Source organism: Micromonospora sp. NPDC049523 (assembly GCF_040676775.1).
GTDB lineage: Bacteria > Actinomycetota > Actinomycetes > Mycobacteriales > Micromonosporaceae > Micromonospora_G.
Map to the genome: position 1 here is coordinate 1 of NZ_JBFAPP010000012.1, position 112,685 is coordinate 112,685.

Consider the following 112,685-nt stretch of genomic DNA (forward strand, 5'->3'; position numbering starts at 1 on the left):
AAAAGTTCGTTGTAGGTCGTTCGGTGTTGCTGTGACCTGATCGGTTGTTCGCTTAGGGCCGATCAGTGCAGCCACCATAACCTGTTTAGTCAGCGTGAAGCTAGCCGAAAGTACGATGTATATAGTTCTCATATTGCATCCAAGGGTAAAAATCAGACTGAATTTCGGACTCCGACTACGCTCTGAGGCGTGGGATGTGAGCCGACACACGCTCCAGAGCCGGTCGCCGCGCTTGTCCTCGCCGCCGGAGCCGGCCGGCGTTTCGGGCGTCCCAAGGCCCTGATCGAGGTTGACGGCCGGCTGCTGGTCGAGCGTGCGGTGGCGACCGCCCGCGCCGGTGGGTGCACCCCGGTGCTGACCGTGCTCGGCGCCGAGGCCGACACCGTGCGGGCCGAGGCCGACCTCGACGGCGCCGTACCGATCGACAACCCCGACTGGGCGACCGGGCTGGGCTCGTCGCTGCGCGCCGGCCTCACTGCCCTGCACCACACTGCGGCGGTGGCCGCCCTCGTACTCCTGGTGGACATGCCCGGCATCACCCCGGCTGCGGTACGCCGGCTGGTCGCCCTGGCCGGACCGGACACCCTCGCCACCGCCGGGTACGGCGACCAGCGCGGGCACCCCGTGCTACTCGGACGGGCGCACTGGCCAGGGGTGTCCGCCCTCGCGATCGGGGACGCGGGCGCGCGCGGATACCTGCGCGAGCACGAGTCGGACCTGCGGGTGGTGCCCTGCGCCGACGTCGCCGACAACACCGACGTCGACACCCCGGCCGACCTCGACCGGGTGGTGCACGGGTCGATCGTGGCGACGGTCGATGGCTGACCGGCCACACTGGTTCCATGCGTGAGGTACTGGACGACCTGATGCGCTGGTGGCACGCGGACGCGCCGGTCGGGATGGCCACCGTCGTCGCCACCTGGCGCAGCGCGCCCCGGCAACCCGGCGCCACCATGCTGGTCGGGCCGGACGGGAGCGCGGTCGGCAGCGTCTCCGGTGGCTGCGTCGAGGCAGCCGTCTACGACCTGTGCCAGGAGGTGGTGGCCGCCGGGGTGCCGCAGTCGCAGCGCTACGGCGTGCACGACGACGACGCGTACGCGGTGGGGCTGACCTGCGGTGGCAGCATCGAGGTTTTTGTCGAACGGGTGGACCGGGGCAGCTTCCCCGACCTCGCCGACGTGGCCGCGTCGATCGCCGCGCGAACCCCGGTGGCCGTACTCACCTGCGTCGCGGGACCGGCCGAGCGGCTCGGCCGGCGGATGGTGCTGTGGCCGGACCGTCGGCGCGGATCGCTCGGCTCGGACCGGCTCGACGACGCTGCCACCGACGACGGCCGCGGGCTGCTCGCCGCCGGACGTACGGGACTGCTGCACTACGGCACCGACGGGCAACGCCGGGGCACCGGGCTGACCCTGCTGCTCAACGCGTACGCCCCACCGGCCCGGATGATCGTCTTCGGTGCGATCGACTTCGCCGCCGCGGTCGCCCGGGTGGGCACCTTCCTCGGCTACCGGGTGACGGTCTGCGACGCCCGCCCGGTCTTCGCCACCGCCCGCCGGTTCCCGGACGCCGACGAGGTGGTGGTCGACTGGCCGCACCGATACCTGGCCGAGCAGGCAACGGCCGGGCAGCTCGACGAGCGGACCGTGGTCTGCGTATTGACCCACGACCCGAAGTTCGACGTGCCGGTGCTGCGGGTCGCGCTCGACCTGCCGCTGGCGTACGTCGGCGCGATGGGTTCCCGGCGTACCCACCACGACCGGCTGGCCCGGCTGCGCGAGGCAGGAGTGCCCGAGCCGGCGCTGGCCCGGCTCGCCTCCCCGATCGGGCTGGACCTCGGTGCGCGTACGCCGGAGGAGACCGCGGTCAGCATCGCCGCCGAGATCGTGGCCAACCGCTGGGGCGGCGACGGCACCCGGCTGTCCCACACCGACGGCCGGATCCACGCCCGCACCCACCAGCCCCGCCCGCACCGCCCGTCCGGGCAGGCGCGAACCGGGTCAGCGGGGCAGGCGCAGGGCGAGGAAGAAGTCGACCCGGTCCTCGAAGCGGGACAGGTCCCGGCCGGTGAGCTGTTCGATCCGGCCGATCCGGTAGCGCAACGTGTTGACGTGCAGGTGCAGCAGGGTCGCGCACCGGGTCCATGAGCCGCCCGCGGCGAGGAACGAGTCGAGCGTCCGGAGCAGGTTCGCGTTGTGCGTCCGGTCGTACGCGAGCAGCGGGGCGAGCAGCCGGCGCTGGAACGCCCGCCGGGTGTCGGCCGGTACGCCGGCCAACAGGAGCAGGTGCGAGGCGAGTTCGTCGGCGCTGACCAGGGTTGCCTGCTCGTCGCGGGCGACCGCCGTACGCAACGCGTGGCGGGCCTCCTCGACCGCGCCGCCCAGCGCCCCCGGCCCGGCCGCCAACCCGCTCACCCCGACCGCCAACCGCCCGTTGCCGAGCCCCGGCCCGTACGCGGCGACGCCGGCCCGGATCGTCTCCAACGCGGCGGGCGCCTGCTCCGGCGACACGGCCAGCACGGCGAGCACGGTGTCGGGCGACCCCGCGTCGGTCACCGCGACCCGGTCCGCGGCCGGCCCGACCAGTTCGGCGCAGACGGTGACGGCCAGCTCCGACGGCGTACGCAGGCCGGTCAGGCTGGCGTTGAGCACCAGGAACGTCGACTCCGGAGGCAGTCCGCAGGAGAGCAGTCGGCCGCGCAGGTCGCCCTGCTCACCGCCGGTCAGGGTGGCACCGAGCTGGTCGGCGAGGCGCCGCTCGATCCGCAGTGCCTCGTCGACCTGGGCCCGTTCCAGCGCGACCAGGCTGGTCAGCTCCGCGGCGGCGTCGGCCAGCCCGCTCACCTCGGCCGCGTCCGCCGGCCCGCCGGATGGCGCGGTGTGGCCGCCGGACATCGCGGCCCCACCGGCGGTCGCCAGTGGGGCGCGCGGGGCGACCGCGCAGGCGAGCAGCCAGGAGGCCAGCCGGTGTTCGGGGCGGCCGGGCACTCCGAACACCGCGAGCCGGCGACCGTCCACGGTGACCTGTGCCGGCAGCCGGCCGGCGGCGAGGAAGGCACGCGCCACCGTCGCCCGGTCCGCCGGGGCAAGGCCGGTGGTGTCGGCGATCGATCGCCCGGTCGGCGTGAGAACCCAGCAGTCCACGCCGAGTTCGGCGGCGGCCGGCGGCAGCAGGTCGACCAGGCGTGCGCCGGCCGCCATCGCCGCCACCAGACCCCGGTGCCGGCCCAGCACGGTGGCCAGGCCACTGGCCCGCTGCGCCCACAGGGAAGGGTTCACCTCGTCGACGATGTCCCGGAAGGACACCTCGACCGGCACCTCGAACAGCGGCATCCGGTGCCGGCGGCAGGCGTCGACCAGGTCGTCGGGGACCGTACCGAAAACCGCGTCACCGGCGCCGATCGCGGTCACCGACGCCTGCGCGCAGGCGGCGACGAACGCCTCCGAGTCGGCGGCGTCGCGCCACCAGACCAGACCGGTCAGCACGATCTCGCCGCCGGACAGGTAGCGCCGGGGATCGGGCAGGTCGGTCACGTAGACCCGGCTCACCGGTCGTTCGAGCTCGTCGGCGCCGGTCAACAGGGTGAGTCGCAACCGCGGCCGGTGCAGCGCCTCGCGTAGCAGCATGAGCAGTTCCTTCCGGTCGGGCCACGGGGAGTTGACTCGGGTTTGGAGGAAGCTACGGAAACCCTACGGGTCCACTGTTGCGAATTGGGTGTTGCTGCCGGTTCAGCTACCGCTGACGGACTGTTGTACTTCTCGCAACCGCTGGGGAGGTGGAAGGCATCGACGCATCCGGCCACACCCTCGAAAGCTTCAACACCCGACCGGCCGACGAGGTCGAGCGGGACCTGCTCGCCTGCTGTGCCGTACCGGCGTGGGCGCAGAGGATGGTCGCCGGGCGGCCGTACCCGGACCTGGGGGTGCTGGTCGCGACCGCCGACGCCGCGCTGGCGGCACTGACCTGGGCGGAGGTCGCGCAGGCGCTCGCCGCGCACCCGCGCATCGGCGAGCGCCCCACCGGCACCGACCGGGAGTCGTCCTGGTCGCGCCGGGAACAGGCCGGCGTCACCGACGCCGACGCCGACACCAGGGCCGCGTTGGCGCAGGCGAACCAGGAGTACGAACGCCGCTTCGGCCACCTCTTCCTGATCTTCGCCAGTGGCCGGACGCAGGACGAGATGCTCGCCGCGGCACGGCAGCGGCTGCGCCACGACGACGACACCGAACGCCGGGTGGTCCACGGGGAACTGCGACAGATCGCCCGGCTGCGGCTGGAACGGCTGCTCGGCACCGAACCCGCCACCACGACCGAAGCGCCGGGACCGGCGTGATGAGCGAGACCTACGCCCGGATCTCCACCCACGTGCTCGACACCGGGCGCGGGGCACCCGCCGCCGGGGTGCACGTCCGGTTCGAACGGCACGACTCCGGTGGCTGGACGCTGGTGGCGCAGGGGCGTACCGACGCCGACGGGCGGCTGCGCGACTGGGTGCCGTTGCACGACTGCCAGGCCGGTGGCTACCGGCTGGTGTTCTACGTCGAGACGTACTTCGACGGCGACACCTTCTTCCCGGAGATCACCGTCGCCTTCCAGCTCCGCGATCCGGACCAGGCGTACCACGTGCCGCTGCTGCTCGGCCGGTACGGCTACACCACCTACCGAGGGAGCTGAGCGATGTCGATCGTGCTCGGGGCCAACCAGTACGGCAAGGCCGAGGTGCGCCTGGTCCGGGTGGTCCGTGCCGGTGGGCGGCACGACCTGCGCGACCTCAACGTGAGCGTGACGCTCGCCGGTGACCTGGCCGCCACCCACCTGACCGGCGACAACACCGTGGTCCTGCCGACCGACTCGCAGAAGAACACCGTGTACGCCTTCGCCCGCGCCCACGGCGTCGACGGGATCGAGGAGTTCGGGCTGCGGCTGGCCCGGCACTTCGTCGCCTCCCAGCCGGCGATCGACACCGCCACCGTTCACATCGAGGAGTACGGCTGGCAGCGGCTCGGCCCGCACTCGTTCCAGCGGGCCGGCGGCGAGGTGCGTACCGCCACCGTGACCTGCACCGACGGGCGCACGGAGGTCGAGGCCGGGCTGACCGGGCTGGTGCTGCTCAACTCCACCGACTCGGAGTTCCACGGCTACGTCAAGGACCCGTACACGACGTTGCCGGAGACGAACGACCGGATCCTCGCCACCGCCGTCGACGCGCGCTGGCACTACCGGGGCGACAACCTCGACTGGGAAGACTCCTACGGCGCAGCCCGTGCCGGACTGGTCGACGCGTTCGTCGGGACCTACAGCCTCTCCCTGCAACAGACCCTGTACGCGATGGGCCACCGGGTGCTGACCGACCGGCCCGAGATCACCGAGGTACGGCTGTCGCTGCCGAACAAACACCACCTGCTGGTGGACCTGACCCCGTTCGGGCTGGACAACCCGAACGAGGTGTTCGTCGCGACCGACCGCCCGTACGGGCTGATCGAGGGCACCGTCCGCCGGGCCGACGACGGGACCGTCGACCCGGCGGACGGCGGGCGGCACTGATGGAGTTCCTGGCACCGGCGAGCTTCACCGACGCGCTGGCGGCGAAGGCCGCGTACCCGGAGGCGGTGCCGATCTGCGGTGGCACCGACGTGATGGTGGAGTTGAACTTCGACCGCCGCCGGCCGGGTGTGCTGCTCGACCTGAGCCGGGTCGACGCCCTGGCGCAGTGGAGTTGCGACGGTGAACTGATCCGGGTCGGTGCCGGTGTCACGTACCGGCGGATCATCGACGAACTCGGCCGCGCGCTGCCGGGGCTGGCGTTGGCCGCGCGTACCGTCGGCTCGCCGCAGATCCGCAACCGGGGCACGGTCGGCGGCAACCTCGGTTCCGCGTCGCCGGCCGGGGACGCGCACCCGCCGCTGCTCGCCGCCGGTGCCCTGGTCGAGCTGGCCTCGGTCCGCGGTACCCGCCGGGTGCCGGTGGCCGAGTTCTTCACCGGACCAAAGCGCAGCGTACGGGCGCCCGACGAGCTGATCGCGGCGTTCCTGGTGCCGCCGGCCCGGGGACCGCAGCAGTTCGCGAAGGTCGGCACCCGCAACGCGATGGTGATCGCGGTCTGCTCGTTCGGGCTGGCCCTGGACCCGGTGACGCGCCGGGTCGGCACCGGCATCGGTTCGGCCGGGCCGACGCCGCTGCGAGCCGGGGCGGCCGAGGACCTGCTCGCCGCCGACCTGCCCTGGGACGACGTCGGGGCGTTGCCGGAATCGCTGGCCCGCCGCTTCGGGGACCTCGTCGCGGCGGCGGCCAGCCCGATCGACGACGTACGCGGCACCGCCGCCTACCGCCGGCACGCGCTCGCCGTACTGGCCCGCCGGACCCTGCACTGGGCCTGGCGTGACCTTCGGGAGGGGGATCGGGGATGAGGGTCAACTGCGTGGTGAACGGGGAGCCGCGTACCGCCGACGACGTCTGGCCGGGGGAGAGCCTGCTCTACCTGCTCCGCGAACGACTCGGCCTGCCCGGCGCCAAGAACGCCTGTGAACAGGGAGAATGTGGTTCGTGCACGGTCTACCTGGACGGTACGCCGGTCTGCGCCTGCCTGGTGGCGGCCGGACAGGCGCAGGACCGCGAGGTGCGTACGGTCGAGGGGCTGTCCGGCCCGGACGGCACGCTCGACCGGGTGCAACGCGCGTTCGTCAGCGCCGGTGCGGTGCAGTGCGGGTTCTGCACACCGGGGCTGATGGTGGCGGTGCACGACCTGCTGGCCCGCGACCCGTCCCCGGCCGACCAGGACATCCGCGAGGCGCTGGCCGGGAACCTGTGCCGGTGCACCGGTTACGAGCACATCATGGCGGCCGTACGGCTGGCCGCCGCCACCCCAGCGTCCCCGGACGGTCACGATGATCATCATTGAGAACTGCGCGGTGGCGACCGTCGACGCCGACGGCACCGAGTACCTCGACGGCCACGTGGTGGTCGACGAGGGCCGGATCGTCGCCGTCGGCCCCGGTCACGCCGGCCGCTACCACCGCTCCGTACGCCGGGTCGACGGCACCGGCTGCCTGGTCACCCCCGGCCTGGTCAACACCCACCACCACCTCTACCAGTGGGCGACCCGGGGCATGGCCCAGCAGCAGAACCTCTTCGGCTGGCTCGGCGAGCTCTACCCGGTCTGGGCCGGGCTGGACGCCGAGGTGGTCGCCGCCACCACCTCCGCCGGCCTCGGCTGGCTGGCCCTGTCCGGCTGCACCACCAGCACCGACCACCACTACGTCTACCCGCGTGACGGCGGCGACCTGATGGCCGCGCAGGTCGAGGCGGCGACCGAGATCGGGCTGCGGTTCCACCCCGCCCGAGGCTCGATGGACCTCGGCCGGGCCAACGGTGGGCTGCCGCCGGACGACATCGTGGAGGACACCGACACCGCGCTCGCCGCCACCGAGGAGGCGATCGACCGGTTCCACGACCCGGACGACGACGCCATGGTCCGGGTCGCCGTCGCGCCCTGCTCGCCGTTCTCGGTCACCCCGAAACTCATGACCGAGGCCGCCGCGCTGGCCCGCCGCCGGGGCGTACGGCTGCACACCCATCTCGCCGAGACCATCGAGGAGGAGGGTTACTGCCGCGAGACGCACGGCTGCACCCCGGTCGAATACGCCGAACGCCTCGGCTGGCTCGGCCCGGACGTCTGGCTGGCCCACGGGGTCCACCTCGACGACCACGCCGTCGGCCGGCTCGCCGCCACCGGCACCTCGGTCGCACACTGCCCCAGTTCCAACGCCCGCCTCGGCGCCGGCATCGCCCGCACCCGGGACCTGCTCGATGCCGGGGTGCCGGTCGGCCTCGGTGTCGACGGGCCCGCGTCGCAGGAGGCGAACCAGCTCGGCGCCGAGCTGCGCCAGGCGCTGTACGCCGCCCGGCTGCGCGGCGGCCCGACGGCGCTCACCGCCCGGCAGGCCCTCGCGCTCGGCACCACCGGCGGCGCCCGCTGCCTCGGCCGTGAGGACCAGATCGGCTCGATCGAGCCCGGCAAGCTCGCCGACCTGACCGTGTGGCGGATCGACGGGCTCGGCCACGTCGGCATCGACGACCCGGTTGCCGCGCTGGTGTTCGGCCCGCCCGCCCCGGTCGAACTGCTGCTCGTCGGGGGTCGACCGGTGGTCGAACGCGGCGAACTGCGTACGGCCGACGAGCGGGACCTGATGCGGCGGATCCGCCGGGCGCACCGAACCCTGATCCGGAGGTCCCGCGCATGAGCACACCGGTCAGCACGACGGCCCCCGCCACCACCGTGGAGGGTGGTGTCGGGCAGAGCGCGCGGCGGCCGGACGGGCGGCTGAAGGTCACCGGGGAGTTCGCCTTCTCCTCCGACCTGTGGGCCGACGACATGCTCTGGGGCGCGACGCTGCGCAGCCCGTACCCCCGGGCCCGGCTGCTGCGCATCGACCTGACCGCGGCGCTCGCCCTGCCGGGGGTGTACGCGGTCCTCACCGCCGACGACGTGCCCGGCACGAAGTGCTACGGCCTGGAGACCGCCGACCAGCCGGTGCTGGCCTGGCCGGAGGTGCATTACCAGGGTGAGGCGATCGCGATCGTCGCCGCCGACCACCCGGAAACCGCCCGCCGCGCGGTGGCCCGGATCGAAGTCGACTACGAGGTGCTCGACCCGGTCACCGACGCCGAGGCGGCACTGGCCGGCGGACACCTGGTCCGGCACGTCCCGGTCCGGTACGGCGACCCTGCGGCGACCGCCGACGTGGTGGTCACCGGTGAGTACCGGGTCGGCATGCAGGACCAGGCGTTCCTCGGCCCGGAGTCCGGCCTCGCCGTGCCGGCCGAGGACGGCGGCGTCGATCTGTTCATCGCTACCCAGTGGCTGCATGTCGACCAGGCGCAGGTGGCCGCCTGCCTCGGCCTGCCGCCGGAACTGGTCCGGCTCAGCCTGGCCGGGGTCGGCGGCGCGTTCGGTGCCCGCGAGGACCTCTCCATGCAGGTGCACGCCAGCCTGCTGGCACTGCACACTCGGCGCCCGGTGAAGATGGTCTACTCCCGCGAGGAGTCGTTCTTCGGGCACGTACACCGGCACCCGGCCACGTTGCGCTACGAACACGGTGCCACCCGCGACGGAAAACTCGTCTACGTCAAGGCCCGGATCCTGCTCGACGGCGGTGCCTACACCTCCAGCACCCCGGCGGTGGTGGCCAACGCCGCCACCCTCGGCATCGGCCCGTACCAGGTGCCGAACGTGACCATGGACGCGTACGGGGTGCGGACCAACAACCCGCCGTGCGGGGCGATGCGCGGCTTCGGCGCGGTCCAGGCGTGCTTCGCGTACGAGTCGCAGATGGACAAGCTCGCCGACGCGCTCGGACTGGATCCGGTCGACCTGCGCACTCGTAACGCGTCGGTCGAGGGTGCGGTGATGCCGACCGGGCAGGTGGTCGACGGGCCCGCCCCGGTGGCCGAACTGCTGGCCCTGGTCCGGAACCGACCGGCGGCACCACCGGCCGCCGACGACCCACGGGAACGCCCCGGCGGGGTGGCCAACACCACCCGAGGCGAGGGCGTCGTGCGCGGGGTCGGCTACGCCATCGGGATCAAGAACGTCTGCTTCTCCGAGGGCTTCGACGACTACTCCACCGCCCGGGTCCGGCTGGAGCTGATCAACGGTGAGCCGGCGGTGCTGGTGCACACCGCCGCCGCCGAGGTCGGCCAGGGCCTGGTCACCGTGCAGGCGCAGATCGCCCGTACCGAACTCGGGGTCGCCCGGGTCACCGTGGCGACCGCCGACACCGCGGTCGGCAGCGCCGGGTCGTCGTCGGCGTCGCGGCAGACGTACATGACCGGGGGCGCGGTCCGCGCGGCCTGCCAGGCGGTACGGACGAAGCTGCTGGCCCGCCTCGGCGCCGCCGACCCGGCAGCGCGGCTGGTCGACGGGCGGGTGGTCGACGGGACCGGTGCGACCGTCGCCGACCTGGTCGAACTGCTCGGCGACGAGCCGCTGGAGGAGACCGTCCAGTGGCGGCACCGGCCGACCGAGTCGCTGCACCCGCTCACCGGCCAGGGCAACGCCCACGTCCAGTACGCCTTCGCCGCCCACCGCGCCACCGTCGACGTGGACACCGAACTCGGCCTGGTCCGGGTGGTCGAGATCGCCACCGCCCAGGACGTCGGCAAGGCGGTCAACCCGCAGGCGGTGCTGGGGCAGATCCACGGTGGCACCATCCAGGGCCTCGGGCTGGCGGTGATGGAGGAGATCCGGGTCGTCGACGGGCTGATCCGTAACCCGTCCTTCACCGACTACCTGATCCCGACCATCCTCGACTCGCCGCCGATGCTGGTGGACGTGCTGGAGATGGCCGACCCGCACGCCCCGTACGGGCTGCGCGGGGTGGGAGAGCCGCCGACCATCTCGTCCACCCCGGCGGTGGTCGCCGCGATCCGTGCCGCCACCGGCCGGGCCCTCACCACCGTCCCCGTACGCCCCGAACACCTCGTCGACTAGCGGCGTGGGCGGCTGCTGTCGGGCGGGTCGGCGCGGTTAGGGTGGGGAAAATCCGCCCGGCAGAACTTTTTTCGAGGATTTCCGGTCGAGGATGTCGAGACGGCGGCGCCTGCTTCTACCTGACTGTGAGAGCGCCGCAGACGGGCGCGCAGGCTTGAGGAGCAAGACGTGAAGTACATGTTGCTGATGCAGTTCAGCTTGGCGAACGCCGACTTCCCCTCGATCGACACCTGGACCCCCGAGGAGATCCAGGCGCACATCGGGTTCATGCGCGACGCGAACGGCAAGCTGACCGCCGCCGGGGAACTGGTCGACGCCCAGGGCCTGGCCGGGGCGGACCAGGCGAAGATCGTACGGGGTGGTGGCGGCGGTTCGGCCGTGGTGACCGAGGGGCCGTTCGCCGAGACGAAGGAGTTCCTGGCCGGCTACTGGATCGTCGACACCGAGACCCCCGAGCGGGCCGTCGAGATCGCCGCCGGCCTGTCGGCCGCACCCGGTCCCGGCGGTCGCCCGCTGAACATGCCGATCGAGGTACGCCCGGTCATGTCCGCGCCGCCGCAGGAGATCTGAAGCTGAACGGCAACCGACACGTCGATGACCTGCTGCGCGAGCTGGCGCCGCAGGTCGTCGGCGTGCTCACCCGGCGGTTCGGTGACTTCACCATTGCCGAGGACGCGGTGCAGGAGGCGCTGCTGGCCGCCGCGACCCAGTGGCCGCAGGAGGGGCTGCCGGACAACCCGCGCGGCTGGCTGATCCAGGTCGGCTACCGCAGGATGATCGAACTGGTACGCAGCGAGCAGGCCCGGCGCAACCGGGAGGACCTCGCGGCCCGGCGTGAGCCGTACGACCTGCTCGCCGCACCGGCCGCCGACCTGGAGGCGACCGCGGACCGGGACGACACACTGGTTGTGCTCTTCATGTGCTGCCACCCGGCGCTGTCGGCGGCCTCGGCGATCTCGCTGACCCTGCGCGCCGTCGGCGGCCTGTCCACGGCCGAGATCGCCCGAGCCTTCATGGTGCCCGAGGCGACCATGGCACAGCGGATCAGCCGGGCCAAGCAGCGCATCAAGGCCTCCGGTGTCCCGTTCTCGATGCCGGACCGCGAGGACCGGGCCCGCCGGCTGGAGGCGGTGCTGCACGTGCTCTACCTGATCTTCAACGAGGGCCACACCAGCAGCGCCGGCCCGGACCTGCGGCGCGTGGAGCTGTCGGGCGAGGCGATCCGGCTGGCCCGAGCCGTGCACGCCCTGCTGCCCTCGGACAGCGAGGTTGCCGGGCTGCTGGCGTTGATGCTGCTCACCGAGGCCCGCAGCGCCGCTCGCACCGGGCCCGACGGTGCGCTGATCTCCCTGGCGGACCAGGACCGCAGCCGCTGGGATTCGGCCGCCATCGCCGAGGGCGTCGCGCTGGTCACCGCCGCGCTGCCCCGGGGCCCGGTCGGCCCCTACCAACTCCAGGCGGCCATCGCCGCACTGCACGACGAGGCACCGAGCGCGGAGAAGACCGACTGGCCGCAGATCCTCGCCCTGTACCAGGTGCTGGAACGGCACTCGGCGAACCCGGTGGTGTCACTCAACCGGGCCGTGGCGACCGCGATGGTGCACGGCCCGGCCGTCGGCCTCGACGCCCTCGCGACCCTGGACACCGACCCGAGGATGTCCGGGCACCACCGCCTCTACGCGGCCAGGGCACACCTGTACGAGATGCTCGGTGACCGGGCGGCCGCGATCGAGAATTACCGCTCGGCGGCCGGCCGGACGACCAGCCTGCCCGAACAGCACTATCTGACGCTGCGGGCGGCCCGCCTCGCGAAGCAGTCCTAGCGCGGGCCCTCGCGAAGCAGTCCTAGCGCGGGCCCTCGCGGAGCAGTCCTAGCGCGGGCCCTCGCGGCGACGGGCGGGGCCGGTGCTCGGGCGCCGGGCGCCGACACGCGGCGTACGGACCGTGGCGGTTTTCTTGGGCGCCCGGTCGAAGTCCCGTGCCGCGGCGGCCACCGTCTCGTCCGGGTCGTCCTCGAGGGCACGCCGGATGTGCGCCGGGACGAGGGGCGACGTCGCCATCGACAGCCGCACCTGCACCGCGCGGTCGTCGACCAGGCGGTGCAGATCCTCCTCGTCGAGTTCGAGCGAACGTACGAGCGTGGCCCGGACGTCGACCACCGAATCGCGGGCCAGCGCGCGGCGCTGCTCGGCGGAGGTCCGGGTGTTGCGGGCCAGCCCCTTGCGTACGCGCGCGGTCCGGTCGGCCAGCAGCGCGGTGATCACGTCGGGGTCCTGGGTGTGGATGGCGAGTCGTTCCCGTACCTCGGGTGAGACGTCTTCGATCAGGATCGCGGCCAGTTCGGGTTCGAGTTCCTTCGTCTCGGCGAGCAGACCACGCAGTTCCTTGTCCTGCGCCTGGGCCATCGCCCGGCGTACCGACTCGTCGCAGCCCGGGTTGCCGGCGACCGCCCAGCGGACCCACCGGTCGGCGTCTCGGACGAGCCGCAGCAGGTTTCCGGCCGAGGTCGAAGGGTTGCGCGCCACCGCCTCGCGTACGTCCCGGTCGTGGTCGCGGGTCAGCGGTCGCAGGGCCTGCGCCGGTGCGTCCGTACGGGTCGCCACCGCCCTGCGGACCACGGGCGACGCGTCGGAGGCCAGCTCGTAGAGCGTCGTCTGCGACGTGGCGGGGTTCTGTGCGAGGGCAAGCCGGGCGTCGACGCTCCCGCCGAGGTCGCGGTGCGCGGTGTCCGACCCGCTGTGCCGGTCGGAACCGTCGACGTCCTGCTGATTTGCCATGGGTGAATCCTCTCACGGGTCGACTCGGGCACCGTGGGCCCCGACCGGCGTACGCCAGGCCACCCGGGTTTGCCGTTCGCGGCGCTCAGGTGGCAGCGTGCTTCGACATGGGTGATCAACACGAGGCGGTCCTGTCGCAGGCGGTACGGCTGCGGGAGGAGGGGACCGCGCAGGCGCGCGAGCGCCTGGTGGGTCTCGTGGACCGGCATCCGTGGGACGCGGCGATCGCGTACCAGGCAGCGTGGGCACATGACGCCGCCGGACTGGAGGCGGAGGCGGTCCCGTTCTACGAGCGGGCGCTACGGGGCACGGGTCTGTCCCCGCAGGATCGGCACGGGGCGTACCTGGGACTCGGCAGCACGTACCGGGTGCTGGGCCGTTACGAGGAGTCGCTGGCGACGCTGCGGCGGGCACTGGAGGAGTTCCCGGACGACCCGGCCCTGCGTACCTTCCTGGCGATGGCGCTCTACAACGTCGGCGAGGCCCGGGAGGCGGTACGGAGCCTGCTCAAGGTGATCGTGGCCACCAGCGGGGACGCGCGGGTGCAGGGATACCGCCGGGCGATCGGGTACTACGCCGACAACCTGGACGAGACGCAGTAGCGGCGAGACGCAGTAGCGGCGGACCGCTCAGGCCGGCGGTGGCGCGGTGCTGTCCCGGACGACCAGTTCGGTGGGGAGCAGGACGTGTTCGGCCGTGACCGTACGCCCGGCGCGGGTGTCCTCGATCGCCCGGGTGAGCGCGGCGGCGGCGACCCGACCCTTGGCCTCGACGTCCTGGCGGACGGTGGTCAGCGCCGGCCGGAGCTGCGTGGCCAGCGGGCTGTCGTCGAAGCCGACGACCGACAGTTCCGCCGGCACCCGGATCCCGAGTTCCTCGGCGGCCTGGAGAGCACCGTAGGCGACCGCGTCGGAGAAGCAGAGGATCGCCGTCGGGCGGTCGGGGCGGTCCAGCAGCAGCCGGGCACCCACCTTCGCCTGCCCCGGCACGGATCCGTCCTGACGCGCCACCAACGGGGTGATCCCGGCGGCGTCGAGCGCGTCGCGCCAGCCGAGCAGCCGTTGCCGGGAGGCGTGCCCGTCGACCGCGACGTCGTCGAGCTCGATCAGTCCGTGCGTGCCGTGCAGGCCGGACATCAGCAGTCCGATCCTCCGGTGTCCCAGCTCGACGAGATGCGCGGCGGCGGCCCGGGCGCCGGACCGGTCGTCCACGTTGGCGGCGGGGATGCCGTCGACCGGGTCCTGGTCGACGTAGACCAGGGGAAGCCGGCGACGGGTCAGGTACTGGACCGCGGTCGACGTCGGATCGCAGGAGTAGACCAGCGCGCCGTCCATCGCGACGTCCCGCGCCGGGATCACCTCGCCGTCGTCCGACGACGTCAGCAGGGTCAGTGCCAGACCGGTCGGGCCGAGCTGTTCGGCGATCGCACCGAGGAAGCTGGTGGCGACCAGGTCGGTGAAGGCGAAGCGCAGGGAGGAGGTCAGCACGATGCCGACGGCTCCGGTGGTGCCCTTGGCCAGGGCCCGTCCCGCCGGGTCGGGCCCGGCGTAGCCGACCTCGCGGGCGGCGTCGAGGATCCGTTCGCGTAGCGCGGCGGAGAGCTGGTCGGGTTTGGAGAACGCGTTCGACACGGTCATCCGGCTCACGCCGACGCGGTCGGCGATCGTCTGCAACGTCACCCGTGGCGCCACGTCACCGCCAGTTGCTGATCTGCGTCCGTCGCCGAGGGCCGGGGGAGTGGCCGCCGAGGCGGATGGTCCGTTCGGCGCCGACGGTTGGGCGACGGGCACCGGTGTGCGCATCGAGGTTAGCAGGCAGCCGGTCGGGTCGGCTCGATCGCGCGGGCGGCGCGGACGAGTCCTTCGGCGATCTTCGTACGGACCAGCCGCGCGCGTTGCGGCCGTTCGACGTACGCGACGACCGGGGCGTCGGGGCGGGCGCTGTTGAACTCGAACTCGACGTCGTTGAGGGCGATGACAAAGGCGGCGGGCAGTTCCATGACGACCTCCGGGGTGGGCGCGATTTCTTCTGTACCGATACAGTAAGCCCGGTGACTGTACCGGTCAAGAGATTTCCTTGACCGGTACAGAAAGCGTTCCGGATCGAGGAGCGGGGCGGTGTCGAAAACCGGTCGCCCGGTCCGGGCCGCGAGCGCTACCGTTCGATCGCCGCGTTCCCTACCGAGGAGGCGATCACGATGAGCCGTGACTACGACGCCGAGCCGTCCTTTTGAGTCGACCAGCAAGCGCCGCAGGGGGTTCCCTCTAGCGAGTCGCAGGTGAAACGGGGGCACCGGGTCGTCGGTGTCGACACCGAACTGGTCGAGAAGCTCGGCGGCAAGGACCCCTGTCCATGTGGTTCCGGGCGGCGGTTTCCGCCGCTGCTGCCGTACCGGTGGGCGGTTTGACGACACCAACGCCCACTACTACCGGCGAGACTGATGTTCCCGAGGGGTGCCGGGTGACCCGGCACCCCTCGCTTGTCGTCGCTCCAGGGCTCCTCGGGTGTTCCAGGGAAGCCCAGGTCAGGGCCAGGACGGCGGTCTAGAGTCGGATGTGAGCCGGCTCGACCGGTATGCGACCTGCGCCGAGTGCCCGCCTGCCTTGCGGACGTAGAGGAAGGGCGACGATGAGCACCATCACCACCAAAGACGGCACCGAGCTGTACTACAAGGACTGGGGCGAGGGTCCGGTCGTCACGTTCTCGCACGGGTGGCCGTTGAGCGCAGACGCCTGGGACGGGCAGATGCTCTTCCTCGTACAGAACGGGTTCCGGGTGGTCGCGCACGACCGTCGCGGCCACGGCCGGTCGAGCCAGACCTCCGCCGGCAACAACATGGACGGGTACGCGGACGACCTCGCCGCCGTCATCGAGGCGCTCGACCTCACCGGTGCCAGCCTCGTCGGCCACTCCACCGGTGGTGGGGAGGTGGCGCGCTACATCGGTCGGCACGGCACCGGGCGGGTCGCCAAGGCGGTGCTCATCTCGGCGGTGCCGCCGCTGATGTTGCAGACCAAGGCCAACCCCGAAGGGCTGCCGAAGAGCGTCTTCGACGAGCTGCGTGCCGGGCTCTTCAAGGACCGGTCGCAGTTCTACAAGGATCTCGCCCTGATGTTCTACGGCGCGAACCGGTCGGGGGCGAAGGTCTCGCAGGGCATCCTGGACCAGTTCTGGCTCTGGAGCATGCAGTCGGGGCTGAAGAACGCGTACGACAGCATCGAGGCCTTCTCCGAGACGGACTTCACCGAGGACCTGAAGAAGTTCGACATCCCGACCCTGGTCATGCACGGCGAAGACGACCAGATCGTCCCGGTCAAGGACTCGGGGCCGAAGTCGGCCCAGCTCATCCCGGGTTCACAGGAGATCTACTACCCCGGTGCGCCGCACGGGATGACCGCGACCCTGCAGGACAAGGTCAACGAGGACCTGCTCGCCTTCCTCAAGAGCTGACGTCGCGGCGCTACCACGGCCGGGCTATGCCGCCACCTCGGCGAAGAACCGACGCAGCGTGTCGGCGACCAGGGTGGGTGCGGTCATGGTCGCGAAGTGCGACTGGCCCGGCCAGATGATCTGCCGTGCGCCGGGAATGGTGGCGGCCAGGTTGTTCATCGTGGTCGGCATCGGCTCCCAGGTGTCGGCACCCTGCATCACCAGGGTCGGTACGGCGATCCGGGCCCACCGGGTCAGGTCGGTGCCGTCCCCGGCGAGCGCTTCGAGATCGTGCAGCCAGCCGATCGCCGAGCGCCGCGCCTCGACCGGGTCCGGCGTCCTGTCCCCGGCCGCGGCCGCGAATGCCGCCACGACCTCGGCCGGCACCCGCGTCACCTCGTTCAGGACCGCGGCCATCGCCCGGGCGTCGTCACGTTCGAAGGCCGAACGGTAGCGGTCGAGCAACGGCCCGATCTCCGGGCCGGCGGCGAAGAGCGGGGCCTCGAAGACGGCCAGGGAACGCAGGCCGCGCGGACCTGTCGACGCGGCGTGCAACGCCAGGGTCGCCCCGTACGAGGCGCCGACGAGATGTACGGGCTTGCCCGAGGACCCGCGCGCCGCCTCGATGACCGCGATCAGGTCGGCGGTCTCGTCCGCGAACGACTTGACGGCCGGCGGGACGTCGCTGGGACCGTACCCGCGCCGGGCCGGCAGCCACAGCTGGTAGCCGTCGGCGAGCTGCTCGGCGACCGTGGCCCAGGAGTGCAGCCCGCCGCCCGAGCCGTGCACGAGGACGACCGGGTCGCCCGCACCCAGGCGCCGGACCACCAGGCGGGTGCCGCCCGCCGAGCGGACGTACTGGTCGTGGGTGTCGTGGATGTTCATCGCTGTTCCTTCGTGCTGGTCGGCCAGTTGCTCAGGGTGGTGTGGACCGCGTCGAGGATGCCGCTCCACGACGCGTCGATCTCGCGGGGATGTCCGAATCCGTCCACGGTTTCGAGGCTCGCGAAACCGTGGAAGGTGCTGCGTACGAAACGCATGGCGTCGGTCAGCGCCGGTTCGTCGAGCCCGTAACCGCGAAGCATCGCGTAGCTCAGCTCGATCAGGCGCAGATGCCCTGCGGACCTGGTGCCGACCTCGGGCGGCAGTGGGAGCTGGGTTGCCGCGTACTGCCCGGGGTGCGCCACCGCGAACGCCCGGTACGCGTCGGCGAACCCGACGAGCGCCTGCTTGCCGGCACGACCGGCCACGGCGAGCGCGAGTTCGTCGCTGAACGTGGCCGCCGCCCGGACCGCGACCTGCTCGATCAACGTGTCGCGACTGCGGACGTGCACGTAGAGGGCGGCGTCTGTCACCCCGAAGTGTCGGGCGACCGCCGCGACGGTCAACCGCGACAACCCGACCTCGTCGGCCAGTTCGGCGGCGGCGGCCGAGACCCGCTCGGTCGTCAAACCCTGCCGTGGCATATCGATCTTCCTTACACTAAGAAATAACTTAGGGACCCTAAGATAGCACCGGGTCGACCGGGCCTCGCTAGGCTGGTCAGGTGCGTCTCGTGATCATGGCGGACACCCACCTGCCGAAGCGGGCCCGTGACCTACCGGCGCAGGTGTGGGCCGCGGTCGACACCGCCGACGTGGTCGTACACGCCGGTGACTGGGTCAACGAGGCGCTGCTCGACGCCCTGAGCGCGCGCAGCGCCCGGCTGGTCGGCGTTTACGGCAACAACGACGGGCCCGAGCTGCGGGCACGGCTGCCGGAGATCGCCCGGGCCGAACTGGACGGGCTCCGGGTCGCGGTCGTCCACGAGACCGGGCCGTCCGGCGGGCGGGAGAACCGCTGCGCGGCCCGGTTCCCGGACACCGACCTGCTGATCTTCGGCCACTCGCACATCCCCTGGGACAGCGAGGCACCCGGCGGGCTGCGACTGCTCAACCCCGGCTCGCCCACCGACCGCCGCCGGCAGCCGTACGCCACCTATCTCACGGCGGAAATCACCGGTGGGCGACTGGACGCCGTCACCCTGCACCCGCTCTGACCGGGCCGTCCGACCCTCGCGCGCTCGCTCGCCATCCGGCGCGGGTGCTGCCACGACCGGCGCGTCCAGCGTGGACCGACGATTCGGGCGACCACCCGACATCTGCCATGATGGTGCCTCGTGACTCTCGTTGATCTCGCCCATCGGGTGAACACCGTCGCCCGCCTGTCCGGCCGGTTCGTGCTCCGTTCCGGCCGTGTCGCCGACGAGTACTTCGACAAGTACCGCTTCGAGGCCGACCCGGTGCTGCTCGACGCCCTGGCCGCCGAGATGGCCGCGCTCGTACCGCCGGACACCGAGGTGCTCGCCGGGCTGGAACTCGGCGGCATCCCGGTGGTGACCGCGCTGGGCCGGCACACCGGGCTGCCGTGCGCGTTCGTCCGCAAGGTCGCGAAGTCGTACGGCACCGCCAGGCTGGCCGAGGGCGCCGACGTCGGTGGTGCCCGCGTCCTGGTCGTCGAGGACGTGGTGACCTCCGGCGGCCAGATCGCCATCTCCACCGGCCAGCTCCGCGAGCTGGGGGCGAAGATCGAGCACGCGCTCTGCGTCATCGACCGCCAGGAGGGCGGCGCCGAGGCGCTGGCCGCCGACGGGATCGCGCTGCGGTCGCTGCTCACCCGCGCCGACCTCGACCGGGCCGCGACCGCCTGACCCGCCGGACCCGCGCGGGCCCTAGAGCGCGGCGTACGGAGTGTGCTCCACCGGGACCGCCTCGCCGGCCGAGACCGGTCCCGGTGGGGTGCCGTCGCCGAACGGGCGGCCACCGAGCGACTCCCGCCCGTGCGGGTCGAGCCAGCCGGAAAGGTCCGGGCCGCTCGGTACGATGCCGGTCGGGTTGATGTCCCGGTGCACCACGTAGTAGTGCCGCTTGATCTGGTCGAAGTCGACCGTGTCCCCGAAGCCCGGCGTCTGGAACAGGTCACGGGCGTACGCCCACAGCACCGGCAGCTCGGTCAGCTTCTGCCGGTTGCACTTGAAGTGCCCGTGGTAGACGGCATCGAAGCGGACCAGCGTGGTGAACAGCCGGACATCGGCCTCGGTGATCGTGTCGCTGACCAGGTAACGCTGTCCCTCAAGTCGGGCGGAGAGCCAGTCGAGCCGGTCGAACAGCCGCTTGTACGCCCGCTCGTACGCCTCCTGGGAGCCGGCGAAGCCGCAGCGGTAGACGCCGTTGTTCACGTCGGCGAAGACCACCCGGTTCACCTGCTCGATCTCCTCCCGCAGCTCCTGCGGGTAGAGCTTCGGGGCGCCCGGCCGGTGGTAGGCGGTCCACTCGGTGGAGAGGTCGAGCGACATCTGCGCGTAGTCGTTGGTGACCACCTGCCCGGTCGGTACGTCGACGATGGCCGGGACGGTGATGCCGCGCTCGTAACCGGGGAAGCGGGCGAAGTACGCCTCCTGGAGGCGTTCGATGCCGAGCACCGGGTCGCGCCCGCCCGGATCGAGGTCGAACGTCCAGCTCCGCTTGTCGTGGGTCGGCCCGGCCAGGCCCAGCGACAGGACATCCTCCAGCCCCAGCAGCCGGCGGACGATCACCATCCGGCTCGCCCACGGGCACGCCCGGCTGGCCACCAGCCGGTACCGGTCGGGTTCCACCGGATAGCCGTCCCGCCCGTCCGCGGTGATCCGGGTGGCGATGTAACGCTGGTCGCGGGTGAATTCGCCGCCGGGATTCACGTAGGTGCCGCCGGCATCGTTCGTCTTCGACATGCCGCTATCGTCGCGCATCCGGCGCGTACCGGACGCCCGTTTACCGCCGCCGACGAGATCGGACGCACCGGCCGCCGCCCGGTGTACGGGCGACGGCCGGCGGGGTTGGGCGTGGATCAGAGGGTGAGCGTCCAGGTGTTGATGTAGCCGGTGTCGATCGAGGCCACGTCCTGCACCCGCAGCCGCCAGGTGCCGTTCGCCGCCTCACTGGACAGGTTCGCCGTGTACGTGGTGTTCACGTTGTCGGCGCTGTCGCTGGAGCTGTTCTTCAGCCGGTACGCGCTGTTGTCCGGCGCGACCAGGTCGATGACCAGGTCACCACGGTAGGTGTGGACGATGTTGACCGCGATCGTCGAGCCGGTCCCGGCGTTGCGGTTGCAGCCGGCGATGGTGATGCTGCTGGTCACCGCCGCACCGTTGTCCGGGATGGCGACGTCGGTGCCGTTGGTGCCGGAGCAACCGCCACCCCCGCCACCGGTCACCGTCAGCGCGTACGACGTCGAGTGCGACACGCTGCCGGTCCCGGTGACCGTCACCGTGTACGTGCCGGCCGGGGTCGACGCCGAGGTGCTCAGCGTCAGGGTGGACGAGCCCCCGGCGGTCACCGACGACGGGCTGAACGCGGCGGTCGTACCCGAGGGCAGGCCGCTGGCGGAGAGCGCGACCGTCTGCGCGGACCCGGCGGTCACCGCGGTGCTGATCGTGGTCGTCGCGGCCGCACCCGGCGCGACGCTGCCGGCGGTCGGCGACGCCGAGATGGAGAAGTCGTTCGACGCCGTGCCACAGGTCGGCTCGCTCGACTGGGCCGGCACGCTGATCGCGTTCCAGGCCGCCTTGACCGTGTTGAACTCGGTGCAGCTACCCGGGTAGAGGTTCTTCGCCGCGTTCAGGGTGGCGACCCGGATGTTGGCGTAACGCCAGCTCGAGGTCTTGGCCAGCAGGGCGTTGTAGTAGATCTCGCCGGCCTTGCGGATGCTGATGCCGGTGACCGTGGAGCTGTTGCAGGTCGGGCTCGCCGGCTTGCCGCTGCCCGGGTTGGAGCCCTCGGCGGTCAGGTAGAACCAGTGGTTCAGCGGACCGGCGGCGGCGTGCACCTCGGTGTTCGGGATCGAGGTGGACCAGCAGTTCGGGTCGCCGGCCAGCGACGGGTTGTACATGTAGCGGATCGGGCCCTCGCCGACCAGGTCCACCTCCTCGCCGACCTGGTAGTCCGGCGGGTCGTTGGCGTTGTTGGCGAACGCCTCGGTCAGCGCGCCGAAGATGTCGCCGGTCGACTCGTTGATGCCGCCGTTCTCGTTGCCGCTGCCCGCGCCGCCCGGGGTGTACTGGAAGACGGCGTGGCCCAGCTCGTGCGCGACCACGTCGATCGGGGTCGCCTGGCGGGTGTTGGCCTGGTTGTGGCCGAAGTTGACGTAACTGCCGTTCCAGTAGGCGTTCACGTCGTTGAGGCCGACCCGGATCGGCGGGCTGCCGCCGCTGCCGGTGATGCCGTTGCGGCCGAACCAGGAGCCGAGCAGGTCCCACTCGCGCTGCGCGGCGTACATGGCGTCGACGCAGGCGGTTTCCAGGTTGGTGCCGGAGCCGTTGCCCCAGGTGTCGTCCGTGCCGGTGTACGCGGTGCCGGTCTGCCCGCCGCAGCGCAGCCCGGACCGGGTCGTGTCGGTCATCGAGTACGACGACCCGGAGCCCGAGGTGTTGATGCTGACCGTGCCGTTGTAGTAGCTGTTACCGGTGCCCGCGCGGACCTCGTCGTACGAGTCCGCGACCGCGCCGCTCACGGCGTCGACGAAGACGTGCAGCTTGCTCGGCGCGTTGCCGATCGAGCCGGTGACGACCGTCTCCCAGGCGAGTCGGGGCGCACCCCAGGCGAGCACCACCAGGCGCGGGGTGGTGGTCTCGGTTGCCTTGGTGAGCTGGGCGGCGGCGGTGGCGGCCGCCCGGTCGGTGCTCACCGCCGGGGCGGTGTCGACCGTGATGGCGGACTCCTGCGCGACGGCGGTGCCGCGTACCGCACCGGTCGAGTCGGTGGTGACGACAACGTCGCCGCCGACCACCGGCAGGCCGCGGTAGCTGCGCTCGTACGTGACGTAGTGCAGCCCGCGGTTGCCGACCTGCACCCCCGTACGGCGCAGTGCGTCACCGGCGGACCGGTGCAGCGCCGGGGCGGCGCTGTCGACGAGCTGGTCGGCTGCGGTGGCGGCCAGCTGCGCGGGGGCGGCGCTCGGTGCGGCCGGTGCGGGTGCGGGTGCCGCGACACCGGGTGTCGCGGTCAGCGTCAGTGCCGTGCCGGTGGCGAGCGCCACCAGGCTGTGGCTGAGAACCTTACGTCTCACCTGGGTACTCCTTCTTCCGCCCGATAGGACGGGTCAGCCCGGGGGTTGGCCGGCCGCACCGGTGGGTGACGGCGGGCCGGTCGACAGTGGAGACAACGAGAACGTGCGATGACACGCTAGGCATCGACGCTGGTCACCGAATCAGGGAAATCCCTTGCCGCCGCGCGGGCCGCCCTCGACGGCGTTGGACGGGTCGGGAGCTCAGCGTTCGTTGAGGCGCGAGCTGAGCTGGGTGCGGGACCGGACGCCGAGCTTGCGGTAGACCCGGGTCAGGGTCGCCTCGACGGTCTTCACGCTGATGAACAACCGGGTGGCGATCTCCCGGTTGCTCGCCCCCTGCCGGACCAGCCCGGCGATGTGCGCCTCGGTCGAGGTGAGCCCCTCGGGGCCGCCGTTCGACTGCCGGTCCCCGTCACCGCTACCCGCCCCGGCCACGAGTCGCGGGTGGTCGGCCGTACGGGCGACACCCTCGGGCGCGTACGGGCCGGTCGAGACGCCCTCGGCCCGGGCCAGCGTCCGGGTGGTCTGCTCCACCCACGGCTTCGCCTCGACCTGCAGGAAGATGGTCAGCGCGGCGCCGACCGCGACCCGGGCGGCCGCGTACCGCCGTCGGCGGCGTTCGGCACCGCCCTGGACCAGCAGCGCGTGCCCGCGTTCGATCGGCTGGTGCAGGGTGGCGAAGCACTCCGCCGCGGCGGCGGACAGGTCCACCGCCGAACCCGGGTCACCGCGTTCGGCGAGCACCAGGGCCGCCGCCCGGTCGAGCTGCGCCAGCACACCGGTGCAGTGGCCGAGCCGCAGCGCCGCCCGTCGCCCCTGCGCGATGGTCTCGGTCGCCTCGTCGTACGCGCCCAGCGCGGCCAGGCCGGCGGCCAGGTCACCGTGCCAGCGCAGCATCGACGGGTCGGCGACGCCCTGGGCGGCCTCCAGGTCACGCAGCCGGCGCAACGCCTCCACCCCGGCCCGGTGCTGCCCCGCGCGCAGTCGCGCCTGGCCGAGCACGTGCAGGTTGCGGCAGAGGAAGATGCTGTCGCGTTCCTGCTCGGAGGCGCGCACCCCGCGTTCGGCGTACGCGAGGGCGCGGGCCACGCTGCCGCCGGCCAGTTCCGCCACCGCCAGGGTGTACCAGCAGGGGCCGGGGCTGAGTCGGGTCTGCTCGCAGACGCGCATCGCCCGCTGCGCGTGCTGCAACGCCTCCCGGCACCGGCCGGCGCGGGCGGATACCTCGGCCAGGCTGCGCAGCACCCCGATCAGCTCCTCACCGCCACCGCGCTCGGCCGTGGCGAGCATGGTGAGCAGTTCGGCGCGGGCGGCGTCGAGCCGGTCGTCGGCGAGGGCGAACCGGGCGGACAGGTAACGCGGGGTCAGGTGCAGCCAGCCGGTCAGCTCCGGCACCGGCAGCGCGAGCGCGCGGGCCAGGGTGTCGACGTAGTCCGGGTGGCCGCGTACCCGCTGCACCTGGGCCCGTACGCCGAGTGCCATCGCCTCGGTGATCCGGTCGCCCGCGGCCCGCGCGGCGGCGATCGCGCCGTCGATCTCGGCGACCGCCCGGTCCGGGGTGCCGGCGACCAGCGCGCGCCAGGCCAGCCGCAGCCGCAGCGGCCCGAGCAGTGCGACCTCGCTCTCGGCGTCGGCGAGCGCCGCCGCGAACGCCTGGTCCATCTCGCCGAGCGCCTGACCGGCGAGGTCGATCAGCGCGATCCGGGCCCGGACCCGGTGTGCGGCCGTCGCGTCACCGGCGAGCACCGCTTCGGCGGCCCGCCCGGCGAGATCGGGTTGCCCGGCCGCGGCCGCCGCCTCCGCCGCGTTGACCAGCCACTCCTGCCGCGGCCAGCCGGGTGGGGTCCGGTCGGCGGCGAGCAGGTACAACTCGGCGACCAGCCCTCGCGCGCCCCGGCGCAGTGCGGCCTCGGCCGCCGCTACCAGTGACCGGGTCACCTCGGCGTCCGGCCCCGCGCCGGCCAGCGCCCGGTGCCGGGCGTCCTCGGCCCGGTCGGTCGCCACCCCGGCCAGCGCGGCGTGGATGGCCGCCCGGCGCGGCGACTCCGCCTCGTCGACCAGCACGGTTGCTACCCCCGCCGGGGTGAAGCGCACCACCGGGCCGTCGAGCCGGACCAGCCCCGCCGAGACCGCGAGCCGGATCTCCCGTTCGGCGTCCGGGCGCCCGGCCAGGCAGAGTTGCGCCACCGTCGGGCGGGTGGCGAGCGCGGCCACCAGCAGCGTCTCGGCCACCCCGGCCGGCAGCGCGTCGATCCGCTGGCGCAGCCGGGACCGTACCGGTTCGGGCAGCGGCACCGGGCGCCAGGCCGGTTCCGGGTCGGGTCCGAAGGCGCCGCCGAGCGCCAGCGCCAGGTACGGATTACCGCCGCTGTCGGCGTGCAGCCGGCTCGCCGCCCGGCACGGCAGCCCGTGCGCCTCCAACAGTGCGGCCAGGTCGTCCGCGGCCAGCGGCGGCACGGTCAGCTCCAGCACCGGCGGCGGGCAGAGCCGGCTGGCCCAGTGGTCCGAGCCGGGCTCGACCAGCCGCCGGGCAGCCACGGTACGGATCGGCTGGTCGCCGATGCGGCGTACGACGTAGCCGAGCATGCCGGCCGAGGCGGCGTCGAGCCACTGGGTGTCGTCGAGCACCAGCAGGACCGGTTGCCGGGCGGCCACCGTTTCCAGCACCCGGCGCAGCGCCCGCCGGCAGGCCAGCTCGAACGCGGGATAACCGTCGTACGATCCGTCGCCCGCGTCGCCGGTGCCGATCGCGCCGGACAGGACCGCGTCGATCGCGGCCCGGTACGGCAACGGCAGCGGGTCCATCGCGCTCGCCGGCAGCTGGGTGAACAGGTCGACCAGACCGGAGTAGAGCAGCGACCGTTCGGGTTCGGCCGGGCTGAGACGCAGCACGAGTTCCCCGCGTCCGACCGCCGTCGCGGCGACCGCGTCCAGCAGTGCGGACTTGCCGATGCCGTCCGGGCCGGCGAGCACCACCCCGCCGCCCGCGGCGAGCCGCTGTTCGATGCCGGCCAGCAGCTCCGTCCGGCCGAGCAGGCCGGGTCGTGATCCGGCAGGGAGGTCTCCGCCCAGCGTCATCCCCCTACGTCGCCGAGCCGGGTGTTTCGACCCGTGGTCGAGTCCCGGCGGCCTTCGTGCAGTCGATGCCGCACGTCAGCCTAGGAGCTGCGCCTTGATACATCAATAGGCGTGCATAGGTGATGGTCTTGAGTGCTGACTGTCGGGGCCGGAGCGGCTACGGTGCTAACAGGATCCACTGCAAAGGGTGACTCCGGGACGGGGGACATCGACCATGGCCGAACATGCTCCACAGTGGAAACAGCTCGACCGGTCCGTCTACGCCGAACTCGACGCCCTGCTCGGCCCGGTCGACGCCGAGCTGGGACGTACCTATCCCGGACCGGTGCAGGGACGGCAACCCGTGCACACCGTCTACCTGCCCGCCGACCGGATGCACCCCGGCGTGGTGTCGGAGTGGGGAGCGGCGGCGCTCGCCGTACTGGCCCGGTTCCCGCCGCCGCCGTACGCCGCGCAACTGCACGAACGGGTGGTCCGCAAACTCGACCGGGAACCCATCGAGGACCTGCGCGTCGACTTCGAGGACGGGTACGGCGTACCCGCCGACGGGGTCGAGGACGCGGCGGCCCGCAGCGCGGCGAAGGCCCTGCGAGCGGCCGGACCGCTGCCGTTCAGCGGGCTGCGGATCAAGAGCCTGGAGGGGCCCAGCCGGCACCGGGCCGTACGCACCCTGGACATCTTCCTGGAGGCGCTGGACGGTCCACCACCGCACGGTTTCGTGGTGACCCTGCCTAAGGTCAGCGCGCCCGCGCAGGTCGAGGCGATGGTGCTGCTCTGCGAACGGCTGGAGGCGGCACACGGGCTGCCCGTACGGGCGCTGCGCTTCGAGGTGCAGGTGGAGACGCCGCCGGCCGTACTCGGCTCGGACGGCACCGCCACCATCGCCCGGATGATCGGCGCGGCGCAGGGCCGGTGCACCGCCCTGCACTACGGCACCTACGACTACAGCGCGGCACTCGGCGTCGCCGCCGCGCACCAGAGCATGGCGCACCCGGTAGCGGACTTCGCCAAGGCGGTGATGCAGGTGGTCGCCGCCGGCACCGGCGTACGCCTCTCCGACGGCTCCACCAACGTGCTCCCGGTCGGCTCCGAAGCCGACGTACGGGCCGCCTGGCAACTGCACGCCGGACTGGTCCGCCGCTCCCTCGAACAGGGGCTCTACCAGGGCTGGGACATGCACCCGGCGCAGTTGCCGACCCGCTTCGCCGCCACGTACGGCTTCTTCCGCGACGGGCGGGTGGCGGCCCAGCGGCGGCTGCGGGCGTACCTGGAGCGGCAGGCGAGCGGGGTGCTCGACGAGCCGGCCACGGCACGGGCACTGGCCGGATTCCTGCTGCGCGGCCTGGACTGCGGTGCGTACGACCCCGACGAGGCCGGGTTCGACCGGGCCGAGCTGGCGGCGCTGTGACCCGCCACCGGAACCCGGCCGGACCGGCGACATCCAGCAAAAGGTGGTGGGCATGAGCGGCGAGGAGAACAACGGCGACTACGACCTGGTACTGCGCTCGCGTCGGGTGGTGACACCGCAGGGGGAGCGCCCGGCGGCGGTCTGCCTGCGCGACGGGCGGATCGCCGCGATCGAGGACTACCACGCGGTGACCGGCGAGGACCTCGGCGAACTGGCGCTGCTGCCCGGCCTGGTGGACACCCACGTGCACGTCAACGAGCCGGGACGGACCGAGTGGGAGGGCTTCCCGACCGCCACCCGCGCGGCCCTGGCCGGCGGGGTCACCACCATCGTGGACATGCCGCTGAACTCGCTGCCGCCGACGGTGACCGCCGACGCGCTGCGGATCAAGCGGCGGGCCGCCGCCGGCCGGTGCCACGTCGACGTCGGGTTCTGGGGCGGGGCGGTGCCGGGAAACCTCGCCGACCTGCCCGCCCTGCACGCCGCCGGGGTGCTCGGCTTCAAGGCGTTCCTGGTCGACTCCGGGGTGCCGGAGTTCCCGCCGCTCGACCCGGCCGAGCTGTGGCGGGCGCTGGAGTCGGTGGACGCGCTGTTCGTCCTGCACGCCGAGGACCCCGCCGAGATCCTGCCCACCCCGGAGAGCGGACGGTACGCGGACTTCGTCGTCACCCGCCCGCCGCTGGCCGAGGCGAAGGCGGTCGCCACCGTGCTCGCCGCGGCACGGGCCACCGGTGCGCGGGTGCACATCCTGCACCTGAGCGCCGCCGAGGCGCTGCCACTGATCTCCGAGGCCCGCCGCGACGGCGTACGGGTGACGGCCGAGACCTGCCCGCACTACCTGGCGCTGACCGCGGAGGAGGTGCCCGACGGTGCCACCGAGTTCAAGTGCTGCCCGCCGATCCGGTCCGCCGCCAACCGGGACGCGCTCTGGGCCGGGCTCGCCGCCGGTCTGATCGACTGCGTCGTCTCCGACCATTCGCCGTGCCCACCGGCGCTGAAGAACTTCGACCGGGGCGACTTCGCCTCCGCCTGGGGCGGCATCGCGTCGTTGCAGCTCGGCCTGCCGGTGATCTGGACCCAGGCCCGCCAGCGCGGACACAGCCTGTCCGACGTGGTCCGCTGGATGGCACGACGACCGGCCCAGATCGCCGGACTGCCGACCAAGGGGCGGATCGAGCCCGGTGCCGACGCCGACCTGGTGGCGTTCGCCCCCGACGGCCGGTTCACGGTCGAGCCGGCCCTGCTGCGCCACCGCCACCCGATCACCCCGTACGCCGGTCGGAAGTTGTTCGGCGAGGTCCGCGCGACCTGGCTGCGCGGTGACCAGGTCCGACCGGACGAGCCGCCGCGCGGTCGGTTCCTGCGTCGGGGGGCCTGATGGCCGACTTCACCGAGCTGCCCGACCTCGCCTCCCGGCTGCTCGGCGGTTCGGTGGTCGACGCCAACGACGAGTTCTTCGCCGCCCGGGACAACCTGGTCAACACCGGCCCGCCGACGTTCAGCCCGCAGACCTTCGGGGCCAAGGGCCAGGTGTACGACGGCTGGGAGACCCGTCGCCGCCGGGAACCCGGCCACGACCACGCGATCGTCCGGCTCGGCGCGGCTGGGATCATCTCCGGCGTGGTGGTCGACACCGCCTTCTTCACCGGCAACTTCCCGCCGTTCGTGTCGGTGCAGGCGTGCGGCCTGGAGGGTTATCCGAGCCCGGCCGAACTGGCCGCCGCCGAGTGGCTGCCGATCGTGCCGCGTTCGGCGGTGCAGGGCGACACGGCGAACGCGTTCCCGGTGACGGATCCGCACCGGTTCACCCACGTGCGGCTGAGCATCTTCCCGGACGGCGGGGTGGCCCGGCTGCGGGTGCACGGCAGCGTCGTACCGGATCCCCGGCTCTTCCCCGACGGTCAGGTCGACCTCGCGGCCCTGGAGTACGGCGGTCGGGTCACCGACTGCAGCAACCGCTTCTACGGTGCACCGGACCAGCTCGTCGCGCCCGGCCTGGCCCGGGTGATGGGGGAGGGCTGGGAGACCGCCCGGCGCCGCGACACCGGCAACGACTGGGTACGCGTCCGGCTCGTCGCCCCCGGCCGGATCCGGTTGGCCGAGCTGGACACCAGCCACTTCAAGGGCAACGCCCCGGCCGCGGCGTCGTTGCGCGGAATCGACACCCGGTACGCCGACCCGGCCGACGAGCGGGCCTGGTTCGACCTGCTGCCGAGGGTGCGGTTGCAACCGGACACCCGGCACCGGTTCCCGCTGCCCGACGCCGCTACGGCGACCGAGGTCCGACTCGACGTGTATCCCGACGGTGGGATGGCGCGACTGCGCCTGCCCGGCCGGATCGCCCCCGAGGACCTGGCGAACCTACGCCAGCGCTGGTGGGACTCCCTGCCCCCCGCCCACCAACACCAGGTAGACCGCTCCGCCGCCCCCACCGCCGACACCCCCTGGCGCCGCTCCTTCCCCCCACCCCCTTCGACACACCGATAGCCCTCTGTAGAGAAAGAGGTGCTATCCGGCGGACGATTGCCCCTCTTTCTCTACAAGAGGGCTGATCTTGAAGGGGGGTCAGGAGAGGGGGGATTCGCCGCCGGGGTAGGCGAAGGAGGAGCGGGGGGAGTAGAAGCCCCAGGTGATCTCCAGGGGGTTTGCGGGGCGTAGTGACCAGGTGGAGTGGTTTGGTTCGAGGAATTCCAGGGACTCGATCTCGAACGGGTCGACCGGCTCGGCGACGAACGGGTAGATACCGCTCAGCCGCCGGCCGCCGACGTCGGTGATGTACCGCAACTGGCCACGGTTGACCGCGTCACCGGTGCGGCCGACCCGGGCGGTGGTCCGGATCACCGGTACGCCGTCCGCCTCGGTGGTGGCGACCAGTCGCCGCCCCCTGATCTCGATCATGGTGCGACCCACGCTCGCCGGTGCGCCACGGGCGGCGGCGTACTCCCGGACCACGGGGCTGGAGTTGAAGTAGTGGGTCCACCAGCGACCCGGGGTCACCCCGTCGGGCGCGTCCAGGCCGGCCAGGTCCGGCCCGATGTAGGTGAGCGAGTAGGCGCCGAAACCGGAGGTCTGGCCCTCGTCGTCGACCACGTACTGGTTCATGAAGACCTGGCGGTTGGCGATCGGTTCGAGCCCCTTCGGGACCAGCGCCGCGACCGCGTCGGGGTCGGCCGGCAGCCAGCCGAAGTAGATCATCCGGCTGTTGACGACGAGTTGTGGCGCGACGAGTGCGGGCGCGACGAGATCGGTCACCGGGAGCCTCCGTACTGTGGACCGGCTCGCGGCGTCGCATTTTGTACGGCCGCGGCAAACCATGGGTAGTCGCGACGCTACGGCTTGTCCACAATGGATGGCAACGACGGATAGGCGACAGTGGGACTACCCGGCCAGTCGCATCGCGTCCTGCAGATGATGCGGTACGTCGGCCCGGTGGAAGGCCCGCTCGCTCGGCTCGATTCGGCTGACGAAGTCCGCGTACACCGCCGCGTTGCGTAGGGCGGCCAGCGGACGCAGCAGCCGTACCGCCGACTCCGGATCGGCGTCCGGCCGGCTCACCCGCCAGCGTCCTGCCCACGAGCGGACCAGGGCGGACGACTCGTCCGGCGTCAGGTTCTCGCCGAGGCGCAGGATGTCGAAGGCGGGATGGCCGACGAACGCGTCACCCCAGTCGATCAGGACCCGCCGGCTGCCGTCGTACCGGACGTTGCCCGGGTGCAGGTCACCGTGGACGAGGGTGTCCGGCAGGCCGCAGGCGGCGATCGCCGCGAGCCGGTCGTCGAGGTCGTCCACCAACCGCCGTACGCCGCTCAGGTCCGCCCCGCTCGCCACCAGCGTGTCGACGACCGTCCGCGCCAGTAGGGCTCCCCGCCTGTCGGGTACGCCCCGGTCGACCAGCGTTTGCGCGTACGGGACCGAGGCGAGCTGGATTCGGTGCTGGTCGGCGGCGATCGTGTCGCGTCCGGCGACGTCCACCCCGTACCAGTCGTCACCGGGCACGTGGTCGAGCAGCATCCGACCGTTGTCGTCGGCGGCCAGCAGCGTCGGGGTGAGGTCGGGCGCCACCTGACCGAGCCAGCGCAACACGGTCGCCTCGTGCCGGAAGAAGGGCGGCACCTGCTTGAACCAGACCGGCGTACGGTCACCGACCGGCTCTTCCGGGTCCAGGCGCCAGATGGTGGAGAGGTTCCAGGCCCGCTGTTGGTGCGTGGTGCAGCCGCCCCGACCGAGCCGGGCAAGTTCGTCGGCCGCCCAGCGGAGGCTCCGGGTGGGACCACCCGGTTCCGCCCAGGCCGCCCGTAACGGCTCCGGTGTCCCGATTGCCCTCAGCACCGCCGGATCGAGGGCGCCCAGCCCGGCCGGTTCGGGTGTGCTCCCGTCGACCTGGGCCAGGTAGCTGACCGCTCCGCCGTGCGGCACCGGCCGTCCGGTATGCAGCAGCCGGAGCACGGTGACGTCGATCCCGTACCCGGACCGGGCGCCGGCCACCACCTCGGCGACCTCCTGCCACCAGGGCGCCGGCACGTCGTACGCCGGCAACACCCCCAGGGGTACGCCGAGGTGGTCGACCAGGACAAGCGTGACCGTACGCGACACGAGCCGGCACGCTACCCGTTCGGATCGGCCGGCACCATCGGGTTACATCCGACCGGACAACGGGGACGTAACCGGGATGGACCGGATTCGCCCTGCACACCTCGACGGTCCCGTCCGGAGAACCGCGAAATTGCTGCCCCGGACCGGTTTCCGTGCCCTCGGATTGGCTAATCGGATGCCAGGTTGGCACGTGCGGCGCGTCGCGGAGGGCCCCCTTCCCGGCGACGGGCGACCAACGCGTTCACCAAGGACGTGGCGAGACCGGTACGTCGGCGTGCCCACACCATCCGTTTCGAGCAGGGACAGGGGAGGACAGCACATGGCCAGCGAGGTTGTCGACAGCACACCGGACCAGCCCGATCAGGCGGTCGAAGGCGAACGGGGCGCCCTGGTCGCGGTGTTGGTGATGGTGGTGCTCGGTGTGGTGGGGATCTTCGCGGTCTCCGCCTGATCGCGAATCGCTGGTGTCCTCCGTCGCGGCGGAGGACACCAGCGGCGTCGTCAGGAGTTCGTGAGGATGACGAGCTGCCGGGTCGCGCGGGTCATCGCGACGTAGCGGTCTACCGCCGCCTCGATTCCGCCGCCGAACGCCTCCGGTTCGACCAGGACGACGAGGTCGAACTCCAGCCCCTTCGACAGCTCCGGGGACAGCGACCGTACGCGGGGCGTCGCCCGGAACGTGGGATCGCCGATCACGCAGGCGATCCCCTCGGTGTGTGCGGCGAGCCAGGTGTCGAGGATCGACCCCAGCTCGCAAACAGCCCCGTGTACGACGGGGAGGTCGCTGCTCCGGATGGAGGTCGGCACGTTGGCGTCCGGGAGTACGGCCCGGATCACCGGCTCCGCTTCCGCCATGACCTCCTTCGGCGTCCGGTAGTTGATGCTCAGCGAGGCCAGGGTGATCCGGTCGAGCCCGACCCGTTCGAGCCGTTCCTGCCACGATTCGGTGAAACCGTGCCTGGCCTGGGCGCGGTCCCCGACGATGGTGAAGCTCCGGGACGGGCAGCGCAGCAGCAACATCTGCCACTGCGCGTCGGTCAGTTCCTGGGCCTCGTCCACCACAACGTGTGCGAACGGGCCGGCGAGCAGGTCCGCCTCGACGCCTGGCTGTGCGGACTCGTGGACCAGGGCGTCCTGCAGGTCCGGTCCGTGCAGCATGATCATCGCGCCTTCGTTGTCGTCCTCGGCCTCCAGCAACTCCTCGACGACCCGGTCCATCTGCTCGCGTTTGGCGGCGAGGGTGGCGTCGTGTCGACGCTGACGTCGTGCCGCCTGTGGGTCACCGAGCCGTTGCCGTGCCGCGTCCAGGAAGGGCAGGTCGGAAACCGTCCAGGCCCGGGCATCCGCGCGTTGCAGCTTCCGGATCTCGTCGGGGGTGAGCCACGGTGCGCACCTGCGCAGGTACGCGGGCACCGACCACAGGTCGCCGACGAGATCGGCCGCGTCGAGCAGCGGCCATGCGCGGTTGAAGGTGGTGAGCAGTTCCCGGTTCTGCCGCAGCGAACGGCGGAGCAGGTCCTCCGGTTCGTCGCCGTCGTACTTGTCGACCAGGATCTCCAGCAGCTTCTCCCAGATCTGGTCCCGCGCCTCGTTGTGCGGGGTGCCCGGATCGGGTGTCTCGAACGCCTCGGCCCAGTCGTCGGCGCGTAGCCGGATGTCGGACCATTCGGTGCTGACCGTCATCGGTACGGTCGGAGGCTCCTCGTAGAACCTCACGGCCGCCTCGACCGCCCGGACCAGTTGCGCGGACGACTTCAGGGCGGCGACCTCCGGATCGGCCTCGACCTGTGCCGCCGCCCCCTCGGCGACCAGGTCCCGCAGCGTGCAGATCTGCACGTCGTCCTCACCGAGGCTGGGCAGGACGTCGGCGACGTACGCCAGGTAGGGCTGGTGCGGGCCGACGAACAGCACGCCGCCGCGGCGGTGCCCGAGCCGGGGATCGGAGTAGAGCAGGTACGCGGTGCGGTGCAGCGCCACGACGGTCTTCCCCGTACCCGGGCCGCCGTCGACGACGAGAGCGCCGCGCGATCCCGCTCGGATGATGGCGTCCTGGTCGGCCTGGATGGTGCCGAGCACGTCTCGCATCCGGGCCGAGCGGTTGCTGCCCAGGCTGGCGATGAACGCGGACTGGTCGTCGAGTGCGGCGTGCCCCTCCCACCCGTCCGGGGTGAACACCTCGTCCCAGTAGTCGGTGATCCTGCCCCGGGTCCAGCGGTACCGGCGGCGGCTGGTCAGGCCCATCGGGTTGGCGTGGGTCGCGCCGAAGAAGGGCTCGGCGGCCGGGGAGCGCCAGTCCAGGAGCAGCCGCCGGCCCGCGCCGTCGGTGAGGGCGAGCCGTCCGACGTACACGGGTTCGGGGTCGTCCGCGTTCACCATGTGTCCGAGGCACAGGTCCGAGCCGTAACGGCGCAGGGTGCGCAGTCGGGCGGTCAGCCGGTGGATCTCCTGGTCCCGGTCCATCGCCGCCTGGCCGACACCACCGGGCGCCTTGCGTTCGGCGTCGAGGCGGTCGGACAGGTCGGTGATCGTCTGCTCGAGGCTCTCGGTGATTGCCGCGAAGTGCTGCTCGTCGCGGGCGATCAGCGTCGCTTCGGCCTTGGCGGCGAGTCGGTCCGGCAGGTCGAAAACGCTCTCGGTCCCCAGGCTCACGGCATCCCCATTTCCGCAGGTACTGACCTCAGCCAGCGATTCTGCGGCACACCCGGGGTCTTGCCGCAAGACCCGGGGTGCGGTATACGTTAGGAGTGGAAGGAGTGGGTATGCCTCTTTCCTTCACTCGCCCCTGACGGGGCTGACTCCCGCCACGGTCAGGTCGAGCAGCCGGCCCGCCTCGGTGGCGGCATCCGGGTGGTGTTCCGTCGCCAGCGCGATGCCGGTGATCAGCGCGAGCAGGTCGGTGATGGTCACGCCCGGCGCCAGCGCACCGTCGTCGGCGGCGCGGCGCACCAGTGGTTCGCCGGCCTCGGTGAGCTGTGCCGTCGCGCAGTGCTCGTGCTCCACCCCCGCTTCGGCCACCCGGTCGCGGGTCAGCGCGATGGCCAGTCCCCGGATCGTTGCCGCGTCTGCGGTGACGGCACCCAGCCACTCCAGCAGCGCGGCCCGAGTGTCGGCCGCTCCGGTCAGGTCGCGGGCCCGGGCGCAGAGGAGTTCGATCCGTTCCCGGAAGACCGCCTCCAGTAGTGCGTGGCGGCTGGGGAAGTGCCGGCGCACGGTGGCCGATCCGACCCCGGCGAGGCGGGCGATCTGCTCCAGGGACGCGTCGGCGCCGTACGCGGCGATCTCCGCCTCGGCCACCGCGAGCAGGCGCGTGTAGTTGCGCCGGGCGTCCGCACGCTGGACGGGCATGGCGTCACCTCAGGTTTGCTAAGTGGCGGGGTCCTCCGTATCGTAGCCAAGCATAAACGGCGGGCCCCGCCGTTTAACGTACGTGCAGTTCAGGAGGAGTCCCAATGGACACCGATCCCGCACCCGTCCTGGTCACCGGCGCCACCGGACAACAGGGTGGCGCCACCACCCGTGCCCTGCTCGCGGCGGGCGTACCCGTCCGGGCGTTGGTCCGTGACCCCGCAACGGATCGAGCGAAGGCCGTCGAAGCTCTCGGCGCCGAACTGGTCACCGGCGACCTCGACGACCGCGACTCCCTGGTCCGGGCCGCACGGGGAGCCCGAGCCGTCTTCTCGGTGCAGATGCCCCGGATGACCGAGGGCGGTCTCGACTTCGACGGCGAGCTGGCCCAGGCCGTCAACCTGATCGAGGCCGCGCTGGCCGCCGGTGTGCCGCAGTTCGTGCACACGTCCGTCTCCGGTGCCGGACAGCACACCGAGACCGCCGGCTGGGACGAAGGCCGCTGGGCGCCGTTGGCGCTCTACTACACCACCAAGGCCGGCATCCAGGATCGCGTACGCGAGGCGGGCTTCGAACACTGGACGCTGGTCAAGCCGGGCTGGTTCATGGAGAACTTCCTGCCGTCGGTCGCGTACCTGTTCCCCCGGGGTGTCGACGGCGGCCTGGCGACCGTCCTGAAGCCACAGACCCGGCTCTCCCTCGTCGCGGTCGACGACATCGGCAGGGCGGTCGCCGCGGCCATCGCCGAACCCGAACGGTTCCACCGTGTGGAGCTGGAACTGGCGAGCGACTACCTGACCATGACGGACATCGCGAAGGTCCTCTCCGGTGCCCTGGGCACCGAGCTGACCGCGCCCGACATGACCGAGGAGGAGGCGCTCGCCGCGGGAATGCCGGTGTGGGCGGGCGTCTCGCACGCACGCATCAACGTGACCGGGCAACCCGCCCGCCCGGAGTACGCACGGGCCCTCGGCATCCCGCTGACCACGTTCGAGGAATGGGCCCACGCCCACCTGCGGCCCACCGCCTGACGCCGCCCGAGCCCGGTGACCGCTCCGGGCGGGTCCCGAAGCGGTCCCGGCAGCAGCCCGGACGCCCCCGTACCGATGCGGTACGGGGGCGTCGCTGTGCCGTGTTACGGGCGCGGGGTGCGGCCGTCGGTGTGCGGGACCCGTGCGGCGGGGATGACTCCCAGCCGGCCGGCCTGGTAGTCCTCGAACGCCTTGGCCAGCTCGTCGCGGGTGTTCATCACGAACGGGCCGTACTGCGCGACCGGCTCCCGGATCGGGAGGCCGCCCATGATGTAGAGGTCGAGCACGGGTGTGTTCGAGTCCTGCTGCTCGTCGGCGGCGAACCGCAGGGCCTCGCCGGGCCCGTGCACCGCGAGCTGACCGGTGTGCACCGGCCGGCGTTCGGTGCCGACCGTGCCCCGCCCGCCGAGAACGTAGACCAGGGCGTTGAAGTCCGAGCGCCAGGGCAGGTCGACCGAGGCGCCGGGCTGCACCGTCACGTGGGTGATGGTGATCGGGGTGAAGGTCGAGCCCGGTCCCTGGTGGCCGTCGATCTCACCGGCGATGACCCGCAGCAGCGCGCCGCCGTCCGGGGTGGTCAGCAGGGCCGACTCCTTGCCCCGGATGTCCTGGTAGCGCGGCGGGTTCATCTTGGCCACCCGGGGCAGGTTGACCCAGAGCTGCAGGCCGTGGAAGAGACCACCGCTCATCACCAGGTGCTCCGGCGGTGCCTCGATGTGCAGCAGTCCGCTACCTGCGGTCATCCACTGGGTGTCCCCGTCGGTGATGGTGCCCCCGCCGCCGTTGGAGTCCTGGTGGTCGAAGATCCCGTCGATGATGTACGTGACCGTCTCGAACCCTCGGTGCGGGTGCCACGGCGTGCCCTTCGGCTCACCCGGCGCGTAGTCGACCTCGCCCATCTGGTCCAGGTGGATGAACGGGTCGAGTTCGGGCATCGGCACCCCGGCGAACGCGCGCCGGACCGGGAAGCCCTCGCCCTCGAAGCCACTCGGTGCGGTGATCACCCGGCGCACCTTCCGGTATTCGGTGGTCTGCTCGTCGAGTCGCGGCAGCCGCGGCAGGACCAGCACGTTTTCCACGGTGATCGCGGGCATCGTCTTCTCCTAGCTGGTGGTGAGGTCGGAGCTGGTGGGGGAGTCGGTGGCGGAGGGACGGGTGGGGGCCAGGCGTTCGCCGAGCCGCTCGAACACCCGGGTCAGGACGGTCAGCTCGTCCTCGCTCAGGTCGTCCATCAGGTGCTGGCGTACCGATGCCGCGTGCTGCGGGGCGGCCTGCTGGAGGGTGAGCAGGCCGGCGGCCGTCAGCACCGCCTCGCTGCCGCGTCGGTCGGCGGGGCACGGCTGCCGGGTGACCAGGCCGCGCTTTTCCATGGTCGAGATCTGGTACGTCAGCCGGCTGGGTGAGAAGACCAGTTGCCCGGCCAGCTCACCCATCCGCAGGCGCTGGCCGGGCGTCTCGGAGAGCAGGACCAGCACCTGGTAGTCGGCGAGGCTCAGCTCGCTCGTCGCGCGCAACTCGTCTTCGAGCTGGTTGAACAACCGCTGGCTCGACTCGATGTACGCGCGCCAGCAGACGAGCTGAGCGCTGTTCAAACTCTGCGTCACGTACGGAACAGTAGCACTCTTTCAAATTAGAAACAAACCTGCTGGCAGGGTGAGGATCAGCGCTCTCAGCTCGGGAGGGCATGTCCTACGGGTTTGAAGAGACCGCCTCGCGCGGCGCGTTCGAGCGGGAAATCGCAGGCACCGCCCGGTCCGGGATGCGAGACTGCACGACCGTGGAACCTGTGCAGATATCCGTACCCGGTCTGTTGCTGCGGCCGTGGGACCTGGCGGACGCGCCCGAGGTCCTGGCGGCCATGCGCGAACCGGCGATCGCCCAGTGGAACGCCGCGCCGAGCGCGGCGGCCGGCCTCGAAGGCGCCCGCGAGTGGGTCCGGCGCCGGGCCGACTGGTCCAGCGGGGACCACGCCTCGTTCGCGGTGGCCGATCCGGCGTCCGGGGCACTGCTCGGCTCGGTCTCGCTGCACCGCATCCACGACGGGGACGGCTCGATCGGCTACTGGACGCTCGCCCCGGCGCGGGGACGGGGCCTGGCGGCGCTGGCCGTCGGCACCGTGACCGGCTTCGCGTTCCAGCAGCTCGGACTGCACCGGATCGAACTGTGCCACGCGGTGGCGAACGCCGCCTCCTGCCGGGTGGCGGAGAAGGCCGGTTACCCGCTGGAGGGGACCCTGCGCGAGTCGTACCGATACGGCGACCAGCAGCGTTACGACGAACACATCCACGGCCGGTTGGCCACGGACGGCTGACCCCGGCGCCGCCACCGGGCTACCGTGGGCCGGGTGGACGAACTTGATCTCAGCGACTGGCGCGAGCGGGTGGCCCGGCTCTACCTCTCCGACCTGGACCTGACCGGCTTCCGGGCCGCTCGCGACGTTCTGTTCGCCCAGCACCCGCAGTCGCCCATTCCGCTCGAAGAGCGGCCGGCGTTCACCGGCGTGCGGTACTTCCCGGAGAATCCGGAAGCCGTGGTCGAGGTCCCGGTGCGGCCCGCGGAGGGCACCCTGCGGATCGACACCGGCGGGCCCGACGGGGTCGTGCAGTACCGCCGGGTCGGCGTCGCGCAGACGCCGTGGGGTCCGCTGACCCTCTGGTGGATCGAGGCGTACGGCGGCGGCCTGTTCCTGCCCTTCCGCGACGGCACCTGCGGCCCGGAGTCGTACGGCGGTGGCCGCTACCTCACCGACACCGTCAAGGGCACCTTCGGCCGTGGTCTCACCGTGCTCGCCGAGGATCGCGTCCGTCTCGACTTCAACTACGCGTACAACCCAAGCTGTGCCTACGACGACCGCTGGGCCTGCCCGCTCGCCCCGACCGAGAACCGGGTGACCGCCCCGATCAGCTCGGGCGAGCTGCGGTACAGGTAGCCGGAAGGGCCCCTCGTCACCGCTCCCGGAAGGTGGCGAGGGGCCCTCGGTCCGACGTATCAGCCGGGAGCGGTTTGCCAGTTCATCCGGCTCAGCACCTGGCGGGCCTGGTCGGCGAGGTCCGCGTCGACGGTGACCGCGTACTCACGGGCGCGCAGGGTGGCCGCCGAGGTGAAATCTCGGCGTCCGCCGGTGCTGGCGTGCGCGATGGCACCGAAGATCGCTCCCCAGGCGGCACCGATCAGCAGACCGGCGACGATCACGGCCCACCAGTTGCCGACGGTGAAGATGCCGAACAACAGGCCGATGAACAGCCCGAACCACGCACCGGTGGCCAGACCGGCCAGGGCGGCCCGAGCGGTGGTCAGCCGCCCCAGCACCGTCTCCACCAGCGCGAGGTTGGTGCCGATGATGGCGGTACGTTCCACCGGGAACCGGTTGTCGGCAAGGAAGTCGACCGCCTGTTGCGCCCCGGAGTAGTCGGGATACGACGCCATGGTCACGCTCGGGCGGAGGTTGTCGGCACCGCCGGCACCGGGCATCCCGACCCCGCCGGCCGGACCGGGTGGCAGGTTGGAGCCACCACCGAGCAGGCCCGGTATCGCTGCCCGCCCACTAGAGGACATGGGTGTGGTCATCAGCTGCCTCCTTCGTCAATGCCACGGTTTCCCGCCCCGGTACGGCGCTAACCCGTACCCGCCGTCCGATGGGGGTGGCCGCGATGGCCGTCGCGTCCCAGGCGTCCCGGGAGTCGGTGATGACACGTAGGAGCCCTGCGCCCGATTTCCGGCGCAGGGCTCCCGTTCCAGCTGGGCGGGGGTCAGCTGGTGCAGGCGGTGCCGTTGAGAGCGAAGGCGGTCGGCGCGGGCAGGGTGCCGGTGTAGGTGCCCTGGAAGCCGACGCTGGCGGTGCCGCCGGCCGGCAGGCTGCCGTTCCAGGCCGCGTTGCGGACGGTGAGCTGGCTGCCCGACTGGCTCCAGGTGCCGTTCCAGCCGTTGCTGAGGCGCACGGTCGAGCCGACGGTGAAGGTGAGCGTCCAGCTGCTGACCGCGCTGCTGCCGTTGGTCAGCCGGACGTCGGCGGTGAAGCCACCGCTCCACACGTTTGGCACGTAGGCCACCCGGCAGCCGCCGGCCGGCGGAGGAGTTGTCGCCGGGGGAGTGGTGGCCGGCGGCGTGGTCGCGGGCGGGGTGGTGGGCGGTGGTGTGGTTGCCGGTGGCGTGGTCGGCGGGGCGGTGGTCACCGGTGGCGTGGTCGGGACCGGCCCGGCCGCGATCGCCAGGTCGTACGCCCGCTGCGGGACGAACTGTCCGGCACCGGCGATGCAGCCGTCCGCCTCACCCGGCAGCTTGATCCACAGTAGGGCGTCGACCGCCGAGTCACCGGTGTTGTTGGTGCTGGGGGTGCCGATCGCCCGTCCCGGTGGGTCGCACCACTCGCCGCCGGCCGGCCCGTTGCCGTTGCGGCTGGTGTCCACCACGATCTTCAGCCGGGAGATTCCGGTGGCCGCGATGACGTTCTTGCCGTACGCGACGGATTCGGCGGTGGTGCGGTAGTTGGACACGTTGATCGAGATGCCGTCGGCGCTGTTGGCGATGTCGGCGCCGACGAGGCGGTTGGCCATCTCGGCGGGGGCGAGCCAGGCCGAGTGGGCCGCGTCGAAGTAGACCTTCGCCTGGGCTGAGGCCGCCTTGAGCTGCTTGCCGGCGTACGCCATGGAGGCCCTGGTCTCGGCCTGCTGGGCGGCGTTCTGGCAGCTGCTCATCTGGGCGAGCACGTCCGGCTCCAGGATGATGCTGGCCGGGCGGCCGGCCAGGCCGAGCGCGACCTGGTCCACCCACTGTCGGTAGGCGGTGTGGTTGGGCGCTCCGCCGCTGCTGGCGCCACTGCAGTCCCGGTTCGGGATGTTGTAGACGACCAGGATCGGTATCTTGCCGGCGGCAGCGGCGGCGCCGACGAACGAGTCCACCTGTCCGCGTACGGCGGTGGGGTTGTAGGTGGCGAACCAGCGACCCTGCGGCACGCTGGCGATCCGGTCGCGGATGACGGCGGCGCGCGAGTCGCCGGGGTTGGCGGCGGTCCAGACGGCGGCGCTGGTGGCCGGGTCGACGTAGAAGACCGAGTCGGCCGCGGCGGCGGTGCCGGGGTGCAGCAGGTCGAGGCCGACCACGGTGGCGACGGCTAGCGTCAGCGCGGCGGTGGTGCTGGCCCCGGCCGCGGTGAGCGCTGATCGTCTGCGCATGCGGGTTCCTTTCCGGTAGCGAATGGAATCGAGAGCCGTGGATGGAAGCGCTCCCACGGATATCGACCACCGTACCGGCGGTGTAACGCCCATGTGAAGACCCTGTGTCCGAACGCAGTGACATACGCGGATGTTCTGCCCGTGCTTCCGGTGCCCGGATCGCCCCCGCTTGTTCGACTTCTGTCGATGGAGCGCCAACTTTTGGTTACAGGGCGGAAACTTCTGGGCTATCGCAGTGAAAGACGCTAATGTCTGCTGCACCGCGGTGTCTCCTCCGGTCGGCGGGAGCGGCACCGAGATCGCCCTTACGTACGTGGAGGTCTCGTGCTACGCATTCCTCGCCGGCCACTGGTCGGCGCCATCGCTCTGTCCACAGTGCTCGGTTTAGGTGGTTGGACGGCTCCGGCCGGCGCCGCGCCGGCCGTGGCACCCGCGCCTCAGGCGGCCGTCCAACCGGCGGTGAACGCCGTCGCGCAGGCGGCACCGGTGGTAGCCGCCGCACCACCGCCGACCACCGGCTTCGAGAAGGTCAAGCTCGACGGTGGGCTGTCCATGGGTGAACCGATCGAGCTGTCCGTGCTCCCCGACGGCAAGGTGCTCTACATCAACCGGGGCACCACCGCCGGCGGCGGCCAGGTGCGCCTCTACAACCCCACCACCCGGGTCACCACGGTGGCGCTGACCGTGCAACTCGACGCCCGGTTCGAGGACGGCCTGATCGGCATCACCCTGCACCCCAGCTTCGCCACCAACCGGTGGGTCTACCTGTTCTACTCGCCGAAGGTGACCCCGTTGGTCAACCGGATCGCCCGGTTCACCTTCAACACCACTACCAACGTGCTCGACCCGGCCAGCGAGGACATGCTGATCGAGTGGCCGACCGAGCGGGAACTCTGCTGCCACTCGGCCGGGTCGATGAGCTGGGACAGCAACGGGAACCTGTACTTCGCCGTCGGTGACAACACCAACTCCGGCGGCGACAGCGCCGGCATGGCACCGATCGACGAACGCACCTCCCGCAACGCCCAGTACGACGCCCAGCGCACCTCCGGCAACGCCAACGACCTGCGCGGGAAGATCAACCGGATCCACCCGGAGAACAACGGCACCTACACCGTGCCGAGCGGGAACCTCTTCCCCGCCGGGACCGCCGGCACCCGCCCCGAGGTGTACATCATGGGCACCCGGAACCCGTACCGGATCTGGGTCGACAAGCGCGCCGGCAACACCCTCTACTGGGGCGAGGTCGGCCCCGACGCCGGTGCCACGCTCGCCAACCGGGGACCGGCCGCGTACGACGAGTTCAACCGGGCCACCGGGCCGGGCAACTACGGCTGGCCGTACTGCGGTGGGCCGAACGTCGCGTACAACGACTGGGACTTCGCCGCCAACGCGCCTCGGGGCTGGTTCCCCTGCGGCGGCACCACCGGACCGGTGAACAACTCGCCGCGCAACACCGGCATCCAGCAGTTGCCGCCGACCAAGCCGGCGCTGGTCTGGGAACAGCACGGCGGCAGCCGGGAGTGGCCCGCGCTGGACAACCCCGGTGGCTGCGGCTCGCCCAACCACACCGAGGTCTACCACTACGACCCGAACCTGGTCTCGGACGTGAAGTGGCCGCAGTACTACGACAACAAGCTGCTCATCTCCGAGTACTGCCGCAACTGGATCAAGGAGGTCCAGTTCAACAACGGCAACCCGTCGACCGGCACCCCGACCCTGATCGAACCCGTACTCGCCGGGATGAACCTGGTGCACCCGATCGACATGGAGTTCGGCCCGGACGGCTCGCTCTACCTGCTCGAATACGGCAGCGGCTACTTCTCTGGCGCCGCCGACGCCGGCCTGTACAAGATCAACTATGTGCAGGGTGGCCGGTCGCCGATCGCCCAGGCCAGCGTGAACCGGGACAACGGCCCGGCGCCGCTGGCGGTCGCCTTCTCCAGCGCCGGCAGCTCCGATCCCGACGGAGACCCGATCACGTACGCGTGGGACTTCGACAACAACGGCACCACGGACTCGACCGCGGCGAACCCGTCGTACACGTACACCACCAACGGGGACAAGCGGGCCCGGCTCACGGTCAGCGACGGCACCGGCCGATCCGCCACCACACTGGTCCCGATCGTCGTCGGCAACAGCCGGCCGAGCGTCACCATCAACGCGATCCCGGCCGGCGGCATGTTCGACTGGGGACAGAACTTCACCGTCACCGCGTCGGCCACCGACCCGCAGGAGGGCGCGATCGACTGCTCCCGGGTCATCATCCGGGTCGCCCTCGGCCACCAGGACCACGCCCACGAGGAGGGCGAGGGGACCGGGTGCAGTGCCACCTTCAACACCGGCCCGGTGCACGCCGGCCCCGACTCGGTGCTCTTCTTCGTGGTCCGGGCCACCTACACCGACCAGGGTGCGACGGGTTCGGTGCCGCTGACCGGCGAACAGACGATCACGCTCTGGCCCAAGCAGTGGCAGGCCGAGCACTTCGTACAGCTCAATGGCCCGCAGATCATCGACCAGGCCGCCGCCGAGGGTGGCAAGCGGCTCGGTGACATCCAGAACGGTGAGTGGGTCAAGCACCACGCGGTCAGCCTCAAGGGCATCAACTCGGTCAAGGCGCGGGTCAGCAACGGCAGCGGCGCGACCGGCACGATCTCCTTCCGGTACGACTCCACCACCGGCCCGGAGGTCGCCCGCGTGACCGTGCCGAACACCGGCGGCTGGGACAACTACACCGAGGTCACCGCCCCGGTGACCCGACCCGACGACGGCACCCACGACCTGTTCCTGGTCTTCACCGGGGGCGGCGGGGCGATCCTGGACATCGACAGCTACACCTTCGTCGGGCCGGGCATCGGCACCGGCGGACCCACCGGTCCCCGTACCGGTGAGATCAAGGCGCTGAACAAGTGCATCGACATCAACGCCAGCGGCACCGCCGACGGGACCCGGGTCCAGACCTGGGACTGCAACGGGGCGACCAACCAGCGCTGGACGGTCGGCACCGACGGCACCATCCGGGGGCTCGGCAAGTGCCTGGACGTACAGGCCAGCGGTCTGGTCAACGGCACGAAGATCCACCTCTGGACGTGCAACAGCAGCGGCGCCCAGCAGTGGACGATCCAGGCCGACGGCAGCCTGCGCAACCCGCAGTCCGGTCGCTGCCTGGACATCCCCGGCTCCAGCCTCACCAACGGGGTCCAGTTGCAGATCTACGACTGCAACGGCACCGGCGCCCAGCGCTGGACACTGCCGTGACCTGCTGAGCCCTGCCACCCGGGAACAGCCGGGCTGGTGTCCGTCACCCACGGACACGGACTCCAGCCCGGCGCCCGCGACCGAGGCCGTCGGCCACCCTCAGGGCAGCAGGATGACCGGCTCGTGGCGTACCGGGAAGTTGACCGAGTTGGCGACGAAACACTGCCGGTTGGCCTCCGAGTGCAGGTCCCGCGCCCGGTCGACCTGGTCCGCCGCGGCCACCGTGACCCGGGGCCGGAGCACCACCTCGGTGAAGTGCCCACCCCCGCCCGAGGTACGGGTCAGCACCCCCTCCGGCCGGTCCACGTAACCGGTGACCACCACCCCCGCCACCGCGCAGACATGCAGGTACGCCAGCAGGTGGCACTGGGACAGCGCGGCGACCAGCAACTGCTCGGGATTCCACCGGCCGGCCTCGCCGCGGAAGGTCGGATCGGCCGAACCGAGCAGCGGCGGTAGACCCGGCGCGGTCACCTCGTGCGCCCGGCTGTACCCGCGGTAGTCGGCGGTGCCGCTGCCCCGGTCCCCGGTCCAGGTGAGTTCCAGCGCGTAGCGGTGCGAGGTTCTGGGCACGATCACTCCTTCGGCCGAAAGACGGCTATCCGATCTCCAGGTGCGGGAGCCGAACGGCCGCGCGTAGGGTGCCAACCGGAGGTGCCGACGACACGGGGGGTGCGCCTTGCGCCGGTGGTACGACAGATGACCATTGTGCCGCGCGCCGTGTCCCGATCCGGTGCCCTGCGCCACGAGGCCCTCTTCTACCGAGGCGACGACGACTACGTCACCGGCGTACGCACGTTCGTCGAGGCGGGGCTGGCCGCCGCCGAACCGGTCCTGGTCGTCGTTCCGGAACCCCGACACGAAGCACTGCGCAAGGCGGTCGAGGCGATCGGGGTGCCGCACGAGGCGGTCGACGGCGACGAGCCCGAGGTGCGGTACGTCGACATGGCCGGCGCCGGCCGCAATCCGGGCTGGATCATCCCCGGCATCCTGCACGCATTCGTCGCCGAACACCCGACCACCCGGGTACGCATCGTCGCCGAGCCGATCTGGCCGGGCCGGGCGGCGGTGGCGTACCCGCGCTGCGTACAGCAGGAGGCGCTGGTCAACCTGGCCCTGGGCGACGAGCCGGTCAGCATCCTGTGCCCGTACGACGCGATCGGGCTGGACGCCGACGTGATCGCGGACGCGGCCAGCACCCATCCGGTGCTGATCCGGGCCGGTGTACGTCAGGGCAGCGCCGGCTACGGCAGCCCCGAGACGGTGGTCGACGCGTTCAACCAGCCGCTGCCCGAGCCGCCGCTGACCCCGTCCACCCTGCTGTTCGACCGGGCCGGAATGGCCGGCATGCGGGCCCTGGTCGCCGCGCTCGCGGGCGAGGCCGGTCTCGCCCCGGACCGGGTCGCCGACCTGCGGCTGGCCACGAACGAGATAGCCACCAACGCGGTCGTGCACGGCGGCGAACCGGCGGTGCTGCGGGTCTGGGCCGAACCGACCGGCATGGTCTGCGAGGTCATCGGCACCAGTGTGCTCACCAATCGGCTCGCCGGCCTGCTGCCCGCGTCACCCACCAGTGAACAGGGCCGGGGCCTGCTGCTGGTCAACCACCTCTGCGACCTGGTCCACGTGCACACCACCGAGGAGTCGACCACCGTACGCCTGCACATGGACTGGTAGCGGCGCCCGTCCCGTGCCGAGCGTGACGACCGGCGAGACCGCTCTAGCCGAGCGTGCCGACCGGCGAGACCGCTCTAGCCGAGCGTGCCGACCGGCGAGTCGGACAGGCCCGCCAGCAGGGCCGCCGGATCGTCGAAGACGGCTGCCGCGCCGGCACCGGCGAGTTCACTGCGGCCGGTCCCGCCGCAGGTCAACGCGATGCACGGGATGTCCAGGTCACCGGCGGCGGCAACGTCCCAGATCGAGTCGCCGACGAACACCACCCGGCTGCGGTCCAGCCCCGCGTGGTCCAGCGCCGCCGCCAGCAGGTCGGGGCCCGCGCCCTGCACGTCCGGGTCGGTCACCGAGGTGACGCCGTCGATCACGTCGTCGGCGAGCAGGGCGGCGCGCAGCGCGGCGAGTTCACGTTCGGCCGCCGAGGTGGCCAGTACCACCCGTAGCCCGCGCGCGGAACAGGCCCGGAGCAGTTCCGCCGCGCCGGGCAGGGGACGCAGCCGATCCCAGAACTCGGCGAAGAGGCTGTCGTGCCCGTACCGGATCCGGTCGTCGGCGTCCCGGTCGCGTTCCGGGCCGAGCAGGTGTTGCAGCAACCGCTCCGAGCCCATACCGAGGGCGCGGTGGATGGCGGCCATCGGGATCTCCTGGTCGGCCTGGCGCAGCGCCTCCCACCAGCTCACCGTGTGCAGATAGGCGGTGTCGACGAGCGTGCCGTCGACGTCGAACAACACCCCAGCGGGCTTGTCGATCTCCATGCCACCTACCTGTGTACGTCGGGGTCACCCTCCGCTATCAGTATCTCGAACCAGACGGTCGAACCACGTACGGTCGGGTCGGTACCCCAGGCATCGCTGAGCTGCTCGATCAGCCCGAGCCCCCGCCCTCGGCTGCTGAGGGTGTCGGTACGGGCCCGGGTCACGGTGCCCCGGGTGCCCTGGTCGGCCACCGACACCAGCAGCCGCTCCGGGCTGAGGTCGATCTCCACCCGCGCCGCCGTGCCGGCGTGCAGCAGGGCGTTGGTGGTCAGTTCGCTGGTGCAGAGCACCGCCGCGCCGATCACCGACTCGGCCACCTGCCAGGTGGTGAGCTGGGTGGTCAGCCACTGCCGTACCCGACCCGGCGCGGTCGGCTCGGCCGGTACCTCCAGCACCGCCGAGCGGCTCGGCGTCAGCGCGTGCTCCACCGCCAGCACCGCTGCGTCGTCCTCGCTCGACCCCGGCACCGCCCCGCTGGCAACCGCGCAGAGCGTACGGGGATCGCTGACGGCGGCCGCCGCGACCGCCGAGGCGAGGGCGGCGAACCCGTCGGTCAGGCTCTGCTGCCGCCGCTCCACCACCCCGTCGCTGAACAGCAGCAGCGTGTCGCCGGGCAGGAACGGCAGGGTGCTGGTCGGGCGGTGACCACCCAGTCCCAGCGGCACCCCCGGGTGCACCTCGAGATACTCCGCGGTGACCGGCCCGCCGGCCGGGGCGCGGCGCAGCAACGGAGCCGGGTGACCGGCACTGGCCAGCGTCATCAGGCCGGTGCCGGGTTCGATCACGCCGTAGATGACGGTGACGAACAGCTCGTCCCGGCGGGGCTCGGTGCCCAGGCTCTCCACCAGCCGGTCCAGGCCGGAGAGCACGGCCGCCGGGTCCGGGTCGCTGAGCGCCAGCGCGCGCAGCGCCGCGCGGACCTGACCCATCAGGGCGGCGGCGTGTACGTCGTGCCCGGCGACGTCGCCGAGGACCACCGCCAACCTGCCCCCGCTGAGCCGGAAGGCGTCGTAGAAGTCGCCACCGGCGGCGTTGCCGTCGACCCCGGCGTCGTAGCGCGCGGCCAGTCGCAGCCTCGGCAGGTCGGGCAGGTTCTCCGGCAGCATGCTGCGTTGCAGTAACTGGGCGGTGCCGTGCTGGTTCTCGAACCGGCGGGCCCGCTCGGCGGCCTGGGCGACCAGCTCCGCCGCGGCGGTGAGCAGCGCCCGCTCCGCCGGTGACCAGGGATGCGGGCTGCGGTAGCCGACGGTCAGCGCCCCGCGCAGCGACACGGTACGCAGCGGCAGCGCGGCCAGTGCCTGGATCTTCTCGTCGTGCCGGTCGGTCGCGGTGGGCAGCAGCGGCTGACCGTTGTTCCAGTAGCGCGGGGTGCCGGCGATCGCGGTGCCGATCAGCGGGGCGGGGGACTCGGGCGGGTAGCTGCGCCACAGCGGGGGGAGGCGTTCGTCGGCCTCGTCGAGCAGTTCGCCGCGGACCCGCCGTACGCCACGCCAGTCGACCCCGTCGTCCACTCCGAAGGCGACCTGGTCGGCGTCGAACGACTCCAGGGCGTAGCGCAGCGCGGCCCGCGCCACGTCGTCCAGGGTGAGGGTGCCGGAGAGTGCGCTGGCCAGCTCGCTCAGGCTCTGTAGCCGCCGGGTGACCTGGGTGGTCTCCACGGCGATCACCAGCATGCCGATGATCCGTCCGTCACCGTCCCGGACCGGCGAGTAGCCCCGGGTGAAAACCGCCTGGTCGACGTGGTCCGGCTCGCCCGGCCGTACCGGTAGCTGGCCTTCCTTCTCCAGGTAGCTGCCGCCGGTGCGGTAGACCCGTTCGATCTCGTCGCCGATGCCGGGCAGGTGCCATATCTCGGGGAAGACCTCGGCGGCGGGACGGCCGAAGGCGTCCGGGTGCCTGCCGCCGAGCAGTTGGGCGTAGCCGTCGTTGTAGATCAACGCGAATTCGTCGCCGTACGCGAGGGTCATCGGCACCGGCGCGGAGAGCACCAGGTCGACCACCGCGCGCAGGCCCGGATCCCACCCCTCGGGCGGACCCAGCGGAGTGTCCGCCCACCGGATCCCCGCGTCGGGCTCCCGGGATGATTCGGGCGTCGGGGACAGACCGGTCCGCCGGGAGGGGGGAGCGGGAATCCGCCCGACCGGGCCTGGCATGACAGCAGCCTAACCGGCCGGCACGAACCCGCCGTCGATCAACGGGCCGGGGGGCGGTTCCGGCGTTTCCACCGGATCGGGGACACCACGGTACGCGAGCTGCCGTATGCCGCCGCCGGGTCCGGAATGAACCAGGGCCAGCCGGGTACGCGGGCAGCGGTGATCCAGTGACGGGAGGGACACCGTGCCCGGAATCCTCGCGGTACGGCAGGTCGAAGTCGCTACCGAGTTGACCGAGATCTGGAATTCGGTGCTGCTGTTCGTGCCCCGCCTGATCGGTTGCGCGGGCATCCTGATGCTCGGTTGGCTGCTGGCCCGGTTCGTCCTGCGGATGGCGATCAGGCTGCTCGACCGGTTCGGCTTCGACCAACTCGTCCAGCGTGGCGGGCTGGGCCGGCTGGTGGCCCGTACCCGTTACCGGCCGGCCACCGTGCTCGCCCGGCTGGCCTACTACCTGTTGCTGCTGTTCACCCTGCGGCTGGCGTTCGCGATCTGGGGCCCGAACCCGGCCCACGACCTGGTCGGGGCCGTGGTCGGCTGGCTGCCGCAGGCCTTCGTCGCGCTCGTGGTGGTGGCGGTCTCCGTGGTCATCGCCAACGCGGTGCACGACCTGATCAGCGACGCGCTGGGCCGGGTCTCCTACGGTCGGCTCCTGGCCGACGTGGTGTCGCTGCTGGTCGTCGCGCTCGGTGTGATCGCCGCGTTCGTACAGACCGGGGTCGCCCGCGCGGTCACCGTGCCGGTGCTCGTCACGCTGCTCGCCACCGTGGCCGGCATCCTGATCGTCGGCGTCGGCGGGGGGCTGGTCGGCCCGATGCGGGTGCGCTGGGAGGAGTGGCTGCGGCGGGTGGCCGACGAGGCCCGGCAGCGGCGGGCGCGCGGCGAGGCGTACCCGCGTGGTGCGGACCCCGGTTCCCCGTACGCCGAGCCGGCGATCACCGCCCGTGCGTCGGTACCGCCGCTGACCGAACCGCTGCCGTCCGATCCGACCCTGACCGAGACCCCACCGGCCGATTCCGCCCTGACCGTAACCACCCTGGCCGACGTACCCACGTCACCGGCTCCGGACGGCCTGGGCAGCGCCTATCCGCCCGCCCCGGACGGCCTGGGCGCGTACGAGCCGGCGTCGTCCGGTGCGTACGAGCCCGCGGCGACCCACGGGCTGGCCGCCTACGAGCCACTGCCGGATGCGCTGTCGGCCGGGTACGAGCCGCGACCGGAGGGGATCTCGACCGCTTACGAGCCGCTGCCGGACGTGCTGTCGGCGGGTTACCAGCCGGCGACCGAGGGGTTGGCGTCGGTGGCACCGACAACGGACGCGCCCGCCTACCAGCCGGCCCCGATCACCGAGGGGCTCGCCGGTTACCCGTCCGACCTGCTGACGCCGGCCCCGGAGCGGCCCACCAGTGGCGGCGACGAACCGCCCCGGTAGGACGTTGCCCGTTCGTCGACCCCGCGTTCCGACAGCGCGTACGGGCCGGGGTGGCGGCGTCGATCGTGCGGGCTATTCGGCCGGTGTGGCTTCCGCCGGCCGGCGGCGCATCGCGTCGTCCGCGAGGATGGTTGTCGCCACCATCAGCGCCACCACGATGCTGAACAGCCAGGAGGCGTCGGGCAGGACCTGGGCGGCGACGGGAGCCTGGAGCGCGGTCAGCAGGAAGCCGACCCAGGCCAGACGGCGTTGACGCGCGGAAAGCAGACCGGAGCGTTCATGCATCTCAAGAATTCTGCCGGGTGTTTTCCCGTTCGCCCGTCGTCCGATCGGCCGATTCTTGGGGAGCTGTCCGGATTAGAGGGCTCCGGGGCCCGCCGTACCGGAAGTGGCAATACTCCGGTTGCTGGATATTCCGGGTAGCGGTACCAGCAGGGGATCCGGAAAGATCGCGAGACGTGTCGAACCGCCCCCGCCCCGCCCTGCTCATCCTGGCCTACCTGGCCTTCGTCAGCCTCGGCCTGCCCGACGGCCTGCTCGGCGTCGGCTGGCCGTCGATCCGCGTCGCCTTCGGGGTGCCGACCGAAGCCGTCGGCCTGCTGCTCACCGCCGGCACGATCGGTTACCTGACGTCGAGCGTCGCGGCCGGTTTCACCCTCGCCCGGGTAGGTGTCGGTTGGCTGCTGGCCGGCAGCACCGCGCTGGCGAGCCTGGCCCTGACCGGCTATGCGCTGGCGCCCGTACTGACCGTGATGATCGTCAGCGCGCTGGTGCTCGGGCTTGGCTCCGGAGCGGTCGACTCCGGTCTCAACGCGTACGCGGCGAGCGCCTTCGGGCCCCGGCACATGAACTGGCTGCACGCGTTCTTCGGGCTCGGCGTGGCACTCGGGCCCCTGATCATGACGAGTGCGATCGGTGCCGGACTCTCCTGGCGATGGGGCTACGGCATCGTCGCCAGCGCCCAGGTCCTGCTCGCCCTCGCGTTCGTGCTCACCGTACGAGCCTGGGACCGGCGCCCGACGGCGACGCCGGACGGGACGGCGGACCAGTACGCCGAGCCGGGCCGGGTACCGATCGCGGCCACCCTCGCCCTGCCCGCGGTCTGGACGGGGGCGCTGGCGTTCGCCGTCTACGTGGGCGTCGAGGTGGGCGCCGGACTCTGGGCCTTCCTGCTGCTCACCGAGGGACGCCAGGTCAGCGCGACGGTCGCCGGCATCTGCGTCTCGATCTACTGGGGCAGCCTGTTCGTGGGCCGGGTGGTGCAGGGGCTGGTCGCCGAACGGTTGGGCAGCGTCGCCGTGCTCCGGGGCAGCCTGATCGGGATGGCCGTCGGCGCGGCCCTGGTCGCCGTACCGGGGCCGGGCGCGCTGGCGGTGACCGGACTCGCCATCATCGGCTTCGCCGCAGCGCCGGTCTTCCCGCTGCTCACCCTGACCACGTCCGACCGGGTAGGTGTCGCGCACGCGGACCGGACCATCGGCCTGCAGATCGGCGCCGCCGGTCTCGGCGGCGCCCTGCTCCCGGCCGGTATCGGGGTGCTGCTCAGCCGGGTCGGCGTCGAGACGCTCGGGCCGTCCCTGCTGGTTCTCTCGCTGGTCCTGCTCGGTCTCTACCTCGCCTCCACCCGCCGCGGACGAGCCGACACCGCTCCCGCCTGACCGCCCTCAGGAGGGGCCGTTACGGCCGGTCGTCGACGGCCGGTAGGCCCGCTGCGGGTCGGTCATCTCCTCCCGGTCGGCCTCGTCCGCCGGCAGTACGTCGTCCGCCTCGGCTCCGTTGCCGAACGTCGACTCCGCGCCCGCGTCGTTGCCGGTCATGTCGTCCACCTGTCCGTCAGGCGTCGACGCGCCCATCGCGCGCTCCAGGTCCCGCAGGGGTAGCCGTTCGTCGTCGCGCCAGACAGAGCTGTCGTTGTCGGTCATGCTCTGGCCGTACCCGGCGGTCGGACCGGCAAACCGGTGGTGCCCGCCGGGAGATCCCGACGGGCACCGGTGAAGCTTCGAGGGTTCCTACGGCTGCGGCCGGTCCACCTGGCCGCGCCAGGCGCCGGTCTCGACACCGCCGCGAGCCTCGATGAAGTTCTTGAACCGCTGCATGTCGCCCTTGATCCGGCGGTCCACCATGCCGAGCTTGTCGCCGGCCTTCTCGGTCATGCCCTGCGGCTCGAATTCGAGCTGGAGCGTGACCCGGGTGTGTCCGTCGTCGAGTCGGTGGAAGGTGACCACGCCGGCCTGGTTGGTGCCGTTGGTGGAGGTCCACGCCACCCGCTCGTCGGGTAGCTGCTCGGTGATCCGGGCGTCGAACTCACGTTCCACGCCGACGATCCCGACCTTCCAGTGGGTCATCGTGTCGGAGACCTGGCGGACCTCCTCGACTCCCTCCATGAAACGGGGGAAGTCCTCGAACTGGGTCCACTGGTCGTACGCGGTCCGTACGGGGACGGCCACGTCCACGGATTCGGTTACCGCACTCATCTGACTTCCTTCCTCTTCTGCCGGAAACCCGGTCTGCACCCGCGCGTACGCGGGCAGGGGTCACCAGCGTTGTGTCTCGTTCGGATGCCCGAGCACCGCCCAGACCTCGGAGACCGTACGGAACTCGGTGTCCGGGGGCAGTTGGTCAAGCTGGGCGAGTATCTCGTCCGGTGCCTCGTTGTTCTCCGCGCTGCGGCGCAACGCCTCTCGGTCACCGGGCAGCGCGGACAGGCTGATGAAGCGGCCCAGCCGGCTGCGCTCCTCGACCTCGACCGAGGTCATGCCCGCGGGCGCCCCGGAGCGGGTGTCGGCGGTGGGCGCCCTGGTCGAGCCCGGCTGGTCCTCACCGGCGGGCTCGGGTTCACGCCACTCCTCGGCTCGGGAGCCGGCGGTGTTGTTCACCGTGCTGGCTACCTCCCGGCTCATCTCGTCGTCGAGCCGCGGTCCGTGTTTGCTGTTGCCCCGGTCCATGTCCTATGCGCTACCCCGACACCCGCGGGGTAAACCGAATCGCCGACCGGCGGTACCCGATCCGGGCGTTCGCGTTTGGCGGAGGTGGTGCCGGGAAGAGTGGGGGTTGGCCGACGACGGTTTGGGGCCGGTGCAGACCGGTCCGGGACGCGAGGAGGATGCCATGCCGGGACGTGAGGTACTCCCGAGTACGTTGCAACGCTCGCCGGACAAGGCCCAGGAGACCTGGGTGAAGACGCACGATTCGGCGGTGGAGACGTACGGCGAGGGCGAACGGGCACACCGGACCGCGTACGCGGCGGTGAAGCACTCGTACGAGAAGGTCGGCGACCACTGGGAGCAGAAGGAGAACGGTCGCAAGGGCCCGAGCGACGAGCAGGCCGCCGGTGGCGGTCCGGCCCGTCGGGCACCCACCGCGGGTGGCGTCGACGCGAACGCCACCAAGGACCACCTGCTGGAGGTGGCGAAGAAGCTCGACGTGCGGGGCCGGTCCCGGATGAACAAGTCCGAGCTGGTGGGCGCGATCCAGAAGGCGAACAACCGGGAGACCGCGCGGGCCCGGGACAAGTAGCCGTACGGGCGGCGGTCCGGCCGGGTCACCAGCGCCCGGCGGGTCCGCCCGGTGCGGCGATGTGCACCACCTTCGTCACGGTCAGCTCGTCGAGCAGTTCGGGGCCGTACCCGAAGCCCTGGCCACTGCCCCGGCGCGGGTGGGCGGCGCCGCCCGGCGCCCCACCGAACACGTTGTTGATCTTCACGGTGCCGACCGGAAGCTCCCGCCAGGCCTGCTGGGCGTGGGTCATCGACCCGGTCAACACGCTCGCCGACAACCCGTACGGCGAGTGCGCCGCCCGTGACAGCGCCTCGTCGAACGAGTTCACCACCAGCACCGCGGCGACCGGACCGAAGGTTTCCTCGCGCATCACCGCCATCTCGTCGGTGCAGTCGACCAGCACCGTGGGCGGGTAGAAGGCCCCCGGCCCGTCCGGCACGGCACCGCCGGTGCGTACCCGTGCACCGTCCGCGACGGCCGCCCGTACCTGGGCGTCGACCATGGCCCGTTGCCGGCGGTCGACCAGCGGCCCGACCTCCGTGCCCGGATCGCGTCCCGGCCCCACCCGCAGCGCCTCGGCCCGTGCGACCAGGGCGTCCACGAACTCGTCCGCGACCTCCCGCAGCACGTAGATCCGCTCGACCGCGACGCAGAGCTGCCCCGAGTTGGTGAACGCACCCAGCGCGGCCTGCTCCGCGGCCCAGCGCGGATCGACGTCGCCGTCCACGATCAGCGGGTCACTGCCGCCGTTCTCCAGCAGCGCCTTCGCCCCGGTGGTGGCGCAGGTCGCCGCGATCGACCGCCCGGTGGCGGTGGACCCGACGTGGGCGACCACGTCCACCTCCTGCGCGGCGAGCGCCGCACCGACCCGTGCACCGCCGGTGAGCAGCGACAGGACGCCCGCCGGCAGGTGCGCGGCGAAGAGTCGGGCCAGCAGCCAACCGCTCACCGGACTGCGTTCGCTCGGCTTGTAGACCACCGTGTTGCCGGTGACCAGTGCGGCGCCGAGCAGGCCGCAGGAGACCGCCACCGGGTCGTTCCACGGCGTCAGCGCCGCGACCACGCCCCGAGGCTGCACCGCCATCAGGTCGATCGCCTCGGGGTTGCCGGCGAGCGCCTGGCCGCGGTGGATCGGGCCGAGTTCGGCGTACTGGCGCAGGGTGCCGACGCCGGCCTCGACCCCGCCCCGGGCGAGGCCGAGCGGGCGCCCCATTTCGGCGGTCTGTGCCTCCGCGAGTTGATCGGCGGACGACTCCAGCAGGTCCGCGACCCGATGCAGGGCGGCACCTCGGGCCGCCGCCGGAGTGGCGGCCCAACCGGCGGCGGCGACCCGGCTCGCCTTCACCGCCGCCGCCACGTGCGCCTCGGTGGCCTCCGGCACCCGGGTCACCTCGGTGTTGTCGGCCGGATCGATGACCAGCAGGTCGCTGTTCTCGCCGGCCGCGCCCCACACCCCGTCGATGAGCTGCTGCACCTCGTACATGGCGCGCTGGATGCCCCGGTCTGGCGCTGACAAACGCCGTTTCGCCGGGTTGCCCAGCTACTACGGGGTGATGTTGCGGTGCCGCGTACGCAGCTTGAACGGCATCAACGCACTCTCGATCTTGGTCGCCGTGGTCATCTTCGAGACGCCGTCCCGGCGCTCCTCGAACCTGATCGGCACCTCGAGGATGGTCTGCCCGAGCTTGGTGGCCAGGTAGTGCATCTCGACCTGGAAGCTGTAACCGTTGGACTGCACCCGGTCCAGCCCGATCGCGCGCAGCGAGTCCGCCCGCCAGATCTTGAAGCCGGCGGTCAGGTCGCGGATCCGTACCCGCAGCAGGGTATGCACGTACAGGTTGGCCCAGCCGCTCAGGGCGCGACGGTAGAGCGGCCACGCCTCGTCGAGCTGCCCGCCGGGCACGTAGCGTGAGCCGATCACCACACCGGCCTGGGTGGCCAGCAGCGCGCCGAGCATGCCGGGCAGCGCCTCCGGCGGGTGGGACAGGTCCGCGTCCATCTGGGCCACGAAGTCCGCGCCGCCGTCGAGCGCTCGGCTGATCCCGTCCACGTACGCCCGGCCCAGGCCCTCCTTGCCCGCCCGGTGCACCACCCGTACCCGCTCGGGGTGCTCGGCGGCGAGCTTGTCCGCCACCTCGCCGGTCCCGTCCGGAGAGTTGTCGTCGGCAATCAGGATGCTCAGCCCCGACAGTGGTAGGGCGAGCAGTCGGTCGACCAACACAGGCAGATTGCCCGCCTCGTTGTAGGTGGGGACGACGACGGTGAGCCGCTCATCCCGCCACGGGGATGGCAACTGCACGGGTTCGATCATTACGGACATCCTCGTTCTGCCGACAGCGGTCAGGGGAGAGGGTAGTTGCGTCGGTACCCCGGCGCGACCACCGGGCCATCCGGGTACATCCTGTTTACCACCATTCCGCTGGGCGGCCACGCGCCGTACCACGAGCGTGAGGTGGCACCGACCCGCTGTCCGACCGTGTTGTCGGGAGTGTCGCACCGTTATCGCAACGCTACAAACGAAGCCGTGTCCGGTCACTCTCGGCCCGGCCGACCGTTACCCAGCGCGGCCCCGCGTCCACCCGGTACTGGCCCGTACGGGGCCGGCCGGTCGGTCCGGGAAATCCGGTTAGCGAGGCGCCGACGCGGGTACCGGTGCGGAGCGCGTAGTGGGCGAGAAGCAGGGCGCACAGTGGCCGCAGCAGCCGCCGGGGGCGGGCTGGGCGGCCCGGCGAGCGGGCGGAACCCAGGTTTACTCCTCCTACTCAAGGGAACCCGCCCCCCGTGCGAAACGATCAGGTCGACCCGCATCAGCGCAGGTCAGGCGGCACGATCGCCGGCCCCGCGCAGGGGCGACCTGAAGCGGGCCGGGAGCGTGCCGAGCCCGACCCGGCCGCACCGACCCGACCGCCGTTGTTCGACGCGGTGCTCTTCGACCGGGACGGCACGCTGGTGCACGACGTGCCGTACAACGGGGACCCGATGCTGGTCCGTCCGGTGCCGGGCGCCCGCGAGGCGCTAGACCGGCTACGCGCGGCCGGGCTGCGCCTCGGCGTGGTCACCAACCAGTCCGGTCTCGCCCGGGGCCGGTTCAGCCATCGTGACCTGGAACGGGTCAACGCACGGGTGGAGGAACTGCTCGGCCCGTTCGACACCTGGCAGATCTGCCCGCACGGCGAACCTGGCCCCGGCGTGGCCGGCTGCCGATGCCGAAAGCCGTCGCCCGGCATGGTCGCCGACGCCGCCCGCGCCCTCGGCACCACACCCGACCGCTGCGTGCTCGTCGGCGACATCGGTGCGGACATGACCGCCGCCGCAGCCGCCGGAGCGGCCGGAATCCTGGTGCCGACCCCACAGACCCGCGCCGAGGAGATCGCCGCCGCCCCGGCCGTCGCCGGTGACCTGCCGGGCGCGGTCGACCTCATCCTGCGCCGTCAACGACTTGTCGCGCCCGGTCGTGACAGCGGCGTGGAACAACTCGCGGATGGACCGAACCAGGTCGTCGCCACGTCCCGGCCCCGACCGCGCTGTGTCCTGGTCGCGCGGCCGGACTCGGCCGGAGACGTACTGGTCACCGGGCCGGCGATCCGGGCGGTGGCGGCTGGCGCCGACCGGGTGGTGATGCTCTGCGGACCCCGGGGTCGGGCCGCGGCCGAACTGTTGCCCGGCATCGACGAGCTGATCGAGTGGCCGCTGCCGTGGATCGACCCGCAGCCGACCCCGCTCGACCGGTCCGAGGTGGACCGACTGACCGCCCGGCTGGCACGGGTCGGCGCCGACGAGGCGGTCCTGTTCACCTCCTTCCACCAGTCCGCGCTGCCGCTGGCCCTGGTGCTGCGGATGGCCGGGGTGGGCCGGATCTCGGCGATCAGTGACGACTACCCCGGCTCGCTGCTGGACGTACGGCACCGGGTGCCGCTGGGCATCCCGGAGGCCGAACGCGCACTCTCGCTCGCCGCCGCGGCCGGATTCCCGCTGCCCGAAGGGGACGATCCGGCGTTACGGTTACGGGCCGAGTGCCTGGAGACCGGCCCGACCGAGGGTGCGCTCGCCGAACCCGGTTACGTGGTGGTCCACCCCGGCTCGTCGGTGGCCGCTCGCGCCTGCCCGCCCGAACTCTGTGCCCGAATCGTGACCGCGCTCGCCGCGGCCGGACACCGGGTGGTGGTCACCGGTGGACCGGGTGAGGGGGCGCTGAGCGCCCGGGTGGCGGGCCGCTCCGGTGTCGACCTGGGCGGCCAGACCTCACTGACCGGGCTCGCCGCGATCATCGCCCGCGCCGGTTGCCTGGTGGTCGGCAACACCGGGCCCGCGCACCTCGCCGCCGCCCTGGGTACGCCGGTCATCAGTCTCTTCGCGCCGACCGTCTCGTTCGGACAGTGGGGCCCCTACCGGGTACCCACGGTCCGGCTCGGTGACGCCGCCGCCGCCTGCCGGCACACCCGCGCGACCCGCTGCCCGGTCCCCGGCCACCCGTGCCTGTCCCAGGTGGCGCCGGACAGCGTGGTGCAGGCCGTCCGGCTGCTCACCGACTCCGCCGACCGGTTGCCCGCCGGGACCGTCGACCGATTGCCCGCTGGAACCGTCGACCGGCTGCCCGCTGGAACCGTCGACCGGCTGCCCGCCGGAACCGTCGACCGGCTGCCGGTCAGCACCGCCGACCGGTTGCTCGCCGGCACCACGGTGCCGGTCCCCGTCCCCGGCGGCACGGCATGAACATCCTGCTCTGGCACGTGCACGGCTCCTGGACCACGTCCTTCGTGCACGGCAAGCACCGCTACCTGGTGCCGGTCACCCCGGACCGCGGCCCGTACGGGCTGGGCCGGGCCCGTACGTACCCCTGGCCGGACACGGTCGAGGAGGTGACCCCGGAGCAACTGGCCGACGCCGACGTGGACCTGGTGATCCTGCAACGGCCGGAGGAGTTCGAGCTGGCCGGCCAATGGTTGCGCCGGCCGATCGGCGGCTCGTTACCCGCGATCTTCGTCGAGCACAACACGCCCAAGGAGGGCGCGGTGCCGAACAGTCGGCACCCGATGGCCGACCGGGACGATCTCCTGATCGCCCACGTCACCCACTTCAACTCGCTGTTCTGGGACACCGGGGGCACCCGGACCACGGTCGTCGAACACGGCATCGTCGACCCGGTGGCGAGCTACACCGGCGAACTCGACCGGCTCGCCGTCGTGATCAACGAACCGGTACGCCGGGGCCGGGTCACCGGCACCGATCTGCTGCCCCGCTTCGCGGAGGTGGCCCCGCTCGACGTCTACGGGCTGGGCGTGGCCGGTCTCGGTGAGCACCTCGGACTGCCACCAGAGCGGCTGACCACGCACGACGATCTCCCGCAGAGCCGGATGCAGGCCGAACTCGGGCGGCGCCGGGCGTACCTGCACCTGTGCCGGTGGACCTCCCTCGGGCTGAGCCTGATCGAGGCGATGGCGATCGGCATGCCGGTGGTCGTACTCGCGGCGACCGAGGCGGTGGCGGCGGTACCACCGGAGGCGGGCGTGCTGTCCACCCGGGTCGACACCCTGCTGGCGGCCGCCGCGCACCTGATCGACCAGCCTGCGGCGGCACACCGGCTCGGCGCCCGGGCCCGGGAGACCGCCCGGACCCGGTACGGCCTGGACCGCTTCCTCACCGACTGGGACCGGTTGCTGGAGGAGGAGCTATGCGGATCGCGATGATCTCGGAGCACGCCAGTCCGCTCGCCACGCTGGGCGGGGAGGATGCCGGTGGGCAGAACACGCACGTCGCGGAGCTCTCCGCCGCGCTGGCCGCGGCCGGACACGACGTACGGGTCTACACCCGACGGGACAGTGCCGACCTGCCCGAACTCGTACGGATGCTCGACGGGGTTGCCGTGGTGCACGTACCGGCCGGTCCACCCGAGCCGATCGTGAAGGACGCGCTGCTGCCGTACATGAAGGAGTTCAGCCGCTGGCTGGTCGCGGCGTGGCGGCGCGACGACTGGGTGCCGGACGTCGCGCACGCGCACTTCTGGATGAGCGGCCTCGCGGCGATCACCGCGGGCCGGCAGACCGGGGTGCCGGTGGTGCAGACGTACCACGCGCTGGGCACGGTCAAGCGGCGCCACCAGGGGGCGGCGGACACCAGCCCGGCCCGCCGGATCGGCTACGAGCGCGCCCTGGGGCGGGCGATGGACCGGGTCATCGCGCAGAGCCAGGACGAGGTACGCGAACTCGTCCGGATGGGCGTGCCGCAGGACCGCATGGTGGTGGTGCCGTCCGGGGTCAACGTGGACAACTTCTCCCCAGCCGGCCCGGTCGCCGCCCGGGAGACCGGCCGACCCCGGGTGCTGAGCGTCGGCCGGCTCGTGGAGCGCAAGGGCTTCCAGGACGTCATCCGGGCGATGCGCGCGGTACCGGACGCCGAGTGCGTGATCGTCGGCGGGCCGCCGGAGGAACTGCTCGGCGAGGACCCGCAGGCCCGCCGGCTGCGGGCGCTGGCCCGCTCGTGCGGCCTCGCCGACCGGGTACGCCTGGTCGGCGCGGTTCCCCGCGAGGAGATGCCCCAGTGGTACCGGTCGGCGGACGTGCTGGTCGCCGCCCCCTGGTACGAGCCGTTCGGGTTGACCCCGCTGGAGGCGATGGCCTGCGGCGTACCGGTGATCGGCACCCGGGTCGGCGGGCTCATCGACACGGTGGTGGACGGCCGTACGGGTGACCTGGTGCCGCCCCGTGACCCGGGTGCGCTCGGCGCCGCCATCGCCAGCCTGCTGGCTGACCGGACCCGCCGCTTCGGCTACGCCCAGGCGGCCCTGGACCGGGCCCGGCAGCAGTACTCGTGGCGGCGCGCCGCAGCCGAACTGGGCGGGGTGTACACGGCGGTCAGCGAGGTGCGGTCGCCGAGCGGGGTGGTGGCCTGATGCCGCATTCCACCGAGGTGATCGACGCGCACCTCGCCGGCCTGGCCTCGGCGCTGCTGCCGTACCGGCGGGTGGCGGGCGACCTCGCCCGGTGGGGCGACGAGCTGGCCGACCGGCTCGCCCAGGGCGGGCGGCTGCTGGTCGCCGGCAACGGTGGCAGCGCCGCCGAGGCCCAGCACCTCGCCGCGGAACTCGTCGGCAAGCTGCGGGCGGACCGGGCGCCACTGTCGGCGATCGCCCTGAGCGCGGAAACCTCCTCGCTGACCGCGATCGGCAACGACTACGGCTTCGAGGAGGTCTTCGCCCGGCAGGTACGCGCACACGGCCGCCGCGACGACATCCTGCTGCTGCTGTCGACCAGCGGGCGCAGCGCCAACCTGATCCGGGCCGCGCGCGCCGGACGGGAGGTGGGGCTGCACTGCTGGGCGTTCACCGGACCGGTGCCCAATCCGCTGGCCGAGGTGTGCGCCGAGGTGCTCGCCGTACCGTCACCGGACCCGCAGGTGGTGCAGGAACTCCATCTCGTCTCGGCCCACCTGCTCTGCGAGTACGTGGAACTGGCCCTGCCGACCGCGCTCGGCGTACCGGCCGGCTACGCCGCACTCCCGCTCGTCGACCCGACACCGGCAGGGACCGAGGCAGCCAGCTCCTTCGGCACCGCCGAGCCGCAGGTGGTCGATCCGCCGCTGGTCGATCCCGACCTGGTGGTGCCGGGAGTGGTCGAGCCGCCGCTGGTGGAGCGGGAGTCGGCGGAGTGGCAGCCGGGGGAGCACCGGCCGGTGCGCTCCCGGCGTACGCACAGCCGGGGGCCGAACGGCCGCGGAGCCGGGCCGTGACCGGGCGGTTGGTGGTCATCGGCGACACCCTGCTCGACCGTGACGTGGAGGGTGTCGTCAACCGGCTCTGCCCGGATTCCCCGGTGCCGGTGCTGGACGAGAGCACCCACGTCGACCGGCCCGGTGGCGCGGGTCTTGCCGCCCTGTTCGCGGTCGGGCAGGGCTTCGAGGTCGCCCTGGTCACCGCGCTCGCCGACGACGCCGGTGGCGCCCGGTTGAGCAGCCTGCTGACCGCCGCCGGGGTGCAGGTGTACGCGCTGCCGCTGCCCGGTGCCACACCGGAGAAGATCCGGCTGCGGACCCGCGGCCGGGTGCTGCTGCGACTCGACCGGGGCGGTGCCGCCGGTCCGCCCGGCGAGCCGAGCGAGGCGATCCTGGAACTGCTCGCCGACGCTGCCGGGATCCTGGTCAGCGACTACGGGCGCGGGGTGGCGGCCCAGCCCGGACTGCGCGCGGCCCTGGCGGCGGCGACCGCGCCGGTGGTCTGGGACCCGCATCCACGGGGCCCGGCGGCGGTGCCGGGCGTCAACCTGGCCTGCCCGAACGAGGTCGAGGTACGCGAACTCGCCGGTGGTACGCCCGGCGCGTCCCGCCTGATCACCGCCTCCCGGGGCGCAAACGGGCTGCGCCAGCGCTGGCGGGTCGGCGCGGTGGCGGTCACCCTTGGCGGGGACGGCGCGCTGCTCTGCCACGCCGGCTCGACGCCGCTGGTGGTGCCGTCGCCGACCAGCGCCGACGGCGACACCTGCGGGGCCGGGGACCGGTTCGCCGCCGCCGCTACCGTGGCGCTGGCCCGGGGTGCGCTGGTCTCCGAGGCGGTGCAGCAGGCGGTGGCCGAGGCGTCCGCGTACGTGGCCGGCGGTGGGGTGGCGGCTGCCGTACCGCCCCCGGTGCCGGAGCCGGTCTCGGTGTCGGTCGCCGACCGGGAACAGCGCATCGGTGCCGCGGCGGCGGGCGCACTGGTCGCCGAGGTACGCGCGGCGGGTGGAACCGTGGTCGCCACCGGTGGCTGTTTCGACCTGCTGCACGCCGGACACGTGGCCACCCTGGAGGCGGCCCGCCGGCTCGGCGACTGTCTGGTCGTCTGCCTCAACTCCGACACCAGCGTGGCCGACCTGAAGGGCCCGGACCGCCCCCTGGTGCCGCAGTACGACCGCAGCCGGCTGCTGGCCGCGCTCGGCTGCGTCGACGCCGTGGTGATCTTCGACGAGTCCACCCCACACGCGGCCCTGTCCTGGCTGCGCCCGGACATCTGGGTCAAGGGCGGCGACTACGGCACCGGCGGCGGCGACGAGCCGGACCTGCCCGAGGCCGAGATCGTCCACCGCTGGGGTGGGCACACGGTGGTGGTGCCGTACCTGGACGGCCGGTCCACCACCGGCATGATCGCGCTGGCCCGTACGGCCGCGCGACGCCTGACGGGAGGAGCGCGATGACCGCAACCATGCCGGGCGCCGGTCCGGCCGTACTGGTCAGCGGGGGGGCCAGCGGGCTGGGCGCGGCGGTGGTCACGGCCGTGGCCAAGTCCGGCGGCCGGCCGTACGTGCTGGACCGGCAGGCGCCCGCCGACGGGGTGCCGTGGGTGGAGTGCGACCTGGCCGACACCCGGGCCGCCGAGCAGGCCACCCGGCAGCTCGCCGAGCAGGCCGGCGGACTCGACGGGCTGGTCACCGCCGCCGGCATGGACGTGCCCGGTCGGCTGGTCGACCTGCCCGCCGAAACCTGGGAACGGGTGGTGACGGTCGATCTGCTGGCGACCGTGGCGGTGGTCCGGGCGGCGTTGCCGTACCTGGAACGCTCGCACGGGACGGTGGTCACCGTCGCCTCGACCCTCGGCGTCAAGGCGGTCAGTGACGCGACCGCGTACTGCGCGGCGAAGTTCGGGGTGGTCGGCTTCACCCGGGCGCTCGCCGCCGAGCTGGCCGGCTCGGTCGGGGTGACCCTGCTGGTGCCGGGCGGCATGCGTACGGCCTTCTTCGACGAGCGTACGGAGCAGTACCGGCCGGGTGCCGACGCGGTGCTCAACGATCCGGCGAGTGTGGCCGCCGCGGTGCTGTTCGCGCTCAGCCAGCCGGCCGGCTGCGCGATCCGTGAACTGGTGGTCTGCGCCGAGCAAGAGACGTCGTACCCGTGATCCTGGTCCTGCGGGCGCTCGGGGTGGGCGACCTCGCGACCGCGGTCCCGGCGCTGCGCGGCCTGCGCGCCGCGTTTCCGGACCGTACCCTCGCGCTGGCCGCGCCGGCCTGGCTGGCGCCGCTGGTCGACCTGGTCGGCGGGGTCGACCGGCTGGTACCCACCGACGGCCTGGACGGGGTCGACTGGCCGGGACCGGCGCCGCACTGGGCGGTGAACCTGCACGGGCGTGGGCCCCGGTCGCACCGGGTGCTCCAGGCCGCCGGGCCGCAGCGGCTGTGCGCGTTCCACAACCCGGAGGCGGACCACACCGACGGTCCGCCGTGGTCGGCCGACGAGCACGAGGTGGACCGCTGGTGCCGGCTGCTCGACTGGTACGACATCCCCGCCGACCCGTCCGACCTGGGCCTGAGCCGGCCCAGCCCGCATCGGGTGCCGGTCGGGGTGACGGTGGTCCACCCCGGCGCCAAGATCGCCGCCAAGCGCTGGTCGCCGGGGCGGTTCGCGGCGGTGGCGGCGGAACTGACCCGGGCCGGCCACCGGGTGGTGGTCACCGGCTCGGCCGCCGAGCGTGACCTGGCCGAACAGGTGGCCCACCGGGCGGGCCTGCCCGGTCCGGCGGTGCTCGCCGGCCGGCTCGACCTGTCCGGGCTGGCCGCGGTGGTCGCGCACAGCCGGCTGGTGGTCAGCGCGGACACCGGGGTGGCGCACCTGGCCACCGCGTACGGCATCCCGTCGGTGGTGCTGTTCGGCCCGGTCCGCCCCGAGCACTGGGGGCCGCCGGCCGACCGGCCGTGGCATCGTGCACTCTGGGCCGCCGCGATGGCTGGCGGGGACGACCAGGGGCTGCCCGGACTCGACCCGGAGGTGCCGGACTCGGTGCCGGTCGACGGGGACAGCCGGCATGGCGCGACGCACCCGACGCTGGCCGCGATCGGCATCGAGCAGGTACTGGCCGCCGTCGACGAGGTCGACCAGGTGGGGCGGACCCGCTATGCGGTTGCGACGTAGCGACCCGGCGAAGCTCGGGTACGGTCGGCGTCGCCGTGGTCGCGGCGTGAGCTTCGTCGACCCTGGTGGCCGCCCGATCCGCGACCCGCAGGAGCTGGACCGGCTCCGGGGACTGGTGATCCCGCCCGCCTGGCGGGACGTGTGGATCTCACCCGACCCGGCCGGGCACATCCAGGCCACCGGGATCGACGCCGCCGGCCGTAAGCAGTACCTCTACCACCCGGTGTGGCGGGCGCGGCAGGACGAGGCGAAGTTCGACCACGTGCTGGAGGTGGCGGCCCGGTTGCCGGTGCTGCGGGCCCGCCTCGGTGCCGACCTGGCCGGGCGGGGGCTGGGCCGGGAACGGGTGCTGGCCACCGTGGCGAGCCTGCTCGACTCCGGCACCTTCCGGATCGGCAGCGACCAGTACGCGGCCGGCGACGACCCGACCTTCGGGGTCGCCACCTTGCGTCCGGAACACACCCGGGCCCGGCGCGGCTGCGTGGTCTTCGAGTTCCCGGCCAAGGGCGGCATCGCCCAGGTGCAGCGGATCGACGACGCCGGCCTCTGCGCGGTCCTGCGTGACCTGCGCAAACGGCGGCGCGACGCGGACCGGCTGTTCGGCTACTGGGACGGCCACGGCTGGCGGGACGTACGCAGCGACGAGATCAACGAGTATCTGCGGGCAGCCAGCGGCGGCGAGATGACCGCGAAGGACTTCAGAACCTGGCACGCGACCCTGCGGACATCGCTGGCCCTGGCACGGCAGGGGCCGGAGCGGTCGGAGACCAGGCGCAAGCGGGTGGTCGCCGGGGTCATGCGCGAGGTGGCCGAGCTGCTCGGCAACACCCCGGCCGTGGCCCGAGCGTCGTACGTGGACCCGAGGCTGATCGACCGCTACCACGACGGTCACACCGCCGAGATCGACCCCGACGACGCACCCGAGGTGATCGAGCGCGCGGTGATCGAGTTCCTCTCCGAGTGACGCGGGTGTGTCCCGGGTGCCCGACGAAGCATCACTAGGATCGACCGGTGAGAACGCCGCCGCTGCCGCCGGAAGCCCTCGACCGCCTGCCGGGGCTGGCCCATCTCGGCCGGACCGCCACCCGACTGCACCCGCGTCCCGGCGAGGTCGGCGTGCGGGGCAGCCACGTCGGGGGACCACTGTGGTGGCCGGCGGACGAACCCTGGCCGACCTGCGATCGCCCGTACATGGTGTCGGAGGAGGTGCCGATCCCGGCCGAGCTGCTCGAGCGGATGCGGGCCGCCGAAGCGCGCCGTACCGTTGCGCACCAGCTCGCCGACGGCGAGAGCGAGTTGCACGCCGAGATCGCCGACCTGGTCGGTGCCGGCTTCACCGGCTGGGGTTCGCACGACGGCGGCCCGACGGTCGGCTACCGGTACGTCTCCCGCCCGCACCCGACACCCCACCCGATGCTGCCGGTGGCCCAGTTGCGCGCCCGGGACATCCCGGACCTGCCCCGTCCGGGTGGCGCGGACCTGCTCCAGGTCCTCTGGTGTCCGTACGAGCACCAGCAGGAGGGCCTCTGGGGCCCGACCGTACGGCTGCACTGGCGGCGGGAGTCGAAGCTGACCGAGATCCTGGCCGAGCCGCCGACCAGCGAGATCGGCAACGAGGTCTACCGGCCCCGCCCGTGCCGGCTGCACCCGGAGCAGGTGGTCGAGTATCCGTTCCCCCAGGAGTTGCCCGACGACCTGCGCAAACGTGTGGACGCGGCGGGCGGCGACTACGTCGGCACGTTCATGATGCCCGGCTGGAAGGTCGGCGGGTACGCCAAATGGAGCCTCACCGGTCCGCGCGACACCGCCTGCCCGAACTGCGCCGGACCCACCACGCTGACCCTGGTCGTCGACTCGAAGGAGTACGACGGCGGCACCCGGGACCGGTGGCGCCCGGTCGAGGAGCAGCACCTGGAGTGGGCCGACCCGCGGCGCTTCGAGTCGCAGGAGCCGACCGGTGTCCAGGTCGGACGCTGGGGCTCACTGCGCGTTTTCGTCTGCCTCCGCTGTCCGCAGACCCCGTACCTGCTCGACCTCCAGTGAGCCGAACAGCTCAGTCCAGGGCCGTGCGGAACCAGCTCACCAGGAGTTCGAGCACCCTGCGGCGGCCGTCGAAGGTGGCCAGGTCGTCGCGGCGGTCGTACTGCTGGCTCCGGTCGGGGTTGTGCCGGTCGAGTGCGGCGAGCATGCCGGGGGCGAGCCAGAAATACTTGGCGGCCGCGCCGAGCATGACGGCTCGGCGTACGGTTGCGCCGTCCACCGCCGGGGCGAGCCCGCGCTGGTAGCCGGCGGCGACCTCGGTGACCACGTCGTCGAGCAGGTCCACGTCGACCAGCCCGTCGAAGAAGGTGTCCAGGATCAGGTTGGCGGCGTCCTCGCCGATCGGCCCCGGACCCACGAAGGTCCAGTCGAGCAGCACCGGACCGGCCTCGTCGACGATCAGGTTCATCGGCCACACGTCGTGGTGGCTCAGCGTCCGGGGCAGCGTGTCGGTGGCGGCGAGTACGTCGTACCGCCGCTCCCACAGCGTCCGGAGCCCGTCGCGAAGGTCCGTCGACCAGGTCTGCACCGCCACCGGATGATCCCACCGCAACGTCCGCGGTGCCGGACGCGACGTCGTGTACGCCCGCAGCCAGTCCCGCGACAGCCACGCCGGTTCCGTCTCACGCCCCAGCCAGGTCGAGTGTGCGACGCCCAGCCGGTGTCCGAACTCGCCCAACTGCTCCGGCGAGCACTCCATGCCGGCCCGACCCTGTACGTCCTCCAGCCACAGCGCCACCGACCCGTCGGCCCGGTCCACCGCGTCCAGTAGCACCGGCGCCCGGATGCCGGCGGCCGCGTACGCCTGGGTGGCGAGCCCGCTGCGGTAGGCGAGTACCTCGCGCCGCCAGTAGTTCCAGTGCGTCGGGTTCGTGCTGGTCGCCCAGTGTGCGGGGTGGTCGTCGTGCCGGTTCGGTGTGGCGATCTTGAGGATGGCGGTGTCGGTGTCCCGCCGTACCCGCCAGATGCCGCCGGTGGCCGCGTTGAACGGGTTGTGCCCCAGCGGTTCCGCCGACCACCCGGGCCGGATCAGGTCGTCGATCGGCTCCGGCACGGGACCAGCCTAGGGGTCTGTGCGGAGGTCGACCTACGCCCGTCGGTGGTACGTCAGCAATTGGGCGAGCAGGCGGGTCAGGGTCTGCCGGTCCTCGGCCGGAAGCGGTCCGAGCAGGTCGTCCTGCACCTTGTCGAGTGCTCGGTCCATTCGGTGCAGTTGCCGGTCACCGGCCGTGGTGAGGGTGACAATGTTGCGCCTCCGGTCGTCCGGGTCCGGTGTCCGTTCGACGAAACCCCGCTCGGCCAGTTCGTTGATGGCTGCCACCACGTCGCTGCGGTCCATGCTGCACCGGCGGCCAAGCTCGGCCTGGCTGGCCACTCCGAACTCGTCCAGCGCGGCCAGGATCCGGTAGTGGTATCCGCGCGCGCCCACCTCGCCGAAACCGTCGGACGCCAACCGGTGTGCGTGTACCGCCAGCTGGGTGAGCAGCCAACTCGGCTTCGCGGCCAGGCGTGCGGGTGTCTCTTCCACGTCAGTCACCATACAACGTTGGTATGGCCAACGAATCTCTGTATAGTTGGCGTGTCCAATGTTGGATCAGCCAACGAAGGGGATGTCATGGCCACGGACACTCTGATCGCCGACCGTATCGAGATCGCCGACCTGTTCACCCGCTTCGCCGGCCTGCTCGACAAGAAGCGGTGGGACGAAGCGCACACGATCTTCACCGACGACGTGGTGCTGCGTTCGCCCCGCGCGGGCGAACTCCACGGGATCGGCAAGCTCGTCGACTTTCTCCGACAGTCCGAGGTCGAGGGGGAGCACACCCAGCACGTCACCGCCGACCTGCTGGTGGACGTCGACGGCGACCAGGCGGCCGCCTCGGCGAACTCGCTCGTGTACTTCTACCGCGAGGGCCAGGTACCCCACCGGACCAGCGGCCTGCGGCTGACCTGCACCCTGGTACGGACGCCAGCGGGCTGGCGACTCCGCGAGCCGCAGATCATGCTCCTCTGGACGCACGAGAAGTGACCATGCCGACCCGCCACCCCGAGGGCTGCGGCCACCCCGAGGACTGTGGCGGCCCGAGGACTGTGGCGGCCCGGAGGCTGTGGCGGATTTCTGCCCCTCGGGGGGTAGTGGAACGCCACAGCCCGACGTCGCGCGGCCGGAGGATTCCGGCCGCTCATCGAGCAGACCGCTGGCCGTCAGGCCGTCAGGCCGTCAGGCCGTCCCGACCGGCCCGGAGGTCGCCGGCAGCGTGGCCAGGAACGGGATCAGTGCGCCGGCCAGTTCCTCCGGTGCCTCCTCGGCCATGTGGTGACCGCTCTCGATCGACCCGCCGCCCCGCAGGTCGGAGGACCAGTCGCGCCAGATCGCGAGGACGTCGCCGTACAGGTATTCCAGGTCGTCGCGCTTGGACCAGAGGACCAGGGTGGGACAGTCGATCCGGCGGCCGTTCGCCCGGTCCGCGTCGTCCGCCGCGCGGTCCACCCCGAGGCCGGCGCGGTAGTCCTCCAGCATCGCGCGGACGGTGGCGGGGTCGTGGATCGCCTGCCGGTAGTCGGCGTGGTTCTCCGCGCCCATCCGGTCGGGGTCGCCGCCGTACCAGGCGTCGGGGTCGGCCAGGATGGCCCGCTCGGGCTTGTCCGGCTGGGCGAAGAAGAACCAGTGCCACCAGGCGGCGGCGAACGTGCTGCCCGCTCGGGCCAGCGCCTCACCGATCGGTACGCAGTCCAAGACCGCCAGCCCGCTGACCGCGTCCGGGGCGTCGAGCGCCAGCCGGGTCGCGACGTAACTGCCCCGGTCGTGGCCGACGACCGCGAACCGCCGGTGTCCGAGACCGCGCATCAGCGCCAGCACGTCGCCGGCCATCGCCCGTTTCGAGTACGGCGAATGGTCGTCGGTGGTGGCGGGTTTCGAGGAGCGGCCGTACCCGCGCAGATCGGGGCAGACCACGGTGTGCCCGGCCGCGACCAGCATCGGAGCCACCCGGTGCCAGGTGGTGTGCGTACGCGGGTGGCCGTGCAGCAGCACGACCGGTGGCCCGGTGCCGCCGCTGCGTACCCGCAGCTCGGCGGGACCGACGTCGATCATCTGCTGGTCGAAGCCCTCGAACATTCGATCACTGTGCCCAGCCCGGGTTGCCGGTAATCATCGCGGGTCACGGGGGCGGGAGCAGCGCGTCGATCAGGGCGCGCAGCGGCGCGACCAGGTCCTGCTCGGTGGCCGACGCCAGCGGTTGCAACGGGGTCGACGTGCGCAGCACCGCGAGCCCGATGGTGGCGGCCAGCACGATCTGGGCCTGTAGGAGCAGACGGTCACCGTCCGGCTCGTCGGGTCGCCAGCCGGCGGCCGCGGCCAGCCGTTCGCCGGACTGGTGCAGTACGCCGAGCCGGATCTCGTCGGCGCGGGTGTCTCCGGAGGAACGCAGCAGCAGCGTCAGCTGACCCGGGACTCCCGTGGTCGCGAACCCGGCAACCTGGTGTGCGATGGCTTCGGGCACCCGCTCGAAGGGCACCTCGCCGGTCGTCCGCCGAAGCTCGTCACCGGCGGCTCCCAGGCAGGCCTCGAACAGGCCCTCCTTCGACGTGAAGTAGCGGCTGATCAGGGCGACGTTGACGCCCGCGTCGTCGGCGATGTCCCGTACGGTCGTGGCCGCGTAGCCGTCGCTGGCGAAGCGGCGGCGGGCCGCGTCAAGCAGGAGTTGACGGGTCTCGGTCGCGTCCCTGCGTCGACGCGGCGTCGGGTCGGTGGCGGTCGCGGCCACCTTCCTCGTGGCGCGGCCGGGCGGCTGTGCGGTCACGGCACGTCCTCTCTCGCTCTTGCCGTCAGCGTAACCGCCCCGACACATGATGTAAACATTTGTTGACTTGCGCCCGTACGTCGAGCCGGTGACGCCCGTCCGTCGCCGTGTCCGGATCGACGCGCCGAACCGGGAGTGTGACGTAAACGATTGTTGACTTTGACTCCGAGCTGCGGATACTAGGCTAAGTCAGCAAGCGTTTACATCTAGTTTCGGGGATCTCATGACCCAAACCCTCGAGGAGCCGCGTAACACCGGCCCCACCGCCGGCGCGGCTCCGCGCACCAACAGCACGCTCCTGGTGGTGTACCTGTCCTTGGGTGGCCTGGCGTTCGCGGTGCTGCAGTCGCTGGTGGCGCCCGCGATGTCGACCATCGCGCGCGACCTGGAGGTCTCGACCGGGGACATCAGCTGGGTCCTCACCGCGTACCTGCTGGCCGCCTCGGTCCTGACGCCGATCCTCGGCCGCCTCGGCGACATGGTCGGCAAGCGTCGGGTCCTGATCGGCATCCTGGCCACCCTCGCCGTGGGCACCCTGCTCGCCGCCCTGGCGCCGAACCTGGCCGTGCTGATCGTCGCCCGCGCGCTGCAGGGCGCGGCCGGTGCGATCCTGCCGTTGTCGATCGGCATCGTCCGCGACGAACTGCCCCGGGAGCGGGTCGGCGTCACCGTCGGCCTGCTGTCGGCGATCTTCGGAGTCGGTGCCGGTGTCGGCATCGTGGCCGCCGGTCCGATCGTGGAGCACCTGTCGTGGCACTGGCTGTTCTGGTTGCCGCTGGTTCTCGTGGTCATCGCGCTGCTCGGCGCGATCTTCGGGATGCCGGAGTCGCCCGTACGCACACCGGGCCGGCTCGACATGCTCGGTGCGTTCATCCTGTCCGTGTCCCTGGTGTCGCTGCTGCTCGCCGTGAGCAAGGGACAGGGCTGGGGCTGGGGTGAGCCGAAGACCATCGGCCTGCTCCTGCTCGGTGCGGTCGCCCTGGTCGTCTTCGTCCTGGTCGAGCTGCGGGTACGTGAACCGCTCATCGACATGAGCCTGATGCGGATCCGAGGGGTGTGGGCCACGGACCTCGTCGCCCTGATCCTCGGCTTCGCGATGTTCGGGACGTTCGTGCTCGTACCGACGCTGCTCCAGCTTCCCGCCGCCACCGGCTACGGGTTCGGCAAGTCGGTATCCCAGGCTGGGCTGTTCCTGCTGCCCACCGTCGTGATGATGGTGGTGTTCGGCCCGTTGGCCGGCCTGCTCGACCGGCGCTTCGGCCCCAAGGTGCCGATGTTCCTCGGCACCGTCTCGGTTGTCGTGGCGTTCGTGCTGCCCGCCCTCGCCCATGGCGCGACCTGGCAGGTGCTGCTTTCCGGAGTGCTCACCGGCGCCGGCATCGGCCTGGCGTTCGCGGCGATGTCCAACGCCATCATCGAGAGCGTGCCGGCCGCGCAGACCGGTGAGGCGAGCGGGGTCAACACCATCGCGCGGACCATCGGCAGCAGCATCGGCGCGGCGGTTGTCGCGGCCGTCGTCACCTCCAAGAGCACGCCCCAGGGTCTGCCCTTGGACTCGGCGTTCACCACCGGGTTCTGGGTCTGCGCGGGTGTGGCCGTACTGGCCGTGTTCGCGGCGCTCGCCCTGCCGTCGGCACACCGTCGCCACCAGCAGGCCGTCGCCGCGGGTGTGGACGACCTCCCGCCGGAGCCCGTCGAGCTGCACCTGCCGCACCCGCACCGGTAACCCCGGAAGGAGCCTCGCGACGCCGATCGGCCCGTACCCGGGATCTGGGCTGTGGCCACTCACGCCGGTGACACGTCCACGGGGCGTGTCACCGGCTGGTGTGGACGCCGGTCCTCCGAGACAATGGGCCATGGGGATCATGAGGCCCGAGGATGCGGGCTGGGCAGGGGCATTGCGCGAGGTCGCCGAGCGGCAGCGGGCCGAACTGGATCTCCAGCTGCCCGACTGGCCGGTCTACGGGCTGGCCGACTCGGTGGAGTCCGGCTGGCTGGCCGGTTGGTCACGTCAGGACGGCACGACGGTCGCCGCGGAGATCGGCTACGGGCTGCGGGTGGACGACACCTGGCTGACGGTGGAAACCCAACCGCGCGCGGGCGTGCTGTTCCACTCGCTCGACTGGGTGCTCGCCCTCCGGTTCGCCGCCGACGGACGGGACTACCCGGTTCCGGGGGTGCTGCCGGCGGCGTCGGACCAGGACCTTCCGGAGGCGCCCCGGTCGCATCCGGTCGAGGTGACGGTCGACGCCAGGCCGACGTCCGCACAGGTCCAGCGGGTGGACGGGTACGCGGCGTGGCGGGTCGTCCTCGACCAGGTGGTGGTGACGGTGACCGGGCGGGGCATCTCCACGCTCCCCGCCCTGGTCCGCCTCACCGACCTCGGCTCGTACGCGTCCCGGCGCGGCGAGGCCCTGGCGGCGCTCGCCGCCGTTCCCCGCCCGCAGGCGCAGCCGTTGACCGGCCCGGACGAAACCGAGCCGCTCTGGGCCCACCACGGCCTGCTGGCGATGACGATCGCCGGGCGGAACGAGAATGCGACCCGGTTGGTGTCGAACCGGCCCTTCGGTCAGCTCGCCGCCGACTGGGGACCGCGCTGGGACGCCGCGATCCGCCGCCAGTGCCAGCTGCGTGACCAGGGCGTCGCCGACGCCCGCGAAGCGGTCACCGCGATGGTCGCGCAAGTCGGTGACCTGCAGGAACGTGCGCGGTGGTGGCAGCGGGCCGAGTTGCGGCAACGGGCGGTCGGCGAGGTGGTCTGGGTGACCGCGACCGGCGAGCAGAACGTACCCAGTGCCGCCGCGCAGCGGGCCTGGGCAATCCAACGAGAGGCCGGTCTCGACGCCTGGCAGGACTGGGCCGACGAGCTGTCGGCTCGGTGACGTCAGTCGTTCAGCACTGCGGCGAGCCGGTCCCGGAAGCGTCGCTCAGCGTCGCTGACGGTGTCGCCGCCGATGCCGAGGATGCCGCCGCTGGGCGCCGCCGACACCACCTGGTCGGCGATCTCGACCAGCCAGTGCTCGTACGCGCCGACCTCGCCCTCGTGCACCCGGTTCCCGAGCAGGGCCACGGCGCTCTTGGCCCGCAGCAGCACGTCGTCGATCAGCGCCTGCGGGTCGTCCGGTTCGATCACCGGCAGTTCCTCGCCCGCCTCCGGGTCACCGGCGCGGGCGATCACCTCGCCGGCCACGGCGGCGACCAGCGGGCTGGCCGATTCCCGGCCGGCGGAGATCGCCTCCAGGCCGGCGGCGTTCTCGTTGCGGGTGCGCCGGGCGCCGTTCGACTCGGCCGCGCTGGCCGCGGTCAGCACCGCCTGCGGCAGGCCGACGAGCAGACCCCACTCGTCGTCGGAGAAACCGAGCTTGGTGAATACCGGCTGGTCGGTCACGGCATGCCCCTTTCGCGTACGTCGATCAACGAGCGAACGCCCGGCGGTCGGCGACGGTCGCCACACCGGGCTGAGTTGGATCAGGTGACAGGTTAGATCAGGCTGTTCCCTACGGCGTGTTACCCCCGCGGGCGTTCCCTCAACCCGGTCGGTCGCGCAGGTCAGCGCCCGCCCTTACCGAACATCGAGCGGATCGCGGCGATCAGCAGAAGCGCGCCGAGTACGGCACCGAGCAGCCGTACGCCGGGGACGTCGTACCAGCTTGTTTCCTGTACGGCGAGCGGAATCCGATCCATCCGAGCATTGTCGTACGGCTGCCGGAACGGCGCATCCCGCTAATAGAAAGGTTTATTGACTATTTCCTGGGCCGGTGTGACCATGGCAGCACGCGCCGCGACCGGACCGGCGCGTATTCACTGTGGATAACGGGGGTACGGAGCCTGATGAGCACACCGACGGGCGGCCTTTCGATTCTGGCCGCGGCGGTCCTGCAACCGGGTTTCGAGGGCAGTGCCGCTCCGCCGGACTGGGTGCGCCGCTGGCTCGGTGAGGGGCTCGGCGGGGTCGCTCTCTTCGCCCGCAACGTACGCGACGCCGAGCAGGTTTCCGCGCTCACCGCCGCGCTGCGGGCGGAGCGGTCGGACGTGCTGGTGGCGATCGACGAGGAGGCCGGTGACGTCACCCGGTTCGAGTCGCAGGTGGGCAGTTCCCGGCCCGGCAACCTCGCCCTCGGCGCGATCGACGACCCGGAGCTGACCGAACGGGTGGCCCGCGACCTCGGGGCCGACCTGGCCGCCGCCGGGATCACCCTGAACTACGCACCGGTCGCCGACGTCAACTCCAACCCCGACAACCCGGTCATCGGCGTACGCGCCTTCGGGGCCGACTCGGCCCTGGTGGCCCGCCAGACCGCCGCCTGGGTACGCGGGCTCCAGGCCGCCGGGGTCGCCGCCTGCGCCAAGCACTTCCCCGGCCACGGTGACACCAGCGTCGACTCGCACATCGACGTACCCCGGATCGGGGCGACCCGCGACCAGCTCGACGCGGCCGAGTTGCCGCCGTTCCGGGCCGCGATCGACGCCGGGGTGCAGGCCATCATGACCGGGCACCTGCTGGTCCCGGCGATCGACGGGGAATGGCCGGCAACCCTGAGCCGGCGGGTGCTCAACGGCCTGCTCCGGGAGGAACTCGGTTTCCAGGGTGTGGTCATCACCGACGGGATCGAGATGCGGGCCGTCGCCGACCGCTACGGGCTGGAGGCGGTGGCCGTACGCGCCCTGGCCAGCGGGGTCGACGCGATCTGTGTCGGCGGCGACCACGCCGACGAGGAGACCGCGCGTCGGTTGCGGGACGCGATCGTGGCCGCCGTGGTCAACGGTGAGCTGCCCGAGGAGCGACTGGTCGAGGCCGCCAAGCGGGTCGGTCAACTCGCCGCCTGGACCACCGCCGCCCGCGCCGACCTGCCGGCGGGGGGCGGCTCCGGGCCGGACGGTTCGGTGATCGGGCTCGCGGCGGCCCGGCGGGCGGTCCGGCTGACCAGCACCGCGGACGCCGTCGCGCTGCCACTGCCCGGTCCAGCGCACGTGGTGGAGTTCGCGCCGCCGCGCAACATCGCGATCGGCGCGGAGACCCCCTGGGGCCTGGCCGAGCCGCTGGCCGCGTTGCTGCCGGGCACCACCTCGGTCCGGCTCACCGCCGAGGATCTGCCGGCCGGCGAGCGGCTGCCGTCGTCCCTGCTCGCCCCGGCGGTGGGCCGCCCGCTGGTGCTGGTGGTCCGGGACCTGCACCGGCACGACTGGATGGCGGCCACCGTGGCCAGGGTATTGGCGGTACGACCCGACGCCGTCGTGGTGGAACTCGGCGTGCCGGAGCTGGTCACCGGCCGGGTGCACCTGTCCACGTACGGCGCCACCCGGGCCGGTGCGCGCGCCGCCGCCGAACTGCTCGCCGGTCGCTCCTGAAGGGACGGTCTGCACCCCACCGGGTCACGCCGTCGTGACCGGGGGCGAATGTGTGGGTCGGTCCGATCGGCGTCAGTCCATACCGGAATCAATCCAATCTTTACGAAGGGTGCCCCCACCTTCACGTCGAGTCGCGGTATTGTCCGTCCGGTGACCCCCCGCTGGCAGCGGGCCGCGATGATGCCGTCCTGGACTCGCTGGCTTCCCTGCTCCTATGTCTATCTGACCGTCGTCCCAGGTCCGGTGCCGTTCCGTCGCTCGGCCTGGAACGGTCTCGTGCCCTGGGACGACGCGCTCTGGTGCGACCCCGGTGACGTGGAGGATTGGGTGGCCCGCTCACGGCACCGCCATCCGCGCCGGGAGGCCGTCCACGCCGAGTTGCACGCCCGCCAGCACTACGACTGGATGGTCGAGGTGCGCGGTGCGCGGATCGAACTGTTCGGCGAGATGTGCCGGCGCCGGGACCTGCCGGTCCCGCACACCGTCGGTGAGCTGTTGGCCTGCCTGGCCGGGTTCGGCCTGTTCGAGGTCGTCCACGACGGCGCCGCGGACGACCCGTGGGTACGGCCGCGCCTGGACCGGGATCCGCTGGAGGTGTTGCCGCTCTCGGCCGAGGAGCGGGAACTCGAAACCCGTGCCCAGCGCGACGACCGGGCGGTGCTGGTCGCCATCGCGGTCCGCCGGCTGGCCCAGCGCACCGGGAGGCGGTGGCGACGGCGGCAGGTCAGCACCAACCTGGCCGGCCTGGCCGAGGTTGCCGGCCTGCCGGTGGAGCAGACCCGGCAGGGGCTCACCGACCTCGGTGGCCTGGCCGACCTGGGCCTGGACTGGCGCGGCGGGGACGGCCGGATCCGGCTGACCGTGCCCTGGCCCGACTTCCGGTTGCGCTTCCCGTTCGACGAGCTGCCCGCACCCGAGCACGCGGTCTAGCGCGGCCGGGCGCCAGGCGCTCCGCCGTCAGCCGCGTGGGCTCGATCAGCCGCGTGGGCTCAACCGGTCGAGCTCGGTGAGCAGCCGGTCCACCTCGTCGGCGGTGTTGTAGTGGTAGACGCTGGCGCGTACCGCACCACCGCTGTCGCGCAGCCCCATGGTCTGGAAATACTCGTAGGCGTAGTAGTCACCGGCGGAGACGCAGATGCCGAGCGCGCCCAGCGCCGCCGCGGTCTGCGCGGGTGTCTGCCCGGCGACCCGGAACGAGACCGTGGGCCAGCGGTGCCGGGCCGAGCCGTAGACGGTCACCGTCGGCAGTCCGGCCAGCCCGCTGCGCAGCCGCTCGAAGACCGACTCTTCGTACGCCCGGACCGCGGTCAGGCTGGCCCGCAGCCGCGCCGGCCGGTCGGCGGGCGTGGTGGCCGGATCGGCGACGCCGGCCAGTTCGGCCAGCCCGGCCAGGTGGTCGACGGCGGCCCGTACCCCGGCGAGCAGGGGGAAGCTCGGGGTGCCGAACTCGAACCGCTCCGGGGCTGCGTCCGGCGACGGGATCAGCTTCGCCGGTCGCAGTGGCTCCCACACCGTCGGCGCGGCGACGACCGCGGCCAGGTGCGGGCCAGACCACTTGTAGGCGCTGGTGACGAAGAAGTCCGCACCCAGCTCGGCCAGGTCCGTCGGGGCGTGCGGCGCGGCGTGTACGCCGTCGACGTAGACCAGGGCGCCGGCCGCGTGCGCCAGCTTGGCGATCGACGGTACGTCCGGCACGGTGCCGATCGCGTTGCTGCCCCCGGTGACCGCGACCAGGCGGGTCCGTTCGGTGATCAGGTCGGCGTACTGGTCGACCGGCAGCTCACCGCTGTCCCGGTCGAATTCCGCCCAGCGTACGGTCGCCCCGGCCGCCTCGGCGGCCTGCGCCCACGGCCGGACGTTGGAGTCGTGGTCGAGCCGGGAGAGCACCACCTCGTCGCCCGGCCGCCAGGTGCGCCCCACCGTCCGGGCCACCGTGTACGTCAGCGCGGTCGCGCTCGGCCCGAACACCACCCCTTCGGGTACCCCGCCGACCAGGTCGGCGATTGCCGCCCGCGCCTGCGCCACGTACTCGTACGCCCGCTGTCCGGGTACGGACGCGGTGCTCCGGTTCGCCACCGCCGTACGCATCGTCTCCGCCACCGCGTCCGCGACCCCGGCGGCCACCTGGCTGCCCCCGGCCCCGTCGAAGTGCAGGTAGCCCTCGGTGAGGGCGGGGTAGGCGGCCCGTACCCGGGCGATGTCGTACGGCATGTCAGGCACGATATCCGGTCGAAGATCGTCGCGGCGAACGCGTTCGGTCGCATCACTCTCGTACCCTTGTTGGGGTGAATAGCCCCCGCAGGTATCCCAGAATGACGTATGTCCGTCGAATCACCGGTCTTGCCGCCGGTCTCGCTCTCGGTGCTGCCCTGCTCGCCGGCTGCAGCTCCGAGGGTGCCTCCACCGACTGCGGCATCGACCAGTGCACGGTCACCTTCGAGCGGGGCGTCGAGGCGAACGCCTCGATCCTCGGAGTCAACGCCAAGCTGGTCAAGGCCGAGGGCGACCAGGTCACCCTCGAGGTTGCCGGCGAGCAGCTCACCCTGACCACGGGTCAGCAGGCCACCGAGATCGGCGGCATGGCGGTGACCCTGGAGAGCGTCACCGACCAGCAGGTCCAGGTACGGATCGGCAAGCTCTGATCTCGTAGCGTCCGCACCGGTGGCGTGCGGTGGCGGTTGGGCCGACCCGGCCGCCACCCGGCCACGTCACCGGTGTGCGGTGGCCGACGTTTGGAAATCACGGCGAACGGTCAATGACATCTCCATGTCGATGACCCGTGGCGCCGAAGCCACCGCCTCCCGTGCCGCCTCCCGCGCCGCGAACAGCCCCGCCCTGGCCGCACTGGCTCGGGCCGGCTTCGTCGGCTACGGGATCGTCCATCTCCTCTTCGCCTGGCTGGCCCTGCAGATCGCCTTCGACAAGGCGGCCGACGACGGGGACCAGTCCGGCGCCCTGCGTACCCTGGCCGAACAGCCGCTGGGCCGGTTCCTGGTGATCGCGATCGCCGTCGGCCTGCTGGCCATGGCGATCTGGCAGGCCTTCGAGGCCGCCATCGGACACACCGAGGACCGGGGCCGCGAGCGGGTGCTGGAACGTCTCGCCTCCGCCGGCCGTACGCTTGTCTACCTCTACTTCGCCTGGACCGCGTACCAGGTGTTCAACCACGCCAACTCGTCCAGCGCCGACAAGCAGCAGGCGCTGACCGAAGACCTGATGGCCTCCTCCGGTGGCCGCTGGCTGGTCGGGGTGGCCGGGCTCGCCCTCGCCGCGCTCGGCATCGGGCTGGTGGTCTACGGGGTGAAGAAGCACTTCGAGAAGCACCTGATGACCGGTCAGATGAGCCCGCAGACCCGTACGCTGAGCCGCCGGCTGGGCGTCGCCGGTTACAGCGCCAAGGGCGTCGCGTACGGCATCGCCGGGGTGCTGTTGGTGACCGCCGCCGTCAAGTACGACCCGGACCAGGCGCGCGGCTTGGACGCCGCGCTGCACACCCTGCGTGAGCAGTCGTACGGCACGCTCCTGCTGTCGCTGGTCGCGCTCGGCATCGCGGCGTTCGGCGCGTTCTGCTTCGTGCAGGCCCGGTACCGCAAGGTTTAGCCCGAATAGAACTGGTTAATTTGGGCAAACTACTGCAATTGCTCAGAGGTCGAGGAACCCGTACCGCCTGACCGGTGTTCCCCCGCAGGCCGGCTACCAGCCGCCGCCCCGCGCGGGACACCGGTCAGCTGTGCGCCTGTTCCCGGCCGGGTCCCAGGGGAGAAAAAGTCGTGCCGGACGTGCCCGAATACGCCGAGACCATCGCCGCCGCGCTGGGCGCCGCGGCGATCGCCCTGCTCGTGGCCGAGGTGCTCTACCGCCTGCTGCACTGGCTGGGCCGGCGCTCGCTGTTACTGGTGGAACTCTCCGAACACGGGCACCGGCCGTTCCAACTCGCCGGCACGGTCTTCGCCGTCCAGATCGCGATCCGCGGCAACACCGACTACGCGGTGGGCGACACCTGGCGCGAGGTGCTGCTGCACCTGCTGGTGCTGGGCATCATCGCCGGCGCCGCGTGGCTGGTGGGTGCCGTACTGCTGGCCGCCGAGGACACCGCGCTGGCCCGGTTCCGCACCGACGTACCGGACAACCGGCAGGCCCGCCGGATCAAGACGCAGGTGGTGATGCTGCGCCGGGTCACCATCGCGGTGATCGTCGTGCTCTCCGTGGGCGCCGCCATGATGACCTTCCCCAGCGTGCGGGGCGTCGGCGCCAGCGTGCTCGCCTCCGCGGGTGTGATCGGCGTGGTCGCCGCGCTGGCCGCGCAGACCGTGCTCGGCAACGTCTTCGCCGGCATCCAGCTCGCCTTCAGCGACGCGGTACGCCTCGACGACGTGGTGGTGGTCGAGGGGGAGTGGGGACGGATCGAGGAGCTGACCCTCAGCTACGTGGTGGTGCAGATCTGGGACGACCGGCGGCTGATCCTGCCGACCTCCTACTTCACCAGCAAGCCGTTCCAGAACTGGACCCGTACCCGGGCCGCGGTGCTCGGTACCGCCGAGTTCGATGTGGACTGGTCGGTGCCGGTCCAGCAGATGCGCGAGGAGTTGCGCCGGCTGGCCGAGGGCACCGAGCTGTGGGACGGGCGGGTCTGCGTACTGCAGGTCACCGAGGCCACCGGTGGCCTGGTCCGGGTACGGGCCCTGGTCAGCGCCGCGGACGCACCGAGCCTGTGGGACCTGCGCTGCCTGGTACGGGAACACCTGGTCGGCTGGATCCGGGACCAGCGCCCGATCGCGCTGCCGCGTACCCGGGCCGAGGTCGGCGACGCCAACGGCGGCTTCGACTGGCAGGGGGTCCGGCCGCCGGTCCGTACCGGCCCGGCGCCCGCCGCCGAGGCCCCCGACGACGCCCGGGTCTTCGGGGGCAGCGACGACGGCGACGCGCGCAGCAGCACCTTCGTCGGACCGGACGAACCGGTCGACGCGAACACCCCCAGAGGTTAGGAAGCACCCTTCCTGGGCCGAATCGGCAACGAGGGGCCCTTGCTTCCTTCAGGGTGGGAGGGGACGAACTTTTGCCGATCAGGATTGCCCGGGCGGGATTCGGGGCATACAGCTCGGCAAGCGGATAGGGGGACACCATGGCCGACCTGCGTGACGGCAAGGTCACCCGGCCGGTGGCCGAACAGTCGGTCGCCGAGCTGGTGCAGCACGGTACCGAGCAGGTGTCGAAGCTGGTCCGCGACGAACTGGCGCTGGCCCGTGCCGAACTCGCCCAGAAGGGCAAGCACGCCGGGATCGGCGTCGGGCTCTTCGGCGGCGGCGGTGCGCTCGCCCTCTACGGGCTGGGTGCACTGGTCGCCACGGCCATCCTGGCGCTGGATCTGGTGCTGCCGGCCTGGGCCGCGGCTCTGATCATCGCCGGGTTGCTGTTCATCGGTGCCGGCCTGCTCGCGCTGATCGGCAAGAGCCAGGTGACCCGGGCCGTGCCCCCGGTGCCGAGCGCGGCCGTGAAGAGCGTGCGCGCCGACGTCGACACGGTCACCGCTGCGGTCAAGGACAGGGGACAGCCATGACATTGAGTAATGGCCACGGCGACCACGAAGCGTTGCGGGATGAAATCCGGCAGACGCGCGCAGAACTGGCCGAAACGGTCCAGGCGCTGGCCAACAAGGCGGATGTCAAGGCACGCATCAAGGGTTCCGCCGCCCAGGTCACCGGCCGCCTGCGCGGGCAGGCCGGGCAGGTCAGGGCACAGGCCGGGGAACGGGCCGGCGAGGTCCGCTCGTCGGTCGCCGAGGCGAACCGGGCGGTCCGCCGCCGGCCGGTGCCGTGGGGTGCTGGCGTACTGGCCGCGGCGGCACTGGCGGCGGCGGTCGCGTACCTGGTGATCCGGCGGTCGCAGCGATGAGCGGGGGAGTGGGCCGGGCCGCCTACAAACCGGTCGGGCTGCTGCTCGGGATGGGTGCCGGTGTGCTGGCCGGTGCCCTGTTCCGGCAGGTCTGGAAGGTGACCGCGGGCGACGGCGAGGCACCCGACGCCATCGACGAGGACCGGGGTTGGGTCGAGATCCTGGCCGCCGCGGCGTTACAGGGTGCGATTTTCGCGGTGGTCCGGGCCGCGGTGGACCGGGGCGGTGCGATCGGCGTACGACGGTTGACCGGTAGCTGGCCGCAGTAAGCACCACCGATGGTCGCCGTCCTTTGGTACGGCTTGCCCCACTCGCAACGCTATGCGAACCCTTGTCAATGGCGGCGAAGTAGTCCTATGCGCCCCCACTGCATCGCTCTCGGTATCCGACAAGTGCTCCTATCGCCACCGCCGGTAACGACAAGCGGGTACGACGATGCGTGAACGGATCCGGTTGGCTCGCTCGGCCGAGCATCATGGACTCCCGGCGTACCCGCAGCGTGGTGCCGTACAGCGCGCTGACCGGGCGATCGTCGCTCCGACAACGGGCCCGCGATCGATCGCCGGGCGAAGAAGTCGCGGGCGTTCAGGTCACATGTCGGAGAATATCGTCGGGTAGGCTGTGCGAAGTTTTTGCGTACGTGGTTTGCTGTTCCCCGCTGTTAGAGACAGCGGGGTTGAGAAGTCTCCCTCTGTGGGGGCCGCTCAGGCGCCGCTGCTCGAAAACGGCCAACCGGCCGCACGGCGTGCTCGGCCGCCAGTTTAGAAGGAGATACACATGGCGCAGGGAACCGTGAAGTGGTTCAACGCAGACAAGGGCTTCGGCTTCATCACCGTCGACGGCGGGGGTGCTGACGTGTTCGTCCACTTCTCGGCGATCCAGTCCAGCGGCTACCGCACGCTGGAGGAGAACCAGCGGGTGGAGTTCGAGATCGCTCAGGGCCAGAAGGGCCCGCAGGCTGAGCAGGTCCGCCCCATCTGATTCATTGACGGCCGGCCGCCGCCGGCCCTGTAATTGATCCATCACCGGATCGACGTCGAGCCCCGTGACCAGCAGTGGTCACGGGGCTCGATGCATTTCACGGTCCAGTCGTACGGCGCGGTGCCGGGCGGGTCCCCGGCACTACGGCCGAGCCGCCTACCAGCGGTTGTGCACCTGGGGGCGGATCAGTTCGTCGTAGACGGCGTTGACGCCGGCCAGCGTCTCCGCCGGCAACGGTGCCAGGTCGGCAGCGGCGACGTTGCCCCTGGCCTGACCGGCGTTGCGGGCACCCGGGATGACCACGGTGACGCCGGGCTGGTCGATGACCCACCGGAGCGCGAACTGGGCCATCGTGGCCCCGGACGGGACCAGCGGCCGCAGGCGCGCGACGGCCTCCAGGCCGACGTTGAAGTCGACCCCGGAGAAGGTCTCGCCGACGTCGAACGCCTCGCCCTGCCGGTTGTAGTTGCGGTGGTCGTCGGCGCCGAAGCTGGTGTGCTCGTCGTACCGGCCGGAAAGCAGGCCGCTGGCCAGCGGTACGCGGGCGATGATGCCGACCCCGGCCTGCGCCGCGGCGGGCAGCACCTGCTCCAGCGGCTTGAGCCGGAACGCGTTCAGGATGATCTGGACGCTGGCGGTCCCGGGCCGGGAGATCGCCGCCAGGGCCTCTTCGACGGTCTCCACGCTCACCCCGTACGCGGCGATGCGCTTCTCCTCGACCAGGGTGTCCAGGGCGTCGTAGACCCGGTCGTCGAGGAAGACCGGCGTCGGCGGGCAGTGCAACTGCACCAGGTCGAGCCGGTCGACGCCGAGGTTGGCCCGGGACCGGTCGGTCCAGGCCCGGAAGTTGTCCAGGGTGTAGGACTCGGGGACCTGCGGGACCCGTCGGCCCATCTTGGTCGCCACGGTCAGCCCGGAGTTCGGGCGCTCCCGCAGGAACCGGCCGATGAGTTGCTCGCTGCGACCGTCGCCGTACACGTCGGCGGTGTCGAGGAAGGTGACCCCGGCCTCGACGGCCGTGGCAAGGATGTCGAGGGCCTCGTCCTCGCCGACCGTGCCCCAGTCCGCGCCGAGTTGCCAGGCGCCGAGCCCGACCACACCGACCTCACGCCCCAATCGGGGGAAGCTGCGCTTTTCCACGAACGGGAGCCTAGACCCCCGGGGGTGACGGGATGCCGCGCTGCCCCTATTCTCCAACAAGACGTACGTACGGTTTGGAGGCCGACGATGTGGGACCCGAACACCTACCTGCGGTACGGCGACGAACGTTCCCGCCCGTTCCACGACCTGCTCGCACGGGTGCCGGCGGACCGGCCACGGACCGTGGTCGACCTCGGCTGCGGCCCCGGCAACCTCACCGTGACCCTGCAACAGCGCTGGCCACAGGCCCGGATCAGCGGGTTCGACTCCTCGCGAGAGATGGTCGACAAGGCGCTCGGGCTGGGCTCCGGCGTCGACTTCGCGGTTGCCGACGTACGCGACTGGGCGCCGGACCCGACCGTCGACGTGGTGGTCTCCAACGCCGTACTGCAGTGGGTGCCGGGGCACGAAACCCTGCTGGCGCGCTGGGCCGGGGAACTGCCGGCCGGAGCGTGGCTCGCCGTCCAGGTGCCGGGCAACTTCGACGCCGCCTCGCACCGCGCCCTGGGTGCCGTCGCCGCCGACCCGCGCTGGAGCGAACTGCTGCGGGACCTGCTGCGGTCGGCGCCGGTGCTCGACGCGGTCGGCTACGCCACCCTGCTGACCGGCGCGGGGTGCGCGGTGGACGCCTGGGAAACTACCTACGTGCACCTGCTGCCCGCCCGTGACGTGGTCGACCATCCGGTGTTGAGCTGGATGGAGGGGACCGCGCTGCGTCCGGTCCGGGCCAGCCTCGGCGGCGACACCACCGCCTGGGCCGACTTCCGAGCCACGCTCAACCGGCGGCTCGCCGAGGCGTACCCGGTCCGGGACGGTCTGGTGTACTTCCCGTTCCGTCGCCACTTCTTCGTCGCCCGGACCGGCGCTCACGCCGTGACCGGCGCACCACCCGCAGTTAGGAAGAACCCGTGACCGACCTGTCGGCCTTCATCGCCGGACTACCCAAGGTGGAACTGCACGTACACCACGTCGGTTCCGCGTCACCGCGGATCGTGGCCGAGCTGGCCGCCCGGCACGAGGGGCGTACCCCGGTGCCCGCCGACCCGGCCGCACTCGCCGACTACTTCGCCTTCCGCGACTTCGGCCACTTCATCGAGGTCTACCTGAGCGTGGTCGACCTGATCAGGGACCCCGAAGACGTACGGATCCTGACCTTCGAGGTGGCCCGTGAGCTGGCCCGCCAGGAGGTCCGGTACGCCGAGCTGACCATCACCCCGTACTCGCACGTTAAGCGGGGGATCCCGGCACCCGCCTTCTGCGAGGCGATCGAGGACGCCCGCAAGGCCGCCGCCGCCGAACTCGGCATCGAACTGCGCTGGTGCTTCGACATCCCCGGCGAGGCCGGACTGCCGGCCGCCGAGGAGACCCTGCGCATCGCCCTGGACGAACGCCCGGACGGGCTGGTCAGCTTCGGCCTCGGCGGGCCGGAGGTCGGGGTGCCCCGGCCGCAGTTCAAGCCGTACTTCGACCAGGCGCGGGCGGCCGGACTGCGCTCGGTCCCGCACGCGGGCGAGACCACCGGCCCGGAGACGATCTGGGACGCGCTGCGCGAGCTGGGCGCCGAGCGGATCGGGCACGGCATCTCCGCCGCGCAGGACCCGCAACTGCTGGAGTACCTGGCGCAGCGCCAGATCGCGCTGGAGGTCTGCCCGACGTCGAACGTACGGACCCGCGCGGTCCGGGCGATCGAGGAGCACCCACTGCCCGCGCTGGTCGCGGCCGGGGTGCTGGTCACCGTCAACTCGGACGACCCGCCGATGTTCGGCACCACCCTGGAGCAGGAGTACGCCGTCGCGGCCAACCTGCTCGACCTCGGCCCGGACGGGATAGCCGCCCTGGCCCGCAACGCGGTCACCGCGTCCTTCCTCCCGGCACCGGAGAAGCAGCGCATCGCCGCCGAGATCGACGGCTACCTCGCCGCCAGCGGCGCCTGAGCCGACCCGTGGCGGGTCCGTTCCGGGCGAAGACGAAGCGGGCCCGCTCGACGTGACACCACAGCGGGCCCGCTCGACGTGACACCACAGCGGGCCCGCTCGACGTGACACCACAGCGGGCCCGCTCGACGCGCTGACCGGAGCGGGCCTGCTCCGGTCGGGCCGGTGCCGTGGGCTGCCGGAAACCGGGAGCGGCGCTGGACGAGGGAAAAGGGGCTGGCCCGGCGCGGGGTGCTGCGGGCGGCCGCACCGGGCCAGCGTTCGTGGGCGGACGCCACGGTGCCGTCCCGACCGAGGGGTGGTCGGGCGGCGCCGTGGCGTCGCCGAGCTGGCGCGCGCGACGGGACGGGTGTGGGGGACCGAGTCCCGCCGCGCGCACGATTTCCCGCCGGACCGCGTGGGGAAAGGTGATGGTCCGGCGGAACTGGATGGGATCGGTGCCAATCCTGCCAGCGACGGCCGCCGTGGACTGCGCGGTTAATCCAGACCTAAGCTGAACTTGAAGATTTCTTACTGATTTCCGGTAAGGCAGCGGACACCGACCCTCCACAGTGGGGAGTCGGTGTCCGGGGATCCGTGGACAGTGGACGGGCGGTGGGTCCGACCCGGCGACGTCCGGGAACGGGCGAGCGGCGCGCTCAGTTCTCCGTACCGCCGGATTTTGCCTGGCGGCGGCCCTTGCCGTCGCGTTCCCGGGCCAACCGGCCGACCAGCCCGAAGCGGCTCACCTGGCGCGGCGTCGCCTCGGGATCGGCGAGCAGCATCACCACGCTGGCCCCGCCGAGCCGGGCCCGGTCGATGCTGACCGAGCCGTTCGCCTGCAACGCCACCCGCCGGGCGATGTCCAGCCCCAGGCCGGTGGAACCCCGGTCGCTCGCACCCCGGCGCAGGGCCCGATCCGGGTTGGCGATGCCCGGCCCGGCGTCGTCGACCCGGACCGCGATGTAACCGTCCCGTCGGGACACCGCGACCTCGAACGCGGTGCCCTGCGGGGTGTAGCGGAACACGTTGCCGAGCACCGCGTCCAGCGCCGCGGCCAACTCGGCGCGCGGCACCGGTACGGGGATGCGCAACTGGGCGCCGCTGATCCGGTGCGGCCGGTTCTGGTCACCGGCGAGCGCCGCCCAGAACACCATCCGGTCCCGGACCACCTCGCTGACGTCGCACATGCCCGGTTCGGTCTCCTGCACCACCGTCTTGCGGGTCGTGTTGATCAGCACGTCGATCTCACCCTCCAGGGTGACGATCGCCTGCCGGATCCGCCGGATCGTCCGGCGCCGGTCGAGTTCCGCCTCGCTGAACGAGCCCACGCTGGTGTCGTCGGAGTCGAGCGCGTCGGCGTCGAGCCGCAGCACCGTCAGCGGCGTACGCAACCGGTGCGACAGGTCGGCGACCAGTTCACGTTCGTCGGTACGGGACGTGACCAGTCGGTCCGCCATCCGGTTGAAGGCGTACCCGGCCTCGGCCAGCTCCCGGGGGCCGCTCGGCTCGATCCGCAGGTCGAGGTCCCCGTCACCGACCGCGAGTGCGGCCTGGACGAGTCCCCGGGCGGACGCGACCGCGCGGCCGGCGAGCCGGTCCACCACGATCACCGAGACCACCACCAGCCCGATCGCGATGGCGATCAGCGTGAGCCAGCGGCCACCGGCCCCCGGCTCCAGGGCGGAGGAGGGGATGAAGACCTCGACCACCGCGACCCGGTCGCCGAGCGATACCGGTTCCAGCCGGACCACCCCGCCGTCCACGTCGGCGATCACCAGCTCACCGCTGGCGCGGGCCCGGTCGACGTCGTCCTCACTGGCCCGTGGGGTGCCGCCGGTTTCCAGACCGTGCACCACCGGTCGGTCGGCCGGACCGTCGGCGAACTGCCCGATCACCTGGGTGAGCAGCGTCGGGTCGGCTCCTGCGGCCAGCGCCCCGACGACCACCGCGGCGTGTCGCCCGGCGTCGGCGAGCGCGTGCTCCCGCGCCTCCTGCTGCAACGACAGGCCGAGCGGGATGAGGAAGGCGAGTGCGACGATCGAGGTCATGCCGGCCCCGAGGTAGGCCAGCGCCAACCTCAGTCCGGTGCCACCAACCGGAACCCGACCCCCCGCACGGTGCGCAGGTAGCGGGGTTTCGCTGCGGACTCGCCCAGTTTGCGACGAAGCCAGTACAGATGTACGTCGATTGTCTGATCCTCGCCGACCGATGGCTGCCGCCATACCTCCTCCAACAGTTCCCGGCGGGACACTACCCGGCCCGGTCGTGCCGCGAGATAGGCCAGCACGTCAAATTCCTTCCGGGTCAGCGCGAGCGGCACGCCGTCCAGCAGTGCGCTGCGCTCACCCACGTCGACCCGCAGGCCACCGACCTCGTGGACCGCGGGTGCCACCGTACGGCTCGCCCGGCCGGCCCGGCGCAGCACGGTGGTGATCCGGGCGTCCAGGTGCGCGCCGGTGAACGGCTTGACCATGTAGTCGTCCGCGCCGGCCCGCAGCAGCCGGACAACCGACTGCTCGTCGTCGCGGGCGGTCGCGATGATGATCGGCACGTCGGTGATGCCGCGCAGCATCCGTAACGCGTCCGCCCCGTCCAGGTCGGGTAGTCCGAGATCCAGCACCACCAGGTCGGGCGTTTCGGCGGCGACCCGACGCAGGGCGTCGAGAGCCGTACCGACCGCGTGCACCGCGTGCCCACGATCGGCCAGGGAGCGCAGCATCGCGCCGCGCACGACGTGGTCATCCTCGACCAGGAGCACCGTGGCCACCTGAGCACCGTACTGCCCCTGGCAAGTGCGGCGGATTGCGCCCACGTGCCTTTTGCCGGCATGCTCCCCGTACCATGTCCTTCGTACTTGTCGATGACGCGCGACTTGCCCTGGCTAGGGATAGTCTGGCCGGTCTGTCGGTTGGCGACGCCCTGGGCGCGCGATACTTCGTTCCCGGTGCCGGCGTGTCGCCCTGGCGGGACACCCCGCCGCCGGAGAGCCCGTGGCTGTGGAGCGACGACACGGAGATGGCCTGCTCGGTACTTGCCGTGCTCGCCCGGCACGGGACGATCGACCGGGACGAACTCGCCGAGTCCTTCGCGGCCCGGTACGACCCCGGCCGGCGCTACGGTGCCGGCGCGGTCGAACTGCTCGAACTCGTCCGTGCCGGTACGCCGTGGCCGGTCGCCGCCGTGTCCGCGTTCGACGGGCAGGGCTCGTACGGCAACGGGGCGGCGATGCGGGTCGCGCCGCTCGGTGCGTACTTCGGTGACTCCACCGGTCGGGCCGCGGCGCAGGCGACGGCCTCGGCCGAGGTGACCCACGCGCACCCGGAGGGGATCGCCGGTGCGGTGGCGGTCGCGGTGGCCGCCGCGCAGGCCGCTCGCGCCCGGCTCACCGGCTACCGGCCGGAGCCGGACCGGTTCCTCGCCGCGGTCGCCGGCTCGCTCGACCCCGCCGGCCTGGTTCGGCTCGGCATCCAGCGGGCGATCACGCTCGGTGACCGTGTGGCGGTGGAGGTCGCCGACGAACTCGGCAACGGAAGCCGGATCAGCGCCGCGGACACCGTCCCGTTCAGCGTCTGGGTGGCGGCCAGGTACCTCGACGACTACCCGGCGGCGATCCGCGCCTGCGTCGACGCCGGTGGCGACGTGGACACCACGGCGGCGATCGTCGGCGGCATCGTGGCCACGTACACCGGGGTTGGCGGGCCGGGCGGCGTGCCCGCCGACTGGCTCGCCGCCCGTGAACCGCTCCCCGCCTGGCTGCCCTCCTGACCGCCGCTTTCGGCCTCAGGGCAGGCGGAGGACCCAGCGGTAGGCCTGGACCAGGCCGGTGTCGAAGCCCGCGGCGGAGCCCCAGAGGAAGAGCCGGAAGCGGCGGTAGAGCGGCTCGCCCCAGTTGTTCACGATCTCGTCCCGGGCGCCGTCCAGCCGGCTGGCCCACTCCCGGCAGGTCAGGTAGTAGTTGTGCCGGTCGTCGGTCACGCTGAGCAACTCGAACGGCGACCGGGCGACGTGCCGCAGGTACTGGTGCAGCAGCAGCGGGGCCGAGGCGCCGGGGTAGATGTAGCGCTTGAGGAAGGTCGACGCCGCGTGCTTGCGCCGCATCGCCAGCGCGTCCAGGTAGACCCGGCCACCGGGCTTGAGTAGTTCGGCGTACTTGCGCAGGGTGGTGCGGTAGTCGGGCAGGTGCTCGGTGACGCCCATGTTGACGATCGCGTCGAAGCGCTGGTGGGGGGAGTAGTTGAAGATGTGCTCGCGGACCACCCGTACCGGCAGTTGCTCGCGGTTGAACAGGTCGACCAGGTACCGCTCCGACTCCTTGGCCAGGGTGGTCGTGGTGACGTTGATCCCGCGCCGGGCGGCGTGTTCGGAGAACGCGCCCCAGCCGCCGCCGACCTCCAGCACGTGGTCGCCGGGGCCGACCCCGATCGCCTCGATCGCGAGGTCCATCTTCCGGGTCATCGCGTCCTCGAGCGGCTCGTCGTCCGAGGCGAAGACACCCTCGGTGTAACAGCGGTGCCGGGTGTCGAGGAAGGTGAGGAAGAAGGCGGAATCCTCGTCGTAGTGGTGGGAGATCGAGCGCCGGTCGTCCTCCCGTCGGCCCCGGACCAGCGCCGGCAGGAACCGGCCCATCCAGGCGATCGGGTGGAAGTCGGTGAAGAATCCGCGCATCCGCAGCGCCGCGGCGAGGTCACCCTCGACGTCGAGCCAGCCCTGCAGGTACGCGACCGCGACGCCGAACTGGTCCAGCCCGGCCAGTGCCTTCGCGCCACGGGGGTCGCTGATGGTGATGGTGAACTTCGGGTCACCGGTGCCGAATAGGTGTGCCGGCGCGCCGGCGTCCGCCACCGCAAACGGCATTGCCGGTTGGGCGGCGAAAAAGGTCTCGTACCTGCGCTGGAGCGCGCTGACTAAGTCCGCGGGTGCCACCGCGCCAATCTAACGCCGCAGTCGCGTCGCTGGGAGGCGTAAAAGCAGGACCGATAGCATCGGATAGCCGATCCACGGGCGATGCCCGTTATGTCTTAATTGAAGGAGCACACCGTGTCCGCATCCCGTACCCCTGTCGTGGCTGACCCGGTCGTCGTCGCGGCCGGGACCACGGCGGCCGACGCGGTGGCCGCGGCGGGTCTGCCAGCGGCCGGCCCGAAGGCGATCGTGGTCGTCCGGGAGGTGACCGACGACGGCACCGGCCAACTGCGTGACCTCGACTGGGCGCCCGAGGTCGACACCGCCGTCGAGCCGGTCAGCCTGGACTCCCCGGACGGGTTGAAGGTGCTGCGCCACTCCACCGCGCACGTGTTGGCCCAGGCCGTACAGGACGTCTTCCCGGAGGCGAAGCTCGGCATCGGCCCGCCGATCGAGAACGGCTTCTACTACGACTTCGACGTGGCGAAGCCCTTCCAGCCCGAAGACCTCGACAAGCTCGAGAAGCGGATGCAGGAGATCATCAAGTCCGGGCAGCGGTTCCGCCGCCGTCGCTTCGACAGCCTGGACGCCGCGCGTACGGAGCTGGCCGACGAGCCGTACAAGTTGGAGCTGATCGAGGTCAAGGGTGCCGGCGACTCGGCCGGTGGCGCCGGACTGGACGCGGGCGAGGTGATGGAGGTCGGTGCCGGTGAACTCACCATCTACGACAACGTCGACGCCAGCACCGACAAGGTCTGCTGGTCCGACCTGTGCCGGGGGCCGCACCTGCCCAGCACCCGGCTGATCGGCGCGTTCAAGCTGATGCGCTCCGCCGCCGCGTACTGGCGCGGGTCGGAGAAGAACCCGCAGCTCCAGCGCGTGTACGGCACCGCCTGGCCGACCCGGGACGCGCTCAAGGCGTACCTGAAGCTGTTGGAGGAGGCCGCCCGGCGCGACCACCGCAAGCTCGGCTCGGACCTCGACCTGTTCAGCTTCCCCGACGAGATCGGCTCGGGCCTGGCGGTCTTCCACCCCAAGGGCGGCATCATCCGGCGGGAGATGGAGAACTACTCCCGGCAGCAGCACGAGCGGGCCGGGTACGAGTTCGTGAACACCCCGCACATCACCAAGGGCCACCTGTTCGAGACCTCCGGCCACCTCCAGTGGTACGCCGACGGCATGTACCCGCCCATGTCGGTCGAGGGTGCGGACTACTACCTCAAGCCGATGAACTGCCCGTTCCACAACCTGATCTACCGGGCCCGGGGTCGCTCCTACCGGGAGCTGCCGCTGCGGCTGTTCGAGTTCGGCTCGGTCTACCGGTTCGAGAAGTCCGGCGTGGTGCACGGGCTCACCCGCGTACGCGGCATGACCCAGGACGACGCGCACATCTACTGCACGAGCGAGCAGATGCCCGGCGAGTTGAAGTCGCTGCTGAGCTTCGTGCTCGACCTGCTGCGGGACTACGGCCTGGACGACTTCTACCTGGAGCTGTCCACCCGCAACCCGGAGAAGTCGGTCGGCACCGACGAGAACTGGGAGAGGGCCACCGAGGCGCTGCGCTCGGCGGCCGAGGAGTCCGGGCTGGACCTGGTGCCGGATCCGGGCGGCGCGGCGTTCTACGGCCCGAAGATCTCGGTGCAGGTGAAGGACGCGATCGGCCGTACCTGGCAGATGTCCACCATCCAGGTCGACTTCAACCTGCCGGAGCGCTTCGGCCTGGAGTTCCAGGCCTCCGACGGCAGCCGGCAACGCCCGGTCATGATCCACCGTGCCCTCTTCGGCTCGATCGAGCGGTTCTTCGGGGTGCTGACCGAGCACTACGCGGGGGCGTTCCCGGCCTGGTTGGCGCCGGTGCAGGTGGTCGGCATCCCGATCCGCGAGGAGCACACCGGGTACCTCGCCGACTTCGTCGAGGCCCTGCGTGACCAGGGGATCCGGGCCGAGGTGGACAGCTCCGACGACCGGATGCAGAAGAAGATCCGTACCGCCCAGCAGCAGAAGATCCCGTTCATGGCGATCGCCGGTGACTCCGACGTCGAGGCGGGTTCGGTCTCGTTCCGCTACCGCGACGGCTCCCAGCGCAACGGCATCCCACTGGCCGAGGCGGTCGCCCACGTCGTCGACGTGGTCCGCTCCCGCACCAACACCGGCCCCTCCGCCGACCCCGACCAAACCGAACCCGCAGCCTGACCCCCGACCTCGCTCGTTGATCATGAAGTTAGCGACACCGGAGAAGATCGAAAAGAGCGCTAACTTCATGATCAACGGCCTGGTGGTGGGTCTGGTGGGTCTGGTGGTGGTGGGGGGCATTGACGGGGGTTGTTGGGGTTCGTAGTGTGGGCGGGTGGGGAAAGGGCTTTCCTGGACCGACTTCGGCACCTGGTCGTGGCGCGACGCCCGCTACGCCGAGTACCGCAACCGTGGCCCCGGCGCCGCCTCCGGAGCCGACCGGCCGCAGCTCACCGCCGCCCAGGCCGCCGCGCTGACCCCGAGCGCCTACCTGGCCGGTACGGACGGGTGGGATCCGAGGCGCTGAACGTAGGATCACCGGTGTGACAGGGGCGGCGCGGCACACGGACACCGAATTGTCGGACGGGTTGGATCGGCTCTGGACCCCGCACCGGATGACGTACATCTCCGGGCAGGACCAGCCGGCCGAGGGCTACGAGAAACCGTCCGGTTGCCCGTTCTGCCTGGCACCGGGCAAGGAAGGCGACGACAGCCTGGTGGTGGCCCGGGGTGAACGGGTCTTCGTGGTGCTGAACCTGTACCCGTACAACCCGGGGCATCTGCTGGTCTGCCCGTACCGGCACGTGGCCGACTACACCGAGCTGGACGCCGAGGAGACCGCCGAACTGGCCGACCACACGCAGACCGCGATGCGGGTCATCCGCAAGGTCAGCAGCGCGCACGGTTTCAACATCGGGATGAACCAGGGCGGCGTGGCCGGTGCCGGCATCGCCGCCCACCTGCACCAGCACGTGGTGCCCCGGTGGGGCGGCGACGCCAACTTCATGCCCGTGATCGGCCGGACCAAGGTCCTGCCCCAGCTGCTCACCGACACCCGCAAGCTGCTCACCACCGCCTGGCCCTGATCCCCACCGGTACCGGCTCCGGTCAGTGGGCGCCGGTCGCGGTGTGCTCCTTGCGTACCTGCTCGACCAGGTGGGCCGGCATCGGCTCGTAGCGGGCGAACGTACGCGAGAAGGTGCCCGAGCCCGAGGTGAGCGAGCGCAGCTCGACCGCGTAGCGGACCAGTTCGGTGGCCGGCACCTCGGCCCGTACCAGGGTCCGGTCCATCGTCTCCGGGTCCGCCTCGGTGCCCAGCACCCGGCCGCGCCGTCCGGACAGGTCGCTGAGCACCCCGCCGACGGCGGAGTCCGGCACCCGGACGACCACCTCGTCGACCGGCTCCAGCAGGGTCAGCTCACCTTTGTCGGCCGCGTCGCGCAGGGCCAGCGAACCGGCGGTCTGGAACGCGGCGTCGGAGGAGTCGACGCTGTGCGCCTTGCCGTCGACCAGGGTCACCCGTACGTCCACCACCGGGTAGCCGGCGACCAGGCCGCGTTCGAGCTGGGCCCGGACGCCCTTCTCCACGGACGGGATGTAGTTGTGCGGCACGGCGCCGCCCACCACCCGGTCGACGAACTCGAAGCCGGCACCCCGGGGCAGCGGCTCCACCTCGATGTCGCAGACCGCGTACTGGCCGTGGCCGCCGGACTGCTTCACGTGCCGGCCGTGTCCGGTCGCGCCGGCCACCAGGGTTTCGCGCAGCGCCACGCGTACCGGTTCGGTCTCCAGTTCGACGCCGCCCGCGCGCAGCCGGTCCAGGACGACCTCGGCGTGCGCCTCGCCCATGCACCAGAGCACGAGCTGGTGGGTCTCGGGATTGCGTTCCAGCCGCAGCGTCGGGTCACCGGCGACCAGCCTGGCCAGGTTCTTGGCCAGGGTGTCCTCGTCGCTGCGGGTCTTCGCCGCGACCGCCACCGGCAGCAGCGGTTCGGGCATCTCCCACGGCTCGACCAGCAGCGGGTCATCCTTGGCGGAGATGGTGTCCCCGGTCTCCGCGCTGCCGGACTTGGTGATCGCACAGAGGTCACCGGCGACACAGGCGGACACCTCCCGCAACGTCGCGCCGAGCGGGGTGTAGACGTGGGTGATCCGCTCGTCCGCGTCGTGGTCGGGGTGGCCGCGTTCGGCCAGCCCGTGTCCGGAGACGTGCACCGCCTGGTCGGGCCGGAGCGTGCCGGAGAAGACCCGGACCAGCGACACCCGCCCCACGTGCCGGTCGATGGTGGTCTTGACCACCTCGGCGACCAGCGGGCCGTCCGGGTCGCAGTGCAGCGGCGGGCGCGGTGAGCCGTCCACGCCGGTGACCACCGGCAGGTCGTGTTCCAGTGGCGACGGGAAGGCCGCGGTGAGCACCTCGAGCAGGGCGTCGATCCCGACCCCGGTCTCGGCGCAGACCGGCACCACCGGGTAGAAGTGTCCGCGCGCGACCGCGGTTTCCAGGTCGTCGATGAGTACGTCGACGCCGATCTCCTCGCCGTCGATGTACCGGTCCATCAGCGTCTCGTCTTCGCTCTCCGCGATGATCCCCTCGATCAGCTCGTCGCGGGACTCGGCGATGGCGGGTACGTGCTGCGGGTCCGGGTCGCGTACGTCGGCCGGCAGCCCGGAGCTGTAGTCGAAGACCCGGCGGGTGATCAGGCCGAGCAGTCCGGCCGTCGACACCCCGTCGTCGCCGAGCATCGGCAGGTAGAGCGGGACCACGTTGTCACCGAAGAGCCGCTGGCAGAGTGCCACCGCCTCGTCGTAGTCGGCGCGCGGGTGGTCCAGCCGGGAGATGGCGACGGCGCGGGGCATGCCCACCGCGGCGCACTCCTCCCAGAGGTTCACGGTGGCCGCGTCCATGCCACCGGCGGCCGAGACGACGAACAGGGCCGCGTCGGCGGCACGCAGTCCGGCCCGCAGTTCACCGACGAAGTCGGCGTAGCCGGGGCTGTCCAGCAGGTTGACCTTGATCCCGTCGTGCAGGAGCGGCGCGCAGGCGAGGGTGACCGAGCGCTGCTGGCGTACGGCGGCGGGGTCGTGGTCGCAGACGGTGTTGCCGTCGGCGACCGTACCGGCCCGGCTGATCGTGCCGGTGGCCGCTAGCAGCGCCTCGACCAGGGTGGTCTTGCCGGCGCCGGAGTGGCCGACGAGGACCACGTTGCGGATGTCGGCGGGTTCGTCCGCCATCGGCGCGAGGCCGGTGCCGCCCTTGTCCTGACTCTTCTGCGCCATCGGGCGCACCTCCCTCTGCCGGTGGCCGGTCGCTGACGACACGCCGCTGGCCTGCGACGACATGCCGGTGGATGGTGGTGGGCGCCGTGCTGGCGACCGGATGGAACCCACCGGGCGGCGTCCCGACGGGAAGCGGCCCGGGCGCCTCGTGGCGATTTCCTGGGGTAGCCTGCCGGATGCCGGGAACATGACGTTTCGTTGCGTGACCTAGCTCACGTTCCCCTACCCGATCCCACACCCGCGGCGGACGGTACACAACCCCGCAGCGGCAAGTGACACCACCGGGCTTACCACGATCGGCGCGGCGACCGTTATCGTGAGACCGCCATGGCGAAGATCTTCCAAGTATCTGCCCGCGCGGGTCTGGCCCGCGTCATCGAACCGGTCGCCCGCGCGCTGCTGCGCCGCGGCGTGACCCCCAACGCGGTAACCGTGACAGGCACCGTCGGGGTGCTGATCGGAGCCCTCGGCTTCGGCGCCCGCGGCCAGCTCGTCGCCGGTGCCGTCATCGTCACCTTCTTCGCGCTCACTGACCTGCTCGACGGGACGATGGCGCGCATGTCCGGTGGCTCCACCAAGTTCGGCGCCTTCCTCGATTCGAGCATGGACCGGGTGGCCGACGGTGCCGTCTTCGGCGCGGTCGCCTTCTGGCTCGCCAGCGAGGGTGACCAGTGGGGGGTGGCCGGTGCGCTGGTCTGCCTGGTCGCCGGTGGTGTCGTCTCCTACGTGAAGGCGCGGGCCGAGGGGCTCGGGATGACCGCGAACGTGGGCATCGCCGAGCGCACCGAGCGTCTGATCATCGTCGGGATCGGCGGCATCATCCAGGGCGCCGGGGTCCCCCACGCGCTGACCGTCGCGCTCTGGCTGCTCGCCGCGGTGTCGGTCTTCACCGTCGGGCAGCGGATGACCCACGTCTACCGCCAGGCGGCCCAGCAGGCTCAGCCGGCCCCGACCGAGTCGAGCGTGGACCGGTGAGGCGGATGATCGGACCGAGCGCCGGGAACGTGGTCGGGTGAATCTGGTCGAGCTGGGCTATCTGGCCGGCTGGCGGATCACCCGTACGGTGCCGAAGCCGCTGGCCGCGGCCGTATTCCGGCTCGGCGCCGACCGGGCGTACCGCCGGGGTGGCCCCGGGGTGAAGCGGCTGGCGAACAACCTGCGCCAGGTTGTCGGACCGGACCTGCCGCAGGCCGAGTTCGACCAGCTCGTACGCCGAGGGCTGCGCTCGTACGCGCGTTACTGGCTGGAGCTGTTCCGGCTGCCGTCGCTGTCGCACGCCCAGCGGCTGGCCACGTTCGAGCTGGTCGGCACCGAGATACTGGCCGCCGACGTGGCCGCCGGCCGGGGCGCGGTGGTCGCGCTGCCGCACGGCGGCAACTGGGACGCGGCCGGCGCCTGGGTGGCCGCGATGGGCTGGCCGATCACCACGGTCGCCGAGCGGCTCAAACCGGAGGCGATCTACACCCGGTTCCTCGAGTTCCGCCAGGGGCTCGGCATGGAGATCATCCCGCTCACCGGCGGGCAACAGCCGCCGTTCGACATCCTCGCCGAGCGGGTGCGTCAGGGGCACGTGGTGCCGCTGCTCGCCGACCGGGACCTGACCCGCCGGGGGATCGAGGTCCGCTTCTTCGGCGCCCGTACCCGGATGCCGGCCGGACCGGCCCTGCTCGCGCTCAGTACGGGCGCCCCGCTCTACGTCGCCTCGATGTGGTACGAACCGGACAAGGCGCTCGCCGAGCTGATCGGCCCGCTGGAGTTGCCGGACCCGGACAGCGGCACCCTCACCGAGCGGGTACGGGCGCTGACCCAGAATATTGCCGACCATCTCGCGGCCGGTATCGCCCAGCATCCGGAAGACTGGCACATGTTGCAGCGGATGTGGTTGGCCGACGGGGATCGGGCACCTTCGGACCCCGTGACACCAGCCGCACCCGGGCCGGCCTGAGGGGGAGGGCGCAAGTGCGGATCGGCATCGTGTGCCCGTACTCCTTCGACGTGCCGGGCGGGGTGCAGAACCACATCATGGATCTGGCCGAGGCCCTGATCGGTCTCGGACACGAGGTGAGCGTGCTGGCCCCGGCGGACGAGGACTCGCCGCTCCCGGCGTACGTGGTGCCGGCCGGCCGGTCGGTGCCGTTCCCGTACAACGGTTCGGTGGCCCGGATCACCTTCGGCCCGGTTTCGACCGCCCGGGTACGCCGCTGGATCGCCCGGGGTGATTTCGACGTACTGCACGTGCACGAGCCGCTGGCGCTGAGCCTGTCGCTGCTGGCGGTGATGTCGGCGCGCGGTCCGGTGGTGGCGACCTTCCACACCGCGATGACCCGGTCCCGGGCGCTCGCGGCGGCGCAGGGCATGCTCCAGATCGTGCTGGAGCGGATCACCGCCCGGATCGCGGTCAGCGCGCTGGCCCGCAAGGTGCAGGTGGAGCACCTCGACGGCGGTGCGGTGGAGATCCCCAACGGGGTGGCGGTGGCGAAGTTCGCCGATGCCGAACCGTTGCCGGGCTGGCCGGGGGAGTGCGCGCCGGGCAGTGGCGGCACGATCGGCTTCCTCGGCCGGTTCACCGAGCCGCGCAAGGGGTTCGCGCTGCTCCGGGAGGCGTTCGTGGCGATCGCCGCCGAACGACCCGGCCTGCGCCTGCTGGTCGCCGGCCCGGGTGAGCCGGCCGAGTTGATCGAGGACGTGCCGCCGGAACTGCGCGAACGCATCACCTTCCTCGGCCTGGTCTCCGAGGCGGACAAAGCACGCATGTTACGCAGCGTGCACGTCTACGTCGCACCGAACACCGGTGGTGAGTCGTTCGGGATGATCCTCACCGAGGCCATGGCCGCCGGGGCCGCCATCGTCGCCAGCGACCTGGACGCGTTCCGGCGGGTGCTGGACGGGGGCCGGGCCGGGCAGCTCTTCCCCACCGGGGACGCCGAGGCGCTGCGTCGTACGCTCGTCGAACTGCTCGACGACCGGGAGCGCAGGGCGTCCCTGTCGGCGTGCGCGCGGGAGGTCGTGGCGATGTTCGACTGGCCGATGGTTGCCCGCCGGGTTCTGGAGGTATACGCAGCTGCGATCGAGGCCACCGACGGACGGGTGATCGACCAGGAGTGGGTGGGGCCACGCTGAGCCGGTCCGGCGGTCGGCTCGCATGCAGGTGCCGGCGGCGTACAAGCGCCTCCGGCCGGACGGGATGAGGGAGCCGCACGACGATGCCGCACATGTGGTGGTTGGTGGGTGCTGTTGCCGTGATCGCCCTGATCGCGGTCTACCTGTCCTGGACGGCCGGTCGGGTCGACCGGCTGCACATCCGGGTCGCCTCGGCCGCCCGGTCGCTGGACGCGCACCTGCTGCGCCGGGCCGCCGCCGCGGCGGTGCTGGCCGAGGCGCACCTCTCGGTGGAGCTCTACGCGGCGGCCCGGATCGCGCTCGACGCCGGACCGCAGGAGCGGGAGGCGGCCGAGAACGACCTCACCCGGCAACTCCGTTTCACCCCACTGTCGGTGGACGACCCGGCCGCCGAGTCGGTGATCGCGGCCAGCCGCCGGCTCGGGCTGGCCCGCCAGGTCCACACCGATCTCGTACGCGACGCGCTGACCGCGCGCCGTCGCCCCGTCGTACGCCTGCTCCGGATGGCCCGCAAACACGAGCGCCCCACCTACTTCGACGTGGACGACCCCACCCTCTACCCGGTCCCCGCCGCCCCACCCCCACCGGCACCCCCACTGATCCACCCCACCCCAACCCCCGACAACCGCCCCGCCCCCGCCTAACCGCCCACCTTCCCCTCCCCACCCACCCCCAAGATCGCCCCTCCTGTAGAGAAAGAGGGGTTGTTCGCCCCGCCATTGGCCCCTCTTTCTCTACAAGAGGCGCCGCGTGGGGTGGGGGGTTGGGGGAGGGGAGGGGTGGGGTGAGGATGACCACAGGGGAGGCCACGGGTGGGTTGATTGGCTGTCGGACGGCGGTCTGGGCGCGCGTAACATCGGTTGCGGAACGTGAAACCCGCCCCGAGGAGTGACTGAGTCGTGTCCGATTCCGCCGTGCAGCCAGAGTCCGCCAGCCCCGTCGTCGGCAGTGCCCGAGTCAAGCGCGGGATGGCCGAGATGCTCAAGGGCGGCGTGATCATGGACGTGGTCACCGCCGAGCAGGCGAAGATCGCCGAGGACGCCGGTGCGGTCGCGGTGATGGCGCTGGAGCGGGTGCCGGCCGACATCCGGGCCCAGGGCGGCGTCTCCCGGATGAGCGACCCGGACATGATCGACAGCATCATCAACGCGGTCTCCATCCCGGTGATGGCCAAGGCCCGGATCGGCCACTTCGTCGAGGCGCAGGTGCTCCAGGCGCTCGGCGTCGACTACGTCGACGAGTCCGAGGTGCTGACCCCGGCCGACTACGCCAACCACATCGACAAGTGGGCGTTCACCGTGCCGTTCGTCTGCGGGGCGACGAACCTGGGCGAGGCGCTGCGGCGGATCACCGAGGGTGCGGCGATGATCCGCTCCAAGGGCGAGGCCGGCACCGGTGACGTCTCCAACGCGACCACCCACATGCGCAAGATCCTGGGCGAGATCCGCCGCCTCGGCTCGCTCGCCCCGGACGAGCTCTACGTCGCGGCGAAGGAGCTCCAGGCGCCGTACGAGCTGGTCCGCGAGGTAGCCGAGACGGGCAAGCTGCCGGTCGTACTCTTCACCGCCGGAGGCATCGCGACCCCGGCTGACGCCGCGATGATGATGCAGCTCGGCGCCCAGGGTGTCTTCGTCGGTTCGGGGATCTTCAAGTCCGGCAACCCGGAGCAGCGCGCCGCCGCGATCGTCAAGGCGACCACCTTCCACGACGACCCGGACGTGCTGGCGAAGGTCTCCCGCGGGCTGGGCGAGGCGATGGTCGGCATCAACGTCGACGAGATCCCGCAGCCGCACCGCCTCGCCGAGCGTGGCTGGTGAACCCGGTAACCATCGGGGGCGGCAGATGACCACCATCGGCGTGCTCGCGTTGCAGGGTGACGTACGCGAGCACCTGCTGGCCCTGGCCAGCACCGACGACGCGATCGCCCGGCCGATTCGGCGGCCCTCGGAGCTGGACGACGTCGACGCCCTGGTCATCCCGGGCGGCGAGTCCACCACGATGAGCAAGCTGGTCGCCGAGTTCGAACTGCTCGACCCGATCCGCAAACGCATCACCGACGGCATGCCGGTCTACGGCTCCTGCGCCGGCATGATCATGCTGGCGACCGAGGTGCTCGACGGGCGACCCGACCAGCGCGGCTTCGACGGCATCGAGATGACCGTCCGGCGCAACGCGTTCGGCCGGCAGGTCGACTCGTTCGAGGCCCCGGTGGAGATCACCGGCGTGCCCGGTCCCCGGTTCGACGCCGTTTTCATCCGGGCTCCCTGGGTGGAGCGGGTGGGCGACGGGGTGCAGGTGCTGGGCCGGGTCACCGAGGGTCCGGCGGCGAACCGGATCGTCGCGGTACGGCAGGGCAACCTGCTGGCCACCTCGTTCCACCCGGAGCTGACCGGGGATCTGCGGGTGCACCAGTACTTCGTGGACCTGGTCCGGGAAGCGACCGCCTGAGCCGCTGCGCCGGCATCGTCGGCGGGGTCGGCGCGGCGGGCGTCGGGCGGCTTGCGACGCCGCCGTCCGAGGGCTTGCAACGCCGCCGCCTGACGGGGTGTGACGGCCGGGCGGGTCGCGCCGGTAGGATTGCCGGGTTCGGCCGGGCAGTCTGCTCCAATCGCCTTCCGCCCAGAGCCGACAGCGGATCTTCACCCGGCCTGATTGTCGCGAAATCGGCGATATCGCCGGGAAGATGAGCGGGCAGTCGACTGTTGACGCGTGGGTTAGCGACGGAGGTAACAGATGTCCGGCCACTCAAAGTGGGCGACGACCAAGCACAAGAAGGCGGTCATCGACGCCAAGCGCGGCAAGATGTTCGCCAAGTTGATCAAGAACGTCGAGGTTGCGGCGCGTACCGGCGGCGGTGACCCGACCGGCAACCCGACCCTCTACGACGCCATCCAGAAGGCGAAGAAGAGCTCGGTCCCGAACGACAACATCGACCGTGCGGTCAAGCGCGGGTCCGGCCTGGAGGCCGGCGGCGCCGACTGGCAGACGGTGATGTACGAGGGCTACGGTCCCAACGGCGTCGCGCTGCTGATCGAGTGCCTCACCGACAACCGCAACCGGGCCGCGACCGAGGTACGCACGGCGCTCACCCGCAACGGCGGCTCGCTCGCCGATGCCGGATCGGTGTCGTACATGTTCACCCGCAAGGGCGTGGTGATCGTGCCGAAGGCGGGCCTGACCGAGGACGACGTGCTGCTCGCGGTCCTCGACGCCGGTGCCGAAGAGGTCAACGACCTGGGCGAGGCGTTCGAGGTCATCTCCGAGCCGACCGACCTGGTCGCGGTCCGCACCGCGCTACAGGAAGCCGGCATGGAGTACGAGTCGGCCGAGTCGTCGCTGGTCCCGAGCGTCACCATCCCGCTCGAGGAGGACGGCGCGCGGAAGATCTTCAAGCTGATCGATGCGCTGGAGGACTCCGACGACGTGCAGAACGTCTACGGCAACTTCGACATCTCCGACGAGGTCATGGCCGCCGTCGACTGAGCCACGTCGACCGGAGTCCGCGTCGACTGATCCATCAAGCAGCCAGGTCGAGCCTCACGGTTCGACCTGGCTGCTTCGTGCTGAGCGGGACGCGAGCCGTGCTCGTTACCGTCGGTGGGCAATGGAAGCTGTAGGTGTTTCGTACTATTAGCGCGAGAGGGGGTATTTTGTCTAGCTGCGACTGTGGCGGCCGGTGACCGTCGACCGGGCGGTGGGGTTGAACCGCCAGGCCGGCGGGCCCCAGCGGGCCACCCTGCTGGAGTTGTTCCTCGATCTCGTCTTCGTCGCCGCGCTCGCCCTGACCTCGCAGAAGCTTGCCACCGACCTGAGCTGGACCGGCGCCTTCCAAAGCCTGGTGCTGCTGATGGCGGTCTGGTGGGTCTGGTCGGTCACCGCCCTGACCACCGACCTGTACCTGACCCAGCACCCGCCGATCTACCCCATGACCATCTCGGTCATGTTCGGCACCCTGCTGATGGCCGCCGCACTGCCCGCCGCCTTCAGCCACAGCGCCGCCGTCTTCGCGGGCGCGTACGTGGCGATCCACCTCGGTCGAAGCCTCTTCCTGACCCCGGCACTACAGGGCCGGGAAGTACGCCGGCACGCCGGCCGCTTCTTCTTCTGGTTCCTCGTCTCGGCCGTACCGTGGCTGGTCGGAGCCGTTGTGGCGGGCACCGCGCGCGGGCTGCTGTGGGCGTTCGCGCTCGCCGTCGACTACACGGCGGCGCTGCTGCGTTATCCCACCCCGTGGCTCGGTCGCGTGCCCAGGCCGCAGTACCGATTGGCGGCCGAACACCTGGCCGAGCGCTACCAGCAGTTCTTCACCCTCGCCCTGGGTGATCTGATCCTGGTCACCAGCCTGACGTACGCCGGGACCGGTTTCGCCCCGGCCCGGACCGCCGCGTTCGTGGTCGGCTTCGCCAACGCGGTGCTGCTCTGGCAGATCTACGTCCAGCGCGCCGGAGCGCTGTTGCAGGCGGCCATCGAGTCCTCCCGTGACCCCGGCCGCCTCATGCGGTCCGCGCCCTACACCCACCTGCTGATGGTGGCCGGTGTGGTCGCCTCCGCGGCCGGAGCGGAAGCCGTCATCCACCATCCCACCGGTGACTCCGCAGCGGGAATGGTCGGTGTCCTGTTCGGCGGGCCGGTGCTGTTCCTGCTCGGCCGGGCCAGATTCGAGTACGAGGTGTTCAGCCGGGTGTCCCCGTCCCGGTGGATAGCACTGCTCGTGCTGGTGATCGCCGCACCGATCATGGTCTTCCTGCCGCCGCTCGGGATCGCGATCGCGGCCACCCTCGTCCTGACCGGGGTCGCCGTGGCCGACGTCCTCCGGGCACGCGGCCGTCCACCCGAGTCCCCGTCACCCGCGATCTAGGGGTGGACGGCGGTCGTCCCGCCGTCCACCCGAAGACGCCGCCGTCAGGCGGTGGCGTTCATGAAGCGGGCCACCGGCAGTGCGTGGTCGACGATGCGTACGTCACCGAGCCAGCCGTAGAAGCCCTGCTCGATCAGCCGGTCGTAGTGGTACGCGCCGAAGAACCACGGCTCACCCGAGGTGGCCAACCCGATCGCCGGCGTGCTCGGGTTGCGCAGCAGCGGGGCGCCGTCGACGTACAGGACGGTGTGCTGGCCGTCGTTGACGACCGCGACGTGGAACCACTCACCGGTGCGCATCTCGTGGCCCCAGTTGGTGGAGATGTCGTCCTGGTTGGTCGGGAAGACCGCCCACTGCAACGCCATCCCGTCCGACAGTGACAGCGTCGCCAGCGGTTCCGCCGGGTCGCCACCGGTCTTGCCGGCGTCGGCACCCGCACCGAACCGGCTGACCACGCTCATCCAGGCGTGGTTGGTCGACTTGGCGTCGGCGGGGAGCTTGACGAACGCCTCGATCGTGTAGCCGCCGGTGAACGTCATCGTGTTCATCGGCGCGGCGTCGCCCGTACGCAGGTAGGCGCCCCGGGCCGGCTTCTTGCCGCCGGCGAACTGGAGGCTCGACCGGGTCGGTTGGGCCGGGTGGTGCTCGGCCGACCAGCGCAGCGCGGTGGCGTCACTGCCGGCGAGGGTGACCCGGGTCAGGTCGTTGCCGTTGCCGGAGAGGTCGATGACCCGGTATCCATCGGGGACGGTGGCACCGTCGGTCGCCGACTGGTCGAACCGCCAGTAGCCGACGGTTCCCTTGACCAGCATTTCCTTGACCGGGCGGACCGGCGGCACGGGCACCGGGGCGAAGCCGGCGAACCGGGCCGGGAAGTCGATCGCGAGGCTGAACCGGTCGGCGGGGCCGGTCAGCTCGATCTCGCCCTGCTCCAGCGGGTTGCGCCGCTCGGCGACCTTGCCGAGGATCCACGGCGACAGCGTCTCCACGTCGATCGTGTTCCGGGCCAGGTCGAAGTGGTAGAGCCGGATCATCGCGCTGCCGCCGTAGTAGCGGTCCTGGTAGTCGGTGACGTGCACATGCACGTCGTGCCCGGCCGTGTTGGTGAGCACGGTCCGCCCCGACGGCCAGTAGTGCCCGTTGAGGGTCAGGAAGATCTGGTCGCTGTCCTTGACCAGGTTGTTCCAGAGCGACTGGCCGTAGGCCGACAACGTGGCCTTGCCGGCCGCGTCGGCCGACGCGACCTCGTGGGTGGTGAGGATCGCCGGCGTACGCGGGTGCGCGGCAAGAACCTGCTTCGCCCAGGCGATGGTGCCGGCCGAAGCCCGCCAGTCCAGCGCGAAGACGAGCCACTCCCGGCCGGCGGCGCGTACGAGATGGTAGGTGTTGTAGCCGTCGGGGGTGGACCCGCCGAACGTGGACAGGGGAGCGAACCGCGACGGCGGGAAGACGTCTAGGTAGGCGCTCGGCCCGCGCTGGTCGTCCGTACGCGAGTCGATGTCATGGTTGCCGGCGAGCACGCTGTACGGCATCTTGCGCTTGTCGAAGATCTCGAAGACCTTGCCCGCGGCGGTCAGCTCGGACGCGGCGGCGTTCTCCACCACGTCCCCGAGGTGCGCGGCGAAGACGATGTTGTGCTCCTCGCGGTGGTCGAGGATGTAGCGCAGGCTCGCGGTCAGCGGGGCCGGGTCACCCCGGTCACCGTCGAAGAGATACTGCGTGTCCGGGATGACGGCGATGGTGAAGCGCGGGTTCTCCGGGTCGACCTTGCCGCTGCCGGCGGTGGCGGTTACCGAGTCGGCGGCGAGGGCGGGCTGCGCGGCGACACCGAGCACACCGGCAGCCGCCGCGCCCGCACCGACCAGGCCGGCACCCCGCAGGAACGTACGGCGACTGGCGGCGCCCGGAACGGGCGAAAGGGAATTATCAATAGGCTCTTGCATGCTCAGGGCTCCCAGATGTGACGAAGGTTCGCGCACATTAGGGGCGACAGCTTCGAACGATGATCACCAGCACGGGCAACGCCAGCCGAACGCCGAGTGAAGTATCCGCAGCTACAGCGGCTGCACCCGCCCCATGATCTCGAAGAGTTCGGCCGGCTCTGGCGCGCCGAACCCTCCCGGATCATTGGCTACGGGGTGACGGTCCTGCCCCTGAATGACGGACTGGGCCGCTGGGCGATGATCGGGCAGTTCGCGATCCTGGACTTCGCCACCGAGGACGTCCGAGAGCCGGAACCGGCGACCGTTTACATGGATGGTCCGTGCGGCGCGGTCTACCTCGACAAGCCGTATGAGATCGCGACCCACGAAGACGCTTGGCGCTCGCTCACCGAGCAGGCGCTTGGTCCGGAAGAATCCAGGGAGTCGATCGCATCGATAGCCAAGGAGTTCAACAGTGCGTACTGACGGCGTCGGGCGTAAGTCGACTCGCTCCCGTGGCGAGGGCAACTGCGTCGAGGTGGCTGGGCTGGCCGGTGTGATCTCCGTTCGTGACAGCAAGGACCAGGCCGGGCCGGTGCTCGCGTTCCCCGACAACGCGTGGCGGGCGTTCCTCGCCGACCAGCCCCACCAGAGCTGACTCGCCCGTGACGGTGTGCGTCGTGGTATCCGCGCGGGTGGGCGACGCACACCAGTCGATGATCCACGTGCGCTGAGCTGTCGAAAGACCCGCCTCACCGACAGCCCAGCGCGCGTGGATCATGGCGGCTGTGGCGATTTGTTGCCCCTCTGGGGCAGTTAGTCGTCACAGCCCGAGGTGCTAGGTCGTTGATGCCGTCGGCGGGTGGGTCGGCGTGAGTCCGTACAAGATCAGCCTTTTTCTTGGCGGGCGACCCTTTGCAGGGCGGATCCGTGGTGGCTGCGTGATGGACCGAGCGAGGCCGCCGCCGGCGGCCGACACCGCCTTCGAGGCATTCGTGAAGTCGGCCTGGTGGCGCCGTCTCCGGCTGGCGATCCTGCTGGCCGGACACCGCTGGTAGGCCGAGGAACTGCTACACGACGGTCTGGTCAGGATGTACGAGCGGTGGCGCAAGCGGTCACGACACGACGACCTGCATGCGTACCTGCGGAAGGTGCTGACCAACAACCACACCTCGATGTGGCGGCGGCGCACCTTCACCGCGGTCGCCGCCACGAAGTCACTCAACCCGCCGCGCGGCGCCTGCGGGTCCGGGTTCGCCAGATCCTGCACCAATCGCTCGGCCAGCATCCGCCGACGCTCGACGTCCTGCCAGTGCCGGGCGACCGATTGTCCCTATCAGCGGTCCGCCGACGCCACCCGGCCCAGCGACAACACCCCCGGATCATGCGTACGACAGGGGCAGTAAGTCACACCGGGCCGGGCGACCGAGGGTCCCCGGCTGGGGACGATCAGAAAGGTAACGGGTCGCGTTCCAGAGGAACGCGACCGACGTGGCACGCCCCGCCCGATCCCATCCGCTGCGGAGTACGACGTCACGCAGCAAAGGGAGTCATCAAGTGTGAGAGTCCGTCCAGCCCCATGGAGGGCTCGACCGGACGCGGTCGTGATGTTCATGGCCGAGTGTGCGGCACGCGTCGAACGCAAAGCGCAGTCACTCGGACGGTGGCGTGGCGCGGCTGTTCGCCGAGTTGCGTGCCGTCCGGTCGAAGTTCGAGTCCGTCGAGGTCAAGCCAGTCACCGCCGGCGGTTTGCTGTCGGCTGCCGATCGGGGTGACCAGCAGGATCAGCCGACCGGTTCCATACTTCTAGTCACGGTCCTCGACCTCGATGATATCGCCGACGTTGAGCATCGCGATCACGCCCGTCCGGCAGGCCGGTAGGTGGCAGCGGTTCGCTACGCCGCTCCAGAGAGCCACCCGATATGTAGCCATCCGTACGATTAGTGTTATTCGATGCCTGGGAATGTCGCCGTGGACACCGATACCCGGTGCGCGCGAGCGGTTGACAACTGCCAGGATGGACGACGATTACTTGCTGTTGGGTGTGGAGGACGACGTGACCGCTGGACCGGGCCGCTGGAACCAGTCGGGACCGTCGGAGTTCCCGTGGGAGCAAGACGCGCTTGACCACATCCGCAACCTGATGCCGGACGCCGAGCCCTATCGGGCATGGGCGACGTTCTCCTTCACCGCGGCAACCGGGCATGTGCGCGAAGTGGACCTGTTGGTCGCCGTACCCGCCGGGCTCTTTCTCATCGAGATCAAGAGCCACCCCGGGCGGTTGACCAACCGCGGCGGCACCTGGCTGTTTCGTGCTCCAGACCGGACACGCAGCATCGACAACCCGCTGCACCTGACAGATCGCAAGTCCAAGGAGATGAAGAGCCGCCTGGAATGGGCCGCTGGCAAGCTCCGTGTCCGTGAGCAAGTGCCGTTCATCAACCCAGCGGTGTTCCTGTCCGCTCCCGGACTCCGCAGCGAGTTGGACGAGCAACAAAAGATCAAGGTGTACGGATGCAACGACCGTACGACCGGGTTGCCGAAGATCTGGGATGACCTTCTCGATCTGCCGCCGCAGAGTGAGCGGCGGCGAGTGACGCCCGCGTTCTCCCGCCAGCTGCCACGGCTGATGCGAGAGGTCGGGATCGCCGCCGCGCAGGCTCACCTGAGGCTGGGCAGGTGGCAGCTCGATCCGCGCACGATCGAGTCCGGCACCTGGTGGCAGGACCGTCTGGCGCGGGACGAGTTGATCCGTGACGATCAGCGGCGGGCGCGGATCTACCTGTCCGGGTTCCAGGCCAGTGGCGAGAAGCGGCGTGCCGTGGAGCGCGCTGCCCAGCGCGGATACGCCGCTCTGCGTGGCCTCAACCATCGGGGAATCGTCCACGCCGTCGATTACTCCATCCATGACGCCGGGCCGGCGGTGCTTTTCGAGCACCGGGAGACGGACGTGCCGCTCGACCGCTTCATGGATGCGCACGGCGAGACTCTCGACATCGCTGATCGGCTCGAAATGGTGCGCCAGGTGGCGGAAGCGCTCGACTACGCCCACCGCCGGCATCTGTTCCACCGGGCGCTCGGGGCCCGGTCCGTCTGGGTGAGCACCCGGTCGGACGGCCGCAAGCCGGAGCTGCGGATCGGCGACTGGGAAGTGGCGACTAGGCCCTCGGAGACGACCGGTCTTGGCAGCCTGGAGACCTCGAACCCGGCGAGCATGGACGTACCCGTCTCCACACGCGTCTATTTGGCTCCAGAGTTCGGTCAGGCCGATGCGGATCCGCTCGGCATGGATGTCTACGGGCTCGGCGCGATCAGCCATCTGATCGTGACGGGCAAGCCGCCGGCACCCTCGCTCCGTGAGGTCGAAGTCCGGCTCGGGGCCGACGGTGGGCTGATGCCCTCGACGTTGGTTGACGGACTGCCCGCGGCGTTGGACGAACTGGTGTGGGATGCGACTCACCCGGTGTCGGGAGACCGAATCGATGCGACGCCGGACGTCAGCACCTTCCTCGCACGCCTGGACCAGGTGTGGGAGGAACTGACCCGACCAGACGACGATCTTGAAGAGCCGGACGCCCTGGAGGTCGAGCCGGGGCAGCGCCTCGACGGCGACTGGGTCGTGACGAAGGTACTGGGTACCGGCTCGACAGCACGAGCGTTGTTGGTGACCAGGCGTCGGGAGCCGGAGGGCAGCAGCGAGCCGGAGGAGAGCCGCGTCTACAAGGTCGCGCTCGACGAGGACAAGGCTGCCCGCCTCCACGACGAGGCGGCCGTGCTGCGGCGGGTCGAACGCGACCCGCGGATCGTCAAGATCTATGACGGCCCGTTCTCGCTGGGTCGCCACACCGCGATCGCCGTGGAACAGGCGGGTCAGGGCTCCCTCGGGCACCGGCTACGCACCGAGGGGCCGTGCACCAGTCATGAGCTGGAGCGCTTCGGCGACGACTTGTTCGTCGCGTTGGACCACCTCGCGGGCGAGAAAGTCTGGCATCGAGACCTCAAACCCGACAATCTGGGGGTACGCCGTCGCAAGGACCGCTCGCAGCAGTTGGTCCTGTTCGACTTCTCCCTATCGCGGGCACCGGAGCGAGACATCGAGGTCGGCACTCGGGCCTACCTCGACCCATTCCTGGGAGAGCCGCGGAGACCTGTTTACGACGCTCACGCCGAGTGGTATGCGGCGGCCGTTACGCTGCACGAGATGGCGTCCGGCGAGCGTCCGGTCTGGGGCGATGGCATCACGAACCCGAACTTCACCCAGGAGGAGGAGACGCCGGCCCTCGCAGCCGAGGTCTTCGAGCCGTCCCTCCGTGAAGGGCTGATCGCCTTCTTCAACCGGGCGCTGCACCGCGATGCGGAGCGCCGGTTCACCACTTTGCGGGAGATGCAGGACGCCTGGCGGGCCGTCTTCACCGGTCTCGACGCCCAGCGCCCACCGACTACCGCCGCCACGTCTGGTGACATCGCCGATTCGACCGACGAGGCGCGCGACGCGGCAGCGGCCCGCGCAACACTGGAGACGCCGCTTGCCGCAGCCGGGCTCTCTCCTCGTGCGGTCGAGGCTGCCGCGTCGCTGGGCGCGCAGACAGTCGGCGAGCTGTTGGCCGTCCCTCCGTTCAAGGTGACGAAGGTCCGTGGCGTCGGGCGCACCATCCGAAGCGAGTTGTCCCGGCGGGCACGACAGTGGCGCTTGCTCGCTGCGACCGCGAACGACTTGGGTACGACCTCTTCCAACGGCCCTGTCGAAGATCCCGTCGCATTGATCGGGCACCTCGACGACCTGGTCGAATCGCTGCTGGCGGACGACAGCGATCAGGCAGATGCGGTGCGCACGATGCTTGTGCTCCCAAACAACGCCGGTGACCTGCCCAGGGTGCCGTTCTGGCCCAAGCAGAGCGAGGTCATCAACGCGCTCGGCGCCACCGAGTCAACGGTTTCGCCGCGCCTGCGCGACGCGGTCGACTCATGGGCAGCCGACGAGCGGGTCGCCGGCATTCGCTCCTCGCTTGTCGACGTGCTCTCAGAATCAGGTCGAGTCATGGAGGCACGCGAACTGACAGGGGAGATCCTTGCCCGGTGGGGTGCACGCGTCGAGAAGGAGACCCACCGGATCGCGTACGCCCTCGCGATGGTGCGTATCGCGGCTGAGGCCGAAACCCACGAGGTGGAGCCCAGGCTCATCGCCGAACGGAGCCGAGGCCGAGCCCGGGACCACGAACGAATTTTGGTTGCGCTCCAGGCCCCGGACGGATCGGGGCTGCCGGGAGCTTCGGAACTGATCGCCTACGCGGCCAGCCTGGGCAGTTGCGCCGACGTGCTCGCGGCGGCGGACCCATTGCACGCGCCGACGGCAGTCTTGCGAGAGCTGCGAGCCGTACGCGCTCCGGAAGGCAATCCACCGCTGCCGGACAGCCGCCTGGTCGCACTGGCCGCCGCAGCATCGACACGTGCGGCGGCAACCGCGCGATTGGAGATCTACCCGACCGACCTGAACCTTGCCCGTGCGCTGAGGATGACCCAGGCCGCCATCAACCCCGGCCCCGATGGGCTCGACCCCGACGAACTGGTGGCGCGGTTGCGGAGCCGCTTCCCTGCACAGCGGTTGCCCGGCGGGGAACCCACACCACTGCAAATCGAAGATGCGTTGCGGGAGGCCGGCTTCGAGTTCGAGTACGCCGACGGTCGTTTCCGACGCAAGGCGCCGGCTCCGACCCTGTCAGCTCTGACAGCGTCAACGGCTGCTCCGGCGCACCGCGCGCAGCCGGCCGACGAGACAAGTCTTGTCGTGCTCGAAAGGCTCGACAGCGCGGTACAGCGTGGCGGGTTCCTGACCTTGAACGTCCGTCTCAAGGACGCGCCGGACGCGGCAGCGCTGGTCGAGGCCAGGTTCGGAATACCGACAATTGACGTCGGGGCGGAGTTCGTCGCCACGCTCAAGTCCGTCGCCGATGAACATGGCCGGCCATGGAACGACGTGCTGCGCGCCGACGAGCGATTCAGCCAAACCGGGATCATGCCCCGGGGATTCGCCGACTTCGTCGAGGAGACATGGCAGCGGGTCAACGGTCGGCTCAGCGCCCTCTCCGGTACGGTGCTGCTACACGATGCGGGGGCATTCGCGCGATACCCGGGCGGACGCGACGTGTTGGTGTTGGTGCAGCGCGCCGCCCGGTCTGGTGTCGGTGGCCCGTCCGGGCTGTGGCTGCTGTGTCCGACCCAGGCGTCGAAAGATCGGCCGGTGCTGGACAACCTCGTGATCGAAGTCCTGGAGAACGAGTGGATCGAGTTGCCCTCATCGCTGCTGGCCAGTTGGCGGGTGGAGATGCGGGTGGCAGCCTGATGGGGAGTGGCGCGGCGTGAGCCTGTTGAGTGATCTTCAAGCCCAGATGCGTCGGCTCACCGAAGACCTTCGGGAACGCAGCGAGCAAGAGC

106 protein-coding genes and 2 pseudogenes (1 of these 108 running past the window's edge) are annotated in these 112,685 nt (G+C 71.6%); 69 read left to right on the plus strand and 39 right to left on the minus strand.

What is annotated here, in order from left to right; translation table 11 throughout:
* Positions 1–189: 189 nt before the first annotated feature.
* Positions 190–825 carry a nucleotidyltransferase family protein gene (locus AB0J90_RS19800; protein WP_363597793.1) on the plus strand — a complete coding sequence of 212 codons (636 nt, stop codon included), beginning with the start codon at positions 190–192 and terminating at the stop codon, positions 823–825.
* Between the two features lie 74 nt (positions 826–899).
* Positions 900–1,874: pseudogene (locus tag AB0J90_RS19805) on the plus strand (XdhC/CoxI family protein); the annotation flags it as partial.
* Between the two features lie 126 nt (positions 1,875–2,000).
* Here the strand turns inward: AB0J90_RS19805 and AB0J90_RS19810 are convergent.
* Positions 2,001–3,626, minus strand: coding sequence for a PucR family transcriptional regulator ligand-binding domain-containing protein (locus tag AB0J90_RS19810; RefSeq protein WP_363597795.1), 1,626 nt, complete (start codon positions 3,624–3,626; stop codon positions 2,001–2,003).
* 149 nt (positions 3,627–3,775) lie between these two features.
* Here AB0J90_RS19810 and uraD point away from each other — a divergent pair, with 149 nt between their 5' ends.
* From uraD to AB0J90_RS19855, 9 genes are all read left to right on the plus strand, one after another.
* Positions 3,776–4,333, plus strand: coding sequence for a 2-oxo-4-hydroxy-4-carboxy-5-ureidoimidazoline decarboxylase (gene uraD, locus AB0J90_RS19815; RefSeq protein ID WP_363597797.1), 558 nt, complete (start codon positions 3,776–3,778; stop codon positions 4,331–4,333).
* On the plus strand, positions 4,333–4,674 hold the full coding sequence (uraH, locus tag AB0J90_RS19820) for a hydroxyisourate hydrolase (RefSeq protein ID WP_363597799.1): 342 nt from the start codon (positions 4,333–4,335) through the stop codon (positions 4,672–4,674). Before uraD ends, uraH begins: the two co-directional genes overlap by 1 nt.
* Positions 4,675–4,677: 3 nt before the next feature.
* Positions 4,678–5,544 (plus strand): factor-independent urate hydroxylase, encoded by an 867-nt coding sequence (gene pucL / locus AB0J90_RS19825; protein WP_363597801.1) that lies wholly within the window; start codon positions 4,678–4,680, stop codon positions 5,542–5,544.
* A complete protein-coding gene (locus AB0J90_RS19830; protein ID WP_363597804.1) occupies positions 5,544–6,407 on the plus strand; it encodes an FAD binding domain-containing protein in 864 nt (287 codons plus the stop codon). Before pucL ends, AB0J90_RS19830 begins: the two co-directional genes overlap by 1 nt.
* Positions 6,404–6,898, plus strand: a complete 495-nt coding sequence (locus AB0J90_RS19835; protein ID WP_363597806.1) for a (2Fe-2S)-binding protein — start codon at positions 6,404–6,406, stop codon at positions 6,896–6,898. Before AB0J90_RS19830 ends, AB0J90_RS19835 begins: the two co-directional genes overlap by 4 nt.
* Complete coding sequence (locus AB0J90_RS19840) at positions 6,885–8,240, plus strand: 8-oxoguanine deaminase (RefSeq protein ID WP_363597808.1); 1,356 nt, start codon at positions 6,885–6,887, stop codon at positions 8,238–8,240. Before AB0J90_RS19835 ends, AB0J90_RS19840 begins: the two co-directional genes overlap by 14 nt.
* Positions 8,237–10,489, plus strand: a complete 2,253-nt coding sequence (gene pucD, locus AB0J90_RS19845) for a xanthine dehydrogenase subunit D (protein ID WP_363597810.1) — start codon at positions 8,237–8,239, stop codon at positions 10,487–10,489. The genes AB0J90_RS19840 and pucD overlap by 4 nt, the downstream gene beginning before the upstream one ends.
* A 177-nt stretch (positions 10,490–10,666) precedes the next feature.
* Entirely contained in the window at positions 10,667–11,059 is a 393-nt protein-coding gene (locus tag AB0J90_RS19850; RefSeq protein WP_363598206.1) for a YciI family protein, read from the plus strand.
* 2 nt (positions 11,060–11,061) lie between these two features.
* Entirely contained in the window at positions 11,062–12,312 is a 1,251-nt protein-coding gene (locus tag AB0J90_RS19855; protein ID WP_363598208.1) for a sigma-70 family RNA polymerase sigma factor, read from the plus strand.
* Between the two features lie 48 nt (positions 12,313–12,360).
* Here the strand turns inward: AB0J90_RS19855 and AB0J90_RS19860 are convergent, their stop codons facing one another.
* Positions 12,361–13,266, minus strand: a complete 906-nt coding sequence (locus tag AB0J90_RS19860) for a hypothetical protein (protein WP_363597812.1) — start codon at positions 13,264–13,266, stop codon at positions 12,361–12,363.
* Positions 13,267–13,373: 107 nt separating this feature from the next.
* Between AB0J90_RS19860 and AB0J90_RS19865 the strand changes: the two genes are divergently transcribed.
* Complete coding sequence (locus tag AB0J90_RS19865) at positions 13,374–13,868, plus strand: tetratricopeptide repeat protein (RefSeq protein WP_363597814.1); 495 nt, start codon at positions 13,374–13,376, stop codon at positions 13,866–13,868.
* Between the two features lie 27 nt (positions 13,869–13,895).
* Here the strand turns inward: AB0J90_RS19865 and AB0J90_RS19870 are convergent, their stop codons facing one another.
* Both AB0J90_RS19870 and AB0J90_RS19875 read right to left on the minus strand, forming a co-directional pair.
* Positions 13,896–14,945: a LacI family DNA-binding transcriptional regulator gene (locus tag AB0J90_RS19870; RefSeq protein ID WP_363597816.1), complete on the minus strand. Its 1,050-nt coding sequence runs from the start codon at positions 14,943–14,945 to the stop codon at positions 13,896–13,898.
* Between the two features lie 128 nt (positions 14,946–15,073).
* Entirely contained in the window at positions 15,074–15,265 is a 192-nt protein-coding gene (locus AB0J90_RS19875; RefSeq protein ID WP_363597818.1) for a hypothetical protein, read from the minus strand.
* 279 nt (positions 15,266–15,544) lie between these two features.
* Between AB0J90_RS19875 and AB0J90_RS19880 the strand changes: the two genes are divergently transcribed.
* Both AB0J90_RS19880 and AB0J90_RS19885 read left to right on the plus strand, forming a co-directional pair.
* Positions 15,545–15,673, plus strand: a complete 129-nt coding sequence (locus tag AB0J90_RS19880) for an SEC-C metal-binding domain-containing protein (RefSeq protein WP_363597820.1) — start codon at positions 15,545–15,547, stop codon at positions 15,671–15,673.
* A 221-nt stretch (positions 15,674–15,894) separates the two neighbouring features.
* A complete protein-coding gene (locus AB0J90_RS19885) occupies positions 15,895–16,716 on the plus strand; it encodes an alpha/beta hydrolase (RefSeq protein WP_363597822.1) in 822 nt (273 codons plus the stop codon).
* A gap of 24 nt (positions 16,717–16,740) precedes the next feature.
* On the opposite strand, the gene AB0J90_RS19890 is transcribed toward AB0J90_RS19885, so the two are convergent.
* Positions 16,741–17,580, minus strand: coding sequence for an alpha/beta fold hydrolase (locus tag AB0J90_RS19890; protein ID WP_363597824.1), 840 nt, complete (start codon positions 17,578–17,580; stop codon positions 16,741–16,743).
* Positions 17,577–18,161, minus strand: a complete 585-nt coding sequence (locus AB0J90_RS19895) for a TetR/AcrR family transcriptional regulator (RefSeq protein WP_363597826.1) — start codon at positions 18,159–18,161, stop codon at positions 17,577–17,579. The genes AB0J90_RS19890 and AB0J90_RS19895 overlap by 4 nt, the downstream gene beginning before the upstream one ends.
* Before the next feature lie 80 nt (positions 18,162–18,241).
* Between AB0J90_RS19895 and AB0J90_RS19900 the strand changes: the two genes are divergently transcribed.
* The gene (locus AB0J90_RS19900; protein ID WP_363597828.1) at positions 18,242–18,733 is read left to right on the plus strand and encodes a metallophosphoesterase; all 492 of its coding nucleotides are present in this window, start codon (positions 18,242–18,244) and stop codon (positions 18,731–18,733) included.
* Between the two features lie 120 nt (positions 18,734–18,853).
* Entirely contained in the window at positions 18,854–19,384 is a 531-nt protein-coding gene (locus AB0J90_RS19905; protein WP_363597830.1) for a phosphoribosyltransferase family protein, read from the plus strand.
* A gap of 21 nt (positions 19,385–19,405) precedes the next feature.
* Here AB0J90_RS19905 and AB0J90_RS19910 read toward each other — a convergent pair whose 3' ends face one another.
* The 3 genes from AB0J90_RS19910 to AB0J90_RS19920 form a co-directional block, all read right to left on the minus strand.
* Entirely contained in the window at positions 19,406–20,461 is a 1,056-nt protein-coding gene (locus tag AB0J90_RS19910) for a glutathione S-transferase C-terminal domain-containing protein (RefSeq protein ID WP_363597832.1), read from the minus strand.
* A 98-nt stretch (positions 20,462–20,559) separates the two neighbouring features.
* Positions 20,560–22,776: a M4 family metallopeptidase gene (locus AB0J90_RS19915; RefSeq protein ID WP_363597834.1), complete on the minus strand. Its 2,217-nt coding sequence runs from the start codon at positions 22,774–22,776 to the stop codon at positions 20,560–20,562.
* A gap of 201 nt (positions 22,777–22,977) precedes the next feature.
* A complete protein-coding gene (locus AB0J90_RS19920; RefSeq protein ID WP_363597836.1) occupies positions 22,978–25,854 on the minus strand; it encodes an AAA family ATPase in 2,877 nt (958 codons plus the stop codon).
* A 214-nt stretch (positions 25,855–26,068) separates the two neighbouring features.
* Here AB0J90_RS19920 and AB0J90_RS19925 point away from each other — a divergent pair, with 214 nt between their 5' ends.
* From AB0J90_RS19925 to alc, 3 genes are read left to right on the plus strand one after another with little or no spacing between them, the layout of a single operon-like run.
* A complete protein-coding gene (locus AB0J90_RS19925; protein WP_363597838.1) occupies positions 26,069–27,262 on the plus strand; it encodes a hypothetical protein in 1,194 nt (397 codons plus the stop codon).
* Between the two features lie 52 nt (positions 27,263–27,314).
* A complete protein-coding gene (gene allB, locus AB0J90_RS19930; protein WP_363597840.1) occupies positions 27,315–28,640 on the plus strand; it encodes an allantoinase AllB in 1,326 nt (441 codons plus the stop codon).
* A complete protein-coding gene (alc, locus tag AB0J90_RS19935; RefSeq protein WP_363597842.1) occupies positions 28,640–29,749 on the plus strand; it encodes an allantoicase in 1,110 nt (369 codons plus the stop codon). The genes allB and alc overlap by 1 nt, the downstream gene beginning before the upstream one ends.
* A gap of 78 nt (positions 29,750–29,827) precedes the next feature.
* Here the strand turns inward: alc and AB0J90_RS19940 are convergent, their stop codons facing one another.
* Entirely contained in the window at positions 29,828–30,514 is a 687-nt protein-coding gene (locus AB0J90_RS19940; RefSeq protein WP_363597844.1) for a hypothetical protein, read from the minus strand.
* A gap of 126 nt (positions 30,515–30,640) precedes the next feature.
* Positions 30,641–31,855 (minus strand): aminoglycoside phosphotransferase family protein, encoded by a 1,215-nt coding sequence (locus AB0J90_RS19945; RefSeq protein ID WP_363597846.1) that lies wholly within the window; start codon positions 31,853–31,855, stop codon positions 30,641–30,643.
* Positions 31,856–32,174: 319 nt separating this feature from the next.
* On the opposite strand from AB0J90_RS19945, the gene AB0J90_RS19950 reads away from it, so the two are divergent.
* Positions 32,175–32,306: a hypothetical protein gene (locus AB0J90_RS19950; RefSeq protein WP_363597848.1), complete on the plus strand. Its 132-nt coding sequence runs from the start codon at positions 32,175–32,177 to the stop codon at positions 32,304–32,306.
* A gap of 50 nt (positions 32,307–32,356) precedes the next feature.
* Here AB0J90_RS19950 and helR read toward each other — a convergent pair whose 3' ends face one another.
* Both helR and AB0J90_RS19960 read right to left on the minus strand, forming a co-directional pair.
* On the minus strand, positions 32,357–34,504 hold the full coding sequence (helR, locus tag AB0J90_RS19955) for an RNA polymerase recycling motor ATPase HelR (RefSeq protein ID WP_363597850.1): 2,148 nt from the start codon (positions 34,502–34,504) through the stop codon (positions 32,357–32,359).
* 123 nt (positions 34,505–34,627) lie between these two features.
* Complete coding sequence (locus tag AB0J90_RS19960) at positions 34,628–35,200, minus strand: TetR/AcrR family transcriptional regulator (protein ID WP_363597852.1); 573 nt, start codon at positions 35,198–35,200, stop codon at positions 34,628–34,630.
* A gap of 104 nt (positions 35,201–35,304) precedes the next feature.
* On the opposite strand from AB0J90_RS19960, the gene AB0J90_RS19965 reads away from it, so the two are divergent.
* The gene (locus tag AB0J90_RS19965) at positions 35,305–36,231 is read left to right on the plus strand and encodes an NmrA/HSCARG family protein (RefSeq protein ID WP_363597854.1); all 927 of its coding nucleotides are present in this window, start codon (positions 35,305–35,307) and stop codon (positions 36,229–36,231) included.
* 104 nt (positions 36,232–36,335) lie between these two features.
* Here AB0J90_RS19965 and AB0J90_RS19970 read toward each other — a convergent pair whose 3' ends face one another.
* Positions 36,336–37,325 (minus strand): pirin family protein, encoded by a 990-nt coding sequence (locus AB0J90_RS19970; RefSeq protein WP_363597856.1) that lies wholly within the window; start codon positions 37,323–37,325, stop codon positions 36,336–36,338.
* A gap of 9 nt (positions 37,326–37,334) precedes the next feature.
* On the minus strand, positions 37,335–37,835 hold the full coding sequence (locus AB0J90_RS19975; protein ID WP_363597858.1) for a MarR family transcriptional regulator: 501 nt from the start codon (positions 37,833–37,835) through the stop codon (positions 37,335–37,337).
* A 173-nt stretch (positions 37,836–38,008) separates the two neighbouring features.
* Here AB0J90_RS19975 and AB0J90_RS19980 point away from each other — a divergent pair, with 173 nt between their 5' ends.
* Both AB0J90_RS19980 and AB0J90_RS19985 read left to right on the plus strand, forming a co-directional pair.
* Entirely contained in the window at positions 38,009–38,542 is a 534-nt protein-coding gene (locus AB0J90_RS19980) for a GNAT family N-acetyltransferase (protein ID WP_363597860.1), read from the plus strand.
* 33 nt (positions 38,543–38,575) lie between these two features.
* A complete protein-coding gene (locus tag AB0J90_RS19985; RefSeq protein ID WP_363597862.1) occupies positions 38,576–39,160 on the plus strand; it encodes a DUF1684 domain-containing protein in 585 nt (194 codons plus the stop codon).
* 59 nt (positions 39,161–39,219) lie between these two features.
* Here the strand turns inward: AB0J90_RS19985 and AB0J90_RS19990 are convergent, their stop codons facing one another.
* On the minus strand, positions 39,220–39,798 hold the full coding sequence (locus AB0J90_RS19990) for a general stress protein (protein WP_363597864.1): 579 nt from the start codon (positions 39,796–39,798) through the stop codon (positions 39,220–39,222).
* Between the two features lie 182 nt (positions 39,799–39,980).
* Positions 39,981–41,402 carry a glycoside hydrolase family 6 protein gene (locus AB0J90_RS19995; protein ID WP_363597866.1) on the minus strand — a complete coding sequence of 474 codons (1,422 nt, stop codon included), beginning with the start codon at positions 41,400–41,402 and terminating at the stop codon, positions 39,981–39,983.
* 324 nt (positions 41,403–41,726) lie between these two features.
* Here AB0J90_RS19995 and AB0J90_RS20000 point away from each other — a divergent pair, with 324 nt between their 5' ends.
* On the plus strand, positions 41,727–44,660 hold the full coding sequence (locus AB0J90_RS20000) for a carbohydrate-binding protein (RefSeq protein WP_363597868.1): 2,934 nt from the start codon (positions 41,727–41,729) through the stop codon (positions 44,658–44,660).
* 99 nt (positions 44,661–44,759) lie between these two features.
* Here AB0J90_RS20000 and AB0J90_RS20005 read toward each other — a convergent pair whose 3' ends face one another.
* Positions 44,760–45,233 (minus strand): OsmC family protein, encoded by a 474-nt coding sequence (locus tag AB0J90_RS20005; protein ID WP_363597870.1) that lies wholly within the window; start codon positions 45,231–45,233, stop codon positions 44,760–44,762.
* A 126-nt stretch (positions 45,234–45,359) separates the two neighbouring features.
* Between AB0J90_RS20005 and AB0J90_RS20010 the strand changes: the two genes are divergently transcribed.
* Positions 45,360–46,337: an anti-sigma factor RsbA family regulatory protein gene (locus tag AB0J90_RS20010; RefSeq protein ID WP_363597872.1), complete on the plus strand. Its 978-nt coding sequence runs from the start codon at positions 45,360–45,362 to the stop codon at positions 46,335–46,337.
* 74 nt (positions 46,338–46,411) lie between these two features.
* Here AB0J90_RS20010 and AB0J90_RS20015 read toward each other — a convergent pair whose 3' ends face one another.
* Both AB0J90_RS20015 and AB0J90_RS20020 read right to left on the minus strand, forming a co-directional pair.
* On the minus strand, positions 46,412–47,089 hold the full coding sequence (locus AB0J90_RS20015; protein ID WP_363597874.1) for an HAD family hydrolase: 678 nt from the start codon (positions 47,087–47,089) through the stop codon (positions 46,412–46,414).
* A 5-nt stretch (positions 47,090–47,094) separates the two neighbouring features.
* Complete coding sequence (locus AB0J90_RS20020) at positions 47,095–49,242, minus strand: SpoIIE family protein phosphatase (RefSeq protein ID WP_363597876.1); 2,148 nt, start codon at positions 49,240–49,242, stop codon at positions 47,095–47,097.
* A 184-nt stretch (positions 49,243–49,426) separates the two neighbouring features.
* Between AB0J90_RS20020 and AB0J90_RS20025 the strand changes: the two genes are divergently transcribed.
* A complete protein-coding gene (locus AB0J90_RS20025; protein ID WP_363597878.1) occupies positions 49,427–50,674 on the plus strand; it encodes a hypothetical protein in 1,248 nt (415 codons plus the stop codon).
* Positions 50,675–50,746: 72 nt separating this feature from the next.
* On the opposite strand, the gene AB0J90_RS20030 is transcribed toward AB0J90_RS20025, so the two are convergent.
* Positions 50,747–50,959, minus strand: coding sequence for a hypothetical protein (locus AB0J90_RS20030; protein ID WP_326559585.1), 213 nt, complete (start codon positions 50,957–50,959; stop codon positions 50,747–50,749).
* 173 nt (positions 50,960–51,132) lie between these two features.
* On the opposite strand from AB0J90_RS20030, the gene AB0J90_RS20035 reads away from it, so the two are divergent.
* Positions 51,133–52,332, plus strand: a complete 1,200-nt coding sequence (locus AB0J90_RS20035; RefSeq protein ID WP_363597880.1) for an MFS transporter — start codon at positions 51,133–51,135, stop codon at positions 52,330–52,332.
* A 6-nt stretch (positions 52,333–52,338) separates the two neighbouring features.
* On the opposite strand, the gene AB0J90_RS20040 is transcribed toward AB0J90_RS20035, so the two are convergent.
* The 3 genes from AB0J90_RS20040 to AB0J90_RS20050 all read right to left on the minus strand — a co-directional run bounded on the left by AB0J90_RS20040 (position 52,339) and on the right by AB0J90_RS20050 (position 53,619).
* A complete protein-coding gene (locus AB0J90_RS20040) occupies positions 52,339–52,596 on the minus strand; it encodes a hypothetical protein (protein WP_363597882.1) in 258 nt (85 codons plus the stop codon).
* Between the two features lie 87 nt (positions 52,597–52,683).
* Positions 52,684–53,148, minus strand: coding sequence for an SRPBCC family protein (locus AB0J90_RS20045; RefSeq protein WP_363597884.1), 465 nt, complete (start codon positions 53,146–53,148; stop codon positions 52,684–52,686).
* Between the two features lie 60 nt (positions 53,149–53,208).
* The gene (locus AB0J90_RS20050; protein ID WP_363597886.1) at positions 53,209–53,619 is read right to left on the minus strand and encodes a DUF2795 domain-containing protein; all 411 of its coding nucleotides are present in this window, start codon (positions 53,617–53,619) and stop codon (positions 53,209–53,211) included.
* A gap of 163 nt (positions 53,620–53,782) precedes the next feature.
* Here AB0J90_RS20050 and AB0J90_RS20055 point away from each other — a divergent pair, with 163 nt between their 5' ends.
* On the plus strand, positions 53,783–54,190 hold the full coding sequence (locus AB0J90_RS20055) for a ChaB family protein (protein ID WP_363597888.1): 408 nt from the start codon (positions 53,783–53,785) through the stop codon (positions 54,188–54,190).
* A gap of 25 nt (positions 54,191–54,215) precedes the next feature.
* Here AB0J90_RS20055 and AB0J90_RS20060 read toward each other — a convergent pair whose 3' ends face one another.
* Positions 54,216–55,655, minus strand: coding sequence for an aldehyde dehydrogenase family protein (locus AB0J90_RS20060; protein ID WP_363597890.1), 1,440 nt, complete (start codon positions 55,653–55,655; stop codon positions 54,216–54,218).
* Between the two features lie 60 nt (positions 55,656–55,715).
* On the minus strand, positions 55,716–56,483 hold the full coding sequence (locus AB0J90_RS20065) for a polyprenol monophosphomannose synthase (protein ID WP_363597892.1): 768 nt from the start codon (positions 56,481–56,483) through the stop codon (positions 55,716–55,718).
* 611 nt (positions 56,484–57,094) lie between these two features.
* Between AB0J90_RS20065 and AB0J90_RS20070 the strand changes: the two genes are divergently transcribed.
* From AB0J90_RS20070 to AB0J90_RS20110, 9 genes are read left to right on the plus strand one after another with little or no spacing between them, the layout of a single operon-like run.
* Positions 57,095–58,885: an HAD-IIIA family hydrolase gene (locus tag AB0J90_RS20070; protein WP_363598210.1), complete on the plus strand. Its 1,791-nt coding sequence runs from the start codon at positions 57,095–57,097 to the stop codon at positions 58,883–58,885.
* Entirely contained in the window at positions 58,882–59,859 is a 978-nt protein-coding gene (locus AB0J90_RS20075; protein ID WP_363597894.1) for a glycosyltransferase, read from the plus strand. Before AB0J90_RS20070 ends, AB0J90_RS20075 begins: the two co-directional genes overlap by 4 nt.
* Entirely contained in the window at positions 59,844–61,061 is a 1,218-nt protein-coding gene (locus tag AB0J90_RS20080; RefSeq protein ID WP_363597896.1) for a glycosyltransferase, read from the plus strand. The genes AB0J90_RS20075 and AB0J90_RS20080 overlap by 16 nt, the downstream gene beginning before the upstream one ends.
* Positions 61,061–61,897, plus strand: coding sequence for an SIS domain-containing protein (locus AB0J90_RS20085; RefSeq protein WP_363597898.1), 837 nt, complete (start codon positions 61,061–61,063; stop codon positions 61,895–61,897). The genes AB0J90_RS20080 and AB0J90_RS20085 overlap by 1 nt, the downstream gene beginning before the upstream one ends.
* A complete protein-coding gene (locus AB0J90_RS20090) occupies positions 61,894–63,333 on the plus strand; it encodes a PfkB family carbohydrate kinase (protein ID WP_363597900.1) in 1,440 nt (479 codons plus the stop codon). The genes AB0J90_RS20085 and AB0J90_RS20090 overlap by 4 nt, the downstream gene beginning before the upstream one ends.
* Complete coding sequence (locus AB0J90_RS20095) at positions 63,330–64,031, plus strand: SDR family oxidoreductase (protein ID WP_363597902.1); 702 nt, start codon at positions 63,330–63,332, stop codon at positions 64,029–64,031. Before AB0J90_RS20090 ends, AB0J90_RS20095 begins: the two co-directional genes overlap by 4 nt.
* Positions 64,028–65,041: a glycosyltransferase family 9 protein gene (locus AB0J90_RS20100; protein ID WP_363597904.1), complete on the plus strand. Its 1,014-nt coding sequence runs from the start codon at positions 64,028–64,030 to the stop codon at positions 65,039–65,041. The genes AB0J90_RS20095 and AB0J90_RS20100 overlap by 4 nt, the downstream gene beginning before the upstream one ends.
* Positions 65,025–66,005, plus strand: coding sequence for a DNA topoisomerase IB (locus tag AB0J90_RS20105; RefSeq protein WP_363597906.1), 981 nt, complete (start codon positions 65,025–65,027; stop codon positions 66,003–66,005). The genes AB0J90_RS20100 and AB0J90_RS20105 overlap by 17 nt, the downstream gene beginning before the upstream one ends.
* Before the next feature lie 47 nt (positions 66,006–66,052).
* Positions 66,053–67,084, plus strand: coding sequence for a hypothetical protein (locus tag AB0J90_RS20110; RefSeq protein WP_363597908.1), 1,032 nt, complete (start codon positions 66,053–66,055; stop codon positions 67,082–67,084).
* 10 nt (positions 67,085–67,094) lie between these two features.
* Here the strand turns inward: AB0J90_RS20110 and AB0J90_RS20115 are convergent, their stop codons facing one another.
* Together AB0J90_RS20115 and AB0J90_RS20120 are read right to left on the minus strand one after the other, a co-directional pair.
* Positions 67,095–68,135, minus strand: a complete 1,041-nt coding sequence (locus tag AB0J90_RS20115) for a phosphotransferase (protein WP_363597910.1) — start codon at positions 68,133–68,135, stop codon at positions 67,095–67,097.
* 33 nt (positions 68,136–68,168) lie between these two features.
* Positions 68,169–68,609: a MarR family transcriptional regulator gene (locus AB0J90_RS20120; protein ID WP_363597912.1), complete on the minus strand. Its 441-nt coding sequence runs from the start codon at positions 68,607–68,609 to the stop codon at positions 68,169–68,171.
* Positions 68,610–68,696: 87 nt separating this feature from the next.
* Between AB0J90_RS20120 and AB0J90_RS20125 the strand changes: the two genes are divergently transcribed.
* Complete coding sequence (locus tag AB0J90_RS20125) at positions 68,697–69,110, plus strand: nuclear transport factor 2 family protein (RefSeq protein WP_363597914.1); 414 nt, start codon at positions 68,697–68,699, stop codon at positions 69,108–69,110.
* 192 nt (positions 69,111–69,302) lie between these two features.
* Here AB0J90_RS20125 and AB0J90_RS20130 read toward each other — a convergent pair whose 3' ends face one another.
* Positions 69,303–70,199 carry an alpha/beta hydrolase gene (locus AB0J90_RS20130; RefSeq protein WP_363597916.1) on the minus strand — a complete coding sequence of 299 codons (897 nt, stop codon included), beginning with the start codon at positions 70,197–70,199 and terminating at the stop codon, positions 69,303–69,305.
* 43 nt (positions 70,200–70,242) lie between these two features.
* The gene (locus AB0J90_RS20135; protein ID WP_363597918.1) at positions 70,243–70,884 is read right to left on the minus strand and encodes a TetR family transcriptional regulator; all 642 of its coding nucleotides are present in this window, start codon (positions 70,882–70,884) and stop codon (positions 70,243–70,245) included.
* Between the two features lie 223 nt (positions 70,885–71,107).
* Between AB0J90_RS20135 and AB0J90_RS20140 the strand changes: the two genes are divergently transcribed.
* Both AB0J90_RS20140 and AB0J90_RS20145 read left to right on the plus strand, forming a co-directional pair.
* On the plus strand, positions 71,108–72,610 hold the full coding sequence (locus AB0J90_RS20140) for an MFS transporter (protein WP_363597920.1): 1,503 nt from the start codon (positions 71,108–71,110) through the stop codon (positions 72,608–72,610).
* A gap of 139 nt (positions 72,611–72,749) precedes the next feature.
* The gene (locus AB0J90_RS20145; protein WP_363597922.1) at positions 72,750–73,766 is read left to right on the plus strand and encodes a hypothetical protein; all 1,017 of its coding nucleotides are present in this window, start codon (positions 72,750–72,752) and stop codon (positions 73,764–73,766) included.
* Positions 73,767–73,768: 2 nt separating this feature from the next.
* Here the strand turns inward: AB0J90_RS20145 and AB0J90_RS20150 are convergent, their stop codons facing one another.
* A complete protein-coding gene (locus AB0J90_RS20150; RefSeq protein WP_363597924.1) occupies positions 73,769–74,272 on the minus strand; it encodes a hypothetical protein in 504 nt (167 codons plus the stop codon).
* A 161-nt stretch (positions 74,273–74,433) separates the two neighbouring features.
* Positions 74,434–74,568: a hypothetical protein gene (locus AB0J90_RS20155; protein ID WP_363597926.1), complete on the minus strand. Its 135-nt coding sequence runs from the start codon at positions 74,566–74,568 to the stop codon at positions 74,434–74,436.
* Positions 74,569–74,715: 147 nt separating this feature from the next.
* Here AB0J90_RS20155 and AB0J90_RS20160 point away from each other — a divergent pair, with 147 nt between their 5' ends.
* Positions 74,716–76,233, plus strand: a complete 1,518-nt coding sequence (locus AB0J90_RS20160; protein WP_363597928.1) for a glycoside hydrolase family 3 protein — start codon at positions 74,716–74,718, stop codon at positions 76,231–76,233.
* Positions 76,234–76,383: 150 nt separating this feature from the next.
* A complete protein-coding gene (locus AB0J90_RS20165; protein WP_363597930.1) occupies positions 76,384–77,163 on the plus strand; it encodes a hypothetical protein in 780 nt (259 codons plus the stop codon).
* A gap of 45 nt (positions 77,164–77,208) precedes the next feature.
* Here the strand turns inward: AB0J90_RS20165 and AB0J90_RS20170 are convergent, their stop codons facing one another.
* Complete coding sequence (locus tag AB0J90_RS20170) at positions 77,209–78,444, minus strand: cysteine desulfurase-like protein (RefSeq protein ID WP_363597932.1); 1,236 nt, start codon at positions 78,442–78,444, stop codon at positions 77,209–77,211.
* 101 nt (positions 78,445–78,545) lie between these two features.
* Here AB0J90_RS20170 and AB0J90_RS20175 point away from each other — a divergent pair, with 101 nt between their 5' ends.
* The 7 genes from AB0J90_RS20175 (at position 78,546) to AB0J90_RS20205 (ending at position 83,106) form a co-directional block, all read left to right on the plus strand.
* Positions 78,546–78,875, plus strand: a complete 330-nt coding sequence (locus tag AB0J90_RS20175) for a hypothetical protein (RefSeq protein ID WP_363597934.1) — start codon at positions 78,546–78,548, stop codon at positions 78,873–78,875.
* Between the two features lie 124 nt (positions 78,876–78,999).
* The gene (locus AB0J90_RS20180; protein ID WP_363597936.1) at positions 79,000–79,833 is read left to right on the plus strand and encodes a DUF1206 domain-containing protein; all 834 of its coding nucleotides are present in this window, start codon (positions 79,000–79,002) and stop codon (positions 79,831–79,833) included.
* A gap of 179 nt (positions 79,834–80,012) precedes the next feature.
* Positions 80,013–81,218 carry a mechanosensitive ion channel domain-containing protein gene (locus AB0J90_RS20185; RefSeq protein WP_363598212.1) on the plus strand — a complete coding sequence of 402 codons (1,206 nt, stop codon included), beginning with the start codon at positions 80,013–80,015 and terminating at the stop codon, positions 81,216–81,218.
* A gap of 137 nt (positions 81,219–81,355) precedes the next feature.
* Positions 81,356–81,790 carry a phage holin family protein gene (locus tag AB0J90_RS20190; protein WP_363597938.1) on the plus strand — a complete coding sequence of 145 codons (435 nt, stop codon included), beginning with the start codon at positions 81,356–81,358 and terminating at the stop codon, positions 81,788–81,790.
* The gene (locus AB0J90_RS20195) at positions 81,787–82,125 is read left to right on the plus strand and encodes a DUF3618 domain-containing protein (protein WP_363597940.1); all 339 of its coding nucleotides are present in this window, start codon (positions 81,787–81,789) and stop codon (positions 82,123–82,125) included. The genes AB0J90_RS20190 and AB0J90_RS20195 overlap by 4 nt, the downstream gene beginning before the upstream one ends.
* Positions 82,122–82,394, plus strand: a complete 273-nt coding sequence (locus tag AB0J90_RS20200; RefSeq protein WP_363597942.1) for a DUF4235 domain-containing protein — start codon at positions 82,122–82,124, stop codon at positions 82,392–82,394. The genes AB0J90_RS20195 and AB0J90_RS20200 overlap by 4 nt, the downstream gene beginning before the upstream one ends.
* Before the next feature lie 508 nt (positions 82,395–82,902).
* A complete protein-coding gene (locus AB0J90_RS20205) occupies positions 82,903–83,106 on the plus strand; it encodes a cold-shock protein (RefSeq protein ID WP_091424054.1) in 204 nt (67 codons plus the stop codon).
* A gap of 156 nt (positions 83,107–83,262) precedes the next feature.
* Here the strand turns inward: AB0J90_RS20205 and AB0J90_RS20210 are convergent, their stop codons facing one another.
* Positions 83,263–84,246: an aldo/keto reductase gene (locus AB0J90_RS20210; protein WP_363597944.1), complete on the minus strand. Its 984-nt coding sequence runs from the start codon at positions 84,244–84,246 to the stop codon at positions 83,263–83,265.
* An 87-nt stretch (positions 84,247–84,333) separates the two neighbouring features.
* Here AB0J90_RS20210 and AB0J90_RS20215 point away from each other — a divergent pair, with 87 nt between their 5' ends.
* Positions 84,334–85,158: a trans-aconitate 2-methyltransferase gene (locus AB0J90_RS20215; RefSeq protein WP_363597946.1), complete on the plus strand. Its 825-nt coding sequence runs from the start codon at positions 84,334–84,336 to the stop codon at positions 85,156–85,158.
* Positions 85,155–86,180, plus strand: a complete 1,026-nt coding sequence (locus AB0J90_RS20220; protein ID WP_363597948.1) for an adenosine deaminase — start codon at positions 85,155–85,157, stop codon at positions 86,178–86,180. Before AB0J90_RS20215 ends, AB0J90_RS20220 begins: the two co-directional genes overlap by 4 nt.
* A gap of 638 nt (positions 86,181–86,818) precedes the next feature.
* Here AB0J90_RS20220 and AB0J90_RS20225 read toward each other — a convergent pair.
* Both AB0J90_RS20225 and AB0J90_RS20230 read right to left on the minus strand, forming a co-directional pair.
* Entirely contained in the window at positions 86,819–88,210 is a 1,392-nt protein-coding gene (locus AB0J90_RS20225) for a HAMP domain-containing sensor histidine kinase (RefSeq protein ID WP_363597950.1), read from the minus strand.
* Between the two features lie 29 nt (positions 88,211–88,239).
* Positions 88,240–88,929: a response regulator transcription factor gene (locus AB0J90_RS20230; RefSeq protein WP_326559552.1), complete on the minus strand. Its 690-nt coding sequence runs from the start codon at positions 88,927–88,929 to the stop codon at positions 88,240–88,242.
* Positions 88,930–89,003: 74 nt separating this feature from the next.
* Between AB0J90_RS20230 and AB0J90_RS20235 the strand changes: the two genes are divergently transcribed.
* Positions 89,004–89,927 carry an ADP-ribosylglycohydrolase family protein gene (locus tag AB0J90_RS20235; protein WP_363597952.1) on the plus strand — a complete coding sequence of 308 codons (924 nt, stop codon included), beginning with the start codon at positions 89,004–89,006 and terminating at the stop codon, positions 89,925–89,927.
* A gap of 15 nt (positions 89,928–89,942) precedes the next feature.
* Here AB0J90_RS20235 and AB0J90_RS20240 read toward each other — a convergent pair whose 3' ends face one another.
* Complete coding sequence (locus AB0J90_RS20240) at positions 89,943–91,085, minus strand: class I SAM-dependent methyltransferase (RefSeq protein WP_363597954.1); 1,143 nt, start codon at positions 91,083–91,085, stop codon at positions 89,943–89,945.
* Positions 91,086–91,199: 114 nt separating this feature from the next.
* On the opposite strand from AB0J90_RS20240, the gene thrS reads away from it, so the two are divergent.
* From thrS to AB0J90_RS20255, 3 genes are all read left to right on the plus strand, one after another.
* A complete protein-coding gene (thrS, locus tag AB0J90_RS20245; protein WP_363597956.1) occupies positions 91,200–93,257 on the plus strand; it encodes a threonine--tRNA ligase in 2,058 nt (685 codons plus the stop codon).
* Between the two features lie 154 nt (positions 93,258–93,411).
* Positions 93,412–93,603 (plus strand): hypothetical protein, encoded by a 192-nt coding sequence (locus tag AB0J90_RS20250; protein ID WP_363597958.1) that lies wholly within the window; start codon positions 93,412–93,414, stop codon positions 93,601–93,603.
* 16 nt (positions 93,604–93,619) lie between these two features.
* The gene (locus AB0J90_RS20255) at positions 93,620–94,162 is read left to right on the plus strand and encodes an HIT domain-containing protein (RefSeq protein WP_363597960.1); all 543 of its coding nucleotides are present in this window, start codon (positions 93,620–93,622) and stop codon (positions 94,160–94,162) included.
* A gap of 22 nt (positions 94,163–94,184) precedes the next feature.
* On the opposite strand, the gene AB0J90_RS20260 is transcribed toward AB0J90_RS20255, so the two are convergent.
* Positions 94,185–96,353 (minus strand): elongation factor G-like protein EF-G2, encoded by a 2,169-nt coding sequence (locus tag AB0J90_RS20260; protein WP_363597962.1) that lies wholly within the window; start codon positions 96,351–96,353, stop codon positions 94,185–94,187.
* Positions 96,354–96,680: 327 nt separating this feature from the next.
* Between AB0J90_RS20260 and pgsA the strand changes: the two genes are divergently transcribed.
* The 8 genes from pgsA to AB0J90_RS20300 all read left to right on the plus strand — a co-directional run bounded on the left by pgsA (position 96,681) and on the right by AB0J90_RS20300 (position 104,331).
* A complete protein-coding gene (gene pgsA / locus AB0J90_RS20265) occupies positions 96,681–97,328 on the plus strand; it encodes a phosphatidylinositol phosphate synthase (protein ID WP_363597964.1) in 648 nt (215 codons plus the stop codon).
* A gap of 37 nt (positions 97,329–97,365) precedes the next feature.
* The gene (locus tag AB0J90_RS20270; protein ID WP_363597966.1) at positions 97,366–98,298 is read left to right on the plus strand and encodes a phosphatidylinositol mannoside acyltransferase; all 933 of its coding nucleotides are present in this window, start codon (positions 97,366–97,368) and stop codon (positions 98,296–98,298) included.
* Positions 98,299–98,312: 14 nt separating this feature from the next.
* On the plus strand, positions 98,313–99,473 hold the full coding sequence (locus tag AB0J90_RS20275; protein WP_363597968.1) for a glycosyltransferase family 4 protein: 1,161 nt from the start codon (positions 98,313–98,315) through the stop codon (positions 99,471–99,473).
* Between the two features lie 83 nt (positions 99,474–99,556).
* Positions 99,557–100,117, plus strand: a complete 561-nt coding sequence (locus tag AB0J90_RS20280; RefSeq protein WP_363597970.1) for a hypothetical protein — start codon at positions 99,557–99,559, stop codon at positions 100,115–100,117.
* Positions 100,118–100,372: 255 nt separating this feature from the next.
* Positions 100,373–101,290: a pyridoxal 5'-phosphate synthase lyase subunit PdxS gene (gene pdxS, locus AB0J90_RS20285; protein WP_326559542.1), complete on the plus strand. Its 918-nt coding sequence runs from the start codon at positions 100,373–100,375 to the stop codon at positions 101,288–101,290.
* Positions 101,291–101,315: 25 nt separating this feature from the next.
* Entirely contained in the window at positions 101,316–101,921 is a 606-nt protein-coding gene (gene pdxT, locus AB0J90_RS20290; protein WP_363597972.1) for a pyridoxal 5'-phosphate synthase glutaminase subunit PdxT, read from the plus strand.
* Positions 101,922–102,206: 285 nt separating this feature from the next.
* On the plus strand, positions 102,207–102,956 hold the full coding sequence (locus AB0J90_RS20295) for a YebC/PmpR family DNA-binding transcriptional regulator (RefSeq protein ID WP_363597974.1): 750 nt from the start codon (positions 102,207–102,209) through the stop codon (positions 102,954–102,956).
* A gap of 193 nt (positions 102,957–103,149) precedes the next feature.
* Positions 103,150–104,331: a low temperature requirement protein A gene (locus AB0J90_RS20300; RefSeq protein ID WP_363597976.1), complete on the plus strand. Its 1,182-nt coding sequence runs from the start codon at positions 103,150–103,152 to the stop codon at positions 104,329–104,331.
* Between the two features lie 44 nt (positions 104,332–104,375).
* Here AB0J90_RS20300 and AB0J90_RS20305 read toward each other — a convergent pair whose 3' ends face one another.
* The gene (locus AB0J90_RS20305; RefSeq protein WP_363597978.1) at positions 104,376–106,274 is read right to left on the minus strand and encodes a LamG-like jellyroll fold domain-containing protein; all 1,899 of its coding nucleotides are present in this window, start codon (positions 106,272–106,274) and stop codon (positions 104,376–104,378) included.
* Between the two features lie 192 nt (positions 106,275–106,466).
* On the opposite strand from AB0J90_RS20305, the pseudogene AB0J90_RS20310 reads away from it, so the two are divergent.
* The 6 genes and pseudogenes from AB0J90_RS20310 to pglX form a co-directional block, all read left to right on the plus strand.
* Positions 106,467–106,739, plus strand: a pseudogene (locus AB0J90_RS20310) (Scr1 family TA system antitoxin-like transcriptional regulator); the annotation flags it as partial.
* Complete coding sequence (locus AB0J90_RS20315; protein WP_363597980.1) at positions 106,729–106,911, plus strand: DUF397 domain-containing protein; 183 nt, start codon at positions 106,729–106,731, stop codon at positions 106,909–106,911. The pseudogene AB0J90_RS20310 and the gene AB0J90_RS20315, both read left to right, overlap by 11 nt.
* A gap of 433 nt (positions 106,912–107,344) precedes the next feature.
* A complete protein-coding gene (locus AB0J90_RS20320; protein ID WP_363597982.1) occupies positions 107,345–107,659 on the plus strand; it encodes a hypothetical protein in 315 nt (104 codons plus the stop codon).
* A gap of 262 nt (positions 107,660–107,921) precedes the next feature.
* The gene (locus AB0J90_RS20325; RefSeq protein WP_363597984.1) at positions 107,922–108,134 is read left to right on the plus strand and encodes a hypothetical protein; all 213 of its coding nucleotides are present in this window, start codon (positions 107,922–107,924) and stop codon (positions 108,132–108,134) included.
* Positions 108,135–108,270: 136 nt separating this feature from the next.
* Positions 108,271–112,593 (plus strand): BREX system serine/threonine kinase PglW, encoded by a 4,323-nt coding sequence (gene pglW, locus AB0J90_RS20330; RefSeq protein WP_363597986.1) that lies wholly within the window; start codon positions 108,271–108,273, stop codon positions 112,591–112,593.
* A gap of 16 nt (positions 112,594–112,609) precedes the next feature.
* Positions 112,610–112,685 carry the start of a BREX-2 system adenine-specific DNA-methyltransferase PglX gene (gene pglX / locus AB0J90_RS20335; RefSeq protein WP_363597988.1) on the plus strand. Its footprint extends 3,575 nt past the window's final position, so only the first 76 of its 3,651 coding nucleotides appear in the window; its start codon is at positions 112,610–112,612; its stop codon lies off the right edge, out of view.

What these genes read in the sequence shown, in the direction of transcription:
- AB0J90_RS19810 (WP_363597795.1), bottom strand. Translation starts at nt 3,626, where the DNA reads ATGCTGCTACGCGAGGCGCTGCACCGGCCGCGGTTGCGACTCACCCTG.
- uraH (WP_363597799.1), top strand. Translation starts at nt 4,333, where the DNA reads ATGAGCGAGACCTACGCCCGGATCTCCACCCACGTGCTCGACACCGGG.
- pucL (WP_363597801.1), top strand. Translation starts at nt 4,678, where the DNA reads ATGTCGATCGTGCTCGGGGCCAACCAGTACGGCAAGGCCGAGGTGCGC.
- AB0J90_RS19830 (WP_363597804.1), top strand. Translation starts at nt 5,544, where the DNA reads ATGGAGTTCCTGGCACCGGCGAGCTTCACCGACGCGCTGGCGGCGAAG.
- AB0J90_RS19835 (WP_363597806.1), top strand. Translation starts at nt 6,404, where the DNA reads ATGAGGGTCAACTGCGTGGTGAACGGGGAGCCGCGTACCGCCGACGAC.
- AB0J90_RS19840 (WP_363597808.1), top strand. Translation starts at nt 6,885, where the DNA reads ATGATCATCATTGAGAACTGCGCGGTGGCGACCGTCGACGCCGACGGC.
- pucD (WP_363597810.1), top strand. Translation starts at nt 8,237, where the DNA reads ATGAGCACACCGGTCAGCACGACGGCCCCCGCCACCACCGTGGAGGGT.
- AB0J90_RS19850 (WP_363598206.1), top strand. Translation starts at nt 10,667, where the DNA reads ATGTTGCTGATGCAGTTCAGCTTGGCGAACGCCGACTTCCCCTCGATC.
- AB0J90_RS19860 (WP_363597812.1), bottom strand. Translation starts at nt 13,266, where the DNA reads ATGGCAAATCAGCAGGACGTCGACGGTTCCGACCGGCACAGCGGGTCG.
- AB0J90_RS19865 (WP_363597814.1), top strand. Translation starts at nt 13,374, where the DNA reads ATGGGTGATCAACACGAGGCGGTCCTGTCGCAGGCGGTACGGCTGCGG.
- AB0J90_RS19875 (WP_363597818.1), bottom strand. Translation starts at nt 15,265, where the DNA reads ATGGAACTGCCCGCCGCCTTTGTCATCGCCCTCAACGACGTCGAGTTC.
- AB0J90_RS19885 (WP_363597822.1), top strand. Translation starts at nt 15,895, where the DNA reads ATGAGCACCATCACCACCAAAGACGGCACCGAGCTGTACTACAAGGAC.
- AB0J90_RS19890 (WP_363597824.1), bottom strand. Translation starts at nt 17,580, where the DNA reads ATGAACATCCACGACACCCACGACCAGTACGTCCGCTCGGCGGGCGGC.
- AB0J90_RS19895 (WP_363597826.1), bottom strand. Translation starts at nt 18,161, where the DNA reads ATGCCACGGCAGGGTTTGACGACCGAGCGGGTCTCGGCCGCCGCCGCC.
- AB0J90_RS19910 (WP_363597832.1), bottom strand. Translation starts at nt 20,461, where the DNA reads ATGCGCGACGATAGCGGCATGTCGAAGACGAACGATGCCGGCGGCACC.
- AB0J90_RS19920 (WP_363597836.1), bottom strand. Translation starts at nt 25,854, where the DNA reads ATGACGCTGGGCGGAGACCTCCCTGCCGGATCACGACCCGGCCTGCTC.
- AB0J90_RS19925 (WP_363597838.1), top strand. Translation starts at nt 26,069, where the DNA reads ATGGCCGAACATGCTCCACAGTGGAAACAGCTCGACCGGTCCGTCTAC.
- allB (WP_363597840.1), top strand. Translation starts at nt 27,315, where the DNA reads ATGAGCGGCGAGGAGAACAACGGCGACTACGACCTGGTACTGCGCTCG.
- alc (WP_363597842.1), top strand. Translation starts at nt 28,640, where the DNA reads ATGGCCGACTTCACCGAGCTGCCCGACCTCGCCTCCCGGCTGCTCGGC.
- AB0J90_RS19950 (WP_363597848.1), top strand. Translation starts at nt 32,175, where the DNA reads ATGGCCAGCGAGGTTGTCGACAGCACACCGGACCAGCCCGATCAGGCG.
- AB0J90_RS19960 (WP_363597852.1), bottom strand. Translation starts at nt 35,200, where the DNA reads ATGCCCGTCCAGCGTGCGGACGCCCGGCGCAACTACACGCGCCTGCTC.
- AB0J90_RS19965 (WP_363597854.1), top strand. Translation starts at nt 35,305, where the DNA reads ATGGACACCGATCCCGCACCCGTCCTGGTCACCGGCGCCACCGGACAA.
- AB0J90_RS19970 (WP_363597856.1), bottom strand. Translation starts at nt 37,325, where the DNA reads ATGCCCGCGATCACCGTGGAAAACGTGCTGGTCCTGCCGCGGCTGCCG.
- AB0J90_RS19990 (WP_363597864.1), bottom strand. Translation starts at nt 39,798, where the DNA reads ATGACCACACCCATGTCCTCTAGTGGGCGGGCAGCGATACCGGGCCTG.
- AB0J90_RS19995 (WP_363597866.1), bottom strand. Translation starts at nt 41,402, where the DNA reads ATGCGCAGACGATCAGCGCTCACCGCGGCCGGGGCCAGCACCACCGCC.
- AB0J90_RS20010 (WP_363597872.1), top strand. Translation starts at nt 45,360, where the DNA reads ATGACCATTGTGCCGCGCGCCGTGTCCCGATCCGGTGCCCTGCGCCAC.
- AB0J90_RS20015 (WP_363597874.1), bottom strand. Translation starts at nt 47,089, where the DNA reads ATGGAGATCGACAAGCCCGCTGGGGTGTTGTTCGACGTCGACGGCACG.
- AB0J90_RS20020 (WP_363597876.1), bottom strand. Translation starts at nt 49,242, where the DNA reads ATGCCAGGCCCGGTCGGGCGGATTCCCGCTCCCCCCTCCCGGCGGACC.
- AB0J90_RS20030 (WP_326559585.1), bottom strand. Translation starts at nt 50,959, where the DNA reads ATGCATGAACGCTCCGGTCTGCTTTCCGCGCGTCAACGCCGTCTGGCC.
- AB0J90_RS20040 (WP_363597882.1), bottom strand. Translation starts at nt 52,596, where the DNA reads ATGACCGACAACGACAGCTCTGTCTGGCGCGACGACGAACGGCTACCC.
- AB0J90_RS20045 (WP_363597884.1), bottom strand. Translation starts at nt 53,148, where the DNA reads ATGAGTGCGGTAACCGAATCCGTGGACGTGGCCGTCCCCGTACGGACC.
- AB0J90_RS20050 (WP_363597886.1), bottom strand. Translation starts at nt 53,619, where the DNA reads ATGGACCGGGGCAACAGCAAACACGGACCGCGGCTCGACGACGAGATG.
- AB0J90_RS20055 (WP_363597888.1), top strand. Translation starts at nt 53,783, where the DNA reads ATGCCGGGACGTGAGGTACTCCCGAGTACGTTGCAACGCTCGCCGGAC.
- AB0J90_RS20060 (WP_363597890.1), bottom strand. Translation starts at nt 55,655, where the DNA reads ATGTACGAGGTGCAGCAGCTCATCGACGGGGTGTGGGGCGCGGCCGGC.
- AB0J90_RS20065 (WP_363597892.1), bottom strand. Translation starts at nt 56,483, where the DNA reads ATGATCGAACCCGTGCAGTTGCCATCCCCGTGGCGGGATGAGCGGCTC.
- AB0J90_RS20075 (WP_363597894.1), top strand. Translation starts at nt 58,882, where the DNA reads ATGAACATCCTGCTCTGGCACGTGCACGGCTCCTGGACCACGTCCTTC.
- AB0J90_RS20080 (WP_363597896.1), top strand. Translation starts at nt 59,844, where the DNA reads ATGCGGATCGCGATGATCTCGGAGCACGCCAGTCCGCTCGCCACGCTG.
- AB0J90_RS20085 (WP_363597898.1), top strand. Translation starts at nt 61,061, where the DNA reads ATGCCGCATTCCACCGAGGTGATCGACGCGCACCTCGCCGGCCTGGCC.
- AB0J90_RS20095 (WP_363597902.1), top strand. Translation starts at nt 63,330, where the DNA reads ATGACCGCAACCATGCCGGGCGCCGGTCCGGCCGTACTGGTCAGCGGG.
- AB0J90_RS20105 (WP_363597906.1), top strand. Translation starts at nt 65,025, where the DNA reads ATGCGGTTGCGACGTAGCGACCCGGCGAAGCTCGGGTACGGTCGGCGT.
- AB0J90_RS20125 (WP_363597914.1), top strand. Translation starts at nt 68,697, where the DNA reads ATGGCCACGGACACTCTGATCGCCGACCGTATCGAGATCGCCGACCTG.
- AB0J90_RS20130 (WP_363597916.1), bottom strand. Translation starts at nt 70,199, where the DNA reads ATGTTCGAGGGCTTCGACCAGCAGATGATCGACGTCGGTCCCGCCGAG.
- AB0J90_RS20140 (WP_363597920.1), top strand. Translation starts at nt 71,108, where the DNA reads ATGACCCAAACCCTCGAGGAGCCGCGTAACACCGGCCCCACCGCCGGC.
- AB0J90_RS20145 (WP_363597922.1), top strand. Translation starts at nt 72,750, where the DNA reads ATGAGGCCCGAGGATGCGGGCTGGGCAGGGGCATTGCGCGAGGTCGCC.
- AB0J90_RS20155 (WP_363597926.1), bottom strand. Translation starts at nt 74,568, where the DNA reads ATGGATCGGATTCCGCTCGCCGTACAGGAAACAAGCTGGTACGACGTC.
- AB0J90_RS20160 (WP_363597928.1), top strand. Translation starts at nt 74,716, where the DNA reads ATGAGCACACCGACGGGCGGCCTTTCGATTCTGGCCGCGGCGGTCCTG.
- AB0J90_RS20170 (WP_363597932.1), bottom strand. Translation starts at nt 78,444, where the DNA reads ATGCCGTACGACATCGCCCGGGTACGGGCCGCCTACCCCGCCCTCACC.
- AB0J90_RS20175 (WP_363597934.1), top strand. Translation starts at nt 78,546, where the DNA reads ATGACGTATGTCCGTCGAATCACCGGTCTTGCCGCCGGTCTCGCTCTC.
- AB0J90_RS20180 (WP_363597936.1), top strand. Translation starts at nt 79,000, where the DNA reads ATGTCGATGACCCGTGGCGCCGAAGCCACCGCCTCCCGTGCCGCCTCC.
- AB0J90_RS20190 (WP_363597938.1), top strand. Translation starts at nt 81,356, where the DNA reads ATGGCCGACCTGCGTGACGGCAAGGTCACCCGGCCGGTGGCCGAACAG.
- AB0J90_RS20195 (WP_363597940.1), top strand. Translation starts at nt 81,787, where the DNA reads ATGACATTGAGTAATGGCCACGGCGACCACGAAGCGTTGCGGGATGAA.
- AB0J90_RS20200 (WP_363597942.1), top strand. Translation starts at nt 82,122, where the DNA reads ATGAGCGGGGGAGTGGGCCGGGCCGCCTACAAACCGGTCGGGCTGCTG.
- AB0J90_RS20205 (WP_091424054.1), top strand. Translation starts at nt 82,903, where the DNA reads ATGGCGCAGGGAACCGTGAAGTGGTTCAACGCAGACAAGGGCTTCGGC.
- AB0J90_RS20215 (WP_363597946.1), top strand. Translation starts at nt 84,334, where the DNA reads ATGTGGGACCCGAACACCTACCTGCGGTACGGCGACGAACGTTCCCGC.
- AB0J90_RS20225 (WP_363597950.1), bottom strand. Translation starts at nt 88,210, where the DNA reads ATGACCTCGATCGTCGCACTCGCCTTCCTCATCCCGCTCGGCCTGTCG.
- AB0J90_RS20235 (WP_363597952.1), top strand. Translation starts at nt 89,004, where the DNA reads ATGTCCTTCGTACTTGTCGATGACGCGCGACTTGCCCTGGCTAGGGAT.
- AB0J90_RS20260 (WP_363597962.1), bottom strand. Translation starts at nt 96,353, where the DNA reads ATGGCGCAGAAGAGTCAGGACAAGGGCGGCACCGGCCTCGCGCCGATG.
- pgsA (WP_363597964.1), top strand. Translation starts at nt 96,681, where the DNA reads ATGGCGAAGATCTTCCAAGTATCTGCCCGCGCGGGTCTGGCCCGCGTC.
- AB0J90_RS20280 (WP_363597970.1), top strand. Translation starts at nt 99,557, where the DNA reads ATGCCGCACATGTGGTGGTTGGTGGGTGCTGTTGCCGTGATCGCCCTG.
- pdxT (WP_363597972.1), top strand. Translation starts at nt 101,316, where the DNA reads ATGACCACCATCGGCGTGCTCGCGTTGCAGGGTGACGTACGCGAGCAC.
- AB0J90_RS20295 (WP_363597974.1), top strand. Translation starts at nt 102,207, where the DNA reads ATGTCCGGCCACTCAAAGTGGGCGACGACCAAGCACAAGAAGGCGGTC.
- AB0J90_RS20305 (WP_363597978.1), bottom strand. Translation starts at nt 106,274, where the DNA reads ATGCAAGAGCCTATTGATAATTCCCTTTCGCCCGTTCCGGGCGCCGCC.
- AB0J90_RS20320 (WP_363597982.1), top strand. Translation starts at nt 107,345, where the DNA reads ATGTACGAGCGGTGGCGCAAGCGGTCACGACACGACGACCTGCATGCG.
- pglW (WP_363597986.1), top strand. Translation starts at nt 108,271, where the DNA reads ATGGACGACGATTACTTGCTGTTGGGTGTGGAGGACGACGTGACCGCT.